Raw genomic sequence first — 115,343 nt, 5'->3', positions numbered from 1 at the left:
CATTTGTGACGGAATGGGCTACACTGTTGATAGAGGAAGGTCGTAGACAAGATGCGCGACGTGTGGTCGAGCAATCGCTTGCATTGGTGGTCGATCTCGATGATCGCCAATTGCTCGAAGAACAGCTCGAACAATTGTCTGATGACGTAGAATGAATAAGGGAAGGGAATGAGGTCAGATGGTCGAGCGGAAACGTAATTTTTTGAAGCGATTCGTCGCTCATCATACGCTTCGGAAACGTGAAGCAAAGTGGATTCTTGACTATTGGTTAAGACATCCTGAAAAGCTTGGCAACGTTCATTTCGTGACAAACGCTTCGGTCTCACCACGTAGTCTCGTGATGACAGCGTACGGGTTTGACGGTGAACCGTTTCGATACCGACGGGGAGACCTTGTGACCATGAATCCTGAGAAGGCTTATCATGACATCCGTCTACACGATGGGCCAATCTATGTAGAGTTAAATTTTCAAGGTATGATGATTGATGAGAACTGGGTCGACATCGTCGAACAGAATCCGTTTGAACCAGTGGCAGAAGTGAGAGATGAAGTCTCGTCTTCTGCTCAAACGGTCATTCAAGCATCGGTTGCTCAATTTGAAGAAGAACGATTGCTGATTGAAATCGATAAAGCGCTCGACCGACGAGACGAGAATTTATTCCGCAATCTGACGACTCAACTTCATCAAGTGCGAGCATCTAAATTATTTTGAAAAAAACAAGCGCTTCCGTTCCGGTAGGCGCTTGTTTTTTGGTATATTAATTACGTAGGAATACACAATTATTTCACAGTTCGTTCATAACTTTTAAAGGTGAGCGAAGTCATGTACGCTACAATAGACATGATGAGATATGAAGGAGAGGAGGGAAAAGATGAGGTTCGATAGTCAAGGGGCACTCCGCTCGATTGCCGAACGACAATACGTCGATACGCTCATCGTTCCGCTCGCAGAATTGGCGTTTGGTGAGGATATGGTTCGCAAAGCCGAAAGCTATGAAGTGATTCATGCCGTCACGGCCGAGACAGAACGTCAATTATCTGGTCGAACGATGCTCAGCCCGACCATCAGTTACACCGATGTGGAAGCTGGTGTGAAGTTGGCGCAGGATGTGGTGGCGAAAGCAAATTCATCCGGATTTTCTCACGTATTGTTTATCGCGTCAGACGTCCGTTTCAAAACATTTGATTTGCCGATTTTGTTCGTACCGCCGCTCGCGCTTGGATCGATGTCAAGCGATCAAGCGCACACGATGGTCCAGAATTTTGCGACACAAGTCATCACGGAACTTTCGAGCCGTTGGATGGCGACATGAAGCGGTTGACGTAGAGGTTTTATTGATATACTATTTTGTTGAGTGAGAAATTTTTGTGAAGAATGCATAAAGAATTATGGGGTTATGCACACGAATGAGGGGGGAACGAAATGGCTCAAAATGGGTCAAAAGTCACGCGCCGTCAGTTCTTAACGTACACACTGACTGGAGTAGGTGGCTTTATGGCGGCAACATTGATCAGTCCGATGGTCAACTTTGCGATCGAACCGGTTTTGAAAAAAACTGGTGCAGGCGACAAAGTAAAAGTAATGAGTCTTGATGACATCACGACTGAGCCGCAACGTGTCGACTTTAAGAAACAAACACAAGATGCTTGGTATGAATTTGAAGAAACGCTTTCAGCATGGGTTTACAAAACAGATAGTGGCGAGATCATCGCACTTTCTCCGATTTGTACACACCTTGGCTGTCAGGTAGCATTCGCTGGTGATCCGACTCGTCCACAAGAATTCTTCTGTCCGTGTCACTTGGGACGTTACGAAAAAGATGGAACGAACATTCCAGGTACACCGCCGACAGCACCACTTGCACGTTAAAAAAAAAAAGAAAAAGACGGCTTCCTATATTTAGGTAGTCCAGTCGCTCAGTAATGAGAGGGGGAACTAGCCGATGTTACAAAAAATTTATGACTGGGTCGATGAACGCGTAGACATCACACCGCTCTGGCGCGATATCGCAGACCATGAAGTACCGGAACACGTCAACCCTGCTCATCACTTCTCTGCATTTGTCTATTGTTTTGGCGGTTTGACGTTCTTTACAATCGTCATCCAGATCCTTTCAGGGATGTTCTTGACGATGTATTACGTACCAGATATCATCAACGCGCACGCGTCGGTGTATTATTTGCAAAATGAGATCGCACACGGACAAATCGTTCGTGGGATGCACCATTGGGGCGCATCTGTAGCGATCGTCATGTTATTCTTACATACGCTCCGCGTGTTCTTCACGGGATCGTATAAGAAGCCACGTGAGCTCAACTGGGTCGTTGGTGTTCTCTTGTTCTTCGTCGTCTTGGCGCTCGGACTCACGGGATACTTGCTTCCATGGGACATGAAGGCATTGTTCGCAACGAAAGTTACGCTTCAAATCGCTGAAAGTGTACCGGTTATCGGTGGTATTGCGAAGACACTTCTCGCTGGTGGTGAGATTGTCGGGGCGAGCACACTCGCACGATTCTTCGCAATTCACGTCTTCTTCTTACCGGCGGCATTGTTCGGACTGTTGGGAGCCCACTTCTTGATGATTCGTAAACAAGGGGTTTCTGGACCGCTATAAGCCGATAAGAGGAGAAAAAGGAGGAGAAACGATATGCATCGCGGTAAAGGGATGAAATTTGTAACCGACTCTCGAGTAGGAATCTCGAATCGGAAACAAAACATTGCAAAAGACTATTCAGAATACCCAGGACGCACAGAGGCGTTCTGGCCGAACTTCTTGCTTAAAGAGTGGATGGTAGGATCGGTCTTCTTGATCGGATTCATTGCTTTGACAATTGTCGAAGCACCACCGCTTCAAAATATCGCCGATCCAACGAACACGTCATACATTCCGTTGCCGGACTGGTATTTCTTGTTCTTGTATCAATTACTCAAATATCAATTCGCTGCTGGGGACTGGATCTTACTTGGTACAGTCATTATTCCAGGCTTGGCGTTCACGGCACTTCTCGTTGCACCATGGCTTGACCAAGGTCTCGAGCGTCGACCGGCGAAACGTCCAGTCGCGATCAGTTTCATGTTACTTGGAATTCTCTCGGTCTTCTACTTGACTTGGGAATCTGTTCAAACGACACACTGGGATCAAGTTCATGCACAAGGTGAGCTTCAAATTCCGGGTGAAGGTCCTGAAATCGATACAGCGGCTCCAGGATATGAGATTTATTCAGCTCAATCTTGCGTCAACTGTCACGGTCAAAACCTAGAAGGTGGAGCAGCGGCTCCAGCACTCGTCGGCACACAGTATACGGCTGAAGAAATCGCGGAAATCGCGGTCAACGGTGTCGGTACGATGCCAGCTGGTCAGTGGGATGGTTCAGATGAAGATCTCCAAGCCATGTCTGAGTTCATCGCTTCATACGGTGAAGGCGGCGAAAATAACAAGTAAGTCATCAAGTGTAGCCTGAATATCGGGCTACACTTTTTTACTTCTGCACGACGCATACGATAAACTGAAGAAAACTGAAGAAAAAGGATTGAGACAATGAACCCCATGTTTTTAAAACCGTTCTTGATGCATCGGATTGTATTGACTATTCTATTGATCATCAACTTGGGAGGGACGATTTACGGGTATATCTGGTACGAGCCTCAATTACGTGACACACCGTACATCTATTGGCTGTTCGTACCGGATAGTCCGACAGCATCATTCTTCTTTACGATTGTCCTCGGACTTTGGTTAGCTAACAAGCGCTCCCCGTTGTTCGAGACGCTGGCCTTCATCACGTTGATTAAATACGGGGTCTGGGCCGTGATTATGAACATCATGTATTTGGGCACGTTACCACCGGATGCGCCGACCTTGACCATCTTGATGGCCGTCATGTTGATGGTCTCTCACGGTGCAATGGCCTTACAAGCGCTCATCTACGCGCCATTCATGAAATGGACGGTCACCTCGTTTGTATGTACGCTGATTTGGGTAATTCATAATGACGTCGTCGATTATGTACTCGGTCAATGGCCACGTTATCCGTCACTGGCAGAACACATCATGTGGATCGGCTACGGCTCCTTTTGGTTGACAGGATTATGTTTTTTTTTTGGATATGCCTTCGTCCTACGTCCATCGCTTGAAAATAAGGTCATAAGAATGTAAAATCAAATTATCAAATACATGCAGAGGTGAAATAGAAAATGTCATTAGGTGGCTATATTTTCTATCTTGCACTGATCATGCTCATCCCCCTATGGGCCCAGATGCGAGTGAAAAGTACGTATAAGCAGTTTTTGAAACAACCGCTCCAAAGCGGTGTCACAGGTGCACAAGTCGCTGATTTCATCATGAAACAAAACGGTGTGCACAACGTGAGAATCGAAATGGTCGACGGACTCATGAGCGACCACTATGACCCGGTCAATAAAGTCGTTCGTTTGTCTCGCGAAGTGTATCAAGGGTCGACAATCTCGTCTGCCGCGATTGCTGCGCACGAGATCGGTCACGTCATTCAAGATGCGACAGACTATAAGATGATGCGCGTCCGCCACAGCCTTGTTCCGGTCGTCAACATCACGTCGAACTTGTCGTTCCCATTGTTACTCGGAGGATTCTTATTCGGGGCACTCGGGTTGGCTCAACTCGGTGTCATCATGATGCTCGGGGCGGTCGTGTTCCAGTTGATCACGTTACCGGTCGAGTTCGATGCATCGAAACGAGCGATGGCGCAATTGACGTCTCACGGAATCGTGACGGCGACAGAAGAGACAGGTGCACGTAAAGTGTTGAATGCCGCGGCTTGGACTTACGTCGCTGCAACGCTCGTTGCGGTTGCCGAACTTATTCGCTTGGCACTCATCGTCTTTATGCCGCGTGATGAATAGGATTGAATGGAATCCCGTCGGTAGGCGGGATTTTTTAATTTCTTGACGAAAGGAATTGTTGTCAATGAAACCGCAACTGACAGAGACAGGTCATCACCAATTGACAAATCGACTTGTGAAGCTAAAAAAAGAGCGAACGGATGCGCGTAAACGGATACGGACGGCTCGAAAATTTTGTGATTTCCGTGAAGACGTTACCTATCGTGAAGCGGTACATGAATATGAACGGATCGAGGCGGATATTTTAGAACTGAATCACCTCCTTGATGACGCGATCATCGTTATATCGGAACGTTCGGAAGTCGTGACGTTCGGAAATCAGGTCGTGATTCGGGAAATGCAACAAGAAGAGACCGAGCGCTATCGAATCGTGAGTGAGGCAGAAGCGGATATAGAACGAGGAAGCATATCCGTGACATCGCCACTCGGTCGTCGTTTGATGGGTGCGACAATTGGTCAAACAATTCAAATCGAAACGCCAGGAGGTACGATTCAAGTCGAAGTGCTCCACATCGAACCATAAAAAATCGCCCGTTCATCCCTGTGAACGAGGCGATTTTTTTGCTTATTTCAAAGGCATCCGATTTTCATCGAACGTAAACCCTTCGCCTCCGACTTCATACACGTGATGGAACGTGACGAACGCATGCGGGTCGATTTGTTTGACGATTGTCTTCAAACGGTTCACTTCGTTACGGCCGACGACGACATATAAGACCTCGAGTTCTCGGTTCGAATAACCGCCTTTCGCGAGCAGACGGGTCGTGCCGCGGTTCATCGTCGCATGAATACCATCCGCAATTGCAGTCCGATGGTCACTGATGATCATCGCCGCTTTACCGGCATACGTTCCTTCTTGCATCGAGTCGATGACGCGTGCCCCGATATAGACGGCGAGAAGCGTGTACATCGCCTCACGAATGTCGAGGTATGTCAAACTGAGGACGATGACAAAGAAGTCAAAGATGAGAAACGTCTTCCCAATCGACCATCCGAAATAGCGTTGTACGAGTCGTGCGATGATATCGACGCCGCCCGTCGTCCCGCCATTGTTGAAGATGATGCCAAGACCGACCCCGATGAAGAGCCCGGCGAACAGACTTGCGAGCACCATATCGTCCGTCAAGTCGATGACGAGCGTCGAATACTTGGCGATGAGTGCGTACCAAAGTGAAAAGGAAAACGTCCCGATGAGCGTATAGATGAAGGTCGTGCGACCTAACAACTAGTAACTCATGAAAAAGAGCGGGATGTTTAATGCCAAGTTCGTGACAGAAGGTGAGATATCAAATAGTCCGCGGAGAATCAATGTGATCCCGGTGAACCCACCCTCGGCCAAATTATTTTGGACGTTGAAGTGATAAACGCCGAATGCAAAAATAAAAGAACCTATTAAGATAAAAATAATATTTCGAACACGAATCGGTAATTGTACCGTCATCAGGTTCACCTCCCCTTAGAAAGAGTACTCGAAAAACAGTTCGATTGACTACCCTGAACATATGACATTCAGAAACGAGTCGGCTATACTTTTCAAAGAAGAGGTGATGTAGATGAAAGTAGTAGCCATCGGGGCACATCCGGACGATATCGAAATCGGGATCGCCGGCATGACCGCCCAATGGACGAAAGAGAAGACTGAGGTCGTATACGTCGATTTGACGAGAGCGGAACTTTCTTCAAATGGTGATGTAGAAACGAGACGACAGGAGGCAAGTGCGGCTGATGACGTGCTTAGTGTCCGTCGAATCAATCTAGGATTTAAAGACCGAGGGATTGACGGGGGAGAAGAGCAGCTCGAGGCAATCGTCTCCTTGATTCGCCGTGAGCGCCCAACCCACTTGCTCTATCCATATGAGGTCGACCGCCATCCTGACCATGCAGCCTGCGCCCATCTCGTGACAGAGGCGCTGTTTAATGCCGGGATCCGAAAGTACTTACCCGAACTCGAGGCATATCGTCCTGAAAGTGTGTACCAATATATGATCAATGCTCACGTCGAACCGGATGTGTGCGTGGATATTAGTGACACGATCGAAGTGAAGACACGGGCGCTTCAATGTTACGCGAGTCAGTTCACTCCGGTCGATGGAGTAAAGACACCGCTCACCGATGCATATGTGGAACGGGTCATCGCCCGTGAACGCCATTTTGGGAGCTTGATTGGAGTCGCCTATGCGGAAGGGTTGAAGCGCGTTCGACCATATGTCGTAAAACAGGCAGGTGAACTCGCATGACGTATCGGATTGGGATTCTTTGTTATCCATCTGTCGGAGGCTCTGGGATTTTAGCGACAGAGCTCGGGATGAAGCTTGCGGACCGTGGGCATGATGTCCATTTTATCACGAGCAGCATGCCGTTTCGTTTGAACGCCTATCACCCAAATATTACGTTCCATCAAGTCGAAATCAATCAATATTCCGTCTTTCGTTATCCGCCGTATGATATGACATTGTCAGCGAAGATTGCGAGTGTCATCCAATCGTTCGGTCTCGATGTCATCCATGCACACTATGCCGTACCGCATGCCGTTTGTGCTGCGCTTGGTCGTGAGATGGCGGGTGTGAAGACCCCGATCGTGTCGACGTTACATGGTACCGATATCACCGTACTCGGTGAGGACGAGGAACTGAAACCGGCCATTCTATACGGGCTGCGTCAATCGAACGCGATCACGGCGGTCTCTCATAGTTTGAAACGGGAGACAGAAGAGCGGATTGCCAGTGATTTGCCGATCCAAGTCATCCATAACTTCATCGATGAATCGGTGTATACGCCTCAATTCGACCCGACATTACGGGAACGGTACGGCTTGTCGGATGAGGACCGGGTCGCCATCCACATTTCAAACTTCCGTCCTGTCAAACGCGTCGACCTCGTCCTGGAGGCGTTCGATCAGATGGATGTGCCGAATAAGAAACTATTGCTCGTCGGAGATGGTCCGCTTATGGGTGCGATGCGTCGACTCGTGACGGAGATGGGGCTTGAAGAGCAGGTCATCTTTGCCGGGAAACAAGAACAAGTCGCCGCACTTCTTGCAATCAGCGACGTTCACGTCCTGTTATCAGACAAGGAGGCGTTCGGTCTCGTGGCGCTCGAGGCGATGGCGACGGGTGTGCCCTCTGTCGTGAGCGATGCGGGTGGGCTGCCGGAAGTGATCACGGACGGTGAGGATGGTTTCGTCGTTCCTAAAGGGGATGCGAGCCAGGCCGCCTCTGCGATAGAGCGGCTCTTGACCGATCGTGAGCTACGAGAACGGTTCCGACAAAACGGATTGGTGAAATCTCGGCGCTTCGCCTCACAAGATATCGTGACCGAATATGAACGCTTGTATGAACAGGTGGTGACATCATGACGGAATGGGAATACGCAAAACAAATCATTGACACGATCGAACAGCATGGTGGCGAGGCGTATATCGTCGGTGGTGCTGTTCGGGATTATGTGCTCGGGAGTCTGCCCGATGATATCGATTTGGCGACGTCCCTCTTCCCGGAAGAGGTGATGGCGTTGTTCCCGAAGTCGGTTCCGACCGGTATCGAACATGGGACTGTCACGGTCATTATTGACCACCATCCGTTCGAAGTGACGACGTTCCGTTCGGAAGGATCGTATTCGGATTCGAGACGACCGGACCATGTCGCACTCGGGGTATCGCTTGAAGAGGATTTATTACGAAGGGACTTCACGATGAACGCGATGGCGTTCCATGATGGACGAGTGGTCGATTTATTCGATGGTCAACATGATCTAGAAGAACGAATCATCCGAACAGTCGGCAGTCCGTTTGAACGGTTTGGAGAGGACGCGCTACGCATCATGCGTGCGCTTCGCTTCATGTCACAACTCGACTTCACCTTACATGACGAGTTGCGGGAAGCAGCGAGCGGGCTCGGTCATAAGCTCGAACAAATTGCGATGGAGCGTATCGCGATCGAATTTGAGAAACTGTTGACGGGACCTGCTTACAAGAAAGCGCTAGGTGAAATGGTCGAGCTCGGCATTCATCGCTATTTACCGAACGTGACGACCGAACTGATGCAGCGTGTCCAAGAGGACGCTCGGATACCTGTGAACGCGGTCAGCGGATGGGCACTCTTTCTCTATCATGCACAGGATGACAGCTGGCTATCGCCATGGAAACGGTCGAACGCGATCAAACGGGAGGCGCGTACGCTTGCACTGCTCTGTGAGACGGGACTTGACCGGATGACGATTTATTCGACGGATGAACAGACGCTCTCCACTTATTTCCGGATGAACGGGGAGAAAGACCGTAGCCGTGAACTGAAACAGTCGCTCCCGATGACGTCACGAAAAGAGTTGAAATTTGACGGCCGGGACGCCTTAGCGCTCGGGGCACGAGGGGAAGCGATCAAGCATCTGTTAGACGACCTCGAACGACGCGTCATCTTAAACGAGTTACCGAACCATGAGACAGTATTGAAAGAGGAGGCGAAACGATGGCTTCAACGCGCGGGCGTGTTCTGACGCTATTACAAGATGGTGAAGTATGGAGTGGCCAAGAATTGGCCCGTCAATTAAATATTTCACGTACCGCTATTTGGAAACATATCGAAACGCTTAAGCAAGACGGTTATGCGATTCATACGATCCCAAGAAAAGGATACCAATTGCTTGAGCAAAGTGACCGATTCGATGAACCAGCGTTTGCGTCATATCGGAAGGGACGGTTCGGTCAAATCGTCCATGCGTTTGACCAAATCGACACGACACAACGAATCGCCCATGAGCTGGCGCAACAACACGTGCCAGAGGGGACGCTCGTCATGAGCGAGGAACAGACGGCCGGTCGCGGACAACTCGGTCGTAACTGGCACAATCCGAAGCACGTCAATATCGCGGCAAGTGTGATTTTAAGACCGGAATTACCCATTCGCGACGCATCAAAGCTGACCTTGATGGCGGCAAGTGCGTTTGCGAAAGCGTTGAATGCGCGGGACCTTGACGTGACAATCAAATGGCCTAACGATTTACTGTTAAATGGCAAGAAAATCGGAGGCATTTTGACGGAAATGCAAACGGAAGGGGACCGCATTCAAGCCGTCATTTTAGGGTTCGGAATGAATGTCAACGGCGATGACATTCCGACTGAGTTGGCGCACCGGGCGACCTCCCTTTATTTAGAGACCGGGACGAGGTATCATCGCAGTGAGTTATTGGCAGAACTATTGGCAGAACTCGAGACCGAATACGACCGATTCCTTGACGTAGGATTTGCACCGGTTCGCTTGAACTGGATGAAACATGCCGCCTATTTAAATGAGTCGATCACCTTGAGTGTGTCCCGGACATCGCGAACAGGTGTCATGCGAGGCATCTCGGAGGAAGGGGCACTGCTACTCGAAGTGGATGGAACGGTCGAACCGGTCTATTCTGCTGAGATTGCAGTGTGGAATGATTGATGAAAGCGAGACCATCGACTATACTTAATGTGTCGGACGCTATCAATTCTTGAAGTGTACCGCGCTTGCAGACTGTCACATTCAGTTGTCTGCCTTGATCATTATGACAGGGACAGAAGGACACTAACTCATGAAAACCATGAATTTGTTTTTCGTGCGCCTTCTTGCCATCTGTGTAAGAAGGCGTTTATTCTTTCCTGTCTCCACGTTAAGGAGGAGAAACAGATGCACACGATGACTACAATGTTAAAAAAAATGAACGAGCAAGAAAAGCTCGTCATGTTGACGGCATATGATTATCCGTCAGCCAAACTTGCCGAATCGGCCGGTGTCGATTTGATATTAGTAGGTGATTCACTTGGGATGGTCGTACTTGGTTATGATTCGACGATTCCGGTGACGATGGAGGACATGCTCCATCATTCGAAAGCGGTACGCCGCGGAGCACAAAATACGTTCGTTGTGGTAGATATGCCGTTTGCGTCATATCACGGAGACTTCGATCGGACGTTACAGGCAGCATCGCGTTTATTCCAAGAAGGCCGTGCGGATGCCATCAAACTAGAAGGGGCCGGTGACGTGCTTCATACGATTGACCGCTTGACACAAGTCGGCATGCCATGTGTCGCCCATCTAGGGTTGACCCCTCAATCGGTTGGCGTCCTAGAAGGATATAAAGTACAAGGGAAGTCCCTAGAGGCTGCCGAGACACTCCTTCAAGATAGCTTGGCTGCGGAACGTGCTGGCGCGAAGATGCTCGTCCTTGAGTGTATCCCTCACCAATTGGCAAAACGGATCGCAGAAGAATTGACGATTCCTGTCATCGGAATCGGTGCAGGTGCAGATGTCGACGGCCAAGTGCTCGTCTATCATGACGTATTGAAATATGGGGTGGACCGTCTCCCTAAATTTGTCCAAGCGTATGCAGACGTGAATGAAGTGGCGACGGATGCTATCCGTTCTTATGTCGAAGAGACGAAGAACGGTCACTTCCCGTTAGAACGTCATACGTTCACAATGGATGAGTCGTTACTCGACTCATTGTATGGAGGAAAAGGATGAAGATTGTATCGACCGTCGAAGAATTACGTATTGCCTTACCAACGAATCAAACGATTGGCTTCGTGCCGACGATGGGATATTTGCATGAAGGACATATGAGCCTCGTTGAAAACGCGCGACGGGAAAATGACGTCGTTGTCATGAGTATTTTTGTCAATCCGACACAGTTCGGACCGAATGAAGACCTCGACCGTTACCCCCGCGACTTTGAACGGGATGAGAAGTTGGCACGTGATGCGGGAGTCGATGTCTTGTTCTATCCGACGACGGAGACGATGTATCCACTTGACATGGCGCGTGTGACCGTCCATCACGGGGCGGACGTATTATGTGGGGCGAGTCGTCCCGGTCATTTTGATGGTGTGTTGACAATCGTTTCAAAATTATTTAACCTTGTTCAACCGACACGTGCTTATTTCGGTCTGAAGGATGCTCAACAAGTGGCACTCATCGAAGGATACGTCCGAGATTATTTCGTTCCAGTCGAGATTCGACGCTGCCCGATTATTCGTGAGGAGACAGGACTAGCCAAATCTTCTCGAAACGTCTATTTGTCAGATGTCGAAACGGTAGAGGCGAGTCGGATTTTCAGCGCATTGACGATGGCGCGAGAAGCACTCGATACAGGTCAACAAGTTGATGAAGTAAAACGACAGCTGACTGAACGTTTGAACGAGATTCCGAACAGTCAAATCGATTACGTCGAGCTTGTCGATTACCCGACGCTCGGTGCCGTCTCGAGCGACTCGACCGAACTCTTGTTAGCGGTGGCCATTCAGTTTGAACGGGCCCGATTGATTGATAATGTGATTTGGAAGAAGGGATGAATCCAATGATTCGTACATTTATGCACGCAAAGCTTCATAAAGCAACAGTGACAGAAGCAAACTTACACTACGTCGGTTCGATTACAATCGATGAGGATTTGATGGATGCGGTGGGTATCATGGAGAATGAACATGTACACATTACGAACAACCATAATGGTGCTCGCATCGAAACGTATGTCATCAAAGGGGAACGCGGTTCAGGCGTGATTTGTTTGAACGGAGCGGCAGCACGTCATTTCCAGGTCGGTGATGTTGTCATCATCATGGCTTACGGTCAAATGACAGCGAAAGAGGCAAAAACGCATCGTCCGAAAGTAGCTGTGTTGAACGAACAAAATGAGGTCGATCAACTTCTTTACGAAGAGATTGCTCATACAATTTTGTAAAGAATTCGGGGATGTCGGCAGAGGCATCCCCGTTTTTTCGTTATTTGTTCTATGGTAAGATGAGACAGACAGAAAGCACGAGCGTGCCAAAGATGGGATGGATGTTATGGACACGTATGTGATTGTGGATTTAGAGACTACGGGTCATTCCGTTAAGTCCGGAGATGAATTGATTGAGTTTGCGGCGGTCGTCGTACAAGAGGGTGAAGTGATAGAGCGCTACAGCACCTTGATTCGACCGAGTCGACCAATCCCACCTTTTATTACGCAATTGACAACGATTAGTGACGAAGATGTAAGTGACGCACCTACATTTGAAGATGTGATTCCCGACATTTGGAAAATGCTAGATGGACGGGTGTTTGTCGCGCATAACGTCGCATTTGATTTAACTTTTTTAAATGAGAGTCTTGAACAAGCGGGTTATCTTGCGTTTCAAGGGAGAGCCATTGATACTGTCGAATTGGCTCGTATCTTGTATCCGACTTTAGAGAGCCATGCGTTAGAAGCGCTATCGGATACGTTTGACCTCGTACATACAGACGCACATCGGGCACTCAGTGATGCAGAGGCGACGGCAGAGCTCTTCATTCGGATGCTCGACCGTTTACGCAATTTACCGATGGTGACGCTGAAACGACTTCGAGAGTTATCTGAGTCATGGACGAGTCATATCGAACCGTTACTCGATGAGATGATCCTTGAGGTCGGGATTCGTCCAGACGACGAAACACGTTTTGATATCCACCGCAAAATTGCGTTAAGGCGACCGGTGGATGCCTTCGTCCCGACGACAGAACGTGAACCGTTCGAGCCGTTCCTTTTGCGGACGATCGAAGAGACACTCCCTTCACTGTTTGAGCAGTTTGAACCGAGACAGAGTCAATTCGAAATGATGCGTCACGTCTATAAAGCGTTAGACGATGAGGAAACATTATTAGTCGAGGCGGGTACGGGAACGGGTAAGACGCTTGCGTACTTGATTCCGAGTGCACACCATGCCCTCGAGACGAAACGCCCGGTCGTCATTAGTACGCATACCATTCAATTGCAAGAACAGTTGTTAAATCGAGACTTACCTGTTCTTCGTCAGATTTTTCCTGAGATCGAATTCACGTTGTTGAAAGGGAGACGCAATTATATCGATTTGCGTAAGTTCGAGATGGTGCTCGACGAATCAAATGACGGTCTTTTGGCATCGATGTGTAAAGCGATGGTACTCGTCTGGCTCACAGAAACCGAGACCGGAGATTTAGAGGAACTCTCATTCCCGGGATCTGCGACACAAGGTCCTGCTTCATTCAAGCGTTTGATTCAAGCAGATGCTTCTAATGATTTTGGTCGATTCGACCCATGGTATAGCCGTGACTTTTTCACGAAAGCCGTGTTGCGCTCGAAAGAAGCGGACCTGATTGTGACCAATCATGCTTTACTGTTCTCGGATTTACAGCATCAGGCAGGCATTTTACCGACGGACACACCTCTCGTATTAGACGAGGCTCATCAAGTCGAGGAAGTGGCCTCTCATCATTTCGGTGTGACATTTGATGCGATTCAATTTGACCGCCTCTTCAAATGGTTCGGCTACGGAGCAGATGGCAAATTCCATTCTCGCATCATTCAGCTAGCCGATTTGACATCCGTAACCGAAGAAGCGGAGGCATTCAGTCAACAAATTGATTCGGCTCTTGCAAGGGTCGAGGAAGAACTCGAAGACCTTCTGACGTCCCTTCAATCGATAGGTAAGAAAAAAGAACCTCGACAAACGGTTCGTTTCGAGCGGGAAGGTGCAACGTTTAGACCAATTCGAGAAGTGGCCAATCGACTCGAGGACAAACTGAGGACGTTGCGGACGTCACTCCGACACCTCCATCGACTGCTCGATGAGCGTAAAGAACATATGACATTCAAACAACGCGCACTTCTTGGTGACTTAAAAACGTTGATTGGAGACGTGCGTGAACTCGAGAGTGTCATCTATGAGACGATGTTGACGCGCGACGATGATGCGGTCAGCTGGGTCGAACTGAATTTAGGGAATCGGAAATTGACCTCGGTATACACGCAGCCCGTCGAAATCGGACCGTTGTTACACGAACGTCTGTTTAAGAAGCGACCAACGATTTTAACATCGGCGACGATGACGGTCTCAGGGAAGTTCAGCTTTATGGAACGACGCCTTGGATTAGAAGGAGAACCGGTCCGAAGAGTCGTCTTACCGTCACCATTCAACTTCAAAGACCAGGCCAAACTGTTTGTACCGTCGGACTTCCCATTGATCAATGAAGTGCCGCTTCCTCAGTTCGTCGACCAGACGGCCCAGTCGATTGTCCAAATTGCGAACGTGACGAAAGGGAGGATGCTCGTCTTGTTCACATCGAACGAATTGCTTCGACTCACTTACGAACAAGTCAAAGACCATCTTGACCCGTCTTATACACTTCTCGCACAGGGTGTGAGCGGCGGCTCGCGTAGCCGCTTGACGAAACAGTTCAAACGGATGGAACAGTCGATTCTCTTTGGGACAGCAAGCTTTTGGGAAGGTGTCGATATTCCAGGGGAGGCGTTGACATGCCTTGTCATTGTAAGACTTCCCTTCGCACCGCCCGATCAGCCGATCATGCAAGCACGTTCTGAGAAAATTGAAGCGACGGGTAAGTCACCATTCTTTGAGTTATCCCTGCCCCAAGCGGTTATTCGCTTCAAACAAGGTGTCGGTCGATTGATTCGATCGAAAGGAGATTATGGTGCCGTCTTCGTGTTCGACCGACGTGTGGAGACGACACGTTACGGCAAACAGTTCATCAACAGCTTGCCTAAAGTTGACCGGATTGAAGGAACGCTTGAAACGTCGTTATCCGAGTTAGAGTTGTTCTTAGACGAGAAGGAAAAGTCTGCGGCACGAAATGACAGATAACGCTAGGCATCACGATATTATCGTTTTATAATGATACGTATAGTGTTTTTTGAGGAGGAGTCAATATGAACTCGAATATTGAGACGCTGGCGAGCGTGCGCATCGAACCGACTGCGGACGTCTACAAAATTGTCGACTTATTGAATCGGACCTTAAAGAGTCAGGATTTAATGTTCGGTTTGTCACTTGAGAAGAAAGTGAATGATCCGAAGAAGGAAGAGATGGTCTTCACCATCTATCGTACAGAATGACCAGAAAGGCAAAATGGATCGTCTCATTACTGGCGGCACTGATTGGTGTCGTCCTTGTCTTTAGCGTGATGTATCGATTCACCATCGGTCATACAGAGAATCAAAAAGAAAAGCTCGTCGAAACGGCGATGGTACGATTGACTGAAGAATCTCCAGACGCGAGAGTGGGTCAGGGAGAACTGTTCAATGGGACAGAGGCATATGTCGTCTTCCCAGAAGTAGACGGGAAGTCCATTTGGTTTGTCCCATTGGATAAAAAGCTGGAGATCGAGCAACGAGAAATCGGTGAAGTGGACGCTACTGACGTCTGTTCGAAGTCGGTTGAGGAGACAGGCGGACAACTGGTCAGCTGTAAGGTTGGTTTTGACGAACGGGCACTCATCGAAGTGGTCACGAAAGCGGATGCGTCTTATACGTATTCGTACTATACGCTTCAGACCGGAGAATTTATTCGACGGGTCCAATTGACCGATCAAATGTAATGAATTAGAGGGGGATTATGATGGAACATCTATTAGCGAAACGTGTAAAACAACTCACACCATCGACTACCTTAGCGATTACAGCTAAGGCGAAGGCACTGAAAGCTTCAGGCAAAGATGTCATTGGTCTCGGCGCGGGTGAACCTGATTTCAACACACCAGAACGAATCATCGACGCTGCTTGTCAAGCCGCTCGAGATGGAGACACAAAATACACGCCATCTGGCGGGACAGTCGCGTTGAAGGATGCCATCATTGAAAAGACGAAACGCGATAGTGGATTGTCGTTCGAACGCAACGAGGTGATGGTTGCTTCAGGTGCGAAACATGCCCTATACGCTCTGTTCCAAGCTATTTTAGATGAAGGGGACGAAGTGATTGTCCCAGCCCCATACTGGGTCAGTTACCCGGAACAAATCAAATTGGCGGACGGAGAACCTGTCTTGGTCGACACGAATGAAGAGACATCATTTAAATTGACGCCAACGCAACTAGAGAACGCGATTACAGCTCGTACAAAGGCCGTCATTTTGAACAGCCCATCTAATCCGACGGGAATGATTTATACGAAAGAGGAGCTACAGGCACTCGCCGATGTCGTTCTTCGACACAATCTTCTCGTCGTTAGCGATGAAATTTATGAAAAATTGATTTACGGTGATGCGTCGTTCGTATCGATTGCGACCCTTCCGAATATGCGTGAGCGGACAATCATCATCAATGGGGTCTCGAAATCTCACGCGATGACAGGTTGGCGAATCGGGTATGCCGTTGGTGATGCAAAAATCATCGGCGCGATGACGAACTTGGCCTCACACTCGACATCAAACCCGACATCTGTCGCACAAGCGGCTGCGGTAGAAGCGTACAATGGACCACAAGAAGATGTGGAAATGATGCGTCAATCGTTCGAGGAACGACTTGAAATCGTCTACGACCGTCTCGTCAAAATCCCTGGCATCACTTGTTTGAAGCCACAAGGTGCATTTTACTTATATGCCAATGCGAAGGTCGCGGCCACAGAAAGTGGCTATGACACCGTCGATGCTTGGTGTGAAGCTGTTCTTGAAGAAGCAAACGTGGCACTTGTGCCTGGTTCGGGCTTCGGACAAGACGATTACGTACGATTATCCTATGCAACTGAATTAAAACGCGTATTAGAAGCGCTCGATCGAGTAGAAGAATTCGTTACGGAGCACGCTCGATAAGCGAAAGGATGGAAAAGAATATGACAACTATTTCGATTAACCAATTTAAAGATTATGAAGGCCAATCGGTCCGTGTAGGGGCCTGGATTGCCAATAAACGTTCAAGTGGTAAGATTGCTTTCCTTCAATTACGTGATGGAAGCGGTTTTGCTCAAGCAGTCGTTGTAAAAGCTGACGTGGCGGAAGAGTTATTTACGTTAGCCAAAGGGATTACTCAAGAAACTTCGGTTTGGGTCACAGGGAATGTCAAATCTGATGGCGGACGTACACCACTCGGATTTGAATTGGAAGTGACAGATTTAGAAGTGATTGCGGAATCGATTGATTATCCAATCACACCGAAAGAACACGGAACGGAATTCTTGATGGACAACCGTCACTTATGGCTCCGTTCACGTCGCCAACACGCGATTATGAAAGTTCGTAACGAAATCATTCGTGCGACATATGAATTCTTCAACAAAGAAGGATTTGTCAAAATCGATCCGCCAATCCTTACGAGCAGTGCTCCGGAAGGGACGACAGAATTGTTCGAAACAGATTATTTCGGTCAATCAGCCTACCTTTCTCAGACGGGTCAATTGTATATGGAAGCAGCGGCGATGGCCCTCGGAAAAGTATTCTCGTTCGGTCCAACGTTCCGTGCAAAAAAAACAAAAACACGTCGCCACTTGATTGAGTTCTGGATGATTGAGCCGGAGATGGCATTCGTCGATCATGACATGAACCTTGAGATTCAAGAGCAATACGTCTCATACATTGCACAGGCAGCACTTGCGAACTGTAAAAATGAACTGGAACTGCTTGGACGTGACCTTGAGAAATTGGCACAAGTACAAGCGCCGTTCCCTCGTGTTCGTTACGAAGATGCCATCAAGTTCTTGAAGGCAGAAGGATTCGACGACATCGAATACGGTGATGATTTCGGTGCACCGCACGAGACGGCGATTGCCAACGCACATGATCAGCCGGTATTCATCACGCATTGGCCAAAAGAAATCAAACCGTTCTACATGAAAGTAGACCCTGAGAATCCAGAACTTGTTCTGTGTGCGGACTTGATTGCACCAGAAGGATATGGTGAAATCATCGGGGGATCTCAACGTGAGGACGACTACGATCGTCTAAAAGAAGAGATCATCAAGGAAGGTCTTGACGAAACGGATGCGTATGATTGGTACCTTGAACTTCGTCAATACGGTTCGGTCCCACACTCTGGTTTCGGACTTGGTCTCGAGCGTACGGTCGCATGGATCAGTGGAATCGAGCACATCCGTGAAGCGATCCCGTTCCCACGTCTTTTAAACCGAATTCACCCTTAACGATTAATCGGGGAAGACACCATGTCCTCCCCGATTAATGTGTCTTAGAAAGGAAGTGCGACATGGATGCACATCAATTGATTCAATTATTCGAGCAAAGTCCGGTCGTCATTCCACGAAAGCTGTTCACCGATGCGAGACGCCTCGATTTGTCACCCGTCGAGTTCAGTCTGATCGTCCATCTTCTAGAAATGACTGGAGAAGGCATCGTCATGCCGCTCCCGAGTGAGCTAGGGAAACGATTGAATGTTTCAGAGAATGAGGCGCGCTCAGTGCTACTTGGTCTGTTGCAAAAAGAGTTGATCGCGATTGACGCTTCAAGTGATGGCGAGCGATATAGCCTATTGCCACTTTTCGAAGCGTTACAAGGGGAAGAGAAAGTTGCGCCACAGCAGACACTGAATGAGAATATCATTCATACGTTTGAGCGGGAATTTGGAACGATCACCCCGTTCGAGATTGAACAAATTGTCGGCTGGATGACGGAAGATGGCTTCAGCGAAGAACTCATCATGGCCGCACTTCGTGAAGCGAAACTTCGAAACGTGCGAAACTTCAAATACATGGACAAAATCCTGCGCGTTTGGCAAGACCATCATGTCGAATCGCTCGAGGATGTCGTGGAATATCAACGGAGGAATAAGTGATGTTGACGCGAGCACAATTACAGGAAGTGTCAGATACGATGAAGCAGATGTTCCCAGACGCTCATTGCGAGTTGACGCATCAAAATCCCTTTGAATTGGTCGTCGCGGTCGCGCTCTCCGCACAAGCGACGGATGCGCTCGTCAACAAGGTGACACCAGGATTGTTTGAAGCGTTTCCGACTGTCGAGGCGATGGCTGCGGCTGACGTGTCTGAGATTGAGGCATTGATTAAACGGATTGGTCTGTACCGTAACAAAGCGAAGAATGTAAAAGCACTCTCAGAAAAAATTGTGAACGAGCATGGGGGGATTGTCCCTTCTGACCGAGCATCGTTAGAGGCGCTCCCCGGAGTCGGTCGTAAAACAGCAAACGTCGTCCTTTCTGTTGCATTCCATGAACCGGCGTTTGCGGTTGACACACATGTGGAACGAGTTTCCAAGCGTCTCGGTATTTGTCGCTGGAAAGACAATGTTCGACAAGTCGAGGATACATTAATGAAAAAGTTTCCACGCGAGGAATGGTCACAACTTCATCATCAATTCATCTTCTTCGGACGATATCATTGCAAGGCACAACGCCCAGGCTGTGAGGCATGCCCACTGTTGCATATGTGCCGTGAAGGAAAGAAACGAATGAAGTCACAGAAAGTCACCACATAAAAAACGCATCGACACGAAAGGTGTCGATGCGTTTTTGCTTAATGATTCCAAGGATGGTCGCTCCATTCGCGACGTTTTTTTTTTATTGGCACTTTTTTGAAGCCCCAGTTTCGGAAATCTTGGTCCGGACTTTCTTTACGGATGTAAATTTTGTCCTTAATGGCTTTAAAGATTCGGTTCTCGTCCCCATAATGGACGAACCGTGGTTTCACTTCAATCACGCCACGACGAACGCGAGAAAGTGGTAGACAGACGAGGTCAGCGATTTCTAAGCCAGATTGATACATCGTGTTCTGCTTCTCAGAGAAGATGAAGCCTTTAATTTTTTGACGGCTCTTTTCGACGTCTAAATGAACGGTACCTGAGTTGAAAATATCAAAGAATGCTTTTTGTATCAGTAAGTTCTGATAATCGTCTCGGGATTCTAGGACGACACGGGCACTTACTGCCTCTGTTTCTTCTAAAAACGCATAGAATGACTTCATCAGGTGAGCGAATGCGACGACATACGGATCTTTTGGCGTCGAATAAAAGTCATGAAGCTTTTGTTTATCGACCTCGACACTGACGATTGTACAGTAGATTCCTCGCAAAAATTCAGGGAGTTTATCCCAAAAGTCGCGCAACATATCAATCGTGATCCCATCTTCTTTTCCGTAAGGATGTTCCGCTTTTAAAATTTCTTTTAAATGAAGTGGGATATGCTCCGTTTTGAACACATCTCGTTTGAACGCCTGAAGACGTCGTTTCAATTCACACGGTAATCCAGTCTCGTCTGCATCGATTGAATACTTATATTCCATCAGCACGCCAGTCAAGTTAAATTGCGTATTTCCCTTCGGTGTGCCTGTTTCGTCGACGAACATGACATACTTCTTTCCACTTTCCATCCAATCCCTCCAAAACGGCTTAACAGTAGCGTCTTTAAGCACCCTATTTTATTTCCAAATGATAATTTGGTCAATCTATTGCACAGATATTGCACATTTTTTTTTTAATGACATCAATGAGGTTTATCGGTGTGTCATCTTGGATAAACAGTAGAAGTGCTATTATCATAGAAAAGCAATCGAATCATACATAACGAGAGCTTTTCAATTTGGATACACAATCGCTTACATACTAGTTTAACATACGGGAGTTTGGTACGATATGTGTTGCGGTAATTCCACACAAGTGTCGACCGACAGAAGTCGACAATCAGACCTGAGACGGAAGGAACGAGTGGACCGACCTGTTAATATGTATGTATGGGGTGACGACATTGTTCCATTATCCAAACGGTAAAAAGGCAAACGTGACAAAGACAACAAAGGGGGAAGGAATTTCGAAGCAATCATCGAATTCTCAAACCTATGCGAATCGCGGAATGAACTTGGAGACGCTGTTAAATGAAACGAATGAGTTTTATCGGATTCATCAACGAGCAGTCATCCACAAAAAACCAACCCCTCTCCAAATCGTCAAAGTCGACTATCCGAAGCGAAGTGCCGCCAAAGTAACGGAAGCCTATTTCAAACAGGCATCTACGACCGATTACAACGGTGTTTATCGTGGTAGGTACATTGACTTTGAAGCGAAAGAAACGAATAATAAGACATCGTTTCCGCTCGGCAATTTTCATGACCACCAAATCGCCCACATGCGTGAGTGTGAACGTCATGGAGGGATTTGTTTTGTCATCATCCGCTTTAGTCGCTATAATACGCAATATGTATTGACCACCGAGCAACTTGTTCAGTGGTGGGAACAACGGTTAACGGGGCGCAAATCGATTCCGCTCAGCTTTATCGAAAAGGAAGCGATTGAAGTTCCGACGAGAGCCTTGCCGTCGATTGATTATTTGACGGTGCTCGATCAATGGCTCGATTGAATAGAAGGAGTGAACCATGAATGGAGCGAAGTAGGGTCGCACGTCGACAAGATTCGACGAAGAAAAAACGCAAAAAAACTGGGAAACAACCAAAGACGAAAAGTAAGAAACCGATGTGGAAACGCATCTTTTTATTAGGTTTCATGTTATTTATTGCTGCGGTAATCGCATTCGGCGCATATACGGTATATGCCATTGCGACGGCACCAGAACTAGATGAAGACAAACTTGTCGATACGTATCCGATTCAGTTGCTTTCGGCTGAAGGAGAACCGCTCGAAGGGGCGGGTCAGATTCGAGAGTATGTCTCCATCGACGACATCTCTGAAGTGATGCAACAAGCGGTCGTGTCCATTGAAGACCGTCGTTTCTATGAGCATAACGGGATTGACTTACGTCGAATCGGCGGAGCCGTCGTTGCCAACTTGACAGAGGGTTTCGGTGCAGAAGGTGGATCGACCATCACTCAACAATTGGTCAAGCAGTCGTTCCTTTCGACAGATAAGAAGTTGAAGCGTAAGCTTCAAGAACAATGGCTCGCACTCAAACTCGAGCGTGAGTATACGAAAGAACAGATTTTAGAGATGTACTTGAACAAAAACTATTACGGTAGTGGCGGATACGGTGTGCAAACCGCATCGAAACGTTACTTCAATAAGCCGGTCTCTGAGGTCAATTATCAAGAGGCCGCGATTCTCGCAGGTCTCCCGCAACGTCCAAGTGCCTACGATCCAATCAACGGTGATCAGGAGTTGACTCGCTACCGTCAAGAGCAAGTCTTGTCTGCAATGAAACGTGACGGACATATTTCTGAGGAACAATACAATGAGGCACTCGATGTTGCCATTGCTGACGTCATCTCACCAGGTGAAGAGACGGAAGAAGAAGCGTTCACACGTGCGATTTACTCTCGTGTATTGAATGAGTTAGAAGAGGACTATGGTCTTGAACAGTCAGATATTTACGGGACTGGTTTGAAAGTTTATACGTCAATCAACAAAGAGAAACACACAAAAATCAACAGTGATATTAAATCGAATAATGTTAATTTACAAACAAGTAGTTTCCCTGAAGATTTACGAATGGGTGCAACCGTCTTGAATACAAAGACCGGTGAAATTGTCGCTATCGTAGACAGTCAACAGGCGAAGCAAGGTGATACCACATATCGTGACTACTCAAATGAGAAGTATCAAATCGGATCGACAGCTAAACCATTTTTTTTTTTTTGTCCTGGAATTGAAAATGGGCAGTGGTCGACAGGTAAAGTGTTGCTTGACGCTAAATTAGATGGCACATATAGTCCGAATAACTATTATTCAGGTTTCCGTGGACCAAATACGATGCGCCAATACTTGAAAATTTCAGCGAACACGCCAGCAGTTCGTGCTTTCCAAGAAGTGCGGGATGAGTATGGACAAGAAGCAATCGAATCGTTCGTTAAAAATGTAGGAATCGAACCTTCATATTCTGGCGATGAACTCAACGAATCTAATGCTTTAGGTACGGCAGAAGCGAGCACGACACAGATGGCTGCAGCTTATGCAACACTTGGTGCGAATGGGATGTATACAAAACCGCACTTGATTCAAAAAATTGAATTCAATGATGGTTCAAGTATTAATTCACCGATTAAAGCCAAGCAAGCGATGGAAGATTATACAGCGTATATGTTGACAGACATGCTTCGTGATGTTGTGAGTGCTGAAGGTGGAACTTATGTACCTGGCGCATTCCCATGGGACGTAGCAGGTAAAACGGGTACGACGAACGAGCCTAACTCTACAAATCCGAAAGATAAATGGTTTACTGGTTATTCTACGGATTACTCGATCTCAGAAAGGACAGGAAAAACGAAAGATTCGACAGTCGCTTCGTTCGATCCTGACTATGCCCAATACTATTTCGAATATATGATGCAACAAGTGACGAATGCGACGGGACAACCGGATCGATTCCAGCGTCCAGACTCAGTCTTGTCACTTGGCAATGAGCTTTATGTAAAAGGAACAAAACCAAAAGATCTTCAACCTGAGAAGTTGGTTGCTCCGACTGGGGCAAGTGTTAACTACGATGAAGAAGGTCAAACCGGTTCTGTCTCATGGTCATACGATTTCGATGGTGCACAAGCCGATGGTTATACGGATATCACGTTCACGGTGACACAAAAGTCAGCCGATGGAAGTGAGCAAGTCGTCGGAACGACCGGGGAGACGAGTGTGAATATTGCAAACTTGGCCGAAGGAGACACAACGTTTACTATTGTCGCAAATGCGACGAACCCGTTGACGGGAGAACAGCAATCGGCACCGGCACAAGCGAGCTATTCGATTGAACCGAAAGAGGAACCGACGGAAGAAGAGGAAAACCCTACTGATGAGGGGAATTCCGAAGATGAACCATCAGACGAAAATAACGGGAACGGGAATGATAACGGAAACGGGAATGGTAACGGAGACGGAAACGGCGAAGATACCACCGACGAACAAACTCCTGATGAACCGGCTACGGATGAAGGTTCTGGCGAAGGTACAGACGAACCAACTGACGGAGATGATTCAGGAACTCCGTTAGAGGGACAATCCAATGGTGAATCGTCAGACACGAATCGTGGAAACAGTAATTCAAACAATGGGAATAACTAAGGAGAGCAGGGCGACATTGTGCGCCCTGTTTTTCGTTTGACTTTGTTATAATGAAAAGAAAGGGAACAGGATGGTGACACATGGTTCAACTCTCTTTAAAACGCAAGATGAAAGTATTACTTGTCATGGATCGACTGCAAGACGATGATTTCGGCGTGCCTCTCGGTGGACATCTCGGGTTAAAGCTTTCACATGTGCTCTTAAAAGAGTCCATACCGTTTGGGCGTCTCATCCAGGACCAAACCGTCGCCGAAGCAATCGGACATGCTTACTTGAAACGAATCGGAGTCGAGACCATGTTCACAGGCGACGAATCCTATTATCCAGAACTTCTTCGTGGCAACCGTCAACTCATTTCAACAAACGAAGATTATTATAAAACGGTGCAACGCTACGTCAAACATCTTTTAGCGGTTCATTCGAAATGTACGAAACTACATACCATCGTCTTGTTCGGACGGTCGACGCAACGTCTGTTTTCAGATGCGCTCTTCCGTCTCGAAGAAGAAAATGAGCATGTCGCTGCTACATTTAAAGACATGGCCATCTTTCAGATGCCCGCTGTATCGAGAGTGGTACGAGATGAACGGATTCATCAAATCCGACAAGTCGTAGCGGACCTTGCACCTTCGAATGCGTAATGAAAGAAGGTGACTAGATGCGAAAATCTCGCTCTGTCGAAGAAATCATAAAAGAATTAAGAGATGATCCTGGTTTTTCAAACCACGTACGTCATTGGCACACGGTCGATGCACGTCCAGCCCAATATGCCCCAATTCCAAAGCAGGTGCCTGAACAATTGGTGAATGTACTTAAGAATCGTGGAATTGAACAGCTGTATACGCATCAAGCCGAGGCTGTGAAACAAACGGCGGCTGGCCATTCGACGGTCATCGTAACACCTAAGGCATCAGGAAAAACACTGTGTTATAACTTACCCGTCCTATCCAAGATGATTGAAAAACCTACAGCACGTGCGCTTTATCTTTACCCGACAAAAGCACTCGCGCAAGATCAAAACAGTGACTTGATGGAGATGATCGAAGCTCTTGAAGGGAATTTGCGATGCTTCACTTATGATGGCGACACATCACCTGCGGCACGAACGAAAGTTCGCGATGCGGGCAATATCGTTATCACGAATCCCGATATGTTACATTCCGGCATCTTACCTCATCATACGAAATGGATTCGTCTATTTGAGAACTTAGAATACATCGTCGTCGACGAACTCCATACGTATCGCGGCGTGTTTGGCAGTCACGTGGCGAACGTGTTTCGACGTTTAAAACGAATCTGCGCCTATTATGGTAGTCACCCAAAATGGATCATGACATCGGCGACCATCGCGAATCCGCTTGAACTTGCCGAGCTATTGACGGAAGAAGAAGTCGTATTAATCGATCGAAACGGGGCACCTCAAGGCAAGAAACACCTTGTCTTCTATAATCCGCCTGTCGTCAATGAAGCACTCGGAATTCGTCGTAGCGCAACGCTCGAGACGAAACGAATCGCCTCGAGGCTCGTGGAAGCGAACATACAAACGATTGTATTTGCGCGGTCGCGCGTACGTGTCGAGGTGCTATTGACCTATTTGCAGGAACTAACACGGCGGGAGCTCGGACCAAAGTCTATTGTCGGTTACCGTGGCGGCTATCTTCCATCTGAACGCCGAGAAATCGAACGACGGTTGCGGAACGGGGAAATCAAAGCGGTCGTTTCGACAAACGCGTTAGAGCTCGGTGTCGATATCGGTCAACTTCAAGCATGCGTCTTAAATGGATATCCAGGGACAGTCGCTTCGTTATGGCAACAGGCTGGGCGCGCCGGTCGTCGGCATTCAGAGTCACTCGTTGTATTTGTCGCATCCTCGTCATCACTCGACCAACTCGTCGTCGAACAGCCGGACATGATTTTAAATCGCTCACCGGAAGCGGCACGTCTTGACCCGAATAACTTGATTATTCTAGTAGACCACATCAAATGTGCCGCTTTTGAGTTGCCGTTTCAAAAGGGAGAGCGGTTCGGAACAGTCGACACGGAAGATATATTAGAGTTTTTGACGGATGCTCACGTCTTACACGAACGGGCCGATAGGTACTATTGGATGACGGATTCGTTCCCGGCCCATGACATCTCGCTTCGGACGAGTGATCAAGAGAATGTCGTCATCGTCGATCAGACGGCGAAGCATCAAGTTATCGGTGAAATGGACACGTTCAGTGCCATGACGTTGTTACATGATGAAGCGATTTATTTGCATGGAGCCGAACAGTACCAAGTCGAAAAACTCGATTTTGAGGAGAAGAAAGCATATGTCCGCCGGGTTGACGTTGACTACTATACGGATGCGAATTTAGCAGTTGAACTGAAAGTACTCGAAGAGAACAAGTCAGACGGAGCGAAGACGTTTGGTGAGGTATCGGTCATCGCGATGGCCACCTTGTTCAAGAAAATAAAATTCGGGACGCATGAGAACATAGGGTCGGGTCCGATTCATCTACCGGAGCGAGAGTTGCATACGACAGCTACATGGTTCACGTTAGATGAGCGATTCGCCTATTCGGAGGCGGACCTCGAAGATCAACTTGAAGCGGTCAGCGATTTGATGAGGCGACTTGCGCCACTTTATCTCATGTGTGACACGCTCGATTTATTCACTACGATTCAGATGAAGTCGACGCATACGAGTAAGCCGACCGTTTATTTGTACGACCGGTATCCAGGAGGCATCGGTCTCAGTGAGGCACTCTATAAAGATGCAGACATGGTGCTTGAAGCGGCAGAACGGACGGTATCCGACTGTCCATGTGAGAGCGGATGCCCCCGTTGTGTCGGCATGATTGGATACGGTGATTTCAAACAGCAAGTCATCCGTCAGTTGCAAGCATTGAAAGGAACGATATGAAAGCTAAACTATCTAGATTAATCAAAACGAACGAACCTGGCCCAAAAGCTAAGGTCACGAGCCCTGACGAAGTGGAGCAACAAAAGTGGAAGGATCATGGGGGCGAGATTTTAACGTTTGAGGGGGAATGGTGTGTCCGGATTCGAAAGACATATCCGCTTGACGAGGTGTATCACGACTTCAAGTTTGGAGAAGCAAGAAAGATGATGTGTCAAACCGAGCACCCGTTTTTCGTCGTCGACTTAGAGCCCGACCAAGTCCTGTTCATGGATACGGAAACGACCGGGTTACGCGGTTCAGGAACATCAATCTTTTTGATTGGATTTGCTAGGATTCAAGAAGGACACCTTGAAATGATTCAATACGTGTTACCTCATCCGGCGTTTGAAACCGCCTTTTACTATCATTTCTTGCAGGATATCGGAGATGAGGTTCGTTTCGTTACCTATAACGGGAAATCATTTGATTGGCCCCAAATCAAGACGAGACATACATTCGTTAAATCCAGGGTGAAACAATTACCTTCAGTGGGTCATGTCGATTTACTTCACGCTGCAAGACGATTGTTAAAACCGAGGCTTGAATCGGTATCATTAAAAGCAGTCGAAGCATACTTCGGTCATGAACGAACGGACGACCTTCCTGGATTCTTGGCGCCGATGCACTATTTTCAATATGTCAAAGAGCGGAATCCTGAAATATTGCTCCCGGTCCTCGAACACCATCATGCGGACTGTTTAAGCCTTGTCTCTTTGTATACACGTCTCAGTCAACTCGTTACGACCCCGGTAACTGATTTTGGAGAGGAACGTGCTCACTGGTTACATGACCTTGGCGAACAAGATCAAGCGCTGAGGGAGTTTGAGCAACTCTCGAGTCCATCGAAGCGTTCCATCATGCGGCAAGCGATGATATTAAAACGAGCTGGACGATTCGAGGAGGCCATTCCGCTATTTGAGTCGCTTCATACGATTGAAGGGTATGTCGAACTCGCCAAGTATGCAAAACATAAACAAAAAGACATCGCTTTGGCGATTGATTACACGGAGCGAGCCATGAAGCTACTCGAACAAAAGCGAACAGTGCTACGTCAAACTATCGACCGTGAGAAAATTGAATTGGAGCATCGACGAGCTCGCCTAGAAAGGAAGCAAACATGAAAGTAGTAGCCGTCACAGGATATCGTCCTCATGAACTCGGCATTTTCAAAGCGGATCATCCAGGAATTGAAATCATTCAAGAAGCTTATCGGAAAAAGATACTTGAAGTCATCGAATTAGGTGCTGAATGGTTCATATTAAGTGGAACGAATGGTTGTGAATTGTGGGCTGGACAAGTATTGTTAGAGTTAAGAGAAACCTATCCGATTAAAATTGCCGTGTTTCCTCCATTCTTAAATATGGACGAGCGCTATAAACCATTCGAACAAGAACTATTTGTGCAACTGCAACTCGAGGCAGACTTTTTTGAACCGCTGACACAGCGTCCATACGAAGACCCGAGTAAACTACGCGCAAAAACGGCATTCTTTTTAGATAAAGCAGAAGGATTGATCACCTTGTATGACGAAGAAACGGAAGGAAGTCCCCGCTTTTTAGTCGATGGGGCTCGGCGGAAGCCGAACATGGAAGTTTTCCTAATCACACAAGAAGATTTACGAGTAATTGAAGAAGAAAAACAATGGGAACAACAATGGGAGTGATATGATGCAAACGGAATTAACAGCAGAAGCGATTTATAAACAAGAATTCAAGACGGCGTTACGTGGTTATTCACAAGAAGAAGTCGATCAATTTTTAGATGTCGTCATTCGCGATTATGAAAAAATGGCGAAAGAAATCGAGCGTCTTCAAAAAGAAAACGACTCGTTGCGACGGGAACCTGCGCCTGCGTCGGAACCAGTTAAACCAGCACAACCGGTTGCGTCAAATTATGACATGTTACGCCGTATATCAAATCTCGAAAAAGCGGTCTTTGGAAAGCAAGTCGGTCCAAGCGAATAATGAATAGGGGGTGGAGTCTATGTTACAAGTGTTAACGGCCACGGAGAAACAACCAGTCAAAAAAAAAACAAAAAAGCTGTTTCGTGTGAAAGAAGAAGTGATGAAAGCACCAACCTGCTATACAGATCGTCTCGTCGAAAACATCAGACAAACATGCCGATTTGATTGGATGATGATTGAACAAGTCAAATTAGGGGATGATCTCGTTCATTACGTGCTCGTCGGACCTAAAGGCGTCTTCTTGATTCAATTAAATCGAACTCCAGCCTCCGTCCATATGACGAACCGGGAATGTCGAACCGAGACCTCGATGGGGTGGAAACAGGTTTATCCTCATCCTGTCACGGAATTAGAACGGATGACCAAACAAGTGCGAAAACGATTAAAAAAAGAATGTAATCAAGCAATTCCCGTCTATTCGTTTTTAATCTTCCCGGAAACGGAACGATTGAAGTTAGAACGAATTAAGGCGAATTGTGGAGATTCATTCGCTCTGGTGGATCAGGTGATTAGTAAAACGAACCTTGAGACGTTGACAGAGCCGCTCGTCAAACAAATCGCCTATTATTGTTCTGAGCGACAAGTACATAAATAAGAAGAAGGCCGAATACCAATCATTCGGCCTTCTTCTTATTTTAAAAGTTCTCTTGCTTTTGCTGCATCATCTCGGTGTACGAACAGTGCAACGCGATCGTCCAAATTTTTTGCGAGCGGTTTTAATAACTTGCCGGTCGGAAGTCCTTGTTCCACACGACAGGTGATGCCCCGCTCGGTCAAGTAATGATAATCACCTAAGAGTTCTTCACCTTGTTTCCCGAATGCTTCACCGAAACGAACCCACTTCAAGTTGCGAATTGTTCGAATCGTGACCAAGATGACAAACAAAATGGCGAGTGCGATGATCAATAATGTTTCCAATGCCTTCAACCCCTTCTTTACACAAGTTTAATGGTGTGGCGAGTTGAAAGCAATATGGAGCGAACGGTATACTGAAATGGAAAAGAGGAAAAAAATGAAAAAACCGATTCAATCGAGACGAGAGGCAATCTCACTACTAGAAAATCAGCAAGTACTCTATATTCGAATTCATAACGGACAAACGGGCATGATCAAATCGACAGAGGAAGGTATCATCGTGGCCATTCCAAATGAAGAGACAGATCAAATCGATTTTCGAAAACTAGAGGACATCGAGGCGTTTGAAGCGTTTTATGATTTGACGCTCTCGAAACCAGGGATTTTGTATGTAAACGTTGAAGAGTAATGACATGGAGAGCTTCACCATTTCGGTGGGGCTCTCCATTTATACACGTTTAAGAGGAAGGCAGCCAGACAGCTAACTTGTCCTGTAACGGCTTTAGGCGAACGTGATGTTGCTTATGCAACAAATAACCGTCTGGGCGAATGACTAGTATGCCACGTTTCATAAAGAGAGATTTGGCAAGTTCGTTCCCTTGATCAAAGAACGGGCGACTCGTCTTAGATAAGGTGATGGTTTGAATGAACGGTTGGTTCTCGTTCAAATAGTCATAGATGGATGACAAATCACGTTTCCCATCGTCAAATACAAGCACTTGAAACCGTCCGTCCGCGATTTCCGATATTTTAGTCCGAAATCCGTCATCCGTTCGTAAAATCTCTGTCTCCGGAAAAATTTTTCCTTCCGCGACGCGACGAAACGGTAATCGTAGCGCATTCGGATACGACAAATGAAGTTGAGAGATCCGTTCGGTGATTTTTTGGTTGATGAGATTGACACGTGTGAAGACATCGGCACCGATTGCTTGGAACGGTAAGAGCATCGGAAGTGTCGTCTGTAACATCTCCGTAGCGATATTCGTCGTCTGTAGCACGTTACGGGCTACGTGCTCCCGCTCGTCCCGATAAGTGGACACAACGTGATGGGGAGCGCCAGTTTTGAGATGCAACCATAGTTTCCAACCTAAGTTGAAGGCATCTGCAATCCCAGTGTTCATCCCTTGTCCACCGACCGGGGAGTTAATATGTGCCGCATCCCCCATGAGAATGATGCGGTTGTGAATGAACGTATCGACCATGCGATTATGCACGCGGAATAAGGAGAACCATTCAACGTCGCGAATATGGACCGGCATATGACTGCGTTGTTCCACCAATTCTTGAAGGTCCGATTCTTGGAATGATTCATCCGTTCTCAAGTTTCCTGTGATGCGAATCGTTTCATCCGTGAGCGGGAAGACTTCGAGCACTCAAAGATCCGAGAAAAAGATATGAACCTCTTCACGGGATATCGGCCAATCAGCCTTCAAATCGGCTAGCACCCAAGCCTCTTTGAACGATTTACCACTAAACGGAAGGGCGAGCATCCGACGAACCGAACTGTTGGCTCCATCGGCGGCGACAACGTATTTCGCTTCAACAGCACGAGTTCGCCCGTCTGTAGCGGTCAAATGTGCGATGGTACGGGATGGGTACTGGGTGATGGATGACAACGTTTCACCGCGCTTCACAACATGACCATGTTTTTGTAGAGCACGTTCTAATATGTCTTCGGTTTCATTTTGACGTAATAACGTCACGAACGGATATGGGGTCACGAGTTTGGAGAATTCAAGTTTGGCTGTCAACTGTCCCGAAAAATATAGATTCCCCCGTTCAATTGTTCGGGCACGTTCTAGCACTTCTTGTGCAACATCCAAACGAGAAAACACTTCGATGGTCCGCGGCTGGATCCCGATAGCTCGTGAATTATCCGACGGGGTCGTCTTACGATCAATGATTTGAAAAGATACGCCATATCTAGCTAAAGTGAGTCCGAGCGTCAGGCCGGTTGGCCCGGCGCCGACAATCAATACATCTACTTGTTCGTCCACGCTGATCAACTCCTATCATTAATAATGATATTTCCGACATTGGCAGCGACTAAACGAAAAGTAGGGTATAGAGCGGTATATGATATTCGATGATGGAAGGTGAGTGAACATTGTGCAGCCATGGATCACAGAAGAACAGATTCGAGATAGTTTTACAATGGATGAAGATTATGAACAAACAGCTGCAGTGTTAATCCCACTCGTTCAGATTGATCAGGATTGGCACGTCGTGTTTGAAGTACGAGCTCACACGATGCGACAGCAGCCTGGGGAGATATCATTTCCAGGAGGAAGACTCGAAAAAGGAGAGACGCCCGTTGAAGCAGCAATACGAGAAACTTGTGAAGAGTTAGAGGTTTCTGCAGATAAAGTAGAGGTCGTAGGCAAATTGCGACCGCTTGCTACGCCGCATCGCCAATTGATTTATCCGTTTGTCGGAATCCTATCGGAAGTACCAAGTGTAGAAGGGACGGATGAGGTCGATCATTTGTTTACCGTACCGATTTCCACATTACTCATGATTGATCCATTCCACGGAGAAATGGAATGGACGATGAGTCCGGATCAAAATATTCCACTTGATCGATTGGCGAATGAAAAAGCGTACGAAAAACGGGTAATTAAAATGAGAGAACCTTTTTATGAGCATGAAGACTACATCATTTGGGGACTTACTGGAAAATTCTTGACACAATTTATTAAACGGATAAAAGAAAACGTATTCAAACGGTTATAATTTCGTTATAATGATAGAAACAAATTTAGATTGGAAGTGAATGGGTGTGTCTGAAGAATTCCTCGTAGGTGATATCGTGAAGTCGACTCGTGAAGGATGGGTCGCTGAAGTGACCGCCGTACTGACCAATACTGTGATCGGTGACGTCTCGATTATGGAAGAGTTTCAACAGCTCGGACTCGAGTTCGAGAAACAAGTTTTACTAAAATCAGAATTGGAATTGATTGAACGCGCCAGCTGACCTTTTTCTGAAAGGGATGATTCAGGTGAACATTGACAAAAAAGTACGTGAATGGCAAGAGGCGGGTTTATTGGATGAAGCGACGGGGTTAAGACTAGTCGACTATGAACATAAACGACGGGCGGCTAGTGAGCAACATAACCACAAGCCGCCCGTTTTGGTCATTGTCGGATCCATCTTGTTGGCTCTTAGCCTATTCAGTTTCGTCGCAGCTAACTGGCAAGCGATTCCCGACCTTTTGAAAATCGGTTTGTTTCTTCTTTTTATGGTTGGATTCTATGTCTTTGCCGAGCGGGTTCGCTTGAAAACACCAAGATATGTCACGCTGTTACGTGTACTAGGGTTCGTTTTCTTTATCGCGACCATGGCGGTCATCTTCACGACGTATAATCTGTCTGGCCAATTGACTCTATTGTTCTGGATCATCTTTGCGATGGCCGTACTTCATCGCGTCTTGTATGAGCATGTTTTCTTCTCCATCCTCTCTGCGATTACCGCATTTATGGCCGTCACTAACAGTTTCGAAGGGATCGGTCTGACGTTAATCGCTTTTGGACTGATCGTCACATGGGCGTGGTTCCATTTCGTTGATGAATCGTTGGATCGCACGTTCGCATGGCTGACCTTTTATGGTCTTCTTAATATTTTCGGTCAGTATATCGATTATGAAGGAAGACTGTGGCCGCTTTGGTCACTCGTCATCTTGCATGCATTGCTCTTGTTCTATCGAAAACAAGCAGTTTGGCAAGCAACGTATCTCTTCATTGCGGCCGTTCTATCAATTGGTTATTTAATTAATGTGACAGAGAGTTGGCTCTCTCAAAGACCGCCTTCCGTCATTGAAGCGACACTCTTGTCGGTTGCACTCGTTGCCGTCTATTTGATTCATAGACGGAATGATCTTCTGTGGGTAAGTCTGCTGGCAGTTATCCCATTTGCACTCTTTGAAGATTCAGGAGTTTTACTGGCAATCATCATCGAAGTGATTGCACTTGCTTACTTGATTCGCCAAGACGTGACACGACGACCGACAATTTTCGCCTTCATCTATTTCTTAATCGTTCAAATGACAATTTACTTCATCTACGTGTGGGATCGGCTCGACATCTCACTCTTCTTCTTGATTGGTGCGTTAATCGTCTTTGCGTTGTCACTCGCACTATGGTGGCGTAATCGAACGAGAGGGGATGTGACGACATGAAACGATTTTCTGTTTGGCTTGTCCCGGTTGCTCAAGTCTTGATTGCCATCGTCTTTGTGATTCTTGTCTATGCCATATCGTGGGTCGGGGAGACGTACACGTTTAAAGGGTCTTCGTTCGAACCGTATGACCCTTATTTTGGGGATTCCATCTATCTCGAATATGATGCCTTCAAAGGACGACAAGATGTCGAAACCGGAACGGTATATGTTTCCTTTAAAGAAGGGGAAGATGGATATGCTGTCCTCGATCGGATTGAGTCGAAACCGTTTTTGGGTGGCATTCGGGCAAACTATTATGATCGTCTTCTTTATATAGAAGAAATGGGTTCGTATCGTGTGTCGGAAGATGAGATGGATGCGATAAAAGGTAAGCAATCGTTCACGGTTCAAGTTGATGTCGCACCGTGGGGTATGCTCAGAACGTATGAAATTGAGCCAAATGAATAAGCGTTAATCATGACAGGAAGATTACAGGTTTGTTACACGATTGATTGTAACGAATCTGTAATTTTTTTGTGAACCCATGGAATATCAACGTTTATTTCAATTATTACAATCTGTAACCGATTTTTTTGTCTTATGTCAGGAATGTTTCACTTCGATAAAATCACTACTTTGACGGGACTTCTCGTGGTAAATTAACATCTGTTCGTTACATAACGAGAAAGGTGATGACCTTACTACGATGAAATTATTAAAATATATGATCGTCATTGGAGCTACGATAATGGGGTTGTTCACATTCATCGATCAGGCAGATGCTGCACAGATCGGAATCGGGACAGAACAGAAAATCGTACAAAACCCGCTTGAACTAGAACGCCAAGCAATTGAAGAAAAACGACAAAAAGAAATCGCCCGCCAAAAGAAACTTGCTGAAGAAAAACGCATCGCAGAAGAGAAACGGATCGAAGCAGAACGTCTTGCGGAAGAGAAAGCAAAAGAAGAAGCAGAGAAAGCAAGACTTGCGAAACTTAAAGCAGAACGAAAAGCGGAGGAAGAGCGAAAAGCAGCGGAACAGGCAACAGCTGCAAAAACGTCGGCTTCTGCCACTCAATCAGTCAGTGCAACACCAGTATCTACATCTAAAAAAGTCATTACAGTCGAATCGACCGCTTATTCAAATGATGTTGCGGATAACAAGGCGTACGGCGGTCGTGTATTAACGGCCACGGGTCATGATGTGACTGATTCGATTTATTATAACGGAATGCGAATTATCGCCGTCGACCCAGCCATCATTCCTTTAGGGTCAAAAGTCCACATCCAAGGTGTCGGTGATGCGATTGCCCTTGATACAGGTGGTAGAATAAAAGGACATATCGTCGATTTACTCGTCGATTCAAAACAGGACGCGATCCAATGGGGGCGTCGACATATTGAAGTAACGCTATACTAAAAATCAGGTTCTCCAATTAGGAGAGCCTTTTTTTGTTTTACAAAGTAGAGAAACGGGCAAATTAGTATTTGAATTTCCATTTTGGAAATAGTTGAGGAGGGATCAGGTTGATTGAGTTTCGTGATGTATCAAAACGTTATGAAGACGGGACGTTAGCCGTCAAAGAATTAAGCTTAACAGTAAATAGAGGAGAAATCTTCGTATTGATCGGACCTTCAGGTTGTGGCAAGACAACGACGATGAAAATGGTCAATCGATTAATTGATCATACGGACGGAAAAATTTTAATTGATGGAAAAGAAATCTATCAATTCGATATTTTTGAGTTACGTCGAAACATCGGTTATGTACTCCAACAGATTGCATTATTCCCTCACTTAACAGTGGAAGAAAATATCTCTGTCGTACCTGAGCTAAAAAAATGGAAAAAAGAACGAACGAAAGACCGTGTGACCGAATTGATGAAGATTGCCGGTCTCGATCCGAAACTTCGCTCGAAAAAGCCAGCAGAATTATCAGGAGGTCAACAGCAGCGCGTAGGCGTGTTGCGTGCTTTAGCTGCAGACCCGGACGTCATCCTCATGGACGAACCCTTTTCTGCGCTTGATCCGATCAGCCGTGGTCAATTGCAAGATGATATTAAGCGCTTGAATGACGAACTTGGCAAAACGATCTTGTTTGTCACACACGACATGCAAGAAGCGATGAAGCTTGGTGATCGCATCGCGTTAATGCGTGATGGGGAACTCATACTAGTCGGTACACCAGAAGAAATATTGGCGAGTGAAGATCCGTTCGTCTTAGAATTTACACAACGTGGAAGAGGTGAGCTAGATGCTTGAGACGTTCCAAAATAGACAAGGACAGCTTGTCGAGGCACTGATTGAGCACTTGCAGCTCTCTGTCGTATCGCTTTTGATTGCCGTATTGATTGCCGTACCATTGGGAATCTGGCTGACGCGCCGTAAGAAAATCGCCGAAACCGCCATTGGTGTCACTGCGATTATTCAAACGATTCCGTCGCTTGCCTTACTTGGTTTGATGATTCCGCTCGTTGGAATCGGGGCATTACCTGCTATTATTGCGCTTGTCTTATATGCGCTCCTACCTATTTTACGAAACACGTTCACCGGTTTAAACGAAGTGGATAAATCGTTGCTTGAAGCCGCTCGAGCTTGTGGAATGAAGCCGAATCAAAGTTTGATGAAAGTTGAACTCCCGCTTGCTTTACCGGTCATCATGGCTGGTATCCGGACCGCGATGGTTCTGATTGTCGGTACGGCGACGCTCGCTGCTTTAGTCGGAGCAGGTGGACTCGGTACGCTGATCTTGCTCGGGATTAACCGGAATGACAATTACTTAATTTTACTAGGTGCCATCCCGGCCGCGATTTTGGCACTCTTATTTGACTTCTTGTTGCGTCAGATGGAAGGTGCGACAGCGACTCGAAACAAGGCTAAATTGATTGCTGTTTCTACTGTCCTCGCCTTGGTCATCGTCACACCGCTCGCGTTCGGTCGTTCGCAAGAAACAGACCTTGTCGTTGCCGGTAAACTTGGTCCAGAGCCGGAAATCCTAATGAATATGTATAAGTTGTTGATTGAAGAAGAAACAGATTTGACTGTATCTGTGAAACCGAACTTCGGGGAGACGACATTCGTATGGGGCGCACTCCAATCTGGAGACGTTGATATTTATCCGGAGTTTACAGGTACGGCACTGGCGAGTCTCGTCAAAGAGACACCTGAATCAAACGATGCCGGTGAAGTTTACGAACAAGCGAGAGAGGCACTGGCAGAAGAAGGATACGTGATGCTCGAACCGATGCAGTTTAATAATACGTATGCGCTCGCGATTCCACGTGACTATGCCGAGGCGGAAGACATTACGGCTATTTCAGATTTACGAAACGTACAGTCTGATATTCAAGCCGGGTTTACACTTGAATTCACCGACCGTGAAGACGGTTATCCAGGACTTCAAAACGAGTATGGGCTTGATTTCCCGTCTGTCGTCTCAATGGAGCAAAAATTGCGCTATCGCGCCATCGCACGAGGTGATGTCAATCTAGTCGACGCTTATGCGACGGACCCTGATATCGCCGAGAACGACCTCGTCGTTTTAGAAGACGACCGACAATTCTTCCCGCCTTATCAAGGAGCACCGCTTATGAAAGAGGAGACACTTGAAGAGTATCCAGAAATCGAGGATGCGCTCAATCAGCTCGCAGGTAAAATCACAGACGAACAGATGTCTGAATTGAATCGACGTGTCGCGTACGGAAATGAACGCGCATACGATGTAGCGAAAGACTTCTTAGAACAGGAAGGGTTACTATGAGAGCTTTGATTATTTCGAATCCGAAGTCCGGCACGAGCGAAACGATGCTCGGAGAGGTCATCGGAACGATTGAGTCGCTCTATGAAGAAATCATCATCAAGAAAACATCGGAAATTGGGGATGCGCTTCGATTCGCGAAAGAAAGTAAACCGTTCGACCATCTGATTGTCATTGGCGGTGATGGTACGCTAAATGAAGTAGTGAATGGGTTGATGACCTTAGAGCGCGACGAGCGTCCGACAGTCGGCATCATTCCTGCCGGGACGTGCAATGATTTCGCTAGGGCACTTGAACTGCCGATTCAACCAACACAAGCGGCAAGTGTCATCAAATCACATCATGAACAGCATGTAGACGTCATTCAAGTTGATGAGATGTATGCCCTCAATTTCGTCGGAGTCGGATTGATTGCAGACACATCACGTCAAATCGATCCGAATGAGAAAGAATCGTTAGGTTCGATTGGCTACTTTTTAGCGACCATCCGCCAATTTCGTGAAGCCGACCCGTTCAAAATTCGATTGCGACGTGGGGATGAGATGCTCTATGAAGGGGATGTCAGTTTTCTATATGTAGGAAACGGGAGCTATCTTGGGACCGTACCGACGAAACTGGAGACGCAATCGTTTTCGGACGGGCTCTTAGAAGTGGTACACAGCTCGGCAATCGGATTCCCGATGATTCGTCAATTGTTAGCCCAGCAACTAAGTCTTGATCAAAAATCGGCGGAGTGGAATCACTTTCAGGCTTCACATGTTGAAGTCGAGTTAAACGAACCTCAAATCATTGATATCGATGGTGAACATTTCGAAACCGATCACTTGACGATACGGATTCGAGAGCGGGCCCTCACGTTTTTAACGCCATAAAGCATCAACAGAGAAAAGTATTCAGACTTTTCTCTGTTTTTTTTTTGTCCTCATCTTGGAACCGTGTTAGTATTTCACTATTATTATGAAAAAAAAAAGAAAAAGAGGAAGTAGGGGTAAACATGGCGCAAAATTCATTCGCCTCAAAAATTGGATTCATACTAGCTGCCGCAGGGTCAGCAATCGGTTTAGGTGCAATCTGGAAATTTCCATATGTCACCGGAACGAGCGGGGGCGGTGCCTTTTTACTCATGTTTTTGGCGTTCACATTATTACTTGGTCTGCCATTATTGATTGGAGAATTCATTGTCGGACGTTCGACTCAAAAGACTGCGCTTCTTGCTTTCAAACAGTTAGGGCATGGCCGTTGGACCATTATCGGCTACTTAGGTGTCCTTGCTTGTTTCTTGTTACTTTCCTTCTATAGTGTCATTGGAGGATGGGTCCTCATCTATATTGGACTCGGTTTAAGTGGGACGCTCAGTGGACGTTCGGCTGACGAATTTGGTGAGGTGTTCGGGAACGTCGTATCGACACCTGAAATTGCCGTACTCGGACAATTCTTGTTCCTCTTAATCACACTCTTAATTGTCTTACGTGGCGTTGAAGCAGGGATTGAACGAATGAGTAAAATTTTGATGCCACTCTTGTTCATCAGTTTCTTAGTTCTCGTGGTCCGCTCGTTGACGCTTGACGGAGCGATGGAAGGCGTTCGTTTCTTCTTACAGCCTGACTTTTCTGCATTGACTGGCGAATCGGTATTGTTTGCCCTCGGACAGGCGTTCTTCTCCTTATCGTTAGGGGTGGCAGCGATGCTGACATATGCGTCCTATATAAAGATGAAAGGAACATTGAACCGGTCGGCTAACATGATTGTCTTGTTGAACATTGCGGTTTCACTTTTAGCAGGTCTAGCCATCTTCCCGGCAGTCTTTGCATCAGGTCTTGATCCGGCTGAAGGTCCGGCGTTACTCTTCGTCGTTCTACCGGCAGTCTTCAATCAAGTACCGCTCGGTGGATTCTTCATGGTCTTGTTCTTCCTATTGTTCGCTTTCGCATCGATCACATCATCGATTGCCATGTTAGAAGTCGTCGTCGCAGGTGTGACCGATCGTCTAAATGAAAAGAAATCATCATGGACGAAAAAGAAAGTGACGGTGACAGCCGCTCTTCTCGTCTTCATCGTGGGAGTACCATCCGCGCTGTCATTCGGACTCTTAAGTGATGTACAGATTTGGAACGGTCGGACGTTCTTCGATACGATGGACTATCTCGTCAGCTATATTTTAATGCCGACGGGTGCACTCTTGACTTCCATCTTTGTCGGTTACGTCGTTGACCAACGCGTCTTAAAGGATGAAATCGAAACATCAAAACCTGGTGTGAAGCTGTACCCAATCTGGCATGCACTCATTCGCTATGTCATTCCTGTAACTGTCGCGATTGTTATGGTTTCAACATGGATGACCACGTAACAAACGAACTGTAGACTCTATGAGTCTACGGTTTTTTTCGTCTCGCAACGGGAAAGTAGTCGATATAGGTAGTTGATTCTACACCTGTGGACGGAGGTATCGACGAATTTTATTATGCTAAAATGATAGGGATGACGAAACTTTTGTTGAATGGTTTCGTAATGTACAATAGAAGTAACATGAGATGAGGTGAAAAGAATGAAAACATGGATGAAATGGGCCCTGACAGGGGCAGTCATATACTTTGCCATTAACGTATTCGATTTCTCCTGGTTATTCATTATTGTAGGGGCGCTCGTCTTGAATGAAGTATGGTCGACGAACAAGCGCAAACATCGTCAACGTACACCGACAACGGTGGCAAAACGTGCTAAGAAGAAACTGTTACTCGATGAGGAAGAATCGTTTTCTGGATCGAGGATTTTAAAACCGATCGAAGAGCCGATGCCTACGCGACAGTTCGAGGCGACAGACGATTTAGAGCTTCAATTTTTGCAACGGACGATTGAGCAAGGATATGAGAAGTTACAACAAATCGACCGTGTTCTTCCAGATATTAAAGATGTAGAAGTGAGGCGTGAAATGAAGGCCGTCTCGAAAGAAGCGCACGAATTGTTCGAAGAATTATTCGAAAATCCACAAGACGCAAAGCATGTTCGAGACCTGTTCACATTCTATTTAGATTCCCTCGTCTCGGTCGTCTTGAAATTTAAAGAGCTTGAAGGAAAACGAGTCGTCATTCAAGAAGAGACTCGGGAACAATTAATCACAAATATGCGACTAATTGTCGATAAATTTAAAGAACAACGCGGACGTCTCCTTGAAGATGACGCCGTAGACTTTGAACGTGAACTGATCATGATGGAGCGCGTCTTGTCTGATCAGCCGGAAGGGAGAAAGAAACATGACTTCATCGAATGAAACGAACTGGCAGTCATGGCCGGAAGAAGAACTGACTTCTGATACAAAAACAAAAACGGAGACGGAGGGGTTCAGTGATCCATCTGTCGAATGGTCATCCGTTACACAGTCACATGAAGTGCCAGCCATTCAAGCGAAACCAGACGTGCCTCAAGAGCATCGCGAGCGCATCACACGATTGGCTGAATCCATTGATATTAAGAAGACAGACTCTGTTATGTTGTTCGGGTCGAATGTCCAGCGCGAACTTTCCCAATTCTCTGATCAAATTTTGACGGAAGTGCGGATGAAAGATGGCGGCGATGCCGGTAAACTGTTGTCTGACTTGATGCAAAACGTCCGTAAGATGGACCCAGATATGCATCAACCGGAGAAAAAGAGTTTCATGGATAACATTCCGCTCATCGGTCGTGCGAAGAAGAAGGCTGAAAACTATAAGAATCAGTTCGAAAAAATGAACGTCTATTTGGAAGAGGTCATTCATAACCTCGATCGTGCGAAGTTCGGTCTCATGAAAGACATCACGATGCTCGATCAAATGTATGATAAGAACAAGCGATATTTCGAAGAGTTGAACGTCTATATCGCCGCGGGTGAGACAAAACTTGACCATGTACGGGAACACGAGATTGCCCCGTTACGTCAAGAAGTAGAAATTTCTAAAGATCAATCGAAGCTTCAACAATTGAACGATATGATTCAATTAGCGGACCGTTTTGAGAAAAAGTTGCACGATTTAAAATTGAGTCGTACCATCAGCCTTCAAATGGCACCTCAAATTCGAGTCATTCAGCAGAATAACCAAATCCTTGCTGAAAAGATCGAGTCAGCGGTCGTCAACACGATTCCGCTTTGGAAAAACCAAGTCGTTCTTGCACTCAGCTTGACGCGCCAGAAAACGGCACTTCGTATGCAGCAGGACGTGACGAAGACAACAAATCAACTGCTTGAGCAGAACTCGAAGATGCTCAAAGATTCATCGATTGAAATCGCTCAAGAAAATGAAAAAGGGATTGTCTCTGTTGAATCACTGAAAGTCGCTCACGAGAACTTACTCTCTACGTTAGATGAAACGTTACGCATCCAGCAAAAAGGGAAGCAAAAACGTCGTGACGCAGAGCGCGAACTTGACCGCATGGAGCACGAATTGAAGGAGAAGGTCATCGAGATCGCTTCGAAAAATAAAGAACTACCAAAGGACACTGGATACTAAGGGGGAAGTCTGAGCAATCAGACTTTCTTTTTCTACGAGGAGGGACTTGAGTGGAGAAGCAACGATTGTGGGATGAGACGTGGTTATTATTCGCTGATATGATGGCCGAGCGGCACTCGAAGTGTGCATCGAAGAGTGTAGCCTGTGTCATAAAAAAAAAAGAAAAACCGATTTCAATTGGCCTGAATGGTACACCATCTGGTCATACGAACTGTAATGAAATCTATATCAAGCAAGAAGATGGGTTCTATAAGCATGCCGACTATGTTGCATCGACGGATCTCGATATGATCAACGAACCGGCACGACTCATCCGAGATGGTGTGACATATATCAAGTGTACAGACCCATATGATCACCATCACTGGTCGAAGCAACATGAAATCCATGCGGAAATCAACGCGATTGGAAAACTCGCTGCCGATTCAACGAATGCATTTGGTGCGACGGCGTATGTCACGCATTCACCATGTCATGCCTGTTCACTCGCCTTAATTGCGGCACGCGTCGCGCGAGTCGTTTATGCTGTCGGTTATGAGCATGGGGATGGGTTAGAATTGATGCGTGAAAGCGGGATTGAAGTGTTACATATACCACTTGAAAAAATGTACAAAAATACATTGTAAACGTTTTCATTAGATGATATATTATTAATGTACTGCCAATGGTGTTTTACTCTTCCATTATTCGCCCCTCCTCGGAGGGGCCTTTTTTTTTGTTCAAAATGAGGTGAGACAAACTTTACACACAATGTTCAATATTTCACAATATACACTTTAAAATCTCTTATATAATAAAAGTAGATTCAAGAGAGGGGAATTTACACATGGAAAAACTCGTTCGCTTTACAGATGGTGCATATGAAGTAGAGGCGTTGATCACACTCGAAGAAGTGTGGGAAGATAAATTTGCGATTGGCATGCACAAGGAGCTTGCCGTCAAATCATTAACCATTAACGGAAATGAAGTATCAGAGATTAAACATGTTCGTGCACTCCTTCGATACTATCCGACGCTTGGTGTATCAGGAATCTTGTTGGCATTAGATAAGGCGGCTGCTGAGATTGTCTCATTGTCGAAAGATCAAGATCCAGCGCTCCAATACGTTGAACTCGTGGCCATTCAAATGGACGAGGAAGCGACAAACGACTTGAAAACATTATATGCGGCAATGTGATCTCAATTGGGTGAACCATTTCACCCAATTTTTTATTGCATCTTTTATTCGTTATGGTATGATGTTTACAGATGAAGAAATGGAACGCCATATCGTTGTCAACCATAAGCATGGGGATCTAGATAGCTAGATCGCTGTCAAAAAGCCACGTTCATAGGAACGTGGCTTTTTTTTGTTCAATGAAGTCGAATCCAGCCGCCACATCTTGAGCGAGGTGCGCATCCGAACCCATCGTGAACGGGATGTGCAGGTCGTTCGCGGATTTTGCAAGTCCGGCGACGTAAGGTACCCCACAATCCGGTTTTCTGAGTCCGGCCGTGTTGAAGTCAAGTCCGAATCCCCGGTCGGCAATCATCTGTAACAGACGTATTTCTTCCTCTTTTACTTTTGAGCGGTCCCATTCATAGTTTCTTTGATACTTTATCGGGAGATCGAGGTGTCCGATACGAGCGACACGGATGTCTTCCCACGAAAATGAGAGACCCTGTTCAATCGACTCATAATAAGCTCTCATTACGCTCTCGAATGAGCCAAACGCTTTGATGAGTTCATCAAACGTCTCGGCAGAATAATCAATCGGCATATAGGCGCCATCTCTATATAGGAAATGCTGCGATAAAATGACTTCATCAATCAATGGTGCGAAAGGCTTGAGTAAGGCAATGGTCTCTTTCTCTAAATGAGGCAATAAGTCGACTTCTAATCCAACTTTAATGTCGATAACCGCTTGATACTGCTGTTTCATCTGATGCAACGTATCGAGGTATTCTGGAAGTAGATCAATCGACATCGCCGAGTCTTGATTCGGGACCGGGTCGGTGAACGATGGGGGGAAAGGCGCATGTTCTGTGAACGTCATCGTTTGCAGGCCTTTTTCGATCCCGACTTGAATATAGTGTTCAATCGGGTCATTTGTACCGTGTGGACAAAAAGGGGTATGCACATGGCCATCGTGGGTAAAGTTAAACATCGATTACACGTCCTTTTCAGTTCATTTGGTTGACAGGTGTTTATCTGTTTGATAAATTTAACACAATACTTTAGTTTGGTAAAGTGATAACAAGATAAAGGGTGGTTATGATGATTTGGTCAAATTCAAAAGGTTCGATTCCAGAAGGCTGGTATGAACTTCAATCAGGAGATGTCATCCGTCCAAAACGATGGATGTTGTCATTTTTAGAGAAGGCAGAGTCGAGCGGCTACGCAGTCATCGATCCACCGCTTCTCGAATACTATTCACATTATCAAAATTTAGCGCTCTTTGACGAGTCAGCCTATTATCGATTGTTCGGGAACGACGGGGAACTTCTCGTCATGCGCCCTGACTATACACTACAAATCGCAAGAAAGTTAGCAGAAGGTCATGAACCGATGCGTGTCGCTTACGCTGGTGCCGTCTATCGTCGGACGGTCAAACATTCCGGGCAACCCCATGAACGGCAACAGCTTGGACTCGAATGGGTCGATGGCGAAGAGAAGGACAGTCATCTGATTGAGTCCTTTCTCGATATGACGGAAGGAGTCCTGCCTACCGAACGTTTGACCATCAAAATTGGGTCAGCAGCCGTCATCTCGCTCATCGCGAAAGAGACAGGGATTCAGGAACAGACATTCCGAAAAATCTTAGCACTTCGAAACTTAGAATCATTACGTGAATTAGCAGAGACGTATCGCTATCCGTTGATTGCGAAGCTGCCCTTTTTAATCGGGAATTCTGCACTCGAAGAATTACGGTCTGAGGCACCAGAGTCTTTAAAAGAAGCCATCGGTGAAGTGGACGATGCGGTGCAACACTTACGTACTATCGGATTAGAGGTGTCTTACGATTTCGGTCAAACGGGAGACTTTGATTACTATTCAGGATTGACCGTGACGGGAAGTGTTGAAGGCAAGCGTGTCCTTTCAGGAGGACGTTATGATTCACTGTATGGACATTTTGGACACTCGAGACGAGCGTTCGGCATGTCGCTCGATTTAGAACAGTTAGATGGGGTGATCAAATGAAAGTAGCGGTCGCGAAAAGTAAGATTGAAAAAGCAGCCCGTCAATTTTTTGTCGAACGTGACTTACCCGTATGGCCGGAGAAGCGGGGACGTGAGTTGACGGTACAAGCAGGAGATCATGAATTCATTTTCGTCAAAGGGGACGATGTCTATAAATATGTGATGCATGGAGCGGCAGATGTTGGCATTGTCGGCGGTGATATTTTACGAGAAAAAACGCCAGGCGTACTCGAAGTCGTCGATTTACCGTTCGGTCGCTGTCGAATGGCCGTCTGTGGTCCAAAAGTTCGACGCAACGGCACAAAGAAATTGAAAGTGGCGAGTAAATATCCGAATATCGCCATATCACACTTTGCATCGAAGCGACAAAACGTAGAAGTCATTGCGTTGAACGGGTCGGTCGAACTGGCTCCGTTAACGGGACTCGCTGATTGCATCGTCGACATCGTCGAGACAGGCGCGACGTTGGCTGCAAACGACTTGGAAGAATACGAGACGATTTTTTCAATCAATGCAAAATTCATCACGAGTGAGACAGCTTTAGCAGAACAGCCTGACGAATTGAAGGCCTGGATTCGAAAGATGAGTCAGGAGGAGAACGCATGAGTAAAGAAACGAATCGCTCAAGGCGCGAAGCTTGGGTCGAAGCCGTGAAACCGATCGTGGAATCGATCGAGGCCCGCGGAGACGAAGCGCTGCTTGAGTGGACGAAACAATTCGACGGGGTCGACCGAATCGAATCGGTCGATTTGGCCCGCTTTAATCCGCCAGTCGCATATGCTGAATTGACAGAGGCGCTGACATTAGCAGCGGAACGGATTCGTGCATTTCATGCGCGTCAAGTCCGACAAGACGATGTGTTCGAAGATACGATGTTCCGACTTGGGAGACGCTATATGCCACTTGATTCGGTAGGGGTTTATGTACCGGGGGGGACTGCCGTCTATCCGTCGAGCGTCCTCATGAACATCATTCCGGCGAAAGTTGCTGGCGTCAAACGAGTCGTCATGGTCACCCCACCAAAAGCAGATGGGATTGACATTTCCCTATTGATTGCAGCAAAAATTGCAGGTGCCGATGAATGTTTTCTGGTCGGTGGGGCCCAAGCCGTGGCAGCACTCGCATACGGGACAGAAACGATTCGTCAAGTTGACAAGATTGTCGGCCCAGGAAATGCATATGTCGCGACGGCGAAGGCTCTCGTCTCACACATCGTCGGTATCGACTCCGTCGCCGGACCATCCGAAGTGTTGATCATTGCCGATGAGACGGCGAACCCGAAGTGGGTTGCCGCCGACCTGCTCGCACAAGCGGAACACGACGTCGAGGCGACTGCGATTGCGCTTGTCACGTCAGAAACACTCCGCGATCAAATCGAGCAAGAACTTGAGCGACAATTAGTGCTATTACCACGCCAAGACATTGCGAGAGAATCGTTGAAGCGTGGCGGCGTCTTGTACCGGACAATCGAGGATGCGATCGAGTACGCGAATACGATGGCCGCGGAGCACGTCCAGTTGGCCGTCAAAGATCCTGAGGCGTTGATGCGGGCAATCCGTCACGGTGGTTCGTTCTTCCTCGGACATGAGGCAGCCGAAGCATTTGGAGACTATATCGCTGGACCGAACCACGTCTTGCCGACGAGCGGGACGGCCCGCTTCTCTAGTGGACTATCGGTCGATGATTTTTATCGCCGTCAGACGTTCCTTGAGATGACAGAACTTGATGAGACGATTACAAAGGCAGCGATTCGAATCGCCAAACAAGAACAATTAGAAGGACACGCCCGTGCGATGGCTGTTCGGATGGAGGACATATGAGACGAAATTATCAAAATATCCCACGCTATGTACCTCATGCCGCTTCGGGATATGCGCTCAATCAAAATGAAAGCCAATATCCGTTACCAGAACGTCTCGAACGAGCTATTCGAGACGTATCACTCGAGGCACTCAGCCGTTACCCAGTCGAAGAATTGCTCGCTTTAAAAGCGAGCTATGCTGACTATGCGGGAGTCGAGCCGACTCAACTCATGGTCGGCAGCGGGAGCGATGAGCTATTGGCCATCTTGAGTCAGGCGATTTTGGATACGGAAGACCGTGTGGTCGCACCGGCCCCAGACTTTTCGATGTATGGCATCTATACACAAATTGCCAGAGGGCATTTCACACAACCGGACGAACAGGGTTTGCGTTACGAGACGTTGGCTGAAGTCATTCGAACAACAGACCCTAAACTCGTCTTGATTTCGAATCCGAATAACCCGACCGGAAAGATGTGGACATTAGACGAATTGTCTGACATTGCGACACGTGTACCGTACCTCGTCGTGGATGAAGCGTATATTGATTTCACAATGAAGAACTCATTTGTGTCTCGCTTGAACGAATATCCGAACGTCATCATCTTACGGACGTTATCGAAGGCGTTCGGTCTAGCGAACCTCCGGATTGGTTTCATGATTGCATCTGAAGAAATCATCGAACAGATTGACCGCTTCCGTTCGCCATTCAATGTCAGTGGACTCAGTGCCGCTGTCGCCAACGTCGTCTTACGAGATGAATCTTATATTCAAGAGTCGATTCAGTTCCATACGGCGCAACGTGAGAAGTTAACGGAGTTGTTACGACCAGTCGGTGAGATTTTACCGAGCCGTGCCAACTTCATTTATGTCAAAACGGATGATAGTGAAGGATGGGCATCCCGCTTCCTTGATAAAGGGGTCCATGTACGTGCTTTTCCCGATGGACTACGTGTCAGTGCAGGGACAGACGAGGCGTATGCCTTGATCCGACAAACGATTGAAGAGGTGAATTCTGTTGAGAACAGCTGAACTAAAACGTGAAACGAAAGAAACGAAAATTGACATTCGATTAAATCTAGACGGAACGGGTGAAAGCTCCATTCAAACGGGGGTCGGCTTCTTCGATCACATGTTGACGTTGCTCGCTTTTCACAGTCAGATGGATTTAGACGTGAAAGTCGAAGGCGATACGTGGGTCGATGCCCACCATACGGTCGAGGATGTCGGGATCGCACTCGGTCAGCTCATCTCCAAGTCACTCGGGGATAAAGTCGGAATTCGCCGCTACGGGTCGAGTTACATGCCAATGGATGAGACGCTAGCGCGAGCGGTCATTGATGTGTCAGGACGCCCATTTCTCGTCTATCAAGCGGATATTCGCAATCCGAAGCTTGGTGATTTTGATACCGAACTCGCTGAGGAATTTTTTCGTGCCGTTGCCATGAATGGTCGACTCACACTGCACCTTTCTGTTCTGTACGGGTCGAACTCACATCACATGATTGAAGGGTTGTTCAAAGCGTTCGGACGAGCGCTTGCCGAAGCGGTCTCTAGCGATGGGACGAACCGTCTCCCTTCTACGAAAGGATGGATCGAAGGATGAAAGTAGCGGTCATCGATTATGGTATGGGAAACGTATTTAACGTCGAACGTGCATTACAAGCCATCGGTTGCTACGTCGTGATCACGAACGATGCAAATCAAATTGAAGAGGCGGATGCCGTTTTACTTCCTGGGGTCGGTGCCTTCCCGCAAGCGATGCAATCGCTCGAACAGACGGGTCTTATCCCACTATTGCAACAGATGGCGACGGAAAAGCCATTTTTAGGGATCTGTCTTGGGATGCAGCTCTTGTTTGATTCGAGCACGGAAGGTATGCCGACAAAAGGTCTCGGGTTGATTCCGGGAACGGTCGAACGGATGCGAGCGAAGCGTCTCCCACACGTCGGATGGAACTCGATCCTTCGCGATGAGGATGTCTATTTTGTCCACTCTTACCATGCCGTGACGGCCGACGATTACATCGTGGCGGCAGCTGATTATATGGGTGAGAAAGTTCCGAAAATCGTTCAAAAAGGGCTCGTGACGGGCATGCAGTTCCACCCGGAAAAGAGCGGGACATTTGGTCTCAGCTTACTTCAAGAATGGAAGGAGGCGGTCGAGCGTGAGATTACTACCCGCCATTGATTTGATTGGAGGCAAGATCGTCCGTTTGACGGAAGGTGATTTTTCTACGGAAGAACAATACGGAGATCCGTATGAATTATTAAAAGCGTGGCAAGGGAAGGTCCCGATGATTCACTTGATTGATTTAGAAGGGGCCAAGGCAGGTGAACCGCGTCATTTAGACGTTGTCCGCTATGCGAAGTCTCTAGGGTTCCTTGTCCAAACAGGAGGAGGAATTCGTTCAGAAGCCGCACTTGATGCTGTGATGGAAACCGGTGCGGATCGCGTCCTTTTAGGGACGAAGGCGTTTACGGATCCTGACTTTCTAGACAAGGCGATTGAAAAGTATGGCAAACGAATCGCTGTTGCACTCGATGCCTATGACGGGAAGGTCGCCATTAACGGATGGCAGGAAGCGACAAAACTCGATGACATCTCGGTCGCACAAGACCTTGTCAAACGGGGGATCGAGACGATTCTATATACCGATATCGGATCCGATGGGAAACTGAATGGACCGAACGTTTCTCGCATGAAGGCGTTACGTCAAATCGTCAACGTCACATTGATCGCCTCAGGCGGTGTGACGACTGAAGAGGACGTGAAGGAGCTGAAGATGGCGAAAATTGATGAGGCTGTCGTCGGGAAAGCACTCCTGTCCGGTAAGGTGAGTATCGAAGAACTGATTGAATGGGAGGCGCGTTATGCTTAAACGCAGAATTATTCCATGTCTTGACGTGAAAGAAGGTCGTGTCGTCAAAGGGATTGAGTTCGTACAACTACGAGACATCGGTGATCCGGTCGAAATCGCGAAATATTACGATGAGTCCGGAGCCGATGAACTTGTCTTTCTCGATATCACGGCAAGTACGGAACGTCGCCAGACGATGCTCGATGTCGTCAGTGCGGTGGCGCGGAAAGTATTCATCCCGCTGACGGTCGGTGGCGGGATTCGTTCACTCGAGGATATCTCGTCACTATTAAAAGCAGGGGCAGATAAAGTATCGTTGAACACGCTCGCTGTAGAATCCCCAAGTCTCATTCGTGAAGCGGCCGATCGTTTCGGTTCGCAATGTATCGTCGTCGCAATCGACGTAAAGTTTGAAGATGGCGAATATTATGTGTACACATATGGTGGAAAACAGAAAACGGACCTGTTGGCGGTCGAATGGGCGAAACAAGTGGCCGCGCTCGGGGCGGGTGAACTTCTTGTCACGTCCATGAACCAAGATGGAAAGCAGAGCGGTTATGACCTTGCGATTTTAGAACAACTTCGTGAAGTCGTCGACATTCCGATTATCGCATCCGGTGGGGCAGGCAATGCCGAGCACGTAGTCGAAGCGCTTGAGAAAGTCGATGCCGCATTACTTGCATCCATCTTACATGACCGAAAAACGACAGTAGAAGAGGTGAAGCACGTATGCACGAGTCACAACTTGCCGATGCGGTTCGTTTCGACGAAAATGGACTGATTCCCGCCATCATCGTCTCAGACGACGACGGGGCGGTCCTCATGCTCGGATATATGAATGATGAGGCAATCCGACAGACGCTTCGTGAACGGGTCGTCACGTTCTGGTCTCGTTCAAAAGGTCGGCTTTGGATGAAAGGGGAGACGAGCGGAAATACACTGGACGTCGTCAGCATCCACATCGACTGTGACCAGGATGCGCTTCTCGTTCGTGTTCATGCGAATGGCCCGACGTGTCATACCGGTAATCGAAGCTGTTTCTTTACGGAGGTGAACGTATGATTCATGAATTGGAACAATTGATTCAAAAAAGAAAAAATGAACCGAAAGAAGGTTCGTATACGACTTATTTATTGGAACAAGGCGTTGAAAAAATCGCGAAAAAGTTCGGGGAAGAAGCGTTTGAGGTCGTCATTGCTGCTATGACGGATGAAGACTTGGTTGAAGAGTCAGCCGACCTTCTGTATCACTTACTCGTCTTGTTAGCAGCCAAAGGTGTTCGTTTAGAGGATGTGGAAGCTTTACTCGCCAAGCGTCACGGTACTACCACACCGGCGAAACCACGTCGAGACGTCACGGAATGGTAAATGAAAGAGGAAGGAGACGCGCTCCTTCCTCTTTTGTGTTACCGATTGACCGAGGCGGCCATGCGAATGTACGTATGGCGTCGTCCGCGAATCGCAATGGACAGTGCCTGAATGTTCTCTGGTACGGCAATTCCGGACAGTCCGGCGTCACCTATATGCACGATATCCGCTCCGCCTCGTTTTGAAGAGAGTGCGATCTCCCGAACGGTCTCGACATCTGCGCCTTCTTGTGACGTTCCAATCGCCGCTAACGTGAGAGCGCCGAGCACTTGCAATTCCTGAACGAGTTCGTGAAACGATTCTTCACGGACGCCAGGTACAGTGCCTGGAGCCGGAAGGAGGATGATATCTGCGCCAGCTTCGACGAAGCGGATATACGCGTCGCGGTCTAACACATTGCCTGCACCGGCTTGATGCATTTTCCCGGCAATGATGACCCCTGCGAATTCACGACGTGCTTGGATGATTGCTTGTTCGATTGCTTCATTCGTGACCCCGGTATTCGGATTGCCTGTCAAACAGACGAAGTCAAACCCGAGCTCCGATGCTTTTTGGAACGCTTCGATTGAAGCGAGTCTGCCTCGTTTTACTTCATTCATCTCGGAAGACTTCTCTGAAAAATCAACAGGTTCCAAGTTGACTCCAACTGGCAATCCAATCAGTCGTTTTAGTTCGAGAATCGGATGATCGCTCATCTCATCACCCGGCATCTCCCCGAATAATGCATGACTTTCAAGTCCTTTAATGTAAGGATGAAACACATCGATCATGTTCAATAAAATCAAGTCGACACCGAATGCTCGTGCTAGTTCTGCGTTTGTCACTTCTGGATACAACGGCTGCACCGTCGGGATGACCTCGGCCATGACCGTTCGACCTTCTGCTTTTCGAATCGAATCGATTAAATCTTGACGATTAAACGTGATAAAATCACTTGCTCGACATTCCAGTATTCGTTTCATGTGATCTGCCTCCTTCTGCTCATCCTTGTCTCTATTCCCTAAACCCTTGAAAAATCCTCTATACTAATTTTAAGGAGGGATTATGATGTCGGAAAAAGAAAAGATGATTCGTGGTGAACTGTATTTAGCTGGTGATGAAACGCTCGTTGCAGATCGGAAGCATGCCCGGAGATTAACTGAACAATTCAATCGTTCTGGAATCGATGATTTGGAAGGACGAAAAGAGATTCTTGGTGCGTTACTCGGATCGACGAAAGGGTCGTATTATATCGAGCCGAACTTCAAATGTGATTATGGGTATAACATCCACTTAGGAGATCGATTCTATGCGAATTTTGACTGTGTCTTCCTAGACATCTGTCCCATCACGTTTGGGGATGACTGCATGCTCGCACCGGGTGTACATATTTATACGGCGACACATCCGATCGATCCGATCGATCGGATCTCAGGATATGAGTTCGGGAAGCCGGTGACCATCGGCGACCGCGTGTGGATCGGTGGAGGGGCGATTATCAATCCCGGTGTGACGATTGGGGATGAGGCCGTCGTCGCATCCGGTGCGGTCGTCACAAAAGATGTGCCATCTCGAACAGTCGTCGGAGGAAATCCGGCACGTGTGATCAAGACGATCTACTGACAAAAACTCCTGAACGCGTGGTTCAGGAGTTTTTGACATGACTTGATTGCTTGTATTTCTGAATAGCTGTATATGCAAGATGAAGCGCCGTCTCATCACCAATCGTCACCCGAATCCCCGTAGGTTGTTTCGACGTGTGTATGTTCAAGTCGGTCAAATGGGCCCACACTGCTTCAGGTTGTTCTAACTCGATATACAAGAAGTTTGTCGATGCAGGGAGGACATGACCGATGGATTCAAAGGCTAGTGCCCACTTTTGCCGCATCTGGTCATGCCATTTGATTGATTCTTGAAGATAAGTCGCATCTTTTAAGAAGATGTTGCAAATTTTTGCACTCACCCCGCTGATATTAAATGGTGGGATGAATTGACGGAAATAGTGTGCGAGTTCGGTGTTTGTCACCATGAATCCAATTCGTACGTTTGCCAATCCAAAAGCTTTTGACATCGTGCGAAGGACGATGAGATTTGGATGGTTCGCAATGAACGGAATCATGCTCGCATCTGGTGTGAAGTCCATATACGCCTCATCCACCACGATATATGGCACGAGTGAGGCGAGATGCGTCAACTCTTCTACGGTCCATAGCTTCCCAGTTGGATTGTTCGGATTCGAAAGGAGAAGAAGCTTTGGATGATGCGTCTCAATCGCCTCTAGAATTCCCTCATACGATAAATCAACGGCTTGAACATGATGACCGTGTGCAATGGTCGTGAAGATGGGATACATCGAAAAGTCAGGTGCCGGAGATAAGACGATATCATGTGGTGCGAGCAACGCTTGCGTCACGACATGGATCATCTCATCACTCCCACAACCGACGAGTAATTGCTCAGGTGTGACGCCGGCGTATGTAGCGTAGCGTTCGAACAACTCATTGATTGGTTCGACTGGATACTCGTGTAAGTCATGATACGTCAACGAATCAAGCTGATTCTTGATGCGGTCAGGTAACGGGAACTGACTTTCATTTTGGTTTAACCGATGTCCCGTCGGATAAACGACGGGATAGATCGGAAGCTCGATTTGTCTCATTCAGTTGGCTCCATCGAGAACCATTTTTTCACCAATTCATCGATTTCACCTGACTCCATCATTTTATTCAACTCTTCGTTGAACTGGTCGCGTAACTCATCATCTAATTTGAAGGCAGCAGCTGATCCTTTTTCGCCATCCTCTTTCAAAGCGAATGTATAGAAGCTGTCATCTTGGTCCAAATACTTTTGTGCCACCGTGTCTTCGATGACCATTGCATCGATTCGACCTGTGTTCAACTCTTGAACGATTTCAGGGATCTTGTTCAACGATACGAGTTCAGCGTTTGGTGCTTGTTCTTTAGCGATATTTTCTTGAATCGAAGCCGTTTGGACACCGATTTTCTTACCAGACAAATCTTCGATTGCCTGAAGGGACTCGTCTTTTGTCATGATCAAGTTTGTCGCGGATAGATAGATGTCTGAGAAGTCCGCATTCTCTTTACGCTCTTCTGTTGGCGTCATCCCGGCCATGACGAAGTCGACACGCCCGCTGTTCAAGGCTCCGAGTAAGCTACCGAAGTCCATATCTTCAATCTTCAATTCGTAACCGAGACGTTCTGTAATCGTCTCTGCGATTTCAATATCGAATCCGACAATCGCATCCCCGTTTGCCGTATCAACGAATTCATATGGGAAGTAATCGGCGCTCGTCCCCATGACGAGCGTTTTTTTTTCTGTCGCTTCACCTTCTGTCTCTTGACTACATGCACCGAGTAATACTGCGCTCATCATAAGTGTTCCTGCTAATAACCATTTTTTCTTTTTTGTATAATGCCTCCCTGTTGTAGATGAGACTAAGTGTATATGTATGATTATTAATTGTAAAGAAAAAATATACAAAAATTAATAAAAAAAGAAACACTCCCTATATGAAAGCGTTCTCTTCTTAGTTTTCCAAAAGATACGACATAATTCGCTCAATCGGAAGTTCCCGATTGTCCATCGTATAGGTTTGTAAGTATGGATGGTTAGTAGGCCTTTTGCAGTGTTCATTCATCTTAGACCAATTCTCATACGAAATTTGATCAATTTGACTAGGTCGTCTGACACGGTTTCGAAGTCGTGCGTTAATTTCTTTGTAATCTTCATGACGACACTCGATATAACGATAAGTCGCTCCGTAATTGGTGGCAATCGCTATCCCTTTATCGAGCATTTCATCATAGAGACAAGGACTGTCGAGAATGACGTTTTGTCCAAGTGATAGGTGATACTCGACGAGCGACCAATCGACATCATAAGCCATCTTCCCGATTTCTCCATCCGAGAAGTTGCCAATATGAAGCGTATGGAGTAGGGCGGTCTTTGAAACATCATGATCGATGATGACTGCGGGTACGTGTTGGATGATACGCTTAGCCAATGTGGATTTTCCTGATCCAGGTGTTCCAGAAATAAGAAGAAAAAACAGATGATCACCTCACATCTAAGTAGGAGCAAATCTTATTACTTATACAACTTGATTTACTTGTTAAAATGGCTCATTTCCTTAAGATAGTCTTCGATACAATCGACCTGAATAACCTGATAAAGTTAGTTAAAGGTTTGATCCGATGTTAGCATTTGCATACCATGATGACATTTCCATCAAGATCTTTAAAATTGAACCAATGTTCGTGCTCGATGGGTGTGATGACCTCAATGTCGTGTTGAGTCATATAAGAATAAGCTTGATGAATATCGTGCGTATTTAAGTGAAACAGCGGTGTCTGGATGATGTTCTCTTTTGAGTAGATTTTACTATCTAAAACGAGGTTCGTACCCTCTAATGGAATGACATATAAATGGTCGAATAAGATCTCTCCTTTTGTTGAAAGATCAAATAAATCACAATACCAGTCACGCGCTTTTTGAATATCACTTACCGGAATGAAAATGGTACCGATTTTGTGAAGGATAGGGTTCATAGAAACTCCTGCCTTTTCATTTGATGAATGAAGTTTTCAACATCTTTCCGAGATTTTAAGACGATGATCTGTTTCTCGTGAGAATATTGTTTGATTCGTTTGACCATCTCTGGCTTTTGAATGTCAGGAAAATTCCAAACCCACTTCAGAAATGCGAAATCGAGTTTTTCCTCACAGGATGCACCCATATCAGGTCGTGTCGTACCACGATATCGGACAACTCGCTTGAGGACGCGATATATACAGACGATGCGTGGAAGATCGATTAAAATGACAGTGTCCGCTGCCTGTAGTCGTAAATCAAGGGTATTCCCGAAATTTCCATCGATAATCCATTCATCCTTCTTCACGAGTTGTTGTTGGATGTCGATTCGTTCTTCTCTCGGTGCCATCACCCATCCCGGTCTCCACATGAGAGCGTCCAAATGATAGACATCGAGATGTAATCGTTCACCTAGTTGACGGGCGAGTGTGGATTTCCCCGCACCACCAGAACCGATGATCATGATGCGTTTCATATTTAGATTGCTATCAATCGTTAAGCTGCTCATCTACTCTTATTCATCCTCCAATACAATCCATTTCTTCAATTGACCGTCCTCTTCGTAAATGACCCGGACATCCATCTGTCCGATAACAAGACGTTGTTCCGAACTGAACACGACAATCGGATAGTCTGTCGATACCGGTTTATCCGTCTCAAAAATCGGGCTATGGGCCTGCATCGCGTAATAGCCGTCCGATCTCGTGTTGGCTGCCCCTGCATCAATCTGTGTCACATGCTCAAATCCTCTCAGTCTGAGCACATAACTATAAGACGTTCTAGCCCCTTGTTCGAGACGCCATTCTTCGATGGTGGCTGATTTGTCGTCCATTGATCGTTCTTCTAGCACTTTCTGTGCCGTATACTCTTTTTCGTAAGGAATCATCTCCTGGATGCTGACGACGGTCATCGTCGCGAGCTTGAGCGATTCCTCGGAAGGTGGGGTAATCAGTATACCAATAAAGATGAGGATAGGAATCAATAAATAAACCATGACACGACTACGCATTTTCATCACCTTACCTTTTCAGACTGTAAACTATTTCTGCATAAGAGAATGGGAACCCTTTAAAAGACAACCCTAATCTCAAAAACCGATTCATTTCTTCAATTTTGTAAAGGAGCAGGTATGATATAAAGAGGAGGGATGTACATGAAAATCGGGGTCATAGGTGGAGGCGTTGCGGGTTTGACTGCAGCTGCGCTCGCGCAGCAGAAAGAGCATGATGTGATTGTATTAGAAGCATCGCGTGAATGGGGTGGGTGTGCCGGCAAGTTTCAACGGGGTGACTATTTGTTTCCTGCAGGGGCAACGCTCGGTATGGGATTCGAACGAGGAGGGGTCCATCAGCGGGTTCTTCAGAAATTGGGCGAATCGGTCGAGGTGACGTTACTGGACGAGGTGATGGACATTCAACTGCCTGACGTCACCGTCACTTACTATCGCGACCGCAAACATCTACTCGAAGAGCTTAGTCGCACTTTCCCTGAGAACAGTCAGGCGATTCATGCATTCTATCGTGAAGTGTGGGGCGATTTTGAGAAGATTCGTCCGTTGTTTCAGCAGTTGCCCGCTCTTCCACTTTGCACGGTCTCGGATATGATCTATGCACTAAAAGGATTCCGGCCGAATCAAATCACAGCGCTAATGAAACTCCAGCGTCCACTCGGCGACACGTTGGTCCGTCATGGACTAAGCGGTACAATGTTCGAGCGATTTATCGATGGCGTTCTGCTCGACAGTTTGCAAACCGGTGCGAAAGAAGCGAGTCATTTACTCGGTGCAGTGGCGCTGTCAGTCTATCACGAAGGAGCGTACTATGTGGAAGGTGGACTGTATCAATTGGCTCATGCGTTAGAGCGCGCCGTTCGGACGTTTGGTGGGGAGACGAAATTAGGGAGAGACGTCCAATCCATCGAACGAGTGACGGATGGATGGCTCATCACCGATCGAAGAGGACGACTTGAACTGGTCGATGTCATTGTTTCCGCCATCCCGATTGAACGGACGAGCGAGCTTCTGAGAGGACAAGAACAACGACGCTTCAAACGACAGTATCGCAGACAATTGAAGCAGTCACAATGGGGCACGTTCAGTCTGTACCTCGTCTTGCCTGAGGATGTGTGTCGACAGAAACCCCTGTTTCAACAAATCTATCACGAGCGATTACCGAGTAGGCATGCGTTCATTTCCATGTCCGCGCCGGATGACGTGAAGCGCACAGAAAAACCGGAACGGACCATCACGGTATCCACACATATCGATTTATCAGAATGGCAACATTGGAAAGACCGGGCGGCATATGAGAAACTAGAGCAAGATTGGACCAATCGTCTCGTCGACGTCGTCGCAACTGCTTTTCCCGCTTGGGACCGCGAGTCGTCACTACTTCTTCCTGGTGCACCCGGGGCATGGGTGAAGTATACGAAGCGACCGCATGGGGCAGTCGGAGGTTATGCGCAGACTCCTAGCCAGGCGCTCTTTCGCGCTGCGAGTTATCGCACCGACTTGCCGAACTTTTTTGTGTGCGGGGATACCGTATTTCCAGGAGCGGGGACGATTGGCGCGATGACGAGCGGATTACATGTCGCCCGGGCACTCGGGGTGACGATTGATTAGGGGGATAAAAAAAAAGAAAAAAGCGTTTGATGAACTGACAACGATGGAATTGTATCGCTTACTGGCATTACGAACTGAGATATTCGTGGTCGAACAGAACTGTCCGTACCAAGAGGTGGATGGAAAGGACGTATCAGCCATCCATTATTGGATTGAAGAAGGTGGAGAGATTGTCTCCGCCCTTCGCGTATTGACGGAAGCATCTCCGGTCGCCATCGGACGTGTCGTCACGAAAGCGACGCATCGAGGGAAAGGGTATTCCCGCCTCTTGATGGATGCGGCAATCAAAGATTTTGGACATGAGACGTTATACCTGCAAGCGCAGACGTATGTGGAACCTTTTTATGCCTCGTTTGGCTTCAAACGGACGAGTGATGTGTATCAAGAAGATAGTATTCCACATGTCGATATGTTACGTGAATCAACGAATCCCGCTAGTACCGTTTCGGAATCGTTCATGTTAGAATGAGAAAGAACATTCACGTGCTTTTGAGCACGATTACATTATAGACATAAAGGGGTTTACAATGGTGACCGATCAACAAGTAATTGCAAAAGCAAGAGAATTGGCAGATGTATTAGCACAAACACCAGAAGTGGCGCGCTTCAAAGAAGCGGAAGCGAAAGTAAACGGAAGTGACCGCGTACAGACTTTGATTAAACGAATCAAGTTCTTACAAAAAGAAGCCGTCAACTGTAAGCACTATGGCAAGACGGAAGCACTTGCGAAAGTCGAGCAAAAGATTGATAAAGCGATGGAAGAACTCGATTCAATTCCGGTCGTTCAAGCGTTCCAGGAAACTCAAGTCGAAGTGAACGATTTGCTTCAATACGTGACGGTGACGCTCGCGAACTCCGTGACGGACCGTATCATCGAATCGACGGACGGTGACGTCCTTGCAGGAAAGACAGGGAGCGGCATGGCGGCTGAACAAGCACGCGGCGGCTGCGGATACTAAAACGACACAGCTGGCCGATGGTCAGCTGTTGTACTTTCTAGAGGTGAATCAACATGCAAGAAGTCCATCAAACACCAATGATGAAACAATATTTCTCCATCAAGGCCGACTATCCGGACGCGTTTTTATTCTATCGACTCGGCGACTTTTACGAGTTGTTTTTTGAAGATGCGCAAATTGTCGCGAAAGAGTTAGAGCTCACGCTTACTTCTAAAAATGGGAAACAGGCCGAGCATCCGATTCCAATGTGCGGCGTCCCGCACCATTCCGCGGCAATCTACATCGAACAGTTGATCGAAAAAGGTTTTAACGTCGCCATCTGTGAACAAACGGAGGATCCGAAGGCGACGAAAGGGCTCGTGAAACGGGAAGTCATCCAAGTGATCACGCCAGGTACATATATGGCGTCACTTAGTGAAAAAGAGAACCGATATCTCGTCGCCATCTCGGACGTCGCAGGCCGATTCGGAATTGCTCGAGGTGACGTGACGACGGGGGAATCGTGGCTGACGACGCTCTCGTCAGAAGAAGCCGTCTTACGAGAAATCGAAGGATTGCTTCCGAACGAGGTCATCGTCGAGGATGAACGACTCGCTGACTTGTTAAAACAGACCGGCATTCCTCTCTCGATTCAAGTGGACAAGCGGGAGAGTCCACTCGCACAAGGTGCGAAAGATGAGGCACAGCGTTCGGCGTTTGAGTTGTTGTTCGCCTATCTCACGAAAACACAGAAACGTTCGCTCGATCACTTGCAACCAGCTGTCGCCTATGAAGTTGAACAGCACATGCAACTTGACGCCAATACGGCCCGAAATCTTGAGTTGTTCCGTTCGGCTCGTTCAGGGGAACGGAAAGGGTCACTCCTTTCACTCCTTGATGAGACGACGACGGCGATGGGCGGTCGTTTGTTGAAGCGTTGGCTCGAACAGCCACTCTATACAGAGCAAGGCATTAAAGAGCGACAGGATGCCGTCGAGAACTTGGTGGACGACTTCATGTTGCGCGATCAACTACAAGAAGAGCTGAAGCGAGTCTACGATATCGAACGCCTTGTCGCAAAAGTCGGGTACGGGACGGCGAATGCGCGAGATCTCGTCCAACTACGCGACACACTTGAACGGATGCCAGCCGTCCGGTCACTCTTACAAACGGTGAAAGCCGATCGCTTGCATCAAATCGAACAGAATCTTGACTCGTTCGAGACATTGAGTGAACAGCTCCGGGCTGCCCTTGTCGATTCACCTCCGATTTCGACGAAAGAGGGCGGGATGATTCGTCATGGTTATTCGGATGAGCTCGATGAACTGTTAGAAGCGAAAGCGAACGGAAAATCGTGGATTGCCAACCTCGAACAACAGGAACGCATCGCGACCGGCATCAAATCGTTAAAGGTCGGGTATAACCGCGTATTTGGTTACTACTTGGAAGTGACGAAAGCGAATGCGAAGTTGCTTGAAGAAGGACGTTATGAGCGGAAACAGACGTTGACGAATGCGGAACGTTACATCACGCCAGAACTGAAAGAGAAGGAAGCCCTCATCTTAGGTGCGGAAGAGAAGAGCTGTACGCTCGAATATGACTTGTTTGTCGCGCTCCGAGAAGAAGTGAAGACGTATACGAAGGACCTTCAACAATTGGCCCGTTCACTCAGTGAATTAGATGTGCTCCTCGCTCTTGCCGTTGTGGCGGAGAAGCGGGAATACGTTCGCCCAGTTACGACATCTCACGTCCAAATTGAACGTGGGCGTCACCCTGTCATTGAGACGGTCTTGCCGCGAGGCGAATATGTCGCCAATGACTTGACGCTTGACGACACACGTCAAATGTTACTCATCACGGGTCCGAACATGTCCGGTAAATCGACGTACATGCGTCAATTTGCCTTGATCGCGATCCTTCATCAAATCGGTTCATTCGTCCCGGCAGAAGCGGCGGAACTTCCGCTCTTTGACCGTATCTTTACACGAATCGGTGCGGCGGACGATTTGGTGAGCGGACAGTCGACGTTCATGGTCGAGATGACCGAGACGCGCCAAGCTGTCACTGAGGCGACGGAACATAGTTTGATTTTATTAGATGAAATCGGTCGCGGGACGTCGACGTATGACGGAATGGCGCTCGCACAGGCAATTGTGGAATATATCGCTTCATCAATCGGCGCGAAGACACTCTTCTCGACGCACTATCATGAATTGACGGTGCTCGAAGATTCGATTCCGACACTTGAGAATGTTCATGTCCGGGCGATTGAACGGGATGGGCGTGTCGTGTTCTTGCATGAAGTACATCCAGGACGTGCAGACAAATCATATGGGATTCATGTGGCAGAATTGGCCGAACTTCCGGATTCGTTGATCGACCGGGCCCGAACGATTCTGTCAGAACTCGAGTCGGAGGCGACGAAACCTGTTTTAAACGAGGAGGCTGTTCCACTCCCAGTGGAAGAAGTCAGCCAGTTGTCGTTGTTCGAGTCAACTGACGCTGTTCGAGAACAGCTACTCAAACTCGATTTATTGGCAATGAATCCAATCGAAGCGATGCAGGCGCTGTATGAACTGCAACAGACCGCAAAGAAAGGGTGAGTCGATGGGAATCATTCGAGAGTTACCTGAACAGCTCGCGAACCGAATCGCAGCCGGGGAGGTCGTCGAGCGACCTGCTTCCGTCGTGAAAGAATTAGTCGAAAATGCGATTGACGCGGGAGCGACGAAAGTAGACGTCGACTTACAAGAGGCGGGCATCCGTCTAATCAAAGTGCGAGATAACGGGCATGGGTTCCATGAAGAAGACGCCGCCCGAGCCTTCTTACGACATGCGACGAGTAAAATCCGGGACGAGCACGACTTGTTCCGCATTCGGACGCTCGGCTTCCGTGGTGAGGCGCTCGCCTCGATCGCGTCGGTCAGTCACGTCTTGTTGAAATCAAAGCGAGCGGAGGAGGATGGCTTTGAGATGACGCTTGAAGGTGGAGTCGTCAAGGCGACAAATCCGGCAGCTACGAACATCGGGACTGAGATCGCGGTTAGCCAGCTCTTCTTCAACACACCGGCCCGTCTCAAATATTTGAAGACGTCAGCAACGGAACTTGCGAGCATTACCGATACGTTGAACCGTTTAGCGCTGTCTCATCCGGAGATTCGATTCACGGTCTTTCATGAAGAGAAAGAATTGTTGCGTACGAACGGGAATGGAGACTTGAAACAAGTGATGCTTGCCATCTATGGTCGCCAAGTCGCTGCACAAATCGTCACGGCGTCGAGCAAGACGAACGATTATACGCTGAGCGCCCATCTCGTGCGACCGGAAGTGACCCGTTCGAACAAACAGTACGTGACTCTCATCTTAAACGGTCGAAGCATCAAGAACTTTGCACTGACCCAAAGCGTGCTTGAAGGCTACCATACGCTCTTACCGATCGGTCGTTATCCGATTGCCGTGCTCGAAGTGAAGATGGACCCGATGTTGATTGACGTGAACGTCCATCCGACGAAACGTGAAGTGCGTTTGTCGAAAGAAAAAGAACTATGCCAGCTCATCCGAGAGACCGTTCAATTGACACTCCGGGAACAACGTCTCATTCCGTCTGTGAAACAAGAACCGAAGCCGAAACGTGTGACACCTTCTGAACAGTCGAAACTCGACTTTTCGATGGAGCCCCAACCTAAACAGGCAGATTCGGTCGAGTGGAACTATCCGATTCCGAGAGAACGGAAGGAGACGCTCACGTCACCATCCCAGTGGAACCCGGCTCCGCTCGTTCATGAGCCGGAGGCAGAGATGATCGAACCAGAACAGGTCGAGGAGTCTGTACGTCAGTCGGAGCGTTTACCGGCACTAGACGTCATCGGGCAACTGCATTCGAGTTATATCATCTGTGGAGCGGAAGACGGGATGTACGTGATGGACCAACATGCCGCTCAGGAACGCATCAAGTATGAGTTGTTTTATGAGCAGTTAGGACGTCCGGAAAAAGAGTATCAGCTTCTGTTGATTCCGCTGACGTTAGAGTTCACGCAAGAAGAGACGCTCGCTATCGAAGAAGTGCTCCCGCTTCTAGCGGATGCAGGCATCACGTTAGAGCCGTTTGGGGGTAACACGTTCCTTGTCCGTGAGATTCCGACATGGTATCCGCAACATGACTTAGAGGGCACGATTCGTGATCTGGTGGAGATGGCCATTCAACAGCGGTCAATCGACATCGCGAAATATCGCGAAGAAGCATCAATCCTCATGGCGTGTAAACGATCGATCAAAGCGAATCATCCACTCAATATGGAGATGATGCGACAATTGATTGATGATTTGAGTCGTACGACGTCTCCGTTTACGTGTCCGCACGGGCGACCGATTCTCGTGAAATGGAGCACGTATGAGCTTGAGAAGTTATTTAAACGCGTCATGTAATCGTCTTGTTACCTTGTTTTAACACGATGTAACGTTTATTCAGCCGTCCTCATGGGAAAACTATACACATGTCACTCAACGCATCGAGGTTGAGAGGTGGCTTTTTCACTGCCTCACCCTCAAGATGTCGACATGAAATGTATATCCATGTAGGAGGAAAAGAAAATGACGAACAAACTTCAAGTATCAAAACGAGAATTACGCCCACGGTCACTGCGCACGAAGTTGCGTAAGGAAGGAAAAGCGTTAGGCGTCGTCTACGGCTACAAAGTAGACAGCACTCCAATCGTATTTGACGAGATGGACCTTCGTAAAATTCTTCGAGACCACGGTGACAATGCCTTGATTGAACTCCATTACGATGGAAATAAAATCAACACGCTCGTGCACGGATCGGAAACGGACCCGTTCACAAACTTCTATCAGCACGTCGAATTCATGGCCGTGAAGATGGATGAAGAGACAGAAGTTGAAGCGGATATCGTCCTTGTTGGCGACGCGAAAGGCGTCAAAGAAGGCGGATATCTTGCCCAGTCACTTTATAAAGTGACGGTCGCTGCGACACCGGCCAACATCCCTGAACGCATCGAACTCGATGTGTCAGAGCTTGGAATCGGTGATTCGGTGACCGTAGCGGATCTTCCAGAAGACAAATCGTACACGATCGTCTCGGAACCAGATATGCACATCGCCTCTGTGAATGAGCCGGTTGCAGAAGTTGAAGAGGAAGAGTCGGAAGAAGGTTCAACTCAAGAGGAAGCATCAGAAGCTTCATCGGAAGAAGCTGAAGAATCGTCTGAGGATAAAGAATAAGAGTTACACAAGTGCTTCGAGAAATCGGAGCACTTTTTTTTTTTTCACAAATCCGCCATATGTAAACGATTACGATGTGAACACTCTGTCAATTCATGCAAGACAGGATTGCCAACAGAGACTGTACAGTTTATATTGTTAATGATTTCACATATTCGAACTGATACTTTCCTATTTAATTATTCAGAAAGAAGGGTTTGTGACATGGCATCAATGGAAATCCATGCACTCGAAAAATTACGGAAAAAAGCACAGGCTTCCTCGCAAATGATTCATTATCGTCCAATGGAATACTTTTTACGGGCAATGTTAGCCGGGATCTTTATCGGCTTTGCTTCAATCTTCACGTTGAAAGTCGTCAACGGTATGTATTTAGCGGAATCTCCGTTCACGACACTCATTGGGGGCTTCTCGTTCGGGATCGCGCTCGTCATGATTATCTATGGGGGAGCGGAATTGTTCACGGGGAATACGATGTATTTCACAACGTCGACACTTCGCGGTTATACGACGCTTAGTGATACGATGCTCGTCTGGTTGCTCTGCTTCGTCGGGAACGCACTCGGGGGAATCCTATTTGCGTTACTACTTGCACCGACTGGCGTCATCCAAGAACTCGGGATGAACAACTGGTTGTTCTCCGTTGTTGAGGGGAAAATGCACCATACGACGGTCGAAATTTTCTTCCGCGCCATCTTCTGTAACTGGATGGTCTGTCTCGCTATTTTCTTAACGAAAAAAAAGAAAAATGAGTTCGCTCAAATCTTCTCGATGATTTTCCTTGTCGCGGTCTTCTTCGCTTCAGGATTCGACCACGTCATCGCCAACTTCGTCTTGTTCGCCTTGACGCTCGTCGTCCCACACCCGGAGACGATCAGCATGGCAGGTGCAATTCACAACTTGATTCCTGCAACGTTCGGTAACATTATCGGTGGAGCGCTCTTCATGGGAGCCATCTATACGTGGCTCAACTCGAAGGGTCTCCGTGAAGCACAAGAATTAGAGGAAGAAGTCGAATTAAAAGTTGTAAAAGCGGTTAAATAAATGATGTTTGTCACATATAACGTAGAGCCTTGTCTTATCGAAGACGAGGCTCTTTTTTATCGTATGCCACAAGTAAACTGTCACAATATCGACTCGAAACCATCGAGAAAAACACATGCCATAATCTATATATAGGATTTATAAAACGATTAATATTGTTTTGAATCCATATATAGTGAGGTGATGGGTTTTGAAATTACTGCAGTTGTATGAGGACGTCTGCATCTTACCAGATCAAGACTTAGTACAAGAGAATGCGAACGTGGACGGTAAATCCCCGCTCGGGAAACTAGCACGACTCTCTTCGGAAGTGTCGAAAGAACTATCGCAGACGTATTTGATGTCGGAGCGACCAAAACAGGCCGTCACTGATAACTATTTATACGTGCACGACGCCGACTATTACATCACAGGCTCGACGACATGTTGTCAAATTCCACTCGGTCAATTATTAAAAGATGGATTCCATACGGGGCATGGAACAATCAGGTCACCAAAGGACATTCGCTCCGCCATGGCACTCGCATCGATCATCCTTCAAGCGAATCAAAATATGCAACACGGGGGGCAGGCGTTCCCGATGTTTGACATCGACTTGGCACCGTATGTCGAGAAGACATATGAGCGTCAACTGAGCCGACTCCAATCCTTACCCGTTGACTGGGAAGAAACGCAATTGGAGACACTCGCGGAAGAAGAGACGATTTCGGCGACGTATCAGGCGTGTGAGGCGTTCATCCACAATGCGAACTCGATGCACTCACGAGGTGGTGGGCAAGTGCCTTTCGTTTCGATCAATTATGGAACGGACACATCAAAGTGGGGACGTATCCTCATTCGAGAGCTACTTCGTGCCACGGAACGTGGGTTAGGGAACGGGGAGACTCCGATTTTTCCTATTCAAATCTTTAAAGTGAAGGAAGGAATCAACTTTCGGGAGGACGATCCGAACGTCGATCTTTTCCGTGAAGCGTGTCGGGTCACAGGAAAACGGCTATTTCCGAATTTTTCCTTCATCGATGCCCCGTTCAATGCCGCTTACTATGATGGGACACATGCATCTGAAGTGGCGTATATGGGTTGCCGCACTCGGGTCATGGGAAACCGACACGGAGAAGAGACGTCGATCGGTCGTGGCAATCTTTCCTTTTCCACACTCAACTTGGTGAAGATGGCACTTGTCTCGGAGTCGATCTCGGATTTTTACAGCATTCTCAACCGATATGTCGACATCGGGATCGAACAGTTGGTCGAGCGTTTCGAATATCAATGTACGCGTCGCGCTGAAGAATTTCGTTTCCTCTACACACAAGGTGTCTGGCGTGGAAGTGAGCAGTTACATATTCATGATGAAGTCCGAGACGTATTGAAACAAGGAACGCTTTCACTCGGTTTCATCGGACTCGCTGAAACGTTGAAGGTGTTGACGGGAGGTACACATGCTGAGTCGCGTGAAGCGGAGCGACTCGGTCTTGACATCGTCACGCATTTGGCCAATCGCATGCGTGCGGCAGCCGAAACGTACGACTTGAACTTTTCGTTGCTCGCGACACCGGCAGAAGGATTGTCAGGTAAATTTGTGACGCGAGACCAGGAAACGTTTGGGATGATTGAAGGTGTCACTAATCGTGCCTTTTATACAAATTCATTCCACGTGCCGGTCTATCAGTCTGTATCAATTCGTGAGAAAATCCGAATCGAGGCACCGTATCACGCATTGTGTGACGCGGGACATATTTCATATGTCGAAGTCGATGGGTCACTTGCCCACAATGCGGAAGCGGTGGAATCGATTGTCCGCTTGATGCGACAGCATGATATCGGCTACGGTTCCATCAATCATCCGGTCGATCGTTGCGGAAATTGTGGGTTAGAAGGACTGATTGACGATGCCTGTCCGACGTGTGGCGAGGATACAAACATTGAACGAATCCGCCGCATCACCGGTTATTTGGTCGGGACGATGGACCGTTGGAATACGGCGAAGCGAGAAGAAGAGCGGGCGAGGGTGAAACACGATGCGCATTCTATCCGTCGTTGAAGAATCCGTCGTTGACGGACCGGGGATTCGGACGGTCATCTTTACTGCTGGCTGTCCACATCACTGTAAAGGGTGTCACAATCCTTCCTCGTGGAATCCAACCGGGGGTGAGGATGTCGAAGTAGAGGAACTTGTTCAGCGCGTCAAGCTTAGTGGTTGGGACGGGGTGACCATATCTGGAGGCGAACCGTTTCTTCAATCGTCAGCGTTAGCAAAACTCGTCACGGCATGTAAGTCGCTCGGTAAAAATGTGTGGGTGTATACGGGTTATACGCTCGAACAGTTGGAAGCGATGCATGACGAAGCGATTCAAACCGTGTTGGACTACGCCGATGTGCTCGTCGACGGTCGTTACGAGCAGTCGCTACGAGATATGGGACTTCGTTTTCGAGGATCGAGTAATCAACGAATCATCTTTTTGAATAAAGTATAATCGAGGCAGAGATGTCTCGATTTTTTGTTTTTTGTTGAAAAAGGGGGAGTTTTCAATGAAATGGTGTAGTTTTGAGATGCAAGAAGAGCAACGAGTGGGGATTGTCAAAGGCGATTTCGTCTACGATGTCAGCAATCAAGTACATACGACAAATTTATTAGAAGTGATCGCGCGTGAGTTCGAACCAGATATCGATTTGGACGTGGCGCCCTCATACCGAATGACGGATGTGAAACTACTCGCCCCGTACCGTCCATTGAAAAACGTGATTTGTATCGGCAAGAACTACGAAGAACACGTGAAAGAGATGGATACAGCAGGAGCAGGGAAACTCGTCATCTTCACGAAAGCACCGACCTCGGTCGTCGGTCCGGAAGCGGTCATTGAGCGTCATCCTGAATTGACGGACAAACTTGACTATGAAGGTGAGCTCGCCGTCATCATCGGCAAGTCTGGACGAGACATCGAAGCGGTCGAGGAGCACATTTTCGGTTACACCATTCTAAACGATGTGACGGCTCGAGACGTGCAAAAAGAACATGTCCAATTCTTCCGTGGCAAGTCGTTCGATACGTTTTGTCCGATGGGACCGTTCGTCGTCACACCGGACGAGCTCCAGTTCCCTCTCCAAATCAAAACAAGTGTCAATGGGGAGACGCGTCAAGATGGGACGACAGCCGATATGATTCGTCCGATTGATGAACTCATTCGTACACTGTCGAAAGGCATGACGCTCGAAGCGGGCGACGTCATCGCGACGGGTACACCAGCCGGAGTTGGGCACGGGATGACGCCACCGACGTATCTACAAACGGGAGACACGGTCGAAGTGACGATTGAAGGTCTCGGTACGTTAAGAAATGTGATTGTCTGAATGAAATGACGTAAAATGTGAAGAATCTTGTAATTCATTTATCATTTTATAAATGAGTGTTCCTCTTCGTTATAGTAAGGGTAGAAGATAACACAGAGGAGATGAATCATTATGGATCGTCACGATCAATCAAATGAACACGATCAATTACATGAATCAGAGCAACAAAAAGATTGGTTAGATACAGAACTCGGTTCATCCAACCGAGAAGAGACAAAAGTACGAACACAATCAAAACCGTCATTCGTCAGCCGTATGTTCCCGGGACTTGTCGGTGGAGTCATCGGAGCGTTGTTGACGGGCGCAATCGCATATCCGTTCATCGACCAACCCGCGACGAGTGTGAGTGACACGAACGTGACCTCGCAAGGGACTCCGGTCCAAACGTCATCGAACGTATCCGATTCTTCGGTCACAAATGCCGTCGCGACCGCTCAACCGGCCGTCGTGACTGTAAACAACTTCGCCCAAAGCGGATTCTCGAGTGAAGCGGTCGAGGCTGGAGTCGGATCGGGCGTCATCTATAAAAAAGAAGGCGACTCAGCATATATCGCGACGAACCATCATGTCGTCAACGGGGCTGATAAATTGACGGTCACTTTCAATGACGGGACGACTGCGGAAGCGACACTCATGGGAAGTGACGCGACGTATGACTTGGCCGTCTTAAAAGTAGACGCTGATAAGGTACCGGCCGTTATTTCAATCGGGAAATCGAGTGAGTTGAAACCGGGACAAACGGTCATCGCCATCGGGAATCCGCTCGGACAATTCGAGAACTCCGTGACGCGCGGTGTCGTCTCATCGACGTCACGTCTCGTACCGGTCGATACAGATGAGAACGGACAGGCCGACTTCAACGCCGAGGTTATTCAAACGGATGCGGCCATCAACCCAGGTAACTCAGGTGGTGCGTTAATCAACGAAGAAGGACAACTCGTCGGGATCAACTCGATGAAAATTGCGACAGCAGAAGTTGAAGGGGTCGGATTCTCAATCCCGGTCGACATCGCGTTGCCGCTCATCAATCAAATTGAACAGACGGGAGAAGTGAATCATCCGTCACTCGGCGTCTCACTTCGTGACGTATCAGAGTTCCCTCCAGGTTACTTGACGGAACAAATCAACTTACCTGAATCGGTGACTGCCGGAACGATCATCGTGGAAGTGCAACAAAATAGTTCAGCTGCGAAAGCGGGTCTTAAGGCACGTGACGTCATCGTAAAAATTAATGACAAAGACGTCAGCTCGTTCATTGATCTCCGTAGTGAATTGATTCGAGATACAGACGGAACGGTCGACATCGAATATATCCGGGACGGAAAAACGGAGACGGTTCAAGTCGAGATTCAAAATGCGAACGGTTCTGCATTGTAAAAGGTGGGCAATATGCCCGCCTTTTTTGCTATGCTTATACAAAAGGAGGATGAGTTATGGTACGAAATTTATATGGGGTGTTACTCTTCGGGGCAGGGGTATTACATTTTGTCAAAGAGAAGGCGTTCATGTCTATTATTCCGAAATCTTGGCCGTTCCGCCGCTTGATGGTGCAACTAAGCGGAGTCGTTGAAGTCGTCTTCGGGGCGATGCTCTTACTGAACAAGGGGACGACGTTCGTAAAGAAAACGCTACCGGCATTCTTTATCGCCGTCTTCCCAGCCAATATCAACATGGCGGTCAAACCTTCTAGAATCGGTGGGAAAGTCATTCCGAAATGGGTTACATGGGGACGACTCCCGCTTCAATGGATTCTTATAAAAGGTGTCAAAAAAATCTAAAGGTGTGGAGATACATATGACAAACGTACTCAAGTGGTTTGAACATTTTCATGCTCATCCAGAAATCAGTTGGAAAGAAGTCGAGACGACTCGAACAATCGCATCCATCTTATCAGACTGGTCGATTCCCCATCGAACGTTTGAGGACGTGACCGGAGTAATCGCGGAGATTGGATCGGGAGAAGAGGTGATTGCGGTCCGAGCCGATATCGACGCGTTATGGCAACAAGTGGACGGTACGTTTCGAGCGAACCATTCATGTGGGCACGACGCGAACATCAGTATGGTGCTCGGTGCGCTCGAACAGTTGAAAGACGAAGCGTTACAAAAGCGAATCCGTTTCATCTTCCAACCTGCCGAAGAGCAAGGAAACGGTTCGCTCGCCATGATCGAACGAGGTGCGCTCGAAGACGTGACGCAACTGTTCGGGATTCATTTGCGTCCGAAAAAAAAATTGAAAAAGGGGCAATACGCGGCGGCAATTCAACATGGGGCTGCCTTCTTCCTAAAAGGAGAAGTGCTTGGAGATGATGCCCATGGAGCGAGACCACATCAAGGGCAGAATGCACTCGATGTCATCTTCACGATTCAACACATGCTCAAAAGCATTTACTTGTCACCGTTTGAGCCACACTCCGTCAAGTTGACAAAAGTCCATGCTGGAAGTGACAACATGAACATCATTCCAGGAAATGCGACGTTCTCGATTGATGTCCGTGCTCAACAAAATGAGGAATTGCTCGAACTGCGAAATCGTGTCGAAGACATGCTACTCCATGTCGGGCAGCTTCATCGTGTGAAACTGGAATGGGAGTGGCAAGACTTCACACCGGGAGCGGTCGTTGGGGAACAGTCAAGTCAGATTGCGAAGCAGGCGATTGAGCAACGCTTCGATCAGTCGGCTCTCGTCGAGAGAATTGTCACGTCAGGTAGCGATGATTTTCATTTCTATACCGTCGAGAAACCGTCACTTGATGCGACGATGATTGGAATCGGCGCTGATTTAGGTCCAGGCCTTCATCATCCGCATATGACGTTTGACCATGACGCGTTAGAAGATGGGGCACGCCTACTTGCGGATGCGCTCCGAATTGCAGCAACATAATTCAGAATGAGTGTGATAGACAGATGTCTGTCCACTCATTTTTTTATTGCATCACATAAGTGTAAGCGCTATCATAACGTTATTAGCGACAATATAACGACAATTCTGAATTTTCGCTATAGGGGAGGAAATTAGATGGAAACAACGGGGAACAAGCAAGACATGAAGTTAGGGTGGGCGCTCATGCCACTCGGGGTGATGATCGTCGTCATGCTCATCTCGATCGTTAAGCTCGGTCAAGGTCCTCACATTCCGCTCATCGTCGGAACGGCAGTCGCTTCAATCGTCGCCTGGCGTCACGGGTTCAAGTGGAAAGAGATTGAAGAGATGATGTATAAAGGGATTCGTCTCGCCTTACCGGCAGTCGTCATCATCATTTTGGTCGGGTTGACGATTGGGGCATGGATCGGTGGAGGAATTGTTGCCACGATGATCTATTTCGGACTGAAGATCATCTCACCGGCATACTTTTTGTTAACGATTTGTCTCATCTGTGCGGTCGTCGCGCTCTCAATCGGGAGTTCATGGTCGACGATGGGGACGATTGGAGTAGCGGGGATGGGCATCGGGCTGAGTATGGGGATACCAGCGCCGATGGTAGCGGGGGCTGTCATCTCTGGTGCATATTTTGGGGACAAGATGTCACCATTGTCAGACACGACAAACTTGGCGGCCGGCTTGACTCATACTAATTTATTCGTACATATCCGGCACATGTTATATACGACGATTCCAGGACTTATCATCGCGCTAGGGGTATACGCTTGGCTAGGTAGACGGTTCGCAGATTCGACGACGGACTCTTCAGAGATCACACAGACGCTTAACATTCTTGAAGATAGTTTTGTCATCTCACCATGGTTACTCATCGTCCCACTAGCTGTCATTTTGCTCGTTGCAAAGAAGGTGCCAGCGATTCCGGCGCTCGTCGTCGGGATTGCACTGGGCTTCTTGGCTCAAGTGTTCATTCAAGGTGGAACGCTCGCTGACAGCGTAGGCGCTCTTCAGAGTGGTTATGTCATCGAGACGGGAAATGAACTGGTCGATAACCTCTTCAGTAGAGGTGGTCTTGATGCGATGATGTACACGGTCTCGATGACCATCGTCGCGATGACGTTCGGGGGGATTTTAGAATATTCGGGAATGCTACAATCTATTATGAACCAAATTTTGAAATTGGCGAAAACGGCAGGTTCGTTGATTGCTTCAACGATTTTAGCTGGGATTGCAACGAATGCGACGTGTTCGGAGCAGTACATCTCAATCGTCGTCCCGTCGAGAATGTTTGCTAGAGCATATGAAAAAATGGGACTACAGTCGAAAAACTTATCTCGTGCCCTCGAGGACGGTGGAACATTGACATCGGTGTTCATCCCGTGGAATACGTGTGGGGTATTCATTCTCGGTACGCTCGGGGTTGGGGCATTCGAATACGCGCCTTACGCCGTCTTGAACTTCATCGTACCAGTCATCTCGATTGTATATGCCTTTACGGGATATACGATTGAGCGCATGGCAGTCATCCAACAGGAAGAACCTGTCGCGGAACAAGCGGCTCAATAAAACGATTCCCGGTCGTCAATCGACCGGGAATTGAAATTTATAGACGGTACGCGGACGACCTTGGCTGTAGCTCATCTCTTCGCCAATCCGATGAACAAGTTTTGCATCAACCAATTTTTTGATGAGTCGCTCTGTCGTGCGACGTGTCACATTTAAATGGTCGGTCAGCTCTTTCGCTGTAAACTCGAGATGGTCCATTGAAAAATGAATGAGCTTTTCGATATTAATCGGACTCATACCCGTCTGTTTCATCATGTCATAGACACGCGTTTGCGTGACGCGGAAATGAATCGGTGCCGGTTGATCGCTGAACGTCATTCGTTTTGAATCGTCGACGATGCGAATAGCGGCATTGTTTGTCGTATGAAGGGCAAGTTCGGCATGCTCAACGGCGCGTTGATAATCGGAACCATACCCGATCCCTACATGACCAGAAATGTTCTCTGACAAGATGAAACCGTTTGACATGGCGGAGTCAATCTTTCCTTTACTCGATAATAGGACGATACCGTCTTGAGTGGTCTCCATCAATTTACCACCGAAATAATGATGTGTTGTCACATGGTTGAGCGTATCTTCACTGGCATCCGAGTAGAAGAGCACGGCGAGTTGTGACTGGTCTGATTTGTTCAATCGAATCTGTTGAATAAAATCATGGAAGTGGTGGAGAATTCTCTCTTCCGGCTCCATCATGAGTTGGCTAGCAAAACCATTTTCCACTAAGTGTCGATGAACTCGCTCGACACTCGTCAAGGCGAATCGAGTCGTCCCATTTCGTTGAAGTTGCTCATGAAACGAAATCAACTCTTCGAAATTCATATACGGACTAAGTTCTTTCACTTGCGGTGGCGACATGTGGCTTGGAAACGATGCTAAAATTGATTCAAGTCGTGACGCATCAACGAGATCGATGGAGAGCTCTTCGATTCGGAGCTGTTGTGTCAATGTCACGTATAAAAGTGACGTCAACAACACGACATCATCTTGAACGACGTGATGGGCAAATGGAAGGGTCGCTTCCTCCGTCGCATACGTATAAGGGAATGAACCGGAGAAGAACACTCCGTCAAAAAATAGGAGTTTCGTAGCGATGTCCTTCGCTTCACGCGGGTCATCATAAGGAAATCCCTCGATTCGAACATCGGGTAAAGAAGAACCGTTCCGTACCTGTTGTATAAACGATGGTGAGCCGACAACGGCGATATGGATGGACATTGAAAATCCCCCTTGCAATTTAGCGACTATATAACGACAATATAGAGGAAAGAGCAGTTGAAGTAAAGGAGTGATGAACAAGAATATTCAAAAAATAGAAATTTTCTCGGTTCGCTTTCCATTGAAGGTACCATTCATCGTCAGTTATCACCGTTATGATGATATGCCATCTGTCATCGTCAAAATGACGACCGCATGTGGACTTGTCGGATATGGAGAAGCCGTGGCGGATGAGCATGTGACGGGTGAGTCCGCTGAGAGCACGGTCAGCGTCCTCCGTCATCTATTGGCTCCGCACCTAATCGGAAAAAATCCGATGCACTTAGAGCATATTCATGACGAGATGGACCGTGCGATTCGTGGTGTTCCGGCTGCCAAAGCAGCACTCGATATCGCCTGTCATGATGTGATCGGGAAAAAGCTGAATCAACCCATCTACGAATGGATTGGCGGTCGGTACCATGAGTCATTCCCAGTCACGCACGTCTTGAGTATCGGAGAGCCGAACCATATGGCACAAGAGGCACTCGAACAAATGAAACGAGGCTATACGGCAGTGAAGATGAAGGTCGGAGTCGATGTGCAAACGGATGTGGCGCGTGTCAAGGCGGTACGGGAAGCGGTAGGAAATGACGTGCCGATTCGAGTCGATGTTAACCAAGGGTGGGTCAACGCGGCCAATACGGTTCAAGCCATGCGTCTACTCGAACCGTATGGCATCGATTGGGTCGAACAACCGGTCAAGGCGGATGATTTTGAAGGCATGCTAAAAATGAAACAAAAAATTTCCGTCCCGCTCATGATGGATGAAGGGCTGAAAGACGTTCACGATATGAGACGCTTGACGATGATGCAAGCAGCCCATAAAGCGAACATCAAGCTGATGAAGTGTGGTGGCATCTATCCAGCGAGAAAGTTGGTCCATATGGCGGAAATGTCCGGAATCGAATGCCAGATCGGTTCCATGGTCGAATCCTCTATTGCATCGAGTGCAGGATTCCACGTCGCTTTCTCGAGTAAAATCGTGAAGACGGTCGAGTTGACGGGCCCGCTCCGATTCGGGAAAGATGTCGGAAACTTATTATATGATTTACCAATCATCTCGCTGAACAATCGTCCGGGACTCGGTATTGACGTCGATGAGGACGTGTTGCGTGAATTGACGACGGATTCTTACGTGATTGGAGAAGAATCGCATGTGGAAAGGTGAGATCAAAGACCTTTCCCTTTATGTTTGCGTTCTAGGCTTGTCTGATTTACCGGAACTGTTGTCCGTCCAAGATGCGGTCATTCAGGCATTGACTGAACCAGAACATTATCAATCGCTATCCATCGAGGAGTTCACGAAACTATTGAATGACCAGACGTTGATTGGGGCAAAATCAGATGGTCGGATCATCGCGTTCCGAGCGATGCTCATCCCACCGATCGATGCGGAACATCTAGGGCGGGATATCGGATGGCCGGAGGATTCGCTTGAACGTGTCCTGTATCAGGAAGTGACGAACGTCCATCCAGACTTCCGTGGATATGGACTACAGACACATTTAGGCAAACTGTTGATGGCACAAGTGGAATCGGATGATCGATTCGATGTCGTCTGTGCGACGGTCGCACCCTTCAATATTCCAAGCATGAAAGACAAGTTCACGCTCGGACTCAGAATCGGGGCGTTGAAAGAAAAGTATGGCGGGAAACTCCGCTATATTTTTTACAAAGAGATGCATCGTTCGTGGCATCCCACATCAGTTGTGCAAGATGTACCGATGGAAAATCGTGAGCGACAAGTTGAGTTGCTCCAAGCCGGTTGGGTCGGGACGGGCATGATGAAACAAGGGGAACAGTGGATCGTTCGATATGAGAAGTAAAAAATCCTCGTCAAGCTGACGAGGATTTTGTTCATTCGAGAACGAAGAGTACATCATTCGCGAATTTCTCATACGTACGGTCACTCGGGTGGAACTGGTCGGTCGCAAGGTCTCTTGATAAGTCAGAGATGTAGGCGAACGGGTCGATCACATCGATATTCTGCGCATTCGCCAATTGTTTCGCGGATGCGTTCCAATCGAGGATGAGCTGATTGAATGCTTGTCCATTCTCATCATTTTGAAACGGATTGTATAGACCGATATACACGATGGTTGCTGAATCGTTGAGTGATCGAATTTCAGTGAAAATCGTTTCTAAATTCGTCTTCGCATCCGTGACCACTTGTTGAATATCGACGGATTCGAAGTTATCGACGTTTTCCCCACGGTTGAACAAATCGTTTCCACCGATGGTCAACGTGATATATCGTGCGTTCTCAATCGTTCGACGCACTTCAGGTTGCTCGAGTTGTGTGAGTAAATCTTCTGTTCGTGCCCCAGACACGGCAAGGTTTTGCGTACGTACGCCTTCTTCTTCAAGAGCAGTGCTGACAGGCTGTACATATCCTGCGCCTGATGTTGACCCCACACCGCGTGTCAACGAATCGCCTAATGCGACGTAGACGTCTCCTTCTGGCTCAGGACGTTCATCTTCGGAGACGGAAAGTGTTCGCTCCGGCGGATTGACGATATCTTGATAGCCGATCCATAGACCGTAGACGGCGATTCCCGTTAAAAGAACGGCGCCACTTAAAAATGCATACCATTTCGACTGTTTCATGGGCTGACCTCGCTTTCTATATAAACATCATATCAAATATAAATGGATGTGCCCTATGTGAATGTTCGAATAGGACAGATTCGCTTTTGTCCGATAGAATAAAGAAAGAGGTGAGACAATGGAACCGACGTTAAAGCTACATCAACTAACTAAAGTGATTGGGAAAAAGACGATTATCGATAACATTTCGTTAGACGTCTACCCGGGTGAGGTCTTCGGATTTTTAGGGCCGAACGGCGCCGGGAAGACGACGACGATTCGAATGATTGTTGGCTTGATCAAACCGACGAAAGGAAATGTATCGATTTGTGGGTATCGTGTCGACAAACAATTCGTCCAAGCGATGAATCAAATCGGCGCAATCGTCGAGAATCCAGAGCTGTATAAGTTTCTATCCGGACGTGAGAACTTAGAAGCGTTCGCACGCATGTTACCTGGCGTCGATGATAAGCGAATCCAAGAAGTCATTGACCTCGTCGATTTGACTGCTCGAATCGATGATAAAGTGAAGACGTACTCTCTCGGGATGCGTCAGCGGCTCGGGATTGCCCAAGCGTTATTAAACAATCCACGGGTGCTCATCTTGGATGAGCCGACGAACGGGCTCGATCCGATGGGGATTCGGGATTTACGACTTTTCATCCGTCGTCTCGTTGAAGAAACTGGGCTGAGTGTTCTTGTGTCGAGCCACATCCTAGCTGAAATTGAGCTATTAGCGGACCGAGTCGCCATCATGTCGCGAGGCAAGATTGTCAAGGTGGGGACGGTCCATGCTTTGATTGAAGAACTCGCGTCAACGGTCGACTTACATGTGACGAATAGCTTCGAAGTATTGCCGATCGTTCAAGGGTACGAAGGAATCGACCAAGCGGACGTGGTGGACGAACGAACGATTCGTATTTCCATGAACGTGGAAGAGACGGCGAAGTTGAATCGATATTTGATGGAAAGAGATGTCGAGGTGTTCGGACTCGAGCGCCGAGTCCAAACGTTAGAGGACCTCTTCATCACGTTGACAGGCGGTGATCACATTGCCTAATCCATCGATGCTCGGTCTCATTCGTAATGAAGTGCTCAAGATTCATCGGAAGCGCAGATTGATGGTCGTCTCCATCATCCTGATCGTGCTTGTTTCGATGTTCACGTATGCGAACTATCGTCAAATCGAGAAACAACGCGAAGAACAAGGAACGATTGATTGGCGTGTCGATCTCCAGCAAGAGATCATTGATACACAAAACCGACTCGCCTCCGCGAACGTTCAAGACGAGTTTCGGCAGATTCTTGAGTTCCAAGTCCAACAGAATCAGTATTATCTTGATAATGATATCAATCCGAATTATCCGGGAGCTCCGACGTTTATGCGCGTCTTCTTCTCCCAAGGAACTACGCTTGTCCTACCGCTGTTCATTATTGTATTGATGGCAGATATCGTGAGCGGAGAACATAATGATGGAACGATCAAGACGTTGTTATCGCGACCGGTCCGGCGATATAAGATCTTGCTCGCCAAATGGCTGACGACGCTCCTTTATACATCGATTTTAATATTTGTGACCGCCGTCGTCAGTTACGCCATATCCGGCATCGTTCTCGGCTGGGACGGATGGAATGCTCCGATTTTGACCGGTTTCCAAGCTTCGCCGACCGGAACCTTCTCGACCGACTTTGTGCATACGTTGCCGATGTGGGAGTACCTGCTTATGTCGATGGGTCTTTCATGGCTCGTCGTGGCTGCGGTCGGGACAATTTCTCTCATGATTTCTGTCTTGGTGAAAAATACGGCGACTGGAATCGGAATCATGATGGCTGTCCTCATCTCGGGGCCACTCTTGACATCGCTTGGCTCAAACTGGGATAGCTCGAAATACCTGGTGAACGTCAACTTCGGTCTTCATACCTATTTGGAAGGGCAGGCTCCTCCGATTGATGGGATGACGTTACCGTTTTCGCTACTCGTCATTCTCATTTGGTCGATGGTCGCCTTGGCGTATGCGTTTTACCACTTTACCCAAAAAGATGTTTATTAATTATTCGTGCTCCTTTCCTAAAGGAGCACGAATTTTTTTGGATAAAATTAGGTCGTAAATAGAATGAATGGTTCTAAATACTCAATATTATGAATTATCAAAATAATTAAAAAGATGGATACAGCCTTTGTGGGAAAGTGTGTAAAGTAAGAATCATCACAAAGGAGGAAAACACATGAAAAAAGTTGTTTCTACATCACTAATCGCAGGCGTCTTGCTCGTCCCACAATTGGTCGGTGCGGCAGAATTGAAGTCAGGCACTCTGACGAAACCATCAGAAAGTGCGCCGACAACCATTGTAAAAGAGTATGTCAAATCAAAGGGTGAGTTCAAGACGATCGAGTCGAAATCAGACAAAGTCGGGAAAGTGGTTAAACTCCAACAGACAGTTGATGGCGTACCCGTATTCGGTGGTGTGGTAGTCGGTGTCGTAGATGAAGCGGGTCAATTGAAGACAGTCGTGGATGATGAAAAAACGGTCAAAAATCTACATAAGTCAATCAAGTTAACTGAAAAGAAAGCCATTGCGAGTTACAAAAAGCTTGTCGGTCATAAAGGGGCCTACGAGCTCGAACCGGAAGCAGAATTGATTGTCTATCCAAAAGGTGACAAGTCGGTCTATGCATATCAAGTGACCGGAACGATCCTTGAAGCGGAAGAGCCATCCCGTTGGACATACTTCATCGATGCGGGGACGGGTGAGGTACTCAATAAATTCGACCAGTTGGCTCACGCAAGACCGACGAACGGTGTGACAGGTACGACTTATACGGGAACGGGAATCGATGTTCTCGGCTACAGCCAAACGTTCAAGACAACGAAGAGCGGATCTTACTATTATCTCCAAGATTCAACGCGTGGGAAGGGAATCTATACGAACGATGCGAAAAACCGTACGACACTCCCAGGTTCGCTATGGGCTGACGTGGATAACGTCTTGAACACGACTTATGACCGTGCCGCTGTCTCTGCACACGTCAACGCGACAAAGACATATGATTTCTACAAAAACACTTACGGACGGAACAGCTATGACAACGCCGGAGCTGCATTGAACTCAACGGTTCACTATAGCCGTAGCTACAACAATGCGTTCTGGGACGGAAGTAAGATGGTATACGGAGACGGTGACGGTCAAACGTTCACGTATCTTTCAGGTGCGCTTGACGTAGTCGCTCACGAATTGACTCACGCGGTCACGGAGTACACGGCAGGATTAATCTATCAAAACGAGTCCGGGGCGATCAATGAAGCAGTATCGGATATCTTAGGTACAGTGGCGGAATATAGCGTCGGCACAAACTTCGACTGGTTGGTAGGGGAAGACATCTACACACCTGGTGTAGCGGGCGACGGACTTCGTTCGATGGCGAACCCGGCTGCATACGGTGACCCAGATCACTACTCGAAACGTTACACAGGCACACAAGACAATGGTGGGGTTCACATCAACTCAGGTATCGTCAACAAAGCGGCATACCTCTTAGGTAACGGTGGATCGCACTACGGCGTATCGGTGCAAGGAGTAGGAGTCATGGCGATGGGGGATATCTATTACCGTGCCCTCAATGTTTACTTGACACCAACGTCTAACTTCTCAAGCCTTCGTCAAGCGGTCGTACAATCTGCGAAAGACCTTTACGGTGCGACAAGTCCGCAAGCGGTATCAGCTGCGAAATCATTTGACGCTGTCGGAATCTACTAAGTTCTCAACATCTCTTCCGAAATTTTCGGAAGAGATTTTCTTATGCAGTTTTTGGGTAAATCAAAGTTGAACGTCGAGCGAAAAGGAGAACGAGTATGAACACGAAGGAATTTATTGTATCACCAAACAGAAAGATTCAATTAGATGATATTCCAACGACTGTTTCAGACAAACCGGAGGATGACACCTTGACGACTGAACTCATCCCGAACAGTGTCGAGCGATTGAAAGAGCTACATTGGCGATTGTATGCCGAGAGTAAGAAAGGGATTATTGTCGTTTTACAGGCGCTTGATGCGGGTGGAAAAGATGAGGCAATCAGCTATATCTTTTCAAATTTGAACGCCCAAGGACTGAAGACGAATGCGTTTCAAAAACCTTATGATACAGAAAAAAAGCACGACTATCTGTGGCGAATGCATGACTTATTACCTGAAAGAGGCCAGGTCGGGATTTTGAACCGATCTCATTATGAAGAGGTCATTGCACCACGTGTACATGATTTGTTGGGGGACGAAGTACTTCCGGAGGAAATGGACCAGGAAGAGGTCTGGCAGATGCGATATCGTCAAATCAACGATTATGAACGCTATTTACAGGAAAACGGATTCGAAGTCATCAAGTTCTTTTTCAATGTATCTAAAGATAAACAACGAGACCGTTTGCTTGAACGATTAAAAGATCCGAAAAAGAATTGGGAATTCTCCTTCAGTGACATCGAAGAGCGGCAGCATTGGGAAGAATATCAAGGAATCTTTGCCGAGATGTTGTCGCACACATCAACGGAAGTCTCACCCTGGTATGTATTGCCGGCAGATGATGAGTGGTATAGTCGTTTTATTATTTCGTCAGTCATGATTGAAGTTCTTGAACGCATTGATCCACAATATCCGACTTTCACGGATGAGGAACAAGAGCGAATCGACGAGGCCATCCAAACCCTTGAGAATGAGTAAGGCGTGGCGTTCTCGTGAACACGTAAAAATCCCCTTGCACTGAAAGCGAATTCAAGCTAAAGTGATACAGTAGATTAAAGGTCAGACATCTGTACAAAGGGGTAATGAGTGTGGGTAATGTAAGTTTACTATTCGGTGGCGTCGCACTGTTTTTAAATAGTCTCGTTCTTCTCGGGAAAGTGGATAGCAAGAGCGCAGGATTTTTTATTTTGTTTACGGGACTCTTACAAACGTTTATCGCCACATGGTTATTGATTGGGGCGAGTCCAGAAGAGCAATTCGGTCATGCGAGTATCTATCTATTTGCGTTCACTTATTTATATGTAGGGGTGACGTTTATTTTGAATTTAGACGGACGTGGCGTTGGCTGGTTCTCATTATTCGTTTCGATTGCAGCTGCTTTTTACGGTGTGATGGCGATTGCAGAAAGTGATCCGATGGGAGCGTTGACGTGGTTCTTCTGGTCATTCCTTTGGGCGTTGTTCTTCTTTGGAATGGGACTCGAAAAACCGAATGAGGCCATCACAGCACGTGTCGCCCTCGTATTATCATGGTTGACGCTGATTGTCCCGGCGATGGCTGGGATGGCTGGACTGATGAACGGATGGTATGACATGGTTTGGTGGGCGGCGAGCGGTACGGCAATCCTGTACTTCATCGTTTCTGTCAAACGTACGAAACAGACGATAGAAATTGCTTCATGAAGAATTAAAAAACGATTCGAGGACATCGGACGCGATCAAGTCGTGCCCGATGTCCTTTTTTATTGAACGCTGAAAGGTCGATATATGCAATACTTAGAAAAGTGGAAATGAAAGATACGGTACGAATGTCGTTAATTCTCAAAAAGTGGGGTTGAGTTGATGATTGCACTTGAAGCGTTGAAAAGTAGGCTTGTAAATAATCGAATCGAAATTCAAAATGAAGAGGGATATGTGGACACGTTACACTTTTCATTCAGTGAGCCCGCGACGGAAGTTGAAATCAAGCGATTGAAGCAAATGATGCCAAATGACGTTATCCAATTTTTAAAGAGTCATAATGGTGTTGAACTATTTGTCCATCCGACATATGGTGGAGGGATTCGACTCTTTAGTGTGGATGAAATCATCGAATATCGTGAAATATGGGAGTGCCCTGAACAATTCATCCCCGTCGGTGTCGGGAGAGATGGGGAATGGATTGTTTGCGAGGTCTTAGGCGAAAATGAGAACTACATTTGGATTGGGGAATTTTTAACGTACGCAAATGACACCGAAAAACTTCCGGTGGATTATAGACGCTGGTTCGACTATTTGATTGTCGCCCAAGGTGCTCATTTTTGGGATTGGTTCAGAGGTTAAAAGATGATGACTGAGTATTTGATTTGAATGATGACTTTGAAATGCGCACTCTTTATTGAGTGTGCTTTTTTACAGTTATTTTGTGTCTGAAATGTGAAAAGTGGGAATGAGGAAGCTAAAGGAGGCGAAAGCAGATGAGTGATGGTCTCGTGTTATTACTCGGATTACTTTTATGTGGTTGGATGCTGTTTGCCGTCGTATTTGATGATAGAATAAAAAGAAGAATTTGATGGCCCGTCTCTTGAAGAGACGGGTTTTTAATTGAGGAGTGAGATGTATGAAAAAAATACCTGTCGTCGTCATCGTCGGGCCGACCGCTGTTGGCAAAACGAAGACGGGCATCGAACTAGCAAAAGCGTTCGACGGCGAGATCGTCTCGGGTGATTCGGTTCAAGTGTACCGGGGCATGGACATCGGTTCAGCAAAAGTGACGAAAGAAGAGGCCGAAGGGATCCCGCATCATTTGATTGATATTTGTGACCCTGATGATGCTATGAGTGTCGCGATGTTCCAACAATTGGCGCGTGCCGCCATCGATGATATTTATGCCCGTGGCAAGTTACCGATTATCGTCGGTGGGACGGGGCTATACATTCGCTCGATCTTATATGATTATGAATTTGTGGAGCAACCTGTCGATGAAGCACTGCGGGCTGAACTCGAACGGTTTGCAGAAGTCGAAGGGCGTGAAGCGCTACATCAACGATTGGTCCAACTTGACCCAGAGCGTGCGGCTACGATTCATCCAAATAACGTGCGTCGCGTCGTACGGGCGCTCGAGGTGGCGATGCAAGGTGATACACAGACAACAGACAGTACGCCATCCGAACATTATGATTATCGATTGTTCGTCCTCCACGCAGATCGTGAGATATTATACGACCGAATCAATCAACGCGTCGATGCGATGATGGAAGCAGGACTTGTCGAAGAAGTCAAACGACTTTTGGCACAAGGATATCGTGATACGCAGGCGATGCGGGCCATCGGATATAAGGAAATGATTCCCTTTATCGATGGAAAGATGTCGAAAGAGAAAGCGACCGACTTGCTTAAACAGCACACAAGACAGTTCGCGAAACGGCAATTAACTTGGTTCCGTCATCAATTTGATGGAATTTGGGTGGATATGGGTCGAAAATCATTTGAACTATCATATAAAAATATTTATGATGATGTAGAGGGGTTTTTTTTTTTATTCCGATTATTTTAAAGAGATAAAGACTAGGGGGAATCCAGCATGAAAGCGAGCTACAACATTCAAGACCATTTTTTGAATCTACTTCGAAAAGAAATGGTACCAACGACCGTATTTTTAGTAAGCGGGTTTCAAATTCGAGGTGTCATCAAGTCATTTGATAACTTTACTGTCATCGTCGAGTCGGAAGGTCGTCAACAATTGATCTATAAGCATGCGATTTCGACATTCTCTCCGGCACGTAATGTAACACTATATGAGCCGGATGCAGTTGAAGTAACAGAAGGATGAGCATAAGAAAAGGAGCGGCCCGGGGACCGCTCCTTTTCTTATGCCGTTTTTGTCGTTCCGGGTTGTTTGATTGCCTCAAGAACGCGTTGGATAGCGCATCCACCGAGGAGCGAATCCATTTGACCACAAATCTGAGTCGGCGTTGAACGGTGTAACAATGCGTATGTTCGCTTCCAAGCACGCTCTGCTGATTGGATTCGGACGAGAAGATCGGCGTGGCTCAGTTCTTTTAGTTTATCAATATTGAGTCGGTTCGTTCGAGCGAAAGCAGACAGGATAACCGCCTTCGCTAACGGCGTCTGAAGAGGATAACCGGAAAGCTCAAGCGCCGCCATAGCCCCTTTCATCTCATGCTCGACGATTTTGTCGAGTGATGCATCTTTGGCATATGGATTACCGGAAAGATGCGTGAGTGACTGTTCTAAGTCCTGCATCCCTACCGGACAAGTTGACGCTTGCAGAATATGTTCAATGGATTGTTGCTCTTGTGCATAACGTGTCGCTTCCCCCGAGGCGATGAAACGTTCATACGTATCGATTAATGAAATCATTATCGTTTCCCCCTTTATCGAACTACCTTTATCGTATCAATAATCGTAAGCGCTTTCAATATAATGATGGCAAAATCGTCACCCTACTAGAAAGTATGTTCGCCTAATAGACGGAAACACGATACAATGTCATAAGATGCGAGGAGGGAATGATTATGAACTATTATCAACAAATTGATCCGGTCATCGGTTCATCGATGAACCATGATCGGTTTCAAATACCACAAATAGACAAATCAAAGGAACGTTTAGACCAGTTAGCCGATGGGGCCCCTGTCCAAACAAAAGCGCTCGTCAGTACAGTCGAGGTTAGAGAAGGGAAGAATGGTGCGAAATGGCTTCAACTAAGTGTCACAACGGCGAACGGGATGATGCGTGCCAAACATTGGCTCCGTGGAAATGAAAGTGAACTGCTTCCAATCTACGAGTCGGGTGTCATCGAGCTATCAGGGAAAATCGATGTCTATCCAAAACCGGATGGCGCAAAATCGATTACGATTGACCGCGTCCATCCTATCTCAAAAGATGAGGCAATCTCGTTATTACCAGGCTTGCCAGGGGATGAGACGATGGAGCAGTTTGCGGATGAATTGTTCAGTTTGATTGATACGTTGTCACCGACCTATCAACAGCTCGCCTATGGCCTCCTTGATTTCGTTTGGGATGATTTCGTACTATCGCCAGCGGCACTCTACCACCATCATAACTATGTGGGAGGTCTATTAAAGCATACCGTGTGTATGCTTCGTCTCGGCTATCGGATTCAAGAGCAAGATGACTATTTGGCGATGGTGTTTCGTGTAATCAAAGAAGCGGAGCAGTTGCACAAAGTCGACCTTTGGAATACGATGAACGGTGTTAAAATCGAACAGGCATATAAAGGAACGTTTGAATCGCTGTATGCCGCCTGTGAAGCGATGGCCGAGCGGAAAGAACCGTTGAATTGGGATGAACTCGCACTTGGAATCCTCTTCCACGACATCGGAAAAATATATGAATACAGTCATCTGTTATCTAGTCCGAATCGTTTTGAGAAGTTATCTCCTGTTGAGGGCACAAGTGAAACGACCGGCATCTCCATCAACCCGATGGGCACACTAATCGGGCATATGCCATACGGTGGGCTATTGTTTGAAGAAACGTTACGCCAGATGTCGACGCGACTGCCATTGGATGTCCACCATCGAATCTGGCACATGATTTTATCACATCATGGGAAACGTGAGTGGGGATCGAGTGTCCTCCCGATGACGACGGAGGCTTGGATGCTTCACTTGATTGATTTATTGGATGCGCGTTATGAGAAATGGGCTCGCGCGCACGAAGATTTGTAAGAAAAGGGTGGTATCATGATTCCCGTACAATTAGTGACCGGATTTTTAGGAGCAGGCAAGACAACGTATATGAACCGCTTACTCGCGACGACGGATGAAAAAATTTGTCTGATCGTCAACGAGCTTGGCGCGATAAATATCGATGAACAATTGATCGTCAAGATGGACCAAGAGCAAATCGAACTCTCAAACGGATGTATTTGCTGTTCTATCCAAAATGATTTGAGTAAGACGTTCTATCAATTGGCTGCAAAGCAAGAAACATTCGACCGGGTCATCATCGAGACTACCGGTGTCGCGGATCCCGCACCGATCATTCAGACGATTTACTATGATGAATATTTGCGACAACACTTCAAAATGAATGCCATCTTGACGGTTGTGGATGCCAGTCAAATGGATCGTGAACTGTTCAAAGAAGGGATTCATCAAATCGCTTATGCTGATCTCATCTTGTTAAATAAAACCGATTTAGTGTCGACGGATGAACTCAATCAAGCACGCCGCCGAATCGAGCAACTCAATCCGACGGTGAGGATTGTAGAGACGATTCAAACAAAAGGCGATTACGAATTACTTGAGAATACGTTCCAACTGTCACGTGTCGATGAACAAAAGTTGAGCCAACTGACAGAGACGAGTGAATCGGTCTCTTCCCTTCGTGCGATCACGTTGAGTGCCGAGCGTCCGTTGTCTCGAGAGCGCGTGACCCGTTACGTTCGTGAAGTGTTGATGCACTATGAGGATGCGATGTATCGGATGAAGGCGATTGTCCGCTTACAGGATGAGGAGCGCAAGTTTGTCATTCAAGCGACGAATCAGTTGATGGGCGCAACTTTTGCAAATGAGATGCATGAAGGGGATCGTTCCGTATTTGTTTGGATTGGGAAGGAACTAGACCAAGATGCACTGGCACGGGGATTAAAAGCATGTGAGGTGGAGCAAGATGAAGCTTATTCTAGTTGACGGATTTAATTTATTGTCACGTTATTATTTTGCAACGGAGCGAAGACGAGCACAAGATCCGGAAGTGACGGTAAAAGGATTGCTTCGGAAGGTGGATTCCTGGACGACAGACTTTTCCCATATCGCTTTCTTTTGGGACGGGACACGAGAGTCCACCCACCGCTACGCGCTGTATCCTGAATATAAAGCAACGCGTAACGGACTTCCGGAGCCGCTCTTTGAAGACTATTTGAAATTAAGGGCTGCTTTGGATGAACGAGGCATCTTACAATCCGAGTTGACGGGATATGAGGCCGATGATTTGATGGGCGCCGTCGCGACAGCTTTTCCAGGAGAATCGTACCTCTATTCTTCAGACCGCGATTTACTTCAGTTGTTGTCTCCGAACGTGTTTCAAATCATGCCGAAAAAAGGTGAGGAGCAGCTTGTCAATGAAGCTTCTTTTGAAATGATGTACGGGGTGAAACCACATCAGTTTGTCGACGTGAAGGCATTGCAGGGAGACTCTTCGGATAACATCCCGGGGGTGCGTGGCATTGGTCCGAAGACGGCGACGATTTTGATTCAGCATTACGATACGATTGAGACGCTTTATGTGCATGTTCAAAATGAAACACTTGAAGCGCCCCATCAAAAAAAAAACAAAAAACTAGACGGCCATGAAGAAATCGCCCTCTTATCGAAACGACTGTCTCAGATTGATATCCATGCTCCTGTCAATACAGATTGGGAGGCGTACCGGTTTGGTTCACATCTATTTTGACGCGGCCACCAATCAGACGACTGGAGATAACGGAATCGGTGTGTGGATCAAGTCGTCCGACGGTACGGTATCGACGTTTAAACGTCGCATGCAAGGATTGACAAGCGTTCATGCGGAATTGGCTGCATGTGCTTATGCACTGGAACAAGCTCATGCATTAAAAGGTGAAACCTCATTCATGCTGTATTCCGACGCTGAAGTGATTGTTCGCGCATTAGAGCAACGTTTCATGAAAGATGCATCGGCGAAGCCTTTATTTCTGAAAGCACTGATTGCCTACGATGAATTGCCGACCGTGTTCTTGAAATGGGTCCCACGAGCGGAGAATCGAGCGGATGTGATTGCACGTGACGCATTGAATGGAATGAATTAAGCGACCGAGATCATTCTTGGTCGCTTTTTTGACGGAGTCATTTCTTTTTAGATGGTTTTTCGCTAAAATGAAAGCGTAGTCAACTATAGAGGGGGAATTATACATGGATTATCGGATCGAACGGGACACAATGGGGGAAATTAAAGTTCCAGCTACGGCGAAATGGGGAGCACAAACGCAACGTAGTCTTGAAAACTTTAAAATTGGTGCAGAGAAGATGCCACTTGAAATCGTATACGCATTAGCCATTTTGAAAAAAGGTGCCGCTTTAGCAAACGCTGAACTCGGTGTACTCGAGGAAGAGAAAGCAGCGATCATCGCAGAGGTGGCTGATGAGATTTTAGCAGGGCAACATGACGCAGAATTCCCGCTTGTCGTCTGGCAGACAGGGTCGGGCACGCAGTCAAACATGAACGTCAACGAAGTCATTGCGCATCTTGCGAATGAAAAGTTACAGGCTCGCGGAGCATCTATCACGATTCATCCGAATGATGACGTCAACAAATCGCAAAGCTCGAATGATACGTATCCAACTGCGATGCACATCGCCGCCATCCTTTCCGTACAAGATGATGTCCTTCCAGCAATCGACTCGCTTTATCAAACTCTTTCACAAAAAGCTGAGGCATTTATGGATATCGTCAAAATTGGTCGGACGCACCTTCAAGACGCGACGCCGGTCACACTCGGTCAAGAAATCAGTGGGTGGGTCCGGATGCTTGAATTGTCAAAACAGATGATCGAGCGCACGATTGAGCCACTCACGGAGCTTGCACTTGGAGGAACGGCCGTCGGAACTGGGATCAATGCACACCCTGAGTTCGGTGAAGTTGTAGCTAAGAAAATTTCAGAAGAGACGGGTAAACCGTTTGTGACAGCCGTCAACAAGTTCCACGCCCTCACGAGTCACGATCAACTCGTCTTCACACATGGTGCATTAAAAGCCTTAGCGATGGACGCGATGAAGATTGCGAACGACGTGCGTTGGTTGGCTTCTGGACCACGTGCAGGAATCGGAGAAATCACTATTCCGGAGAATGAACCAGGAAGTTCAATCATGCCGGGTAAAGTTAACCCGACTCAAAGTGAGGCGCTCACGATGGTTGCCGCACAAGTACTCGGAAATGATGCGACAATCGGTTTTGGGGCGAGTCAAGGGAACTTTGAATTGAACGTCTTCAAACCAGTCATTATGTATAATTTCCTACAGACTTGTCGTCTATTGACGGACAGCTTACATTCTTTCAATGATCACTGCGCTGTCGGAATCGAGCCGAATCATGAAGTGATCTCACATAATGTGGAGCAGTCACTCATGCTCGTTACAGCACTCAACCCGCATATCGGATACGAAAAAGAAACAAAAATTGCGAAATTGGCACATAAAAATGGTACTTCTTTAAAAGAAGCAGCCTTAGAAACCGGTTTATTGACTGAAGAACAATTTGATCAATGGATTCGTCCGGAAGAGATGACGTCACCGAAAAAAAAAATGAAAAAATAACACAAGGCGGTCGCAAGACCGCTTTTAGTATGTCTTTTTTAGGGCATAAGTCCTAGTAATATGTAAAACAATAGAAAAAAATAAGGAAATAGTTGTATTTCATCCTGAGAAGTCGCATAATCGAAACATAAGAGAATTCGGGGAGTACGAACATAGGGGGGACGGGAATGGAGCAAGGTCAACTCACTGAGCGTATACATATGATTTTGAAAAAGATATCGGAGTCGAAACAAATTCCAAAAAGCGATATCGAGTTTCTACTCGATTGGATGAAGAAGGAAGTTCGGCAACGACGATTGATGCATTTGTTAGAAATCTTTAGTCGTGTCGAGTCTGACGCGAAGGAGTTGCCAAGCGTCCTCACACATGCGGAAGCTTTGACCTTGATCTCTCCTGTGAAACGCTATATCCATACCGTCTTAGGGATTGAACAGGAGGATGAGGATCTTGTCCTCATCTTATCCGCAAGCTTTTCTACATTTAGTCGTTACAAGTCGCGCGTCGAGAAGCTCGGAGCACGTCCGGTATTTTTGCAGACACTAGAAGAGGCCGTCGAATACGATTATGAGGATGTGCCGAAAGCCATCATCATGGACGTTGAATTATGGCCACAATTTAAAGAGCGAGATATCCAATCTTTCGTGAGCAAGATGAGAAAGCTCTATGTTCCACTTATTGTCATCGGAACGAATGAACATTATCGTCTTGCGGCCTATTCATACGGATTCGACGATTATTGGGAATCGTGGGTGCCGATGGAGGAACGATTGGTGCGTCTCGGACTACATATCGAAAAATCACGTCTCGTATCAAAAGCGTTACTCGTGGATGAATTAACGGGTGCTTTCAACCGTAAGTATTTAAAGGCGACCTTTTCTCGGTTCATCTCGAGATTGGAGCGGTCTGGTGAGAGTTTTGCTGTCGCACTTCTCGATATCGATCACTTCAAACAATTGAATGATACGTTTGGTCACTCGTATGGCGATGACGTTCTTCATCGCGTTTCTGAAGAAATCCGTCATGCTATTCGCTCTAGTGATGAGCTCATCCGATACGGAGGCGAAGAATTTTTAATCCTCTTGAACGTCTCAGACCGTGCAATCGTCGAATCGGTACTCGAGCGAGTCCGAACACGTATCGAAGAGATGGAGTTTCCATACGACCATCAGGTGACGGTGTCGATTGGATACACCCGAGTCTGCCAGACAGGCTATACACTTGGAGAGTGGTGTGCCTACGCAGATGAGGCGCTTTATAAGGCGAAACGAGATGGACGAAATCGTGTCGTCCGATACACTTCTGCTGTTCGTGAGGAGAAGCGAATCGCCTATGTGACGATGTCTGCCAATACTTATACATCGCTCGCTGATCGACTCCCGAAAGAGCACCGCCGATATGAAGTCGTATACCGTCCTTACGAGGCGTATTCTTGTAATGACAATATCGAGATGTTCGTCTTGGATGATACGCGTGCACAAGAAGCGAGAGGGACGTTGTCTGCTGTGAAAGAGCAACGAGGCAAATATAGTCACATTCTTGCTGTATCGAAACGAACGGCGTCTGAACTCGGAGCAATCTATGACGATTATGCGGATGGAGAACAAGACGAAGTCATCACGAGAAAAATTGAACAGTGGCTGGAAAAATTGCCAGACTAAAAAACAGACATCATGATGCGATGTCTGTTTTGTCGTATTGTTTGAATGAAAAGGCATATGCATGTGTTTCGTCTTGCGGGTGGTCGATTGTACTCGTAATTGACCATTCCCCAATCCGTTCGGGATAATACGTATCGGCCTCGAACGATGCAGCGACCTCCGTTGCATAGATCCGGCTCGTCATCAGCATCGTCTGCTCATATAACGTGGCGCCACCGATGACAAACCATTCTTCATCTTGACTCATTTCGACGAGACGGTCTAAATCATGCCAGACTTCGACTTGATCTGCTGAAAAGGAAACATCTGATGTGACGACGATATTGCGTCGGTTCGGTAACGCTTTACCGATGGACTCAAACGTCTTTCTTCCCATCACGACCGTTCCGCCAGACGTGATGGTCTTGAAATGTTTCAAGTCATCTGGCAAACGCCATAATAAGTCATTATCTTTTCCGATTTCACGACCTAATCCATATGCGACGACATGTGAAATCATACGCTCACTTCTCCTTTGATGTGCGGATGCGGATCATATCCTAGAATTTCGAAGTCTTCAAAACGGAATGATTCGATTGAAGGGACGTCTCGGACAATGTTGAGTTTTGGTAGCGGACGTGGGTCACGCGACAACTGAAGTTCCACTTGTTCGAGATGGTTGTGGTAGATGTGTGCATCACCAAGGGTATGGACAAAGTCGCCGACTTCGAGTCCGGTCACGTGTGCGACCATATGCGTGAGTAGTGCGTATGAGGCGATATTGAACGGTACCCCTAAAAACGTATCAGCGCTCCGTTGATACAATTGACACGAAAGCTTTCCGTCAGCGACATAGAATTGGAACAATAGGTGACACGGCGGCAGGGCCATCTCCTCTAGCTGTCCTGGGTTCCATGCCGAGACGATCAACCTTCTTGAATCTGGGTTCGTCTTGATTTGGTCAATCACTTGAGCCAACTGATCGACAGAAGAACCGTCCGGGCGTGGGAAAGAACGCCACTGTGAACCGTATACTGGACCAAGATTGCCTTCTTCGTCTGCCCATTCGTTCCAAATGCGGACCCCGTTATCTTGAAGGTATCGGACGTTCGTCTCTCCTGAGATGAACCATAATAGTTCGTGAATGATGGAACGAATATGTAATTTCTTCGTCGTGATAAGGGGGAATCCTTCTTGCAGATTGAAACGCATTTGGTAACCAAATACACTCGTTGTCCCGGTCCCGGTCCGGTCTTCTTTTACGACACCATGGTCGAGGATGTGTCGACATAAGTCATGATATTGTTTCATACGTTATGTTCCTCCTTCTCAATCTCCTACCACTAAAGGTATCAATTGTGGGAAGGAAACACAAGATATAGTGTCGTGAATCAGGATGAATCCATATAAAGAAAAAACAATCATGATTCTTCGTTTTCGTGACTAGCGGTTTCGGGTATAATGGGGAATGAATAAAAGGAGGGGTTTGATGAAATTACAAGGGAAGAAAGTCCTTCAACTTGTCAGTAATGACTTCGAGGATTTAGAGCTTTGGTACCCGGTACATCGCCTTCGTGAAGAAGGGGCGCACGTGATCCTCGCAGGGGAGAAGGCCGATCACGCATATATCGGTAAATACGGTGTGCCAGCAAAATCTGACGTGGCGTTTGATGATGTGGACATTACATCGTTCGATGCGATCCTCGTGCCAGGCGGATGGTCTCCTGACTTATTGCGCCGTTTCGATTCGGTGAAAGGATTCGTCCGTTATATGGATGAACAAAAACGACCAATCGGTCAAATCTGTCACGCCGGTTGGGTGTTGATTTCTGCGAACATTCTAGACGGGGTGAACGTGACGAGCACGCCTGGAATCAAAGATGACATGGAAAATGCGGGAGCGATTTGGCATGATGAGCCGGTCGTCGTCGACGGACATATCGTCTCAAGTCGTCGTCCGCCAGACTTACCAGATTATATGCGCGCGTTCATCGACGTGTTCGCAAAACAGTAACTGAACAATAAAGGAGCTATTCAACGTTGAACTTAAAATCGAATCCATTACTTCGTAAATCAATGCAGTCCTCAGCTTACAGTGCCGAACCGATGACGAAAGCAGGAACATGGTCTAAAGTGTTCACCTTGCTTTTACTCGTGACAGCGGCAGCCGGTACGACATGGCTTGTCGTCCCGACGATTGGAGAAGGGCTCTTGTTCCCGCTCATGATCGGGTCACTCATCCTCGGCTTTATCTTTGCTTTGCTCATCACGTTTAAACCAAATACGGCTCCGATCGTCGCACCCCTATACGGGATTATCGAGGGTGTCTTCGTCGGATCGATTTCGTATTTCTTTGAAGCGATGGTCCCTGGTATTGTGGGACGTGCCGTATTAACGACGTTTGTCGTCGCCTTTGCGATGTGGTTTGTCTATACGACAGGGCTTGTCAAAGTGACACAGAAGTTTAAAGCCGGTGTCATGGCAGCCATGTTCACAGTCATGTTGTTATATCTCGTGCAACTCGTGATGAGTTTGTTCGGTTCAGGCTTGGCATTCATGACCGGTTCAAGCCCACTTGCGATCGGTGTTCAATTCGTGATTGTCATCGTCGCTTCACTCGCTCTCGTCTTGGATTTTGACTTTATCGCAAGTCAAGTCGAAGCTCGGGCTCCGAAACAGTTGGAATGGGTCGCGGCATTCGGATTAATCGTCACGCTCGTGTGGCTCTACATCGAGTTGTTAGATTTACTTTATCGTCTAGCGATGAGAGAATAAGAATCAATCATCGATCCGTTGGGTCGATGATTTTTTTACGAAAGGATGTGTCCATCTGTCTGCGCAAGACAGATTTATGATGAAGAAAATAGTGATTATCGGGTCAGGGATCGTCGGTGTTTCGGCTGCCTATCATTTAGCTGGTAAAGCGGATGTAACGGTCATTGACCGGAAAGAAGAAGGAAGAGCAACGGATGCCGCGGCAGGAATCGTATGTCCGTGGATTGCGCAGCGACGCAACAAAGCTTGGTATGCACTGGCGAAAGGCGGAGCAAGCTATTATCCTAAGGTCGTCAAAGAGCTGGAGGCTGAAGGGGAGACGGATACCGGATACAAACGTGTCGGGACGCTTGCGCTCCATGAAGAAACAAAGCTCGACCAGATGATGGAGCGAACGTTGCTTCGTCGAGAAGAAGCGCCAGAAATCGGTGAACTCGAACGACTGACTGCTGAAGAGGCACAACATCGTTTCCCACCGTTATCCGATGAATACGATGCACTCTTCGTGACAGGAGGGGCTAGAGTCGACGGCGGACGCTTTCGCGCTGCACTTGAGAGAGTCGCTATCAAGCGTGGCGTCACATTTGTCAACGGTTCAGCACGGTTGACGAGCGGAGATGAGATTGGTGTGGAGTGTGACGGAGTGAGATATGAAGCGGATGAAATCATCCTTGCGACGGGTGCTTGGTTACCGGAACTGTTACAGCCTCTTGGATATACGGTACGAGTCGAAGGGGAAAAGGCCCAGCTCGTCCACGTCCAGTTGAAGGATACAGATGCATCTGACTGGCCGGTCGTCATGCCGCCACGACGCCGCTATTTACTCGGATTTGACGACGGGAAAGTGGTCATCGGTTCGACACATGAGAAAGGAAAAGCGTTCGACGTTCGTCCGACTGCAATCGGAGTACACGAAGTACTGACGAAAGGTTTGGAGTCGGCACCTGGACTTTCCGAGGCAGAACTCGTGGGGACGAAAGTCGGCTTCCGTCCGGTCACACCGAATTCAATTCCCGTACTCGGAAGGGAACCTGGGGCAAAAAAACTGTTGGTCGCCAACGGTCTGGGATCATCCGGTTTGACGGTCGGCCCGTTCATCGGAAAAGTGTTGAGTGACCTCGTTCTGACAGGAGACGCGGAAGTGGATCTATCGCTCTATCCAATTGAAGACTTTATCTATCACACATAAAAAAGGTGACTGTCTGCTTGCTTGAGACAGTCACCTTTTAGCGTTTCATGACTCCATTCAAAAAGAAATGAAAGTAGACTTCCATCGTTTCCTTCATATTCTCGATTGAAAACTGAGGATCGGACAGGATAGCCTGTTGCATGAATTGTACATAGCGTAAATAAGAAGAAGTGGATAACGTCGAATCAATTGACCCTTGGGCCTTCCCGTATTCAATCAACCGGGCGAAAGCAGTATATCCTCGAGTCGCAAGCTGTTCCCAGTTCGGGTCTTGTTGAATCATTGCTGTGATGGTCTCGTCAAAGAGAACCGCTGACTGGATTTTTCGTGTTAGGATCTCGACGAGTAACGCATCGAATGGAGCGTTCGATTCAATCGCATGTTCAATCCAACTCATCTGCTCTTCTGTCATCTGCTTTAGGACTTGCACGATAACCTGGTCTTTTGACCCAAAGTAATTATAGATAGATACGGGGGAGACGTGCGCTCGACTCGCTAACTCACTGATTGTGAATCGGGATTGCTTCTCTGTCATCAAGTCATAGGCGGCACGTAAGATCGCTTGTTGTTTTTCTTCGGTGCGTTTCGCAAATCCATCCATTGATTTAAGCGCTCCTCTCTCTAGTTTTGTAATCAATATACCATATCCATTTCAAAAAAGAACGTGATATACTAGTTTTGTAATCATATCGTAAAAAAAATACAAAAAAGGAGGGTTCGAGATGATTCGGATTCAGCGATTGACGAAACGATTTGATGCCACACATGGTATTTTTGACGTTTCACTACATGTATCACCAGGTACAATTTTCGGATTCATCGGACCGAACGGCGCTGGGAAATCCACAACGATTCGACATTTGATGGGTCTTTTGAAGCCGAGTGAAGGCAAGGCGACCATCAACGGATTCGACTGTTGGCAGGAGACGGAGCAAGTGAAACGGAGTGTCGGCTATTTGCCAGGAGAAATCAATTATCCCCAGAACATGACGGGAGAAGAAATCATTCGATTGACGCGCCATTTGCACAAAACGAATTCGGATCGTGAACGGCAATTACGTGAACGGTTTTCATTCGATGAGGCGACGAAAGTACGGAAGATGTCAAAGGGAATGAAGCAAAAACTCGCCATCATAACCTGTTTCATGAAAGATGTGCCCGTCTATATATTGGATGAACCGACGAGCGGATTAGACCCGCTCATGCAAGATCGTCTAATCGATTGGTTAATTGAAGAAAAGCAATCTGGGAAAGCGATTCTCATGAGTTCTCACCATTTCCCTGAGATGGAACGGACGTGCGACCGTGCCGCGTTGATTAAAGATGGACGCATCATCATCGAAGAGGACATGGAACAATTACGACAACATAGCGTGAAACGGTACCGAGTCGAATTTTCAACGGAAGCGGAAGCCGTTCGATTCGCGGCCGATTCTGGTGAACGGGACGGCATGCATGTTGAGGTCACCATCTCGACACCGATAGAGCTGAACCACCTCATCCGAACATTGGCGGAGTTTCAGGTTCAATCACTGACAAGTGGCACAGACGAGCTCGAACATCTATTCATGCAGTATTACGGGGAGGCGACGTGACATGTTAATTTGCTCCATGTTGAAACAGAATCGCAGTTGGATTCTAGGATATTCAGTCGGGACTAGCATATATCTCTTTTTCTTAGCCGCAATCTTCCCATCTATTCAAGAAACAGGATTGATTGAGGCAAAATTAGAGTCGTTGCCACCTGAGCTTCTCGATGTCTTCCAAATCGATGCGTCGATGGCGATGGACAACGTCCTCAATCTATTGTCGAGTAACTATTATGGCTTGATTTTTTACGTCCTCGCAGTTTTATTCGCATTGACTTTCGCCTCGAAACTGTTGGCCAAACCGGTCGATTCTGGAGAAATCATGCTGTATATGGCGGCCCCGATTTCTCGAGTCACGTATGTGATGTCAAGCTTTGTTGTGTTGATTGTGGCAGTCGGGCTATTTGTCGGTCTAAATGGGTTGAGTTTAATGGCAGCGGACCTTCTGTTCGATTTACAAATCGACTATGCGGTATTGTGGATGCTTCAATTGAATGGAGCGCTCATGTTGCTCGTCCTAGGCGTAGCCGCTTATGTGATTGCGAGTCTGTTCGATGATAGTAGTAAATCCTATATGGTGACGGGCGGGATATTCACGTTCTTTCTCATGGTGAACATCATCCAAGGAGTGAGCGATCAATTCGATTGGATGTCAAACCTCTCATTCTTCTCTCTCTTTGACGCCGGTGCCATCATGCGTGAGGAATATTGGGGAATCCATTTCATCTGGTTACTCGCTCTCCTGACCATCTTTTCAGCACTCTCGTTCATCCGATTCACCCGAAAAGATTTGACGATTTAGTTTTCCGAAATAAATTCTCGGGTATGATACAATCAGCTCGTTAGAATGAAAAGGGGATGAATGAGATGCTTTACGCAACATTACGAAATAAGGTCGAAATTCCGATGATCGGCTTTGGTGTCTGGAAGGTCGATAATGAAACCGAGGCACCAGCTGCTGTCGTTGAAGCCATCAAAACAGGCTATCGTCACATCGATACGGCTGCAATCTATAAAAATGAAGAGGGCGTTGCGAAGGGAATTCATCTCTCAGGTGTAGACCGCTCTGAATTGTTCATCACGTCGAAGATTTGGAATGATGACATTCGTGAAGGCAAAACGAAAGAGGCATTCGAAGACTCGTTAAAACGACTCCAGACAGATTATTTGGACCTTTGTCTGTTGCATTGGCCGGTAGATGGGTTCGTCGATGCGTGGAAAGATCTCATCGATTTAAAAAAAAACGGAAAAATCAAAGCAATCGGTGTATCCAACTTTAAAGAACACCACTTAGAAACATTGAAAGAAGCCGGTCTGATGGCGCCACTCATCAATCAAGTTGAACTTCATCCACAACTCCCGCAACCGGATTTGTTGGATTACTGCCAAGATGAAGGGATTCAAATCGAGGCATGGAGTCCACTCATGCAAGGAAAGTTTTTAGACATCCCTGCTTTTTTTTAGATTGCAGAAAAACATGGGAAGACGCCGGCACAGATAGTTCTCCGTTGGCATCTTGAGTCTGGTCATGTCGCGTTACCGAAATCGGTGACACCACATCGAATCCGTGAGAACTTTGATGTATTCGACTTCTCACTCGATGCGGACGATTTGGCGAAAATCGATCAAGTGGCGACAGGGGAACGTCTCGGACCAGATCCAGACGAAATCGACTTTTAATTGAGAAGGGGTTCGCATATGCGAGCCCCTTTATACGTGTAGAGTCACATGGATGCGGGTATTGAATATTATGTTACAAAAGGAGGTGTTTGATCTTCATTTAGAAGATCGTGCTTATGGACTTATCAAAATGGCCGATTGTAAACTGGGTCGCTTTTTTAGCGACCGTCGTCATCAACTACTTCGCGAGCGGCGACAATGCAGCGGTTTCGGACCGCATCGATATCTACTTTAAGCCGGCAGGATACGCTTTCTCAATTTGGGGTGTCATCTATGTCGCGCTTCTTGTCTGGCTGGTGCTCCAGTTGAAGAAAGGGACGACGGCGAATCTTCAAGCCGAGCGAATGAAGGCTGGATTTTTAGTCTCTTGCGTGTTGAATGGTTTATGGTTATTGGCATTCACGAACGAATGGTTCGTCGTCTCACTTGTCATCATGGTGTTGTTCCTGGCGACGCTGTGCTGGTTGTATTACATCGCTTTTCGAACGTCTACGAGTTGGCTCGATCGGTTCCCGTTCTCCATCTACATCGGCTGGGTATCAGTCGCGACCATCGTCAACACGTTCGTTGTGATGAAGACGGAACAGATCACGTCGCTGTTAGGTCTTGATGAACTTGCCTGGACCTCACTTATGCTGATGGTCGGTGTAGTCCTTGCCCTACTCTTTATGTGGTGGCATCATGATTTCATCTACCCACTCGTATTCGTATGGGCGTATATCGGAATCTTGGCTAGAATCGAAGAAGGCACACTCTATGTTGTGATTGTCAGCGCCCTTGCATTGCTAGCGATTGGGTATATCGGTTTGATTTTGTGGAAACGTCCGAAATCGTTTTTGCATCATACGCGTAAAACAGTAGAACAATAATCAAGAAAAGGGTATCTTCAGGATATCCTTTTTTTGCGTTCTGAAGAACCTATAAATAAATAATATTTATGGATATTTATTCTTTATTGAACATAACTAAAAACGATAAATCCATTGATAACAGTTATGTATACGCTTTCAATAGCACTCTTTGAGATAACTGTTATGCAAAAATGCATGCAACTCACTTGATTTTTCAGAATATTTAGAACAAAATGTTAATTACGAAACTGTGAGTGAAAGGGGTCGATGATATGAGTCGAGTTGGTTTGTATGACTCAAAATTTGAGAAAGATGCGTGTGGGATTGGACTTTACGTCAATTTACATGGGCTAAAGAAACATAAAAACGTCCAAAAATCGCTCTCCATGTTATGTAATTTAGAGCACCGAGGAGGACAAGGTGTCATCGATGCTGGTGATGGGGCTGGTATCATGACTGAAATTCCACACGAATTGTTTACGCAAACCATGAACCTTCCGTCACTCGGTCGTTACGCTGTCGGAATGGTTTTTTTTCAGCCGTCTGAGAATCAGCTTCACGAAAAGATCACTTTGATGGAACGGATGGCGGATGAACTTGATTGTTCGACGATTGAATGGCGCGAAGTACCTGTCGACCCGATGCAAATCGGTGAACATGCACAGGTCACACAACCGGTGATCTATCAATGGTTCATCTCATGTCCATTCCTAGATGAGGACGCGAATGAACGCGTCTTCTATGAACTTCGTCGAAAAATCGAAAAGGTCGAATCATTACCCCTATATATCGCAAGCCTTTCAACGAGAACGATTGTGTATAAAGGGATGTTGACGCCAAATCAAATCGCAGCATTTTATTTGGACTTGCAATCCCCTCATTACAAGAGTACGTTCGGCATCGTTCATTCTCGTTTCTCGACGAATACGTTCCCTTCTTGGGAACGAGCACATCCGAACCGAATGATAGTCCATAACGGGGAAATCAACACGCTTCGCGGAAATATCGATGCGATGCGAGCGCGGGAAGGGGTCACGTCAACAGACTTATTTGAAGACGTTCAACACTTGTTCCCTGTGCTTCAAGAGGATGGAAGCGACTCGTCCATGCTCGATAACGCTTTTGAATTCTTCACACGAACGGGTCGCTCGATTGCCCACACGGCGATGATGTTGATTCCTGAACCATTTGTCGAAGGACAGATGGAACCGTTCAAGCGCGACTTTTATCAGTATCATTCATCCATCATGGAGCCGTGGGATGGACCGACTGGAGTCGTCTTCACGGATGGAAGGCAAATCGGGGCAATTTTAGATCGTAACGGCTTACGTCCGATGCGTTATGTCGAAACATTGGACGGGGAATTGATTCTCTCATCTGAAACAGGAGTCATTCCGGTTGACGCAGAGAACGTTAAATCAAAACAGCGTTTAAGACCAGGACAGTTGTTATTGATCGACTTGATTGAAAAGCGATTGATACCAGATCATGAGATCAAAGAGACGATTGCGAAGTCAGAGCCTTATCACAAATGGCTTAGGCAGATGATGATTCTTGAGGATCGAGGGGTCGATGAAGAAGAACTGCCTGAACTCGAGCGTGTGCAACGTGCGTTTGGATATACGAAAGAAGACATTGAACAGTATATGGTTCCGTTAATCAAAGATGAGAAAGATCCAATCGGCTCGATGGGACATGACCAACCAATCGCGGTGCTCTCGACACGACCCCGTTCCTTGTTCCATTATTTCAAACAACACTTCGCACAAGTGACCAACCCACCGATTGACGCGTTGCGGGAGAAAATTGTAACGGCTACATTTACTTGGATTGGTCCGCAAGGAGATCCGGTCCATACCGGACGAGGTCATGCGAAACGTGTGTGGTTAGATCATCCGATGATTGATGGGGCGGCCCTCAAGCAACTTGACGAGAGGCTCAAGGTCGAACGAGTCGATACGACGTTCATGGATGATTTAGAGACATCTCTTGAGTCACTTTTGCGACAAGTCAGTGAGATGGTTCGGAATGGAGCAAATGTGATTGTTCTATCTGACCGGCTCATCGATCGCGAACAGATTGCGATGCCGTCTCTCCTCGTACTGAGTGCAGTTCATCAACACTTGATTCGAGAGAACTTGCGATCGAGCTGTAGTCTTGTTTGTGAGAGCGGTGAGGTACGAGAAGTGCATCAAGCAGCGACCTTGATTGGGTATGGGGCAGATGCGGTGTACCCTTACGTGGCCTATGCGACCATTCGAGATTTAGTCGAACGTGAACAAATCGCGCATTCATTTGAAGAGGCCATACGCTCGTATCAAAAAGCAGTCGTCGAAGGCATCGTCAAAATCATGTCGAAAATGGGTATCTCGACCATTCAAAGTTATCGCGGGGCTCAAATTTTTGAAGCCGTCGGACTAGACCGTGATTTGATTGAAACGCATTTCAGGGGAACCACGTCCCAACTGTCTGGGATCGGATTTAAAGAGCTAGAAGACGAGGCGAAAACACTCCATACGTCCGCCTATGCGACGAATCGGCCGCTCGAAGCGGGAAGTGATTTCCAATGGCGTGCAGATGGGGAAGAACATGCATTTAATCCGAAGACGATTCATTTGTTGCAACGTGCATGTCGTGAGAAGGAACGAAAATATTATGACGCTTATGTGAAGCTACATGATTCATCAGGACAGTTCATTCGACAGTTGTTTGCATTTAAAACGCAACGTCCTGTGCCACTCGAAGAAGTGGAACCAATCACGTCGATCGTTCGCCGTTTCAAGACGGGAGCAATGTCATTCGGGTCCTTGTCGAAAGAGGCGCATGAAACCCTCGCTATCGCCATGAATCAGATTGGTGCGAAAAGTAACTCGGGCGAAGGTGGGGAAGACCGAGCACGCTTCGTCCCGGATGAGTTTGGGAACGAACGCATCAGCCGCATCAAGCAAGTCGCGAGCGGGCGATTCGGGGTGACGGCAGAATATCTGTACCATGCCGATGAGATTCAAATCAAGATGGCGCAAGGGGCAAAACCGGGTGAGGGTGGTCAACTTCCCGGAAATAAGGTGTACCCATGGGTCGCCGAAGTACGCGGATCCGTTCCAGGTGTTGGGCTCATTTCACCGCCTCCACATCACGACATTTATTCGATTGAGGACTTGGCCCAACTCATCTTTGACTTAAAGCATGTGAACCCGAAGGCGAAAATCAGTGTCAAACTTGTCTCGAAGTCAGGCGTCGGGACAATCGCAGCGGGTGTGGCGAAAGCGAACGCGGATACGATTGTCATCAGTGGATATGATGGTGGGACCGGTGCTTCTCCAAAAACATCAATCAAGCACACAGGTCTTCCTTGGGAACTTGGTCTCTTAGAGACGCATCAAACGCTCGCGTTGAACGGGTTGCGGGGGAGAGTAACACTTGAGACAGACGGAAAGCTCATGACGGGACGAGATATCGTCCTAGCTGCCATCTTCGGGGCGGAAGAGTTTGCGTTTGCGACAGCACCGCTCGTCGTCCTTGGATGTATTATGATGCGCGCATGTCATTTAGATACATGTCCGGTCGGTGTGGCGACACAAGACCCGGTGCTTCGTCAGAAATTTATGGGGAAACCAGAACATGTCGTCAACTTGATGACGTTCTTGGCCGAAGAAGTACGGGAAATTTTAGCGTCACTCGGTATGACCTCACTTGATGAAGTGATTGGTCGAACGGATCTTCTTGAAGAGAGTGAATGGAAGACGAGTCATCCGAAAGCAAAACGGTTAGATTTAGCACCGATGCTCTCGATGCCGACACCACTTCCTGAACGTGAAGAACTCGCTCACCCGGCATATCGTTCCTATGATCACCGGAAATTGATTCCGGCAGTCTCTCGGTCAATCAACTCGTTGCAGCCGACATTCTTCGTTGGTCGCATCCGAAACACCGATCGCGCCGTCGGAACACAGTTAGGGTTTGAAGTGACGAAAGTTCACGGTCAGGTCGGTTTAGCGGATGATACCATTTCGCTTCGCCTCAGTGGATCAGCCGGACAAAGCCTAGGAGCATTTTTACCACGAGGGATCACCATTTCCGTCATCGGTGATGCCAATGACTATATTGGGAAAGGCTTGAGCGGTGGAAAATTAGCATTGATCGCTGAAAAACATGCGCCGTTTGATGAAAGTAAACAAATGATTGCCGGTAACGTCTGCTTGTACGGAGCGACGAGCGGACAGGCCTTCTTTAACGGTCATGTCGGCGAGCGTTTTGCCGTTCGAAATTCTGGGGCGACGGCAGTCGTCGAAGGAGTCGGCGATCATGGATGTGAGTATATGACCGGGGGAACAGTTCTCGTCCTCGGTGACGTCGGACGGAACTTCGCAGCCGGCATGTCAGGTGGCATCGCATATATTTATGGGAATCAAGCGTACGATCGACTCGTCAACGAGGAGCTCGTCTCCGTTATAAAAGAATTGAACGATGAAGACGTGGAACAAATTTATGCACTTCTTGAGGCGCATCAGTTTCATACAGACAGTGTCAAAGCACGGACCATTTTAGAGTCGTTCGTACAAGCTCGCTCTCGCTTTGTAAAGGTCGTTCCACGAGATTATGCGAATGTATTGGACGTCATGCGTCGAATCGAGGCGAATCGACCGGAGTTGAGTGAAGCAGACCGAGCGCTTGAATTGTTCCGGGTTGTGACTGAGGGGGGTAACGCATGAACCATAACTTTTTAAACATTCCACGTTCCACATTACCGGAACGTCAGGTGGATGAACGAGTGAAGGATTATGAGGAATATACGACGCGAATGGATGACGAATCGGTCAAACAGCAAGCAGCACGTTGTATGGACTGTGGCACTCCATTCTGTCATGTCGGGGATATGATTGGACAGGAGACGATTGGGTGTCCGATTCACAACTATATCCCGGAGTGGAACAAGCTTGTGACAAAATCGGACTGGATGGGAGCGTATCACCGATTGATGGAGACGAATAACTTCCCAGAGTTCACGGGGAGAGTTTGTCCCGCACCATGTGAGGGGTCTTGTACACTCGGAATCAGTGAAGATCCGGTTGCCATCAAATCGATTGAACGAACCATCATCGATCGGGCATTTGAAGAAGGATGGGTGAAACCAAGACCTGTCCATCGAAGAACCGGGATGACCATCGCCATCATCGGAAGTGGGCCGGCTGGATTAGCGGCTGCTGACCAACTGAACCAGCTCGGACATTCCGTCACCATCATCGAGAAGGCGGATGAACCGGGAGGGCTACTCATGTACGGAATCCCGAACATGAAACTGGATAAGGACGTCGTGAGGCGCCGTATTCGGTTACTCGAACAAGAGGGGATTGTCATCCAGACGAACATAGAGGTCGGTACGGATGTGACAGTCGAGGCGCTTCGGAACCAATACGATGCGGTGATCTTCGCTACAGGAGCTCAGAAACAGCGCACGCTCGGGATTGATGGCGATGATGCACGTGGTGTTGAAATGGCGATGGACTATTTGACGGCATCCATGTACGAACGGAAAGGATTGACTCGATCACCAGGACATGATGCCAAAGGCAAAGACGTCATCGTCATCGGAGGTGGTGATACAGGGGCCGACTGTGTGGCGACCGCGATTCGTCAAGGAGCGAAATCTGTCATCCAGTTTGGGAAGCACCCTTCGAAAGGATTGTTTAGGGCTCCTGAGCGACCATGGCCACTTCAACCGGATACGGATACGACGGATTATGCGTATGCCGAATCGCTTGCGGTCTATGAAAAGGACCCAAGAACGTATTTGATTCGTTCCAACCAAATCGTTACGAGAGAGGGGCGTGTCATCGGAATCGAGACGGAACGGATGACGAAAGTGGTCAATCCCGATGGTCAAGCGACGTTCTTCGTGGAAGAGGATTCGATGGAGACATATCCGGCGGACCTCGTCCTCGTCGCCATCGGATTTGAGCGACCGGAGCATGAGTTGCGGAAAATCGGCGTCGAGAAGACGAAAGATTTCCAGACGGCAACGGAAAACGTTTTTGTCGCTGGGGATGCCAAGCGAGGGCAAAGCTTGATCGTATGGGCGATTCGGGAAGGTCGAGAAGTGGCAGAGGTCGTCGATGCGTATCTCGATACTTGCAAGACCGAATTAAAAACCTCATCATAAAAAGGAGCGACAGCCGTCGCTCCTTATCTTTTGTTTAGGAGGAATTTTATGTTCACCGAAATCCTCATGTATACGGGAATCTGGTTTATTCTCATCCTCATTTTATTAGCAACCATTTAATCACGACGGAAAAAATGATCAAAGCACCATCGCGGCAATCACACCGAAGATGATGAGTGGAATATTGTAGTGTAAGAACGTTGGCCAAACCGTTTCACGCAAGTGATCGTGTTGACCGTCAGCGTTCAATCCACTCGTAGGTCCGAGTGTCGAGTCACTCGCTGGGCTACCTGCGTCCCCAAGCGCTCCTGCAGTCCCGATGATGGCGATGGTCGCCTCGACTGAGAACCCGTATTGTACACAGAGCGGGACGAAAATCGCAGCAATGATTGGAACGGTCGAGAAACTTGAACCGATTCCGAGCGTGATGACAAGGCCGACGAGCAACATGACGAGAGCGGCAATGAGTTTAGAGTCACCCATTAAATCGCTCGCTCCGTTGACGAGTGGTTCGATCGCACCTGTCTCGCGGATGACGGCAGCGAATCCACTTGCAGCGATCATGACGAACCCGATGAATGCCATCATGCGCATGCCGCTTGTGAAGATATCATCTGCCTCAGACCATGGAATCAGGCGGAAGATTGAGAGTAAGATCAGACCAGTCACCGCAGAGGCGATCATCGACTCGGTCTGCAACTGAACAATCAACACGATGAGAACGACTGCGAGTGTCATGATCATCTTCAAACCACTCATTTGACGTACTTCATAATCAGTTGGTCCGAGTGCGATCGTTTCATACGTTCTCGGTTTACGGTAGTGAATGAACGCAGCTATCAATCCGACGACCATCCCCAATGCCGGGATTCCCATGATTGAGATGATGTTGACGTCTCCGACAGTCAATCCGTTCGCTTCGACATTCGCGATGAGAATCTCATTCAAGTAGATCCCACCAAACCCGACAGGTAACAGCATATATGGTGTCACAAGACCGAACGTCAAAATGGTCGCTACGAGACGACGGTCTACATTCAACTCATTGAACAGCACGAGTAACGGCGGAATCACAATCGGGATAAAGGCGATGTGTATCGGAAGCACGTTTTGAGAGCTGATGGATAACAATAAGATGAGTGACAACAGGAATGCTTTGACAACCATCACACGTTTTCCTGACACGTCACGACCTGACATTGAAATCAATTTTCCAGCTAAGACGTCCGGAAGCCCAGTTTTAGATAACCCGACAGCGAATGCACCGAGGAGTGCGTAGCTGAGTGCGATGCTCGCTCCACCACCAAGACCGTCACTGAAGGCGGTCAACGTATCGTTGAACCCAAGTCCTCCAACAAGCCCTCCGACAAGCGCCGCTAAGATTAATGATAATACAATGTGCACTCGGCTGATGGCGAGCGCAAATAAGACGATGACTGCAAGTAATACTGCGTTCATATCGATCCAACACCTTTCGCGTTTTCTTTCTCTTGGTATCACTTTAATATGATAAAGACTTTTTGAAATTTAACATATGATGTGACCCTTGTCAAATCGAAAAAGAAAAAAAGCGATAACTCGTGAAAGTTATCGCTTAAGTGTTACATCTCGACGTTATGATACACTTGGCGCACATCTTCCAAGTCTTCGAGCACATCGATTAGTTTTTCAAACTGTTCTTGCGAAGCGTCATCGAGTGACACTTCGTTCTGCGGGAGCATCGTCAATTCCGCAACGGCAAACTCTTCTACACCGGCAGCCTTGAATGCAGTTTGAACGGCGTGGAACGCTTCTGGCTCGGCATAGACGATGACCGTCTCGTCTTCCTCGATAACATCACGCACATCAAGGTCATGTTCCATCATGAGTTCGAGGACGTCATCTGCCGACATTTCATTGACACCGATGACGGCAGTTGCATCGAACATATATGCGACCGAGCCACTGACTCCCATGTTGCCTCCGTTTTTACCGAACGCGGCACGAACTTCTGAAGCCGTACGGTTGACGTTATTCGTCAATGTATCGACGATGACCATCGAACCATTCGGACCAAACCCTTCATATCGAAGCTCATCGAAATTTTCCTCATCGCCACCTTTGGCTTTGTCGATGGCACGATCGATGATTGCCCGGGGCACGTTATACGTCTTCGCACGCTCCACAACGAATTTTAATGACTGGTTCAACTCAGGATCAGGTTCCCCTTGACGGGCGGCCACATAAATCTCGCGACCGAACTTCGCATAGACGCGACTCGTGTTCGCATCTTTTGACGCCTTCTTCTCTTTAATGTTGTTCCATTTACGACCCATTACATGTCATCTCTCTTTCCATTTGTACGTAGATTCATTACAGATTATATAAGAAGTTGTGGGAATTGACGAGAAAAGTTTTACTCGTCACCTTTGTCCATCTTCTCGACAATCTCTGTAAGTGTCTTCAAACTCTCAATGAGTCGGTCAGTTTCGTCCTCATTCAAAAAGGCGAGACGTTCCTCGAATAGTCTACGGAATGAGTCTCTGCGCTCAAGTAAGATCCGTTCACCTTTCTCGGTCAGTTGATTCCAAATCACGCGGCGATCCCGCTCGTCTGGCACCCGCGTAATATACCCTTCGTTCAATAATTTCGTGATGAGCGGGGTAACGTTCGGTGGCGCGATGGAGAGTGTCTCACTGATTCGTCCATTCGTGACAGCCCCCTCGTCCTCAATCAACATCAATAGATGGAAATGAGAGAAGTTCAGGTTTGGAATTTGAGGAAAATCAGATCGACGTAACAATTTACGACGAATTAAAGGAATCAGTTTGACAAACTGGTCCGCTGCATCTTGTTTCGGCATAATAGATTCACTTCCTAGTTAGGTTCTATTTTCATTATACACGAGTTAGGTGAAGTTGAACCTAAAAACGGGTTGATGTGATGATTGATACATCATAGTAGAGATTGAATCGACACAAAATATGTAAGCGTTTACATTAAAGGTTTGATATATTTTCATGAAAACGCATTCGATTTTACTGAGGACGCAAACAAAAATCAAGAGCTATCAAAAATAAATAAAAAAATATTGTGAAAGAGTTCACATTGTTGTCACCCACAAAACCTGAAAAACATTGTATTCTATGAATGTGAAGGAAAGCACAATCTCTAAAAAACAGTCATCATAATGTGCTTCCATCAAGTCAATATGTTCATTAAAAGCTCTCACTTATGAGGAGGAACCTAACATGGCAGTCAAAGAGAAAGCAAAAGTGGAAACAACGGCAGAACAAATGGTGGACACGCTCGTAGCCAGTGCGCATAAAGCACTCGATACGTTGATGACGTTCGACCAGGAGAAAATCGACCATATCGTACAGGCGATGGCGCTTGCAGGACTTGAGCAACACGTCGCACTCGCGAAATTAGCACATACAGAAACAGGTCGCGGTGTCTTTGAAGACAAGATGATCAAAAACATCTTTGCGACAGAATATATCTATAACTCACTCCGTGGTGAGAAAACGGTCGGCGTCCTTGAAGATGACGTTCAAAACGGAATCACATACATCGCGGAGCCAGTTGGTGTCGTCGCTGGTGTCACACCGGTCACAAATCCGACATCGACAACGATGTTCAAAGCAATCATCGCCATCAAGACACGTAACCCGATCATCTTCGCGTTCCATCCATCAGCGCAACAATGTTCAAGTGAAGCGGCCCGTGTCCTTCGTGACGCAGCAGTGGCGGCAGGTGCTCCTGAAAACTTGATTCAATGGGTTGAAGTTCCATCACTCGATGCGACGAAAGCACTCATGAACCACCCTGGCGTGGCTATGGTCCTTGCGACGGGTGGGGCGGCAATGGTCAAATCCGCTTACTCGACTGGTAAACCGGCTCTCGGTGTCGGACCTGGTAACGTACCAGCATATATCGATAAGACTGCAAAAGTGAAACGCGCCATCTCAGACGTCATCCTTTCAAAAACGTTCGACAACGGTATGATCTGTGCTTCTGAACAAGCGATCATCGTCGATCAAGAAGTATATGAAGAAGTGAAAGCAGAGATGACGTCACTCGGTTGCTACTTCTGCTCACCAGAAGAAAAAGCAAAACTTGAAACGCTCGTCATTCGGACAGATACATGTGCGGTCAACCCTGAAATCGTCGGGAAGCCGGCAGCATGGATCGCTGAACAGGCAGGTCTCAAAGTACCGGCTGATACGAAAATCTTGATTGCAGAACTCGAAACAGTTGGCGCAACAGAACTACTCTCTCACGAAAAATTAAGCCCGGTTCTCGGTGCGTATAAAGTTCAATCACGTGAAGAAGGATTCGCAATCGCTGAAAAAATGCTTGAGATTGGTGGTCTCGGTCACACAGCGGTCATCCACTCAACAGATGACGATGCCATCCTTGAATTCGGTCTCCGTATGAAAGCTTGCCGTATCATCGTCAACTCGCCTTCAGCACACGGTGGAATCGGTGACCTTTACAACGAAATGACACCATCCCTCACGCTCGGTTGTGGGTCTTATGGTAAAAACTCCGTCTCAGAAAACGTGACGGCGAAACATCTACTCAACGTGAAAAAGGTGGCGAGACGTCGCGTGAATATGCAATGGTTCAAAATACCTGAAAAAATCTATTTCGAGAAAAACTCAGTACAATACCTTCAATCGCTCACAACGAAGAAACGGGCGATGATCGTCACAGATGAAATGATGGTCAAACTCGGATTCGCTGACAAAGTCATCAAAAACTTGCCTGCTGGCGTCGAGTACCGCATCTTTGACCAGGTCGAGCCTGATCCATCTGTTGAAACAGTCATGAGCGGTGCCGAAGCGATGCGTCACTTCCAACCAGACATGATTATCGCACTTGGTGGTGGTTCACCGATGGATGCTGCGAAAGGCATGTGGCTTTTCTACGAACGTCCAGAAGAGAAATTCTCTAACCTACGCCAGAAATTCATGGATATCCGTAAACGGACGTACAAGTTCCCGACATTAGGTAACAAGTCAATGTTTATCGCCATCCCGACAACGTCTGGTACAGGTTCTGAAGTGACACCGTTCACTGTAAAAACTGACAAAAAACGTAACGTGAAGTATCCGATTGCTGACTATGCAATCACACCAGATGTCGCCATCGTCGACCCAGAGTTCGTCATGACCGTCCCAGCTTCAATCACGGCTGATACAGGAATGGACGTCATGACACACGCAATCGAAGCATATGTTTCTGTCATGGCGAATGATTACACAGACGGACTTTGCCTCCGCGCCATTAAGATGATTTTCGACTATCTACCAAAAGCGTATGAAAACGGTAGCGACGCTGAAGCTCGTCAGAAAGTACACAATGCTTCAACGATGGCGGGTATGGCATTTGCGAACGCGTTCCTCGGTATCAACCACTCGATCGCTCACAAAATCGGTGGGGAGTTCCACGTACCACACGGTCGTACGAACGCAATCCTCATGCCACACGTCATCCGTTACAACGCGACACGCCCATCGAAACTTGCGGCGTTCCCGAAATATGAGTCATTCATCGCTGACGAACGTTACGCAGAAATCGCACGTTACCTCGGTCTTCCAGCAAGCACGACAGCTGAAGGTGTCGAGTCACTCGTCCAAGCGATCATCGAGCTCGGTCAACGCTTGAACATCAAACTTTCGTTCAAGGCGCAAGGCATCAAGAAAGCAGAACTTGATGCGAAGATTGACAAGATGGCGGTCGACGCATTCGAAGACCAATGTACAACGGCGAACCCGAAAATGCCGCTCGTTGAAGAATTAAAAGAAATCATGTACGCAGCATACGAAGGCGTATAAGGATCAACATTTACAAGTGGGCCCGTTCAACTCGAACGGGCTTTTCTTGTGATCGGAATATGATATTCGGATTCTAAAATTATATTTAAATTGATAAAAAATTGAATAGTCAGACGATAAATAGCTGTATATAATAAAAATGGTATATATAGTAATTTATTGATGAATGGGGATCGTGTAATGTTCATATTGATTAGTTTGTTGCGTTCAATCGCGACAGTTTTTCTTTTCTTCAATCCAATCCATCCGACGCCGCTCGAGACCGCTGAATATATTTCATCAGTCGATCGAAATGCGGATAGTTGGGAGAGTGCCGACTTTTTTGAATCATTCGGAACCGAATTACCCATCGACATGGACCGAAACCTCCTTTACACAGAACGGATAACCGGCTGGACTGAGATTGAAATGGGGGACGAAATGTATGAGGGGTTTTCATCGATGACGTTTGATCAACCGTTCAAAGGTACGATTCTACATATGACGTGGGGACAAGACATTCCGGACGTGAAAGAGAAAGTGGTCGTCTTACCGACAACAAAGTTTTCATATGACAGCATCGAGGATGCGTATACCGTCGATTACGCAGGTGAGGTTTTGAATGACCAGGAAGCGAACGCGTACTTGTCAGAGCTCGCATCTAAGGGAGCTGCAGGATACCTGATCACCCCTTTTGAAGACGACCCATATGAGACGGGTTTCGTTTTCACGTCATCCTATATGCCGTTAAATGGTACAGGGGTAGACTTGGATACAGCTGAACAACTGAAGGACGGGGAAACGATTCAAGTCAAGCCCTATAATGAAGAAATCCCGTATGTAGAATTTGTCCAAAAAGGCAAGACGGATCAAGAGATTGTTCTCATGTCACGACTCGATTCTTCCTGGCACGGGGCCCATTATTTGTCTTCCGTCGGTCCCTCTTCGGTCTTATACCACCTCATACAGATGATGGACAACGAAACACCGTACTATACGATTCGATATGTCTTTTTGAATGGAAACGGTGACTCCAGAGAAGCGAGTGACGATTTCCTTGAAAGGCTAACGAGACAAAAAGCAAAAGTGAAAACGGTCGTCATGCTCGATATTCTTGGGACTGGTGACGGTCCGTTATACGTTCGGACCAAAGGAATGAAATCCTACCCAGTACTAGAACAGGCGCCATTCTCTGATTTAGAAGTGCGCTCGTTGGCAAGTTCACCGGGTGACGCTTACGATGAAGCGGGAATTCCTTATCTGATGTTGAGTGACTCATTAGAAGGAAGTTGGCATGTGTTCACCGAGAAGGATACGTTCGAACGCCTGTCGGAAGGTGGGTTAACGGATGCGGTTGATTGGTTACACGATTGGCTAACTCACTGACCTCATAGATGTCGCCGTCTCATTTGACGGCGACGTATTTTTTTGTATGACAGTTTCGGGTATGATAGTAATGGAGGCGATACGATGAAACAAGAGATGACGATTACGACAGCATACGGAACGATTGCAGGAACTTTTCTTTCCCATGAGGAGCCCCGGGCGACAATCGTCATGTTGAGCGGAAGTGGGCCGAGTGACCGTGACGGCAATATGGGTGGTGTCGGTTTTAATACGTATGCCAAGTTGGCAGAAGCGTTGTACGACCGCGGATACAACGTGTTCCGATATGACAAACAAGGGATTGGCAAGTCCGATGGGGACTTCAATAAAGTCGGTTTACATGATTTGATTAACGATGCGATTCTTGTCGTGCGCACCATTCGACAACTGGCTGATGTGAATCGCTTATATCTACTTGGTCATAGTGAAGGGGCCGTTCTTGCTCCTGCCGTTCAACTTGAGACGAAGGCTGATGGACTCATCTTACTTTCCGGTTTCCATGAATCGTCCAAGCAGATGTTCTTATACCAAGCAGATGCACTCGCTAAAGACATCGAACATGTGAAAGGGATAAAAGGTCTCTTCTACCGGTTGACGGGCGTTGCCAAAAAAGTTAGGCAGCGACAGGACGATTTGTTAGAGCGTTCTTTACGGACGAACGTCTCGTCTTTCAAATATCGAGGTCAAGTCGTAAATGCGAAATGGATTCGAGAACATGCATCCTATGACGTCCGAGAGCGATTGGAGCATGTGACCGTCCCGGTTCTTGCGATTACCGGGGGGCGTGATGTGCAAGTCCCACCAGAGCACGTCCATATGATTCAAACAAAAGGGGAGGTCACCTCATCGATCATTGATGATATGAATCATCTTCTCGTGACACGGGAGTCACCCCATTCGCTTCTCATGCTGCACAAAGAGTATCGAGAAGCAATAGATGCGCCGATTCATCCAAAACTCGTTCAAGAATTGGATGAATGGTTAAAAAAACAGTCATAAACTCGAAAAACGGTCATATATTGACCGTTTTTTATGTTATAATTGTGACAAATTGAATGAAACTGAATGTTTTTGAATGATTTTAGTTGTTTTTATAATGAAAACGCTTTATATTAGACGTATGGAGGGAACAAGATGTTAACGAAACAACGACATCAGTTGATTTTGCAACGCTTATCTGAACAGAAGGTCGTCAAATTAAAAGAATTGGTTGATTTA

114 protein-coding genes and 5 pseudogenes (2 of these 119 cut by a window edge) are annotated in these 115,343 nt (G+C 47.3%); 98 read left to right on the top strand and 21 right to left on the bottom strand.

Translation table 11 applies throughout. From position 1 onward, the window contains the following. The 9 genes from BBB58_RS10635 to BBB58_RS10595 all read left to right on the top strand — a co-directional run. On the top strand, nt 1-155 hold the end of the coding sequence (locus BBB58_RS10635) for a tetratricopeptide repeat protein (protein ID WP_074037181.1). It extends 1,120 nt beyond the left edge of the window; 155 of the gene's 1,275 nt are visible here — the last part of the coding sequence; its start codon lies beyond the left edge, outside the window; the stop codon is at nt 153-155. A 23-nt stretch (nt 156-178) separates the two neighbouring features. Beyond that, nucleotides 179-712: a ReoY family proteolytic degradation factor gene (locus BBB58_RS10630; protein WP_015881475.1), complete on the top strand. Its 534-nt coding sequence runs from the start codon at nt 179-181 to the stop codon at nt 710-712. Between the two features lie 160 nt (nt 713-872). Then, entirely contained in the window at nt 873-1,313 is a 441-nt protein-coding gene (locus BBB58_RS10625) for a DUF2487 family protein (protein ID WP_074037180.1), read from the top strand. Between the two features lie 110 nt (nt 1,314-1,423). After that, nucleotides 1,424-1,870, top strand: a complete 447-nt coding sequence (locus BBB58_RS10620; RefSeq protein ID WP_074037179.1) for a QcrA and Rieske domain-containing protein — start codon at nt 1,424-1,426, stop codon at nt 1,868-1,870. 73 nt (nt 1,871-1,943) lie between these two features. Continuing rightward, nucleotides 1,944-2,615, top strand: coding sequence for a menaquinol-cytochrome c reductase cytochrome b subunit (gene qcrB / locus BBB58_RS10615; protein ID WP_015881478.1), 672 nt, complete (start codon nt 1,944-1,946; stop codon nt 2,613-2,615). Between the two features lie 33 nt (nt 2,616-2,648). After that, the gene (locus tag BBB58_RS10610; RefSeq protein ID WP_015881479.1) at nt 2,649-3,443 is read left to right on the top strand and encodes a menaquinol-cytochrome c reductase cytochrome b/c subunit; all 795 of its coding nucleotides are present in this window, start codon (nt 2,649-2,651) and stop codon (nt 3,441-3,443) included. Nucleotides 3,444-3,539: 96 nt separating this feature from the next. Continuing rightward, complete coding sequence (locus tag BBB58_RS10605; RefSeq protein ID WP_074037178.1) at nt 3,540-4,157, top strand: DUF1405 domain-containing protein; 618 nt, start codon at nt 3,540-3,542, stop codon at nt 4,155-4,157. Between the two features lie 38 nt (nt 4,158-4,195). Then, nucleotides 4,196-4,879: a zinc metallopeptidase gene (locus BBB58_RS10600; RefSeq protein WP_074037177.1), complete on the top strand. Its 684-nt coding sequence runs from the start codon at nt 4,196-4,198 to the stop codon at nt 4,877-4,879. A gap of 64 nt (nt 4,880-4,943) precedes the next feature. Beyond that, the gene (locus tag BBB58_RS10595; protein WP_074037176.1) at nt 4,944-5,402 is read left to right on the top strand and encodes a GreA/GreB family elongation factor; all 459 of its coding nucleotides are present in this window, start codon (nt 4,944-4,946) and stop codon (nt 5,400-5,402) included. A 42-nt stretch (nt 5,403-5,444) separates the two neighbouring features. On the opposite strand, the pseudogene BBB58_RS10590 reads toward BBB58_RS10595, so the two are convergent. Next, nucleotides 5,445-6,320: pseudogene (locus BBB58_RS10590) on the bottom strand (YitT family protein). 112 nt (nt 6,321-6,432) lie between these two features. Between BBB58_RS10590 and bshB1 the strand changes: the two are divergent. The 14 genes from bshB1 (at nt 6,433) to nth (ending at nt 20,069) form a co-directional block, all read left to right on the top strand. Beyond that, entirely contained in the window at nt 6,433-7,116 is a 684-nt protein-coding gene (bshB1, locus tag BBB58_RS10585; RefSeq protein ID WP_074037175.1) for a bacillithiol biosynthesis deacetylase BshB1, read from the top strand. Beyond that, the gene (gene bshA / locus BBB58_RS10580) at nt 7,113-8,234 is read left to right on the top strand and encodes an N-acetyl-alpha-D-glucosaminyl L-malate synthase BshA (protein ID WP_074037174.1); all 1,122 of its coding nucleotides are present in this window, start codon (nt 7,113-7,115) and stop codon (nt 8,232-8,234) included. The genes bshB1 and bshA overlap by 4 nt, the downstream gene beginning before the upstream one ends. After that, on the top strand, nt 8,231-9,370 hold the full coding sequence (locus BBB58_RS10575; protein WP_074037173.1) for a CCA tRNA nucleotidyltransferase: 1,140 nt from the start codon (nt 8,231-8,233) through the stop codon (nt 9,368-9,370). Before bshA ends, BBB58_RS10575 begins: the two co-directional genes overlap by 4 nt. Beyond that, a complete protein-coding gene (locus BBB58_RS10570) occupies nt 9,343-10,305 on the top strand; it encodes a biotin--[acetyl-CoA-carboxylase] ligase (RefSeq protein WP_074037172.1) in 963 nt (320 codons plus the stop codon). Before BBB58_RS10575 ends, BBB58_RS10570 begins: the two co-directional genes overlap by 28 nt. Before the next feature lie 225 nt (nt 10,306-10,530). Next, complete coding sequence (gene panB / locus BBB58_RS10565) at nt 10,531-11,367, top strand: 3-methyl-2-oxobutanoate hydroxymethyltransferase (RefSeq protein ID WP_074037171.1); 837 nt, start codon at nt 10,531-10,533, stop codon at nt 11,365-11,367. After that, nucleotides 11,364-12,194 carry a pantoate--beta-alanine ligase gene (gene panC / locus BBB58_RS10560; protein ID WP_074037170.1) on the top strand — a complete coding sequence of 277 codons (831 nt, stop codon included), beginning with the start codon at nt 11,364-11,366 and terminating at the stop codon, nt 12,192-12,194. The genes panB and panC overlap by 4 nt, the downstream gene beginning before the upstream one ends. A gap of 5 nt (nt 12,195-12,199) precedes the next feature. Beyond that, the gene (panD, locus tag BBB58_RS10555; RefSeq protein WP_074037937.1) at nt 12,200-12,583 is read left to right on the top strand and encodes an aspartate 1-decarboxylase; all 384 of its coding nucleotides are present in this window, start codon (nt 12,200-12,202) and stop codon (nt 12,581-12,583) included. A 106-nt stretch (nt 12,584-12,689) separates the two neighbouring features. Beyond that, complete coding sequence (dinG, locus tag BBB58_RS10550) at nt 12,690-15,500, top strand: ATP-dependent DNA helicase DinG (protein ID WP_074037169.1); 2,811 nt, start codon at nt 12,690-12,692, stop codon at nt 15,498-15,500. Nucleotides 15,501-15,565: 65 nt separating this feature from the next. Next, nucleotides 15,566-15,751: a YpmA family protein gene (locus tag BBB58_RS10545; protein ID WP_015881492.1), complete on the top strand. Its 186-nt coding sequence runs from the start codon at nt 15,566-15,568 to the stop codon at nt 15,749-15,751. Then, nucleotides 15,748-16,233 carry a hypothetical protein gene (locus tag BBB58_RS10540; RefSeq protein WP_074037168.1) on the top strand — a complete coding sequence of 162 codons (486 nt, stop codon included), beginning with the start codon at nt 15,748-15,750 and terminating at the stop codon, nt 16,231-16,233. The genes BBB58_RS10545 and BBB58_RS10540 overlap by 4 nt, the downstream gene beginning before the upstream one ends. A 20-nt stretch (nt 16,234-16,253) precedes the next feature. After that, the gene (locus tag BBB58_RS10535) at nt 16,254-17,441 is read left to right on the top strand and encodes a pyridoxal phosphate-dependent aminotransferase (protein WP_074037167.1); all 1,188 of its coding nucleotides are present in this window, start codon (nt 16,254-16,256) and stop codon (nt 17,439-17,441) included. Between the two features lie 20 nt (nt 17,442-17,461). Then, the gene (asnS, locus tag BBB58_RS10530) at nt 17,462-18,763 is read left to right on the top strand and encodes an asparagine--tRNA ligase (protein ID WP_167365522.1); all 1,302 of its coding nucleotides are present in this window, start codon (nt 17,462-17,464) and stop codon (nt 18,761-18,763) included. A gap of 62 nt (nt 18,764-18,825) precedes the next feature. Continuing rightward, entirely contained in the window at nt 18,826-19,410 is a 585-nt protein-coding gene (locus tag BBB58_RS10525) for a DnaD domain-containing protein (protein ID WP_015881496.1), read from the top strand. After that, entirely contained in the window at nt 19,410-20,069 is a 660-nt protein-coding gene (nth, locus tag BBB58_RS10520) for an endonuclease III (protein ID WP_074037165.1), read from the top strand. Before BBB58_RS10525 ends, nth begins: the two co-directional genes overlap by 1 nt. A gap of 38 nt (nt 20,070-20,107) precedes the next feature. On the opposite strand, the gene BBB58_RS10515 is transcribed toward nth, so the two are convergent. Further along, a complete protein-coding gene (locus BBB58_RS10515; protein ID WP_084543090.1) occupies nt 20,108-20,959 on the bottom strand; it encodes a DUF3800 domain-containing protein in 852 nt (283 codons plus the stop codon). Between the two features lie 356 nt (nt 20,960-21,315). Here BBB58_RS10515 and recU point away from each other — a divergent pair, with 356 nt between their 5' ends. The 8 genes from recU (at nt 21,316) to BBB58_RS10475 (ending at nt 30,093) form a co-directional block, all read left to right on the top strand. Then, on the top strand, nt 21,316-21,942 hold the full coding sequence (recU, locus tag BBB58_RS10510) for a Holliday junction resolvase RecU (RefSeq protein WP_015881499.1): 627 nt from the start codon (nt 21,316-21,318) through the stop codon (nt 21,940-21,942). Between the two features lie 20 nt (nt 21,943-21,962). Then, the gene (locus BBB58_RS10505; protein WP_074037164.1) at nt 21,963-24,587 is read left to right on the top strand and encodes a transglycosylase domain-containing protein; all 2,625 of its coding nucleotides are present in this window, start codon (nt 21,963-21,965) and stop codon (nt 24,585-24,587) included. A gap of 80 nt (nt 24,588-24,667) precedes the next feature. Further along, nucleotides 24,668-25,228: a hypothetical protein gene (locus BBB58_RS10500; RefSeq protein WP_074037163.1), complete on the top strand. Its 561-nt coding sequence runs from the start codon at nt 24,668-24,670 to the stop codon at nt 25,226-25,228. Nucleotides 25,229-25,245: 17 nt separating this feature from the next. After that, nucleotides 25,246-27,495: a DEAD/DEAH box helicase gene (locus BBB58_RS10495; protein WP_074037162.1), complete on the top strand. Its 2,250-nt coding sequence runs from the start codon at nt 25,246-25,248 to the stop codon at nt 27,493-27,495. Continuing rightward, complete coding sequence (locus tag BBB58_RS10490; RefSeq protein WP_074037161.1) at nt 27,492-28,655, top strand: ribonuclease H-like domain-containing protein; 1,164 nt, start codon at nt 27,492-27,494, stop codon at nt 28,653-28,655. The genes BBB58_RS10495 and BBB58_RS10490 overlap by 4 nt, the downstream gene beginning before the upstream one ends. Next, nucleotides 28,652-29,197 carry an SLOG family protein gene (locus BBB58_RS10485; RefSeq protein ID WP_074037160.1) on the top strand — a complete coding sequence of 182 codons (546 nt, stop codon included), beginning with the start codon at nt 28,652-28,654 and terminating at the stop codon, nt 29,195-29,197. The genes BBB58_RS10490 and BBB58_RS10485 overlap by 4 nt, the downstream gene beginning before the upstream one ends. Before the next feature lie 4 nt (nt 29,198-29,201). Next, nucleotides 29,202-29,498: a cell division regulator GpsB gene (gpsB, locus tag BBB58_RS10480; protein WP_084543127.1), complete on the top strand. Its 297-nt coding sequence runs from the start codon at nt 29,202-29,204 to the stop codon at nt 29,496-29,498. 19 nt (nt 29,499-29,517) lie between these two features. Beyond that, nucleotides 29,518-30,093, top strand: a complete 576-nt coding sequence (locus BBB58_RS10475; protein WP_074037158.1) for a nuclease-related domain-containing protein — start codon at nt 29,518-29,520, stop codon at nt 30,091-30,093. A gap of 35 nt (nt 30,094-30,128) precedes the next feature. On the opposite strand, the gene BBB58_RS10470 is transcribed toward BBB58_RS10475, so the two are convergent. Further along, on the bottom strand, nt 30,129-30,416 hold the full coding sequence (locus BBB58_RS10470) for a hypothetical protein (protein WP_074037157.1): 288 nt from the start codon (nt 30,414-30,416) through the stop codon (nt 30,129-30,131). A gap of 94 nt (nt 30,417-30,510) precedes the next feature. Between BBB58_RS10470 and BBB58_RS10465 the strand changes: the two genes are divergently transcribed. Then, on the top strand, nt 30,511-30,762 hold the full coding sequence (locus BBB58_RS10465) for a hypothetical protein (RefSeq protein WP_074037156.1): 252 nt from the start codon (nt 30,511-30,513) through the stop codon (nt 30,760-30,762). Nucleotides 30,763-30,811: 49 nt separating this feature from the next. Here the strand turns inward: BBB58_RS10465 and BBB58_RS10460 are convergent. Beyond that, nucleotides 30,812-32,350: pseudogene (locus BBB58_RS10460) on the bottom strand (FAD-dependent monooxygenase). 112 nt (nt 32,351-32,462) lie between these two features. Here BBB58_RS10460 and BBB58_RS10455 point away from each other — a divergent pair. The 13 genes and pseudogenes from BBB58_RS10455 to BBB58_RS10395 all read left to right on the top strand — a co-directional run bounded on the left by BBB58_RS10455 (nt 32,463) and on the right by BBB58_RS10395 (nt 43,924). Beyond that, on the top strand, nt 32,463-33,086 hold the full coding sequence (locus BBB58_RS10455; protein WP_244150731.1) for an NUDIX hydrolase: 624 nt from the start codon (nt 32,463-32,465) through the stop codon (nt 33,084-33,086). Nucleotides 33,087-33,126: 40 nt separating this feature from the next. Beyond that, entirely contained in the window at nt 33,127-33,327 is a 201-nt protein-coding gene (locus BBB58_RS10450; protein WP_012726121.1) for a DUF2187 family protein, read from the top strand. 16 nt (nt 33,328-33,343) lie between these two features. Continuing rightward, a complete protein-coding gene (locus BBB58_RS10445; protein WP_074037934.1) occupies nt 33,344-34,528 on the top strand; it encodes a DUF2157 domain-containing protein in 1,185 nt (394 codons plus the stop codon). Next, complete coding sequence (locus BBB58_RS10440) at nt 34,525-34,977, top strand: GDYXXLXY domain-containing protein (protein WP_074037155.1); 453 nt, start codon at nt 34,525-34,527, stop codon at nt 34,975-34,977. The genes BBB58_RS10445 and BBB58_RS10440 overlap by 4 nt, the downstream gene beginning before the upstream one ends. Nucleotides 34,978-35,215: 238 nt before the next feature. After that, on the top strand, nt 35,216-35,929 hold the full coding sequence (locus BBB58_RS10435; protein ID WP_074037154.1) for a 3D domain-containing protein: 714 nt from the start codon (nt 35,216-35,218) through the stop codon (nt 35,927-35,929). Nucleotides 35,930-36,036: 107 nt separating this feature from the next. Continuing rightward, nucleotides 36,037-36,753, top strand: a pseudogene (locus BBB58_RS10430) (ABC transporter ATP-binding protein); the annotation flags it as partial. A 10-nt stretch (nt 36,754-36,763) separates the two neighbouring features. After that, nucleotides 36,764-38,269, top strand: a complete 1,506-nt coding sequence (locus BBB58_RS10425) for an ABC transporter permease/substrate-binding protein (protein ID WP_074037152.1) — start codon at nt 36,764-36,766, stop codon at nt 38,267-38,269. Next, nucleotides 38,266-39,138 carry a diacylglycerol/lipid kinase family protein gene (locus tag BBB58_RS10420; RefSeq protein WP_074037151.1) on the top strand — a complete coding sequence of 291 codons (873 nt, stop codon included), beginning with the start codon at nt 38,266-38,268 and terminating at the stop codon, nt 39,136-39,138. The genes BBB58_RS10425 and BBB58_RS10420 overlap by 4 nt, the downstream gene beginning before the upstream one ends. Nucleotides 39,139-39,260: 122 nt before the next feature. Then, a complete protein-coding gene (locus tag BBB58_RS10415) occupies nt 39,261-40,613 on the top strand; it encodes a sodium-dependent transporter (RefSeq protein ID WP_074037150.1) in 1,353 nt (450 codons plus the stop codon). Nucleotides 40,614-40,811: 198 nt separating this feature from the next. Beyond that, on the top strand, nt 40,812-41,534 hold the full coding sequence (locus BBB58_RS10410; protein WP_012726129.1) for a 5-bromo-4-chloroindolyl phosphate hydrolysis family protein: 723 nt from the start codon (nt 40,812-40,814) through the stop codon (nt 41,532-41,534). Continuing rightward, a complete protein-coding gene (locus tag BBB58_RS10405; RefSeq protein ID WP_074037149.1) occupies nt 41,518-42,747 on the top strand; it encodes a toxic anion resistance protein in 1,230 nt (409 codons plus the stop codon). The genes BBB58_RS10410 and BBB58_RS10405 overlap by 17 nt, the downstream gene beginning before the upstream one ends. Nucleotides 42,748-42,797: 50 nt before the next feature. Beyond that, complete coding sequence (locus BBB58_RS10400; RefSeq protein ID WP_074037148.1) at nt 42,798-43,373, top strand: deoxycytidylate deaminase; 576 nt, start codon at nt 42,798-42,800, stop codon at nt 43,371-43,373. A 200-nt stretch (nt 43,374-43,573) separates the two neighbouring features. After that, nucleotides 43,574-43,924 (top strand): hypothetical protein, encoded by a 351-nt coding sequence (locus tag BBB58_RS10395; protein WP_074037147.1) that lies wholly within the window; start codon nt 43,574-43,576, stop codon nt 43,922-43,924. A gap of 151 nt (nt 43,925-44,075) precedes the next feature. Here the strand turns inward: BBB58_RS10395 and hisJ are convergent, their stop codons facing one another. Further along, on the bottom strand, nt 44,076-44,894 hold the full coding sequence (gene hisJ, locus BBB58_RS10390; protein ID WP_074037146.1) for a histidinol-phosphatase HisJ: 819 nt from the start codon (nt 44,892-44,894) through the stop codon (nt 44,076-44,078). Nucleotides 44,895-45,004: 110 nt separating this feature from the next. Between hisJ and BBB58_RS10385 the strand changes: the two genes are divergently transcribed. The 9 genes and pseudogenes from BBB58_RS10385 to hisIE all read left to right on the top strand — a co-directional run bounded on the left by BBB58_RS10385 (nt 45,005) and on the right by hisIE (nt 51,955). Further along, a complete protein-coding gene (locus BBB58_RS10385) occupies nt 45,005-45,928 on the top strand; it encodes an ATP phosphoribosyltransferase regulatory subunit (RefSeq protein ID WP_074037145.1) in 924 nt (307 codons plus the stop codon). Then, nucleotides 45,925-46,533, top strand: coding sequence for an ATP phosphoribosyltransferase (gene hisG, locus BBB58_RS10380; RefSeq protein ID WP_074037144.1), 609 nt, complete (start codon nt 45,925-45,927; stop codon nt 46,531-46,533). The genes BBB58_RS10385 and hisG overlap by 4 nt, the downstream gene beginning before the upstream one ends. After that, a complete protein-coding gene (gene hisD / locus BBB58_RS10375; protein WP_074037143.1) occupies nt 46,530-47,747 on the top strand; it encodes a histidinol dehydrogenase in 1,218 nt (405 codons plus the stop codon). Before hisG ends, hisD begins: the two co-directional genes overlap by 4 nt. Then, complete coding sequence (locus tag BBB58_RS10370; protein ID WP_074037142.1) at nt 47,744-48,760, top strand: pyridoxal phosphate-dependent aminotransferase; 1,017 nt, start codon at nt 47,744-47,746, stop codon at nt 48,758-48,760. Before hisD ends, BBB58_RS10370 begins: the two co-directional genes overlap by 4 nt. Beyond that, on the top strand, nt 48,747-49,334 hold the full coding sequence (gene hisB, locus BBB58_RS10365) for an imidazoleglycerol-phosphate dehydratase HisB (protein ID WP_074037141.1): 588 nt from the start codon (nt 48,747-48,749) through the stop codon (nt 49,332-49,334). Before BBB58_RS10370 ends, hisB begins: the two co-directional genes overlap by 14 nt. Next, nucleotides 49,331-49,918 carry an imidazole glycerol phosphate synthase subunit HisH gene (gene hisH, locus BBB58_RS10360; RefSeq protein ID WP_074037140.1) on the top strand — a complete coding sequence of 196 codons (588 nt, stop codon included), beginning with the start codon at nt 49,331-49,333 and terminating at the stop codon, nt 49,916-49,918. The genes hisB and hisH overlap by 4 nt, the downstream gene beginning before the upstream one ends. Next, complete coding sequence (gene hisA / locus BBB58_RS10355) at nt 49,896-50,609, top strand: 1-(5-phosphoribosyl)-5-[(5-phosphoribosylamino)methylideneamino]imidazole-4-carboxamide isomerase (protein ID WP_031423919.1); 714 nt, start codon at nt 49,896-49,898, stop codon at nt 50,607-50,609. Before hisH ends, hisA begins: the two co-directional genes overlap by 23 nt. Continuing rightward, nucleotides 50,602-51,369 (top strand): imidazole glycerol phosphate synthase subunit HisF, encoded by a 768-nt coding sequence (gene hisF / locus BBB58_RS10350; protein WP_074037139.1) that lies wholly within the window; start codon nt 50,602-50,604, stop codon nt 51,367-51,369. Before hisA ends, hisF begins: the two co-directional genes overlap by 8 nt. After that, nucleotides 51,318-51,955: pseudogene (hisIE, locus tag BBB58_RS15670) on the top strand (bifunctional phosphoribosyl-AMP cyclohydrolase/phosphoribosyl-ATP diphosphatase HisIE). Before hisF ends, hisIE begins: the two are co-directional and overlap by 52 nt. Nucleotides 51,956-51,993: 38 nt before the next feature. Here the strand turns inward: hisIE and BBB58_RS10335 are convergent. Further along, nucleotides 51,994-52,917 (bottom strand): DUF7916 family protein, encoded by a 924-nt coding sequence (locus tag BBB58_RS10335; protein WP_074037136.1) that lies wholly within the window; start codon nt 52,915-52,917, stop codon nt 51,994-51,996. Between the two features lie 85 nt (nt 52,918-53,002). On the opposite strand from BBB58_RS10335, the gene BBB58_RS10330 reads away from it, so the two are divergent. Beyond that, nucleotides 53,003-53,557 carry a maltose acetyltransferase domain-containing protein gene (locus BBB58_RS10330; protein WP_074037135.1) on the top strand — a complete coding sequence of 185 codons (555 nt, stop codon included), beginning with the start codon at nt 53,003-53,005 and terminating at the stop codon, nt 53,555-53,557. Between the two features lie 22 nt (nt 53,558-53,579). Here BBB58_RS10330 and BBB58_RS10325 read toward each other — a convergent pair whose 3' ends face one another. The 6 genes from BBB58_RS10325 to BBB58_RS10300 form a co-directional block, all read right to left on the bottom strand. Further along, nucleotides 53,580-54,593, bottom strand: a complete 1,014-nt coding sequence (locus BBB58_RS10325; RefSeq protein WP_074037134.1) for a pyridoxal phosphate-dependent aminotransferase — start codon at nt 54,591-54,593, stop codon at nt 53,580-53,582. Then, nucleotides 54,590-55,327 (bottom strand): transporter substrate-binding domain-containing protein, encoded by a 738-nt coding sequence (locus BBB58_RS10320; protein ID WP_074037133.1) that lies wholly within the window; start codon nt 55,325-55,327, stop codon nt 54,590-54,592. Before BBB58_RS10320 ends, BBB58_RS10325 begins: the two co-directional genes overlap by 4 nt. A gap of 154 nt (nt 55,328-55,481) precedes the next feature. Then, a complete protein-coding gene (locus tag BBB58_RS10315; protein WP_276327318.1) occupies nt 55,482-55,991 on the bottom strand; it encodes a P-loop nucleotide/nucleoside kinase family protein in 510 nt (169 codons plus the stop codon). A 160-nt stretch (nt 55,992-56,151) separates the two neighbouring features. Beyond that, the gene (locus tag BBB58_RS10310) at nt 56,152-56,502 is read right to left on the bottom strand and encodes a VOC family protein (protein ID WP_074037131.1); all 351 of its coding nucleotides are present in this window, start codon (nt 56,500-56,502) and stop codon (nt 56,152-56,154) included. Continuing rightward, complete coding sequence (locus BBB58_RS10305; RefSeq protein WP_074037933.1) at nt 56,499-57,020, bottom strand: DNA topology modulation protein; 522 nt, start codon at nt 57,018-57,020, stop codon at nt 56,499-56,501. The genes BBB58_RS10310 and BBB58_RS10305 overlap by 4 nt, the downstream gene beginning before the upstream one ends. A gap of 39 nt (nt 57,021-57,059) precedes the next feature. After that, on the bottom strand, nt 57,060-57,560 hold the full coding sequence (locus BBB58_RS10300) for a hypothetical protein (RefSeq protein WP_074037130.1): 501 nt from the start codon (nt 57,558-57,560) through the stop codon (nt 57,060-57,062). 138 nt (nt 57,561-57,698) lie between these two features. On the opposite strand from BBB58_RS10300, the gene BBB58_RS10295 reads away from it, so the two are divergent. The 14 genes from BBB58_RS10295 (at nt 57,699) to nhaC (ending at nt 74,179) form a co-directional block, all read left to right on the top strand. Beyond that, complete coding sequence (locus BBB58_RS10295) at nt 57,699-59,165, top strand: phytoene desaturase family protein (RefSeq protein WP_084543086.1); 1,467 nt, start codon at nt 57,699-57,701, stop codon at nt 59,163-59,165. A 43-nt stretch (nt 59,166-59,208) separates the two neighbouring features. Then, a complete protein-coding gene (locus BBB58_RS10290; protein ID WP_084543125.1) occupies nt 59,209-59,634 on the top strand; it encodes a GNAT family N-acetyltransferase in 426 nt (141 codons plus the stop codon). 58 nt (nt 59,635-59,692) lie between these two features. Then, nucleotides 59,693-60,124, top strand: a complete 432-nt coding sequence (locus tag BBB58_RS10285; protein ID WP_012726155.1) for a YlbF/YmcA family competence regulator — start codon at nt 59,693-59,695, stop codon at nt 60,122-60,124. 53 nt (nt 60,125-60,177) lie between these two features. Beyond that, complete coding sequence (mutS, locus tag BBB58_RS10280; RefSeq protein WP_074037128.1) at nt 60,178-62,706, top strand: DNA mismatch repair protein MutS; 2,529 nt, start codon at nt 60,178-60,180, stop codon at nt 62,704-62,706. A gap of 4 nt (nt 62,707-62,710) precedes the next feature. Continuing rightward, nucleotides 62,711-64,528 (top strand): DNA mismatch repair endonuclease MutL, encoded by a 1,818-nt coding sequence (mutL, locus tag BBB58_RS10275; RefSeq protein ID WP_074037127.1) that lies wholly within the window; start codon nt 62,711-62,713, stop codon nt 64,526-64,528. A 165-nt stretch (nt 64,529-64,693) separates the two neighbouring features. Next, nucleotides 64,694-65,341, top strand: coding sequence for a 50S ribosomal protein L25/general stress protein Ctc (locus tag BBB58_RS10270; protein WP_074037126.1), 648 nt, complete (start codon nt 64,694-64,696; stop codon nt 65,339-65,341). A gap of 213 nt (nt 65,342-65,554) precedes the next feature. Next, complete coding sequence (locus BBB58_RS10265; protein WP_074037931.1) at nt 65,555-66,385, top strand: formate/nitrite transporter family protein; 831 nt, start codon at nt 65,555-65,557, stop codon at nt 66,383-66,385. A gap of 190 nt (nt 66,386-66,575) precedes the next feature. Continuing rightward, nucleotides 66,576-68,426 (top strand): anaerobic ribonucleoside triphosphate reductase, encoded by a 1,851-nt coding sequence (locus BBB58_RS10260; protein WP_074037125.1) that lies wholly within the window; start codon nt 66,576-66,578, stop codon nt 68,424-68,426. Beyond that, entirely contained in the window at nt 68,404-68,859 is a 456-nt protein-coding gene (gene nrdG / locus BBB58_RS10255) for an anaerobic ribonucleoside-triphosphate reductase activating protein (RefSeq protein WP_074037124.1), read from the top strand. Before BBB58_RS10260 ends, nrdG begins: the two co-directional genes overlap by 23 nt. Before the next feature lie 55 nt (nt 68,860-68,914). Beyond that, entirely contained in the window at nt 68,915-69,733 is an 819-nt protein-coding gene (locus BBB58_RS10250; protein ID WP_074037123.1) for a fumarylacetoacetate hydrolase family protein, read from the top strand. A gap of 111 nt (nt 69,734-69,844) precedes the next feature. Continuing rightward, nucleotides 69,845-71,110 (top strand): S1C family serine protease, encoded by a 1,266-nt coding sequence (locus tag BBB58_RS10245; protein ID WP_084543085.1) that lies wholly within the window; start codon nt 69,845-69,847, stop codon nt 71,108-71,110. 56 nt (nt 71,111-71,166) lie between these two features. After that, the gene (locus BBB58_RS10240; RefSeq protein ID WP_074037122.1) at nt 71,167-71,511 is read left to right on the top strand and encodes a DoxX family protein; all 345 of its coding nucleotides are present in this window, start codon (nt 71,167-71,169) and stop codon (nt 71,509-71,511) included. A 16-nt stretch (nt 71,512-71,527) separates the two neighbouring features. Further along, a complete protein-coding gene (locus BBB58_RS10235; RefSeq protein ID WP_074037121.1) occupies nt 71,528-72,616 on the top strand; it encodes an amidohydrolase in 1,089 nt (362 codons plus the stop codon). A gap of 162 nt (nt 72,617-72,778) precedes the next feature. Next, entirely contained in the window at nt 72,779-74,179 is a 1,401-nt protein-coding gene (gene nhaC, locus BBB58_RS10230; protein WP_439097896.1) for a Na+/H+ antiporter NhaC, read from the top strand. 15 nt (nt 74,180-74,194) lie between these two features. Here nhaC and BBB58_RS10225 read toward each other — a convergent pair whose 3' ends face one another. Continuing rightward, the gene (locus BBB58_RS10225) at nt 74,195-75,394 is read right to left on the bottom strand and encodes a hypothetical protein (protein WP_074037119.1); all 1,200 of its coding nucleotides are present in this window, start codon (nt 75,392-75,394) and stop codon (nt 74,195-74,197) included. A gap of 73 nt (nt 75,395-75,467) precedes the next feature. On the opposite strand from BBB58_RS10225, the gene BBB58_RS10220 reads away from it, so the two are divergent. Both BBB58_RS10220 and BBB58_RS10215 read left to right on the top strand, forming a co-directional pair. Then, nucleotides 75,468-76,604, top strand: a complete 1,137-nt coding sequence (locus BBB58_RS10220; RefSeq protein ID WP_074037118.1) for a mandelate racemase/muconate lactonizing enzyme family protein — start codon at nt 75,468-75,470, stop codon at nt 76,602-76,604. Next, on the top strand, nt 76,591-77,262 hold the full coding sequence (locus BBB58_RS10215; protein ID WP_074037117.1) for a GNAT family N-acetyltransferase: 672 nt from the start codon (nt 76,591-76,593) through the stop codon (nt 77,260-77,262). Before BBB58_RS10220 ends, BBB58_RS10215 begins: the two co-directional genes overlap by 14 nt. Before the next feature lie 31 nt (nt 77,263-77,293). Here the strand turns inward: BBB58_RS10215 and BBB58_RS10210 are convergent, their stop codons facing one another. Next, nucleotides 77,294-78,043, bottom strand: a complete 750-nt coding sequence (locus BBB58_RS10210; protein WP_074037116.1) for a GDSL-type esterase/lipase family protein — start codon at nt 78,041-78,043, stop codon at nt 77,294-77,296. A 118-nt stretch (nt 78,044-78,161) separates the two neighbouring features. Between BBB58_RS10210 and BBB58_RS10205 the strand changes: the two genes are divergently transcribed. From BBB58_RS10205 to hfq, 8 genes are all read left to right on the top strand, one after another. After that, nucleotides 78,162-79,082, top strand: a complete 921-nt coding sequence (locus BBB58_RS10205; RefSeq protein ID WP_012726176.1) for an ABC transporter ATP-binding protein — start codon at nt 78,162-78,164, stop codon at nt 79,080-79,082. After that, nucleotides 79,075-80,073, top strand: a complete 999-nt coding sequence (locus BBB58_RS10200; protein WP_084543084.1) for an ABC transporter permease — start codon at nt 79,075-79,077, stop codon at nt 80,071-80,073. Before BBB58_RS10205 ends, BBB58_RS10200 begins: the two co-directional genes overlap by 8 nt. 175 nt (nt 80,074-80,248) lie before the next feature. After that, on the top strand, nt 80,249-81,778 hold the full coding sequence (locus BBB58_RS10195; protein ID WP_074037115.1) for a M4 family metallopeptidase: 1,530 nt from the start codon (nt 80,249-80,251) through the stop codon (nt 81,776-81,778). A 95-nt stretch (nt 81,779-81,873) separates the two neighbouring features. Further along, on the top strand, nt 81,874-82,734 hold the full coding sequence (locus tag BBB58_RS10190; RefSeq protein ID WP_074037114.1) for a PPK2 family polyphosphate kinase: 861 nt from the start codon (nt 81,874-81,876) through the stop codon (nt 82,732-82,734). 104 nt (nt 82,735-82,838) lie between these two features. Further along, nucleotides 82,839-83,438 (top strand): AmiS/UreI family transporter, encoded by a 600-nt coding sequence (locus BBB58_RS10185; RefSeq protein WP_244150730.1) that lies wholly within the window; start codon nt 82,839-82,841, stop codon nt 83,436-83,438. Nucleotides 83,439-83,597: 159 nt separating this feature from the next. After that, nucleotides 83,598-84,077 (top strand): SMI1/KNR4 family protein, encoded by a 480-nt coding sequence (locus BBB58_RS10180; protein ID WP_074037112.1) that lies wholly within the window; start codon nt 83,598-83,600, stop codon nt 84,075-84,077. Between the two features lie 277 nt (nt 84,078-84,354). Next, nucleotides 84,355-85,290 carry a tRNA (adenosine(37)-N6)-dimethylallyltransferase MiaA gene (miaA, locus tag BBB58_RS10175; RefSeq protein ID WP_074037111.1) on the top strand — a complete coding sequence of 312 codons (936 nt, stop codon included), beginning with the start codon at nt 84,355-84,357 and terminating at the stop codon, nt 85,288-85,290. A 27-nt stretch (nt 85,291-85,317) separates the two neighbouring features. Next, on the top strand, nt 85,318-85,566 hold the full coding sequence (gene hfq, locus BBB58_RS10170; protein ID WP_074037110.1) for an RNA chaperone Hfq: 249 nt from the start codon (nt 85,318-85,320) through the stop codon (nt 85,564-85,566). A gap of 38 nt (nt 85,567-85,604) precedes the next feature. On the opposite strand, the gene BBB58_RS10165 is transcribed toward hfq, so the two are convergent. After that, nucleotides 85,605-86,117 (bottom strand): hypothetical protein, encoded by a 513-nt coding sequence (locus tag BBB58_RS10165; RefSeq protein ID WP_074037109.1) that lies wholly within the window; start codon nt 86,115-86,117, stop codon nt 85,605-85,607. A 155-nt stretch (nt 86,118-86,272) separates the two neighbouring features. Between BBB58_RS10165 and BBB58_RS10160 the strand changes: the two genes are divergently transcribed. The 6 genes from BBB58_RS10160 to BBB58_RS10135 all read left to right on the top strand — a co-directional run bounded on the left by BBB58_RS10160 (nt 86,273) and on the right by BBB58_RS10135 (nt 92,715). Next, nucleotides 86,273-87,451, top strand: coding sequence for an HD domain-containing protein (locus BBB58_RS10160; protein WP_074037108.1), 1,179 nt, complete (start codon nt 86,273-86,275; stop codon nt 87,449-87,451). 15 nt (nt 87,452-87,466) lie between these two features. Continuing rightward, complete coding sequence (locus BBB58_RS10155) at nt 87,467-88,417, top strand: CobW family GTP-binding protein (protein ID WP_074037107.1); 951 nt, start codon at nt 87,467-87,469, stop codon at nt 88,415-88,417. Then, nucleotides 88,398-89,180, top strand: coding sequence for a 5'-3' exonuclease (locus BBB58_RS10150; protein ID WP_074037106.1), 783 nt, complete (start codon nt 88,398-88,400; stop codon nt 89,178-89,180). Before BBB58_RS10155 ends, BBB58_RS10150 begins: the two co-directional genes overlap by 20 nt. Continuing rightward, nucleotides 89,161-89,553, top strand: a complete 393-nt coding sequence (locus BBB58_RS10145) for a reverse transcriptase-like protein (RefSeq protein ID WP_074037105.1) — start codon at nt 89,161-89,163, stop codon at nt 89,551-89,553. The genes BBB58_RS10150 and BBB58_RS10145 overlap by 20 nt, the downstream gene beginning before the upstream one ends. Before the next feature lie 103 nt (nt 89,554-89,656). Further along, nucleotides 89,657-91,057: a class II fumarate hydratase gene (gene fumC / locus BBB58_RS10140; protein WP_074037104.1), complete on the top strand. Its 1,401-nt coding sequence runs from the start codon at nt 89,657-89,659 to the stop codon at nt 91,055-91,057. A gap of 167 nt (nt 91,058-91,224) precedes the next feature. Beyond that, nucleotides 91,225-92,715 carry a GGDEF domain-containing protein gene (locus BBB58_RS10135; protein ID WP_074037103.1) on the top strand — a complete coding sequence of 497 codons (1,491 nt, stop codon included), beginning with the start codon at nt 91,225-91,227 and terminating at the stop codon, nt 92,713-92,715. A gap of 10 nt (nt 92,716-92,725) precedes the next feature. Here BBB58_RS10135 and BBB58_RS10130 read toward each other — a convergent pair whose 3' ends face one another. Continuing rightward, nucleotides 92,726-93,214: a dihydrofolate reductase gene (locus tag BBB58_RS10130; RefSeq protein ID WP_074037102.1), complete on the bottom strand. Its 489-nt coding sequence runs from the start codon at nt 93,212-93,214 to the stop codon at nt 92,726-92,728. Next, entirely contained in the window at nt 93,211-94,005 is a 795-nt protein-coding gene (locus tag BBB58_RS10125; RefSeq protein ID WP_074037101.1) for a thymidylate synthase, read from the bottom strand. The genes BBB58_RS10130 and BBB58_RS10125 overlap by 4 nt, the downstream gene beginning before the upstream one ends. A gap of 178 nt (nt 94,006-94,183) precedes the next feature. On the opposite strand from BBB58_RS10125, the gene BBB58_RS10120 reads away from it, so the two are divergent. The 3 genes from BBB58_RS10120 to BBB58_RS10110 all read left to right on the top strand — a co-directional run bounded on the left by BBB58_RS10120 (nt 94,184) and on the right by BBB58_RS10110 (nt 96,658). Next, the gene (locus BBB58_RS10120; protein WP_074037100.1) at nt 94,184-94,708 is read left to right on the top strand and encodes a type 1 glutamine amidotransferase domain-containing protein; all 525 of its coding nucleotides are present in this window, start codon (nt 94,184-94,186) and stop codon (nt 94,706-94,708) included. A gap of 26 nt (nt 94,709-94,734) precedes the next feature. Continuing rightward, nucleotides 94,735-95,469: a Bax inhibitor-1/YccA family protein gene (locus BBB58_RS10115; RefSeq protein ID WP_074037099.1), complete on the top strand. Its 735-nt coding sequence runs from the start codon at nt 94,735-94,737 to the stop codon at nt 95,467-95,469. A gap of 79 nt (nt 95,470-95,548) precedes the next feature. Then, nucleotides 95,549-96,658: an NAD(P)/FAD-dependent oxidoreductase gene (locus BBB58_RS10110; RefSeq protein WP_074037928.1), complete on the top strand. Its 1,110-nt coding sequence runs from the start codon at nt 95,549-95,551 to the stop codon at nt 96,656-96,658. A 37-nt stretch (nt 96,659-96,695) separates the two neighbouring features. On the opposite strand, the gene BBB58_RS10105 is transcribed toward BBB58_RS10110, so the two are convergent. Next, nucleotides 96,696-97,259, bottom strand: a complete 564-nt coding sequence (locus tag BBB58_RS10105; protein ID WP_074037098.1) for a TetR/AcrR family transcriptional regulator — start codon at nt 97,257-97,259, stop codon at nt 96,696-96,698. A gap of 121 nt (nt 97,260-97,380) precedes the next feature. Between BBB58_RS10105 and BBB58_RS10100 the strand changes: the two genes are divergently transcribed. From BBB58_RS10100 to BBB58_RS10075, 6 genes and pseudogenes are all read left to right on the top strand, one after another. Further along, a complete protein-coding gene (locus BBB58_RS10100; protein ID WP_074037097.1) occupies nt 97,381-98,253 on the top strand; it encodes an ABC transporter ATP-binding protein in 873 nt (290 codons plus the stop codon). A 1-nt stretch (nt 98,254) separates the two neighbouring features. Next, nucleotides 98,255-99,049, top strand: coding sequence for an ABC transporter permease subunit (locus tag BBB58_RS10095; RefSeq protein WP_074037096.1), 795 nt, complete (start codon nt 98,255-98,257; stop codon nt 99,047-99,049). A 65-nt stretch (nt 99,050-99,114) separates the two neighbouring features. Next, nucleotides 99,115-99,927, top strand: a pseudogene (locus BBB58_RS10090) (aldo/keto reductase). A 116-nt stretch (nt 99,928-100,043) separates the two neighbouring features. After that, nucleotides 100,044-100,796 carry a TspO-related membrane protein gene (locus BBB58_RS10085; RefSeq protein ID WP_074037095.1) on the top strand — a complete coding sequence of 251 codons (753 nt, stop codon included), beginning with the start codon at nt 100,044-100,046 and terminating at the stop codon, nt 100,794-100,796. A 254-nt stretch (nt 100,797-101,050) separates the two neighbouring features. Next, the gene (gltB, locus tag BBB58_RS10080; protein ID WP_074037094.1) at nt 101,051-105,490 is read left to right on the top strand and encodes a glutamate synthase large subunit; all 4,440 of its coding nucleotides are present in this window, start codon (nt 101,051-101,053) and stop codon (nt 105,488-105,490) included. After that, a complete protein-coding gene (locus BBB58_RS10075) occupies nt 105,487-106,938 on the top strand; it encodes a glutamate synthase subunit beta (RefSeq protein ID WP_074037093.1) in 1,452 nt (483 codons plus the stop codon). The genes gltB and BBB58_RS10075 overlap by 4 nt, the downstream gene beginning before the upstream one ends. 138 nt (nt 106,939-107,076) lie before the next feature. On the opposite strand, the gene BBB58_RS10070 is transcribed toward BBB58_RS10075, so the two are convergent. From BBB58_RS10070 to BBB58_RS10060, 3 genes are all read right to left on the bottom strand, one after another. Then, nucleotides 107,077-108,396, bottom strand: coding sequence for a Na+/H+ antiporter family protein (locus BBB58_RS10070; RefSeq protein ID WP_074037092.1), 1,320 nt, complete (start codon nt 108,394-108,396; stop codon nt 107,077-107,079). 143 nt (nt 108,397-108,539) lie between these two features. Continuing rightward, complete coding sequence (locus tag BBB58_RS10065) at nt 108,540-109,253, bottom strand: YebC/PmpR family DNA-binding transcriptional regulator (protein ID WP_012726206.1); 714 nt, start codon at nt 109,251-109,253, stop codon at nt 108,540-108,542. Between the two features lie 80 nt (nt 109,254-109,333). After that, nucleotides 109,334-109,780: a MarR family winged helix-turn-helix transcriptional regulator gene (locus BBB58_RS10060; protein ID WP_012726207.1), complete on the bottom strand. Its 447-nt coding sequence runs from the start codon at nt 109,778-109,780 to the stop codon at nt 109,334-109,336. A 388-nt stretch (nt 109,781-110,168) separates the two neighbouring features. Between BBB58_RS10060 and adhE the strand changes: the two genes are divergently transcribed. From adhE to BBB58_RS10040, 4 genes are all read left to right on the top strand, one after another. Then, nucleotides 110,169-112,760 (top strand): bifunctional acetaldehyde-CoA/alcohol dehydrogenase, encoded by a 2,592-nt coding sequence (adhE, locus tag BBB58_RS10055; protein WP_074037091.1) that lies wholly within the window; start codon nt 110,169-110,171, stop codon nt 112,758-112,760. A 180-nt stretch (nt 112,761-112,940) separates the two neighbouring features. Beyond that, nucleotides 112,941-114,125, top strand: coding sequence for a zinc-binding metallopeptidase family protein (locus tag BBB58_RS10050; protein WP_074037090.1), 1,185 nt, complete (start codon nt 112,941-112,943; stop codon nt 114,123-114,125). A gap of 84 nt (nt 114,126-114,209) precedes the next feature. Beyond that, nucleotides 114,210-115,124, top strand: a complete 915-nt coding sequence (locus tag BBB58_RS10045; RefSeq protein WP_074037089.1) for an alpha/beta hydrolase — start codon at nt 114,210-114,212, stop codon at nt 115,122-115,124. 135 nt (nt 115,125-115,259) lie between these two features. Further along, nucleotides 115,260-115,343, top strand: partial view of a DeoR/GlpR family DNA-binding transcription regulator gene (locus BBB58_RS10040; protein WP_074037088.1) — the 5' end (the start) only. Its footprint extends 660 nt past the window's final position; the window shows 84 of its 744 coding nt (coding positions 1-84); it begins with the start codon at nt 115,260-115,262; its stop codon lies off the right edge, out of view.

It is taken from the genome of Exiguobacterium profundum (assembly GCF_001909285.1).
GTDB lineage: Bacteria > Bacillota > Bacilli > Exiguobacteriales > Exiguobacteriaceae > Exiguobacterium > Exiguobacterium profundum.
Note: the sequence above shows the minus strand (reverse complement) of the source record. Positions and strands in the feature narration are given on the sequence as shown.

Bases quoted from the DNA above. Each gene is read 5' to 3' on its own strand.
- BBB58_RS10630 (WP_015881475.1), top strand. From the start codon at position 179: ATGGTCGAGCGGAAACGTAATTTTTTGAAGCGATTCGTCGCTCATCAT.
- BBB58_RS10625 (WP_074037180.1), top strand. From the start codon at position 873: ATGAGGTTCGATAGTCAAGGGGCACTCCGCTCGATTGCCGAACGACAA.
- BBB58_RS10620 (WP_074037179.1), top strand. From the start codon at position 1,424: ATGGCTCAAAATGGGTCAAAAGTCACGCGCCGTCAGTTCTTAACGTAC.
- qcrB (WP_015881478.1), top strand. From the start codon at position 1,944: ATGTTACAAAAAATTTATGACTGGGTCGATGAACGCGTAGACATCACA.
- BBB58_RS10610 (WP_015881479.1), top strand. From the start codon at position 2,649: ATGCATCGCGGTAAAGGGATGAAATTTGTAACCGACTCTCGAGTAGGA.
- BBB58_RS10605 (WP_074037178.1), top strand. From the start codon at position 3,540: ATGAACCCCATGTTTTTAAAACCGTTCTTGATGCATCGGATTGTATTG.
- BBB58_RS10600 (WP_074037177.1), top strand. From the start codon at position 4,196: ATGTCATTAGGTGGCTATATTTTCTATCTTGCACTGATCATGCTCATC.
- BBB58_RS10595 (WP_074037176.1), top strand. From the start codon at position 4,944: ATGAAACCGCAACTGACAGAGACAGGTCATCACCAATTGACAAATCGA.
- bshB1 (WP_074037175.1), top strand. From the start codon at position 6,433: ATGAAAGTAGTAGCCATCGGGGCACATCCGGACGATATCGAAATCGGG.
- bshA (WP_074037174.1), top strand. From the start codon at position 7,113: ATGACGTATCGGATTGGGATTCTTTGTTATCCATCTGTCGGAGGCTCT.
- BBB58_RS10575 (WP_074037173.1), top strand. From the start codon at position 8,231: ATGACGGAATGGGAATACGCAAAACAAATCATTGACACGATCGAACAG.
- BBB58_RS10570 (WP_074037172.1), top strand. From the start codon at position 9,343: ATGGCTTCAACGCGCGGGCGTGTTCTGACGCTATTACAAGATGGTGAA.
- panB (WP_074037171.1), top strand. From the start codon at position 10,531: ATGCACACGATGACTACAATGTTAAAAAAAATGAACGAGCAAGAAAAG.
- panC (WP_074037170.1), top strand. From the start codon at position 11,364: ATGAAGATTGTATCGACCGTCGAAGAATTACGTATTGCCTTACCAACG.
- panD (WP_074037937.1), top strand. From the start codon at position 12,200: ATGATTCGTACATTTATGCACGCAAAGCTTCATAAAGCAACAGTGACA.
- dinG (WP_074037169.1), top strand. From the start codon at position 12,690: ATGGACACGTATGTGATTGTGGATTTAGAGACTACGGGTCATTCCGTT.
- BBB58_RS10545 (WP_015881492.1), top strand. From the start codon at position 15,566: ATGAACTCGAATATTGAGACGCTGGCGAGCGTGCGCATCGAACCGACT.
- BBB58_RS10540 (WP_074037168.1), top strand. From the start codon at position 15,748: ATGACCAGAAAGGCAAAATGGATCGTCTCATTACTGGCGGCACTGATT.
- BBB58_RS10535 (WP_074037167.1), top strand. From the start codon at position 16,254: ATGGAACATCTATTAGCGAAACGTGTAAAACAACTCACACCATCGACT.
- asnS (WP_167365522.1), top strand. From the start codon at position 17,462: ATGACAACTATTTCGATTAACCAATTTAAAGATTATGAAGGCCAATCG.
- BBB58_RS10525 (WP_015881496.1), top strand. From the start codon at position 18,826: ATGGATGCACATCAATTGATTCAATTATTCGAGCAAAGTCCGGTCGTC.
- nth (WP_074037165.1), top strand. From the start codon at position 19,410: ATGTTGACGCGAGCACAATTACAGGAAGTGTCAGATACGATGAAGCAG.
- BBB58_RS10515 (WP_084543090.1), bottom strand. From the start codon at position 20,959: ATGGAAAGTGGAAAGAAGTATGTCATGTTCGTCGACGAAACAGGCACA.
- recU (WP_015881499.1), top strand. From the start codon at position 21,316: ATGTATGGGGTGACGACATTGTTCCATTATCCAAACGGTAAAAAGGCA.
- BBB58_RS10505 (WP_074037164.1), top strand. From the start codon at position 21,963: ATGGAGCGAAGTAGGGTCGCACGTCGACAAGATTCGACGAAGAAAAAA.
- BBB58_RS10500 (WP_074037163.1), top strand. From the start codon at position 24,668: ATGGTTCAACTCTCTTTAAAACGCAAGATGAAAGTATTACTTGTCATG.
- BBB58_RS10495 (WP_074037162.1), top strand. From the start codon at position 25,246: ATGCGAAAATCTCGCTCTGTCGAAGAAATCATAAAAGAATTAAGAGAT.
- BBB58_RS10490 (WP_074037161.1), top strand. From the start codon at position 27,492: ATGAAAGCTAAACTATCTAGATTAATCAAAACGAACGAACCTGGCCCA.
- BBB58_RS10485 (WP_074037160.1), top strand. From the start codon at position 28,652: ATGAAAGTAGTAGCCGTCACAGGATATCGTCCTCATGAACTCGGCATT.
- gpsB (WP_084543127.1), top strand. From the start codon at position 29,202: ATGCAAACGGAATTAACAGCAGAAGCGATTTATAAACAAGAATTCAAG.
- BBB58_RS10475 (WP_074037158.1), top strand. From the start codon at position 29,518: ATGTTACAAGTGTTAACGGCCACGGAGAAACAACCAGTCAAAAAAAAA.
- BBB58_RS10465 (WP_074037156.1), top strand. From the start codon at position 30,511: ATGAAAAAACCGATTCAATCGAGACGAGAGGCAATCTCACTACTAGAA.
- BBB58_RS10450 (WP_012726121.1), top strand. From the start codon at position 33,127: ATGGGTGTGTCTGAAGAATTCCTCGTAGGTGATATCGTGAAGTCGACT.
- BBB58_RS10445 (WP_074037934.1), top strand. From the start codon at position 33,344: ATGATTCAGGTGAACATTGACAAAAAAGTACGTGAATGGCAAGAGGCG.
- BBB58_RS10440 (WP_074037155.1), top strand. From the start codon at position 34,525: ATGAAACGATTTTCTGTTTGGCTTGTCCCGGTTGCTCAAGTCTTGATT.
- BBB58_RS10435 (WP_074037154.1), top strand. From the start codon at position 35,216: ATGAAATTATTAAAATATATGATCGTCATTGGAGCTACGATAATGGGG.
- BBB58_RS10425 (WP_074037152.1), top strand. From the start codon at position 36,764: ATGCTTGAGACGTTCCAAAATAGACAAGGACAGCTTGTCGAGGCACTG.
- BBB58_RS10420 (WP_074037151.1), top strand. From the start codon at position 38,266: ATGAGAGCTTTGATTATTTCGAATCCGAAGTCCGGCACGAGCGAAACG.
- BBB58_RS10415 (WP_074037150.1), top strand. From the start codon at position 39,261: ATGGCGCAAAATTCATTCGCCTCAAAAATTGGATTCATACTAGCTGCC.
- BBB58_RS10410 (WP_012726129.1), top strand. From the start codon at position 40,812: ATGAAAACATGGATGAAATGGGCCCTGACAGGGGCAGTCATATACTTT.
- BBB58_RS10405 (WP_074037149.1), top strand. From the start codon at position 41,518: ATGACTTCATCGAATGAAACGAACTGGCAGTCATGGCCGGAAGAAGAA.
- BBB58_RS10395 (WP_074037147.1), top strand. From the start codon at position 43,574: ATGGAAAAACTCGTTCGCTTTACAGATGGTGCATATGAAGTAGAGGCG.
- hisJ (WP_074037146.1), bottom strand. From the start codon at position 44,894: ATGTTTAACTTTACCCACGATGGCCATGTGCATACCCCTTTTTGTCCA.
- BBB58_RS10385 (WP_074037145.1), top strand. From the start codon at position 45,005: ATGATTTGGTCAAATTCAAAAGGTTCGATTCCAGAAGGCTGGTATGAA.
- hisG (WP_074037144.1), top strand. From the start codon at position 45,925: ATGAAAGTAGCGGTCGCGAAAAGTAAGATTGAAAAAGCAGCCCGTCAA.
- hisD (WP_074037143.1), top strand. From the start codon at position 46,530: ATGAGTAAAGAAACGAATCGCTCAAGGCGCGAAGCTTGGGTCGAAGCC.
- BBB58_RS10370 (WP_074037142.1), top strand. From the start codon at position 47,744: ATGAGACGAAATTATCAAAATATCCCACGCTATGTACCTCATGCCGCT.
- hisH (WP_074037140.1), top strand. From the start codon at position 49,331: ATGAAAGTAGCGGTCATCGATTATGGTATGGGAAACGTATTTAACGTC.
- hisF (WP_074037139.1), top strand. From the start codon at position 50,602: ATGCTTAAACGCAGAATTATTCCATGTCTTGACGTGAAAGAAGGTCGT.
- BBB58_RS10335 (WP_074037136.1), bottom strand. From the start codon at position 52,917: ATGAAACGAATACTGGAATGTCGAGCAAGTGATTTTATCACGTTTAAT.
- BBB58_RS10330 (WP_074037135.1), top strand. From the start codon at position 53,003: ATGTCGGAAAAAGAAAAGATGATTCGTGGTGAACTGTATTTAGCTGGT.
- BBB58_RS10325 (WP_074037134.1), bottom strand. From the start codon at position 54,593: ATGAGACAAATCGAGCTTCCGATCTATCCCGTCGTTTATCCGACGGGA.
- BBB58_RS10320 (WP_074037133.1), bottom strand. From the start codon at position 55,327: ATGATGAGCGCAGTATTACTCGGTGCATGTAGTCAAGAGACAGAAGGT.
- BBB58_RS10310 (WP_074037131.1), bottom strand. From the start codon at position 56,502: ATGAACCCTATCCTTCACAAAATCGGTACCATTTTCATTCCGGTAAGT.
- BBB58_RS10305 (WP_074037933.1), bottom strand. From the start codon at position 57,020: ATGAAACGCATCATGATCATCGGTTCTGGTGGTGCGGGGAAATCCACA.
- BBB58_RS10300 (WP_074037130.1), bottom strand. From the start codon at position 57,560: ATGAAAATGCGTAGTCGTGTCATGGTTTATTTATTGATTCCTATCCTC.
- BBB58_RS10295 (WP_084543086.1), top strand. From the start codon at position 57,699: ATGAAAATCGGGGTCATAGGTGGAGGCGTTGCGGGTTTGACTGCAGCT.
- BBB58_RS10290 (WP_084543125.1), top strand. From the start codon at position 59,209: ATGGAATTGTATCGCTTACTGGCATTACGAACTGAGATATTCGTGGTC.
- BBB58_RS10285 (WP_012726155.1), top strand. From the start codon at position 59,693: ATGGTGACCGATCAACAAGTAATTGCAAAAGCAAGAGAATTGGCAGAT.
- mutS (WP_074037128.1), top strand. From the start codon at position 60,178: ATGCAAGAAGTCCATCAAACACCAATGATGAAACAATATTTCTCCATC.
- mutL (WP_074037127.1), top strand. From the start codon at position 62,711: ATGGGAATCATTCGAGAGTTACCTGAACAGCTCGCGAACCGAATCGCA.
- BBB58_RS10270 (WP_074037126.1), top strand. From the start codon at position 64,694: ATGACGAACAAACTTCAAGTATCAAAACGAGAATTACGCCCACGGTCA.
- BBB58_RS10265 (WP_074037931.1), top strand. From the start codon at position 65,555: ATGGAAATCCATGCACTCGAAAAATTACGGAAAAAAGCACAGGCTTCC.
- nrdG (WP_074037124.1), top strand. From the start codon at position 68,404: ATGCGCATTCTATCCGTCGTTGAAGAATCCGTCGTTGACGGACCGGGG.
- BBB58_RS10250 (WP_074037123.1), top strand. From the start codon at position 68,915: ATGAAATGGTGTAGTTTTGAGATGCAAGAAGAGCAACGAGTGGGGATT.
- BBB58_RS10245 (WP_084543085.1), top strand. From the start codon at position 69,845: ATGGATCGTCACGATCAATCAAATGAACACGATCAATTACATGAATCA.
- BBB58_RS10240 (WP_074037122.1), top strand. From the start codon at position 71,167: ATGGTACGAAATTTATATGGGGTGTTACTCTTCGGGGCAGGGGTATTA.
- BBB58_RS10235 (WP_074037121.1), top strand. From the start codon at position 71,528: ATGACAAACGTACTCAAGTGGTTTGAACATTTTCATGCTCATCCAGAA.
- nhaC (WP_439097896.1), top strand. From the start codon at position 72,779: ATGAAGTTAGGGTGGGCGCTCATGCCACTCGGGGTGATGATCGTCGTC.
- BBB58_RS10225 (WP_074037119.1), bottom strand. From the start codon at position 75,394: ATGTCCATCCATATCGCCGTTGTCGGCTCACCATCGTTTATACAACAG.
- BBB58_RS10220 (WP_074037118.1), top strand. From the start codon at position 75,468: ATGAACAAGAATATTCAAAAAATAGAAATTTTCTCGGTTCGCTTTCCA.
- BBB58_RS10215 (WP_074037117.1), top strand. From the start codon at position 76,591: ATGTGGAAAGGTGAGATCAAAGACCTTTCCCTTTATGTTTGCGTTCTA.
- BBB58_RS10210 (WP_074037116.1), bottom strand. From the start codon at position 78,043: ATGAAACAGTCGAAATGGTATGCATTTTTAAGTGGCGCCGTTCTTTTA.
- BBB58_RS10205 (WP_012726176.1), top strand. From the start codon at position 78,162: ATGGAACCGACGTTAAAGCTACATCAACTAACTAAAGTGATTGGGAAA.
- BBB58_RS10195 (WP_074037115.1), top strand. From the start codon at position 80,249: ATGAAAAAAGTTGTTTCTACATCACTAATCGCAGGCGTCTTGCTCGTC.
- BBB58_RS10190 (WP_074037114.1), top strand. From the start codon at position 81,874: ATGAACACGAAGGAATTTATTGTATCACCAAACAGAAAGATTCAATTA.
- BBB58_RS10185 (WP_244150730.1), top strand. From the start codon at position 82,839: ATGAGTGTGGGTAATGTAAGTTTACTATTCGGTGGCGTCGCACTGTTT.
- BBB58_RS10180 (WP_074037112.1), top strand. From the start codon at position 83,598: ATGATTGCACTTGAAGCGTTGAAAAGTAGGCTTGTAAATAATCGAATC.
- miaA (WP_074037111.1), top strand. From the start codon at position 84,355: ATGAAAAAAATACCTGTCGTCGTCATCGTCGGGCCGACCGCTGTTGGC.
- hfq (WP_074037110.1), top strand. From the start codon at position 85,318: ATGAAAGCGAGCTACAACATTCAAGACCATTTTTTGAATCTACTTCGA.
- BBB58_RS10165 (WP_074037109.1), bottom strand. From the start codon at position 86,117: ATGATTTCATTAATCGATACGTATGAACGTTTCATCGCCTCGGGGGAA.
- BBB58_RS10160 (WP_074037108.1), top strand. From the start codon at position 86,273: ATGAACTATTATCAACAAATTGATCCGGTCATCGGTTCATCGATGAAC.
- BBB58_RS10155 (WP_074037107.1), top strand. From the start codon at position 87,467: ATGATTCCCGTACAATTAGTGACCGGATTTTTAGGAGCAGGCAAGACA.
- BBB58_RS10150 (WP_074037106.1), top strand. From the start codon at position 88,398: ATGAAGCTTATTCTAGTTGACGGATTTAATTTATTGTCACGTTATTAT.
- fumC (WP_074037104.1), top strand. From the start codon at position 89,657: ATGGATTATCGGATCGAACGGGACACAATGGGGGAAATTAAAGTTCCA.
- BBB58_RS10135 (WP_074037103.1), top strand. From the start codon at position 91,225: ATGGAGCAAGGTCAACTCACTGAGCGTATACATATGATTTTGAAAAAG.
- BBB58_RS10130 (WP_074037102.1), bottom strand. From the start codon at position 93,214: ATGATTTCACATGTCGTCGCATATGGATTAGGTCGTGAAATCGGAAAA.
- BBB58_RS10125 (WP_074037101.1), bottom strand. From the start codon at position 94,005: ATGAAACAATATCATGACTTATGTCGACACATCCTCGACCATGGTGTC.
- BBB58_RS10120 (WP_074037100.1), top strand. From the start codon at position 94,184: ATGAAATTACAAGGGAAGAAAGTCCTTCAACTTGTCAGTAATGACTTC.
- BBB58_RS10110 (WP_074037928.1), top strand. From the start codon at position 95,549: ATGAAGAAAATAGTGATTATCGGGTCAGGGATCGTCGGTGTTTCGGCT.
- BBB58_RS10105 (WP_074037098.1), bottom strand. From the start codon at position 97,259: ATGGATGGATTTGCGAAACGCACCGAAGAAAAACAACAAGCGATCTTA.
- BBB58_RS10100 (WP_074037097.1), top strand. From the start codon at position 97,381: ATGATTCGGATTCAGCGATTGACGAAACGATTTGATGCCACACATGGT.
- BBB58_RS10095 (WP_074037096.1), top strand. From the start codon at position 98,255: ATGTTAATTTGCTCCATGTTGAAACAGAATCGCAGTTGGATTCTAGGA.
- BBB58_RS10085 (WP_074037095.1), top strand. From the start codon at position 100,044: ATGGACTTATCAAAATGGCCGATTGTAAACTGGGTCGCTTTTTTAGCG.
- gltB (WP_074037094.1), top strand. From the start codon at position 101,051: ATGAGTCGAGTTGGTTTGTATGACTCAAAATTTGAGAAAGATGCGTGT.
- BBB58_RS10075 (WP_074037093.1), top strand. From the start codon at position 105,487: ATGAACCATAACTTTTTAAACATTCCACGTTCCACATTACCGGAACGT.
- BBB58_RS10070 (WP_074037092.1), bottom strand. From the start codon at position 108,396: ATGAACGCAGTATTACTTGCAGTCATCGTCTTATTTGCGCTCGCCATC.
- BBB58_RS10065 (WP_012726206.1), bottom strand. From the start codon at position 109,253: ATGGGTCGTAAATGGAACAACATTAAAGAGAAGAAGGCGTCAAAAGAT.
- BBB58_RS10060 (WP_012726207.1), bottom strand. From the start codon at position 109,780: ATGCCGAAACAAGATGCAGCGGACCAGTTTGTCAAACTGATTCCTTTA.
- adhE (WP_074037091.1), top strand. From the start codon at position 110,169: ATGGCAGTCAAAGAGAAAGCAAAAGTGGAAACAACGGCAGAACAAATG.
- BBB58_RS10050 (WP_074037090.1), top strand. From the start codon at position 112,941: ATGTTCATATTGATTAGTTTGTTGCGTTCAATCGCGACAGTTTTTCTT.
- BBB58_RS10045 (WP_074037089.1), top strand. From the start codon at position 114,210: ATGAAACAAGAGATGACGATTACGACAGCATACGGAACGATTGCAGGA.